Here is a 101,633-nt window from a genome sequence, read left to right as displayed (position 1 = left end):
CCATCAGAGATGTGTATAAGAGACAGCTCTGTTTTCTCCGACTGTAGATGTATCACTCACTCGCCGTGCTCCAGCTCGGTGCGCTCTCGCTCGTCCCGACAGCCCTCGGTGGCGTCCTGTTCGGCCTCGCACTGGCCGCGCCGCCGGGGCCGATGAACGCGGTCATCGCCGAGGAGAGCGCGCTGCGGGGCTGGCGAGCCGGTTTCTTCGCTGGCCTCGGCGCGATGACTGCTGATGCCTGTTTCTTCGTGCTCGCCGTGCTCGGTGCCGCCACAGTAATCACCGAGACGCCGGGACTCCGACGCGTGATGGTCGGTGCCGGCGGGCTCTTGATGCTCTGGTTCGCGTACGGCGCAGTTCAGGAAGCCAATACGGTCGTGACCGACGGGGACTCGTCGGTCACGTCCGGGGACAGTCGGGGCTTTCGCAAGGCGCTCGTCCTGGCACTGACAAACCCCTATCAGGTCGCCTTCTGGCTCACCGTCGGCGTGGGCCTCCTCAAACCAGGCGTGGTCGACGTCTCGTCGTACGTGCCTGCGGTCAGAGCCGGGGCACTAACCGTACAGACCGGTCACCCAGTGCTGTTGGGTGGGTTTTTCGGCGGGATCGGCCTCTGGATTACTGGGTTTCCGGCGGCCATTGTCGCTGCGAGAACGCGTATTGAGCGGCTCGCACCGCTAATCGCGTGGGTTAGCGCGGCGGTTCTCGCCGGAACCGGCGTCCTGTTCCTGCTGCGGGCCTTATGAGTCGCCCATCCCGGTCGCCACGTCGTCGAGGTCGTCTTCGACGGCCATTTCGGCGACTTCCATCGTCAGCCACTCCTGGAACCAGCGGGTCCGCTTGAGTCGCTGGTGGACGATGGACTCTGCTGTGTCGCTCTCGACGCGCTCGCGTGCGTCCTCACCGCGTTCGATGACACGGTCGACCATCTCAGCCGAATCCATGTGCGTCCGGGACTCATAGCCCATACGCAACAGCATCAGGGCGGTTCCGTTCGCGCCGACCTTGTCTAGGATATCCGCTTCGATGAGACACTGTACTTCTAGGGGCAAATCGTCCAGCGGCCCCTGATACGAGTGGGCATCGACGGCGGAGCAGACCTGCTCGATAAACGATTCGGGGTAGTCACCGTGTGCCTTCAGATACTCGCGTGCGATCCGAGCGCCGGCTTCGGCGTGGAGGTCCTGCTCGGCTTCCAGTTTCGCGATGTCGTGAAACAACGCTGCTACGCGAGTCACGTCCACGTTCGCCCCTTCCTTGCGGGCGATTTTTGTCGCGATGTCGACGACGTTGAGGATATGGTTGAAGCGGTACTCCGCGGAGTGCCACGGGTACCAGCGCATGCGGCCGCCCTCTTCTTCGTTTTCGACGCTCGCCGCGAGGTAGTCGTGGACGAACTCCTTCATATCCTCGAACGCGTCGGCTGAGACAGGTGACTCCCTAATCTCGACGCCCACAGCACCACCTCCGGAGACGGATTTCGATATTCATCTTACACATATAGACGTACGTTCGACTCTTTAGCGTTACGACAGGGAGAACGGCTGCCACACCCGGCATTTCTGGCTGCAAACAGCGTCACAGAACCGACCTTCGGGAGCGGCGGACAGCCGCCATCGCTGTCCCCGATTCCGTGGCAAGCCAGGTCTCTGTCGGGCGACAGCCGCGACTGGTTCTCAGCGGCTGGGAACATTAGTCCGGCTTTTTACAGCTAATAGATAAATTAGTACATATGCCTCTCCAGCCACTCCACACGCCCGTCGGCGATGTGTCGATCGTTACCCACGCGATAAACGAACACGCAGTGACTGACGTACTCATCGGCGTCGGTATCGCCCTGTGTCTGTTCGGGTTGTACTACAAGCTGATACTGGTCCCGGCAAACAGGCAGGAGTCGTCACAGCGCACGGGGGACCAGTCACCGCCGTAATTACAGGTAGGCGGCGTCCCAGCGCATCGGCTTGCGGACGTTCCCGCAGTTGTCACATTCGATACGGCCCATCGAGTCCATCGCGTTCGCCAACGTCTCGCAGTTACTGCAGTAGTAGCCGTACCGGTCGCTCCCCTCCTCCGTGACGTGGACCACGTGGAAGGGCGCCATCGACCCGGATTCGTGGTTGTTGTGGTCGACGTAGACTGTCCGACCGTCATCGGTTATGGGTTCGCGACCGAGTTCGTCTGCATCGGTGTAGAGGTTCTCAACGTAGGTTCGTCCAGCAATATCGACTTCACCCGTGCCGGCGCGTTCGAAACCGTGGTCCTCGTAGAAGCTGTTACCCTCGACATTGTCGGCCAACACGCGCCCCTGGAGTGTCTCGGCACCCCGGTCATGGAGTTCCCCATGGGTCTCGTCGAACAATGCCGACCCGATCCCCTCACCGCGGTATGCTGGGTCGACGTGCAGCCAGAGAATCGTCCCGATACTATCTCCTGATAGAACACTCTCGGAGAGGCCGACCACCTGCCCGTCACGCTCGCCGACGAGAATCAACCGATTACTCTCATCGTCGAGCACTTCCTCGATGCGCTCTTCATCGTACCATTCCTCGATAGCGCTCGTAATCGCCTTCGGCCCCAGCGAATACGACGCCTCTAGTGAGCGACGCGCCACATCACGGATAGCCGGCCGGTCCGACGACACTGCCTCCCTGATTTTCATATGCCACTAGTTGGCACGGAACATCATAAATCTACAGTTCGATGTCAGAATTTGGGACACTCGTTGGGCTATTCATGCGGGGACTCTGCGAATCGTGGCCTCGACCGGCTCGTGGGTGACCCCTGTCCACTCGGTAGCGGTCGTACCGGACTGTGGGTGCTGTTCGCCTTCAGGTCGTCGTACAGGTCCGGGCGGGTTCGAACCGCCGTCACTTCGCTCCGCTCGTGACGTGCTTCGAATCAGCTGAACATCTTTGTCGCTCTCGAAGTTGTTCGCGACAGAATAGTCCCGGGCGGATTCGAACCGCCGTCAAGGGCTCCAAAGGCCCTTATGATTGGCCACTACACCACGGGACTGCACTCACTTTGTTCGTTCGTCCCGTGTACCTCACAAATCCACCGGATTTGCTCACCACCACGGGACTGCGCTCACTGTGAGTAAGCTAACCGTATTCGGTGTAATCGACGGAACGCACTTGAACGCTTCGAGAGCGGCCGGTCAGTCGCTGGTGACTTCCGCCTCGACTTCGAGCAGGCCACAGACATCACCCTCGGGGTCGAAACAGTCCGGACACTGCGGTTCGCGGTCGATAATCGTATCGAGGCGATCAGCGACCGTTTCGTCGATAACGCCCTCCAGTTGCTTTGCCTCGGCTCGGAACTCCTCGACTTCGAGCACTTCGATAAGGAACCGCTCGATGATGCAGTAGTTCTGGAGTGCCTCGCGAGCCTGTGCGATACCGTCGTCGGTGAGGTCGACGCCCTTGTACTTCTCGTGGTTCAGCAGCCCTCGGTTTTCGAGTTTGCCGATCATCTCGTTGGCGCTAGCTGGGCTGACATCGAGCATATCGGCCACGTCGCCAGTGGATGCTGGACCGTCTTCTTGTTGTTGCGTGAGATAGATCGCTTTCAGATACTGGGCCTGCGTGTTCATTGATAGTCCTCCATCAGATCAGTCACGTCTTCGACACCCTCTGCCTCGTCCTCGCGGATATCCGACAGCACGGCAAGCAACCGCTCGCGGTCAATGGTGAATGTCACGTCTGACGCCTCTATCGCTTCGATGAGGTCGTCGTAGAACTTGTACGCCGTCTCCTCGTTACAGAGCTGGTCGTACAGCACGCCATCGAAGTCCTTGTCGGCTTCGTACTGGGCCTCGACCAGCATCTCGATTTCTTCGAACGGGACGGTGTCCGCTTCGAGGTCGTCGATGAGCGACTCCAGTTGCCGGCGGTGCTCGGCGGACTCGGTCTCGGCGTGTGCAAGGAGGTCAAGAACCGCCTGCTCGTGCTCTCCACTCGTTTCTTCGGCGTGCTTGGCCGACCGTGCCTCGACGACCTCTTCGAGGACGATGCCGATCTGTAACAGCCGGGCGAGCTGATGGTCGGACGCCACCGGCTGTGTGAGACTCACGGCAACACCCCCACTCGGCGCTGTGCTGCAGTCATACACGTAGTTCGGGGAGGGCCGGACTTAAGCGGTTCCCTGTCGCCGCCCTGGCGGCGGCGTCAGGTTCCTGTTGGACCCGTGTGACTGCGTCTGGCTTCGCGGCGACAGATCCCACCGGGACTGAGACTGTCGGCTGTCACTGCGACACGATACACCCCGTGATCGCAAGCGTCTTGCAGGACGGACAGGCGACAGTATGAGACGACCCGACGGCTCCGACGTATCGTGGTTGTGCCTACGTCCCAAGACGATCCCACGATGTACTGCGGTCAATACCGTACAGAAGTCACTATCAGTCGCCTTCGGTCCCCACCGTCGGTACCGCCTGCCAGGACACGTCTCGCCCCGGATAGGCGACCCGCTCGAACGGCCACTCGGTCGCAACCCACTCCCTGCAGCCCGTCTCGATCTCGTCGGCCAAGCCACGCTTGACTGCGGCCGTCGTGTCGGTCCTCGACAGAGCTGCGTTTGATATGTGTGGCCGAGTAGGATAAGAACCCAAATCGGTCGTGAAACGGTCCACAGCGGCTGTCCGGTGAGAACGAGCCGGTAGCAAGAACAGTAGACGGGAAAGATCGCGGACGGGGGCGGTTACTGCCTGAGTCGCTCGTAAATCAGCTGGTCGAGGTCCTCGCGGAGTTCGTCCACCTCGACCTCCTCCAGCACTGGCACGAAGAAGCCCTCGACGAGCATGTTCTTCGCGCTCTCTGGGTCGACACCGCGGGAGGTCATGTAGAACATGTCCTCTGCGTCGACCTGCCCGACCGTCGCGGAGTGGGAGGCCTCGGTGTCGTGGTTGTTGATGATGAGCTTCGGCGATGCGTCGGCCTCGGAGTCGTCGGAGAGCATGAGCGTGTTCTCACGCTGGTACGACGACGTGTCCCAGGCCTCGCGACCGACATCCTGAACGCCTTCGTACACCGAGCGGGCGTCGTCGTCGAGGACGCCGCGGGTGACGAGGTCGGCGATGGTGTGTTCGGCCTCGTGCCAGACACGCGATGCGATGTCGAAGTGCTGGTCCTCGTGGCCGAAGAACGCACCCAGAATCTGTGATTCGGAGGAGTCACCCAGCAGCCGGGTTTCGACGTTGGACTTGGTCAGGCGGGAGCCGATGTTGCCGTCGATCCAGTTGACCGTGGCGTAGGTGTCGGCGTGGCCGCGCTTGACCTGGAAGTTGTAGGTCTCCTCCGAGAGGTTCTGGAGCGCGCCGTACTGGACGTAGGCGTTCTCCTCGGCGACGACCTCGACGACGCCGGAGTAGTACTGGTCGTCGTCGACCGTCTCGCCGGTCCCCTGGCGCTCCAGAATCGTCACCGACGAGGACTCCTCGGCGAGGACGAGCGTGTAGTTGAACAGCGACTGGCTGTTCATCGTCGTCCGGATCTTCACGTCCTCGGCGTCGACGCCCTCGGGGACGTAGACGACCGTACCGGCCGAGAACAGGGCCGTCGACAGCGCAGTGAGGTAGTCCCGCTGCGGGTCGACGACGCTGCCGAAGTGTTCCTTGACGAGGTCAGCGTGGTCGTCGAGCGCCTCGCTCCAGGACAGCACCTCGACGCCCTCGGCGTCGATACGGTCCTTGTCCTGTGCGTAGTCGAGCGGGTCGACCAGCGACTCGTAGTCGAGCGCGTCGAGGTTCGTCCAGGTGCGACCCGGCGTCCGGATGACATCCGGCATGTCAAGCTCGTCGAGCGCTGCGAGCGCGTCCTTTCGCGTCTCGAGCAGCCACTCGGGCTCGCCGAGGTCGTCTGAAATCTGTTCCACCTGGGTCTCTGTGAGATTGGCGTGTACCTGCGTACTCATGGTTATCCGAGCGACCCCTCCATCTCAAGCTCAATGAGGCGGTTCAGCTCAACGGCGTACTCAATCGGCAGTTCCTCCGTAATCGGCTCGATGAAGCCGGCGACAATCATCTGCTTGGCGTCGTCGTCGTCCAGTCCGCGGGACTGGAGGTAGAAGACGTCCTCGTCGCCGATCTTGCCGACGGTCGCCTCGTGGGCGACGTCAACCTTGGACTCCTGAATCTCCATGTACGGCATCGTGTCCGACGTGGACTCGTTGTCGAACATCAGCGCGTCACACTCGACGGAGGTCGAGGAATCCTCGGCACCGTCAGCGATGTGGACGAGGCCGCGGTAGTTCGTGCGGCCGCCGTCCTTGCTGATGGACTTGGACTCGATGGTGGACTTCGTCTCGGGGGCGTTGTGGTAGACCTTCGCGCCCGTGTCGATGTCCTGCCCTTCGCCGGCGAAGGCGATGGTGATGTGGTTGTCCGTCGCGCCGGGGCCCTTGAGAACGGTGGAGGGGTACAGCATCGTGGCCTTCGAGCCCATGCTGCCGGAAACCCACTCCATCGTACCGTCGGCCTCGCAGATGGCGCGCTTGGTGTTGAGGTTGTACGTGTTCTTCGACCAGTTCTGGACGGTCGAGTACTGGACGTGGGCGTTCTCCTTGACGAACACTTCGACGCCGCCGGAGTGGAGATTGAACTCGGAGTACTTCGGGGCGGAACAGCCCTCGATGTAGTGGACCTCGGAGTTCTCCTCGGCGATGATGAGCGTGTGCTCGAACTGGCCCATGCCGTCGGAGTTCATGCGGAAGTACGCCTGCACCGGCATGTCGACCGTGGTGTCCTCGGGGACGTAGACGAACGACCCGCCGGACCAGATAGCGCCGTGCAGCGCCGCGAACTTGTTGTCGCTCGGCGGCACGGCCTTGGTCATGAAGTACTCTTTGAGGATGTCTTCGTGCTCCTGGACGGCCTTGTCCATGTCACAGAAGATGACGCCCTTCTCCTCCCAGCGCTCCTGCATGTTCTGGTAGACGATCTCGGACTCGTACTGCGCGCCGACGCCCGAGAGGGCGTTCTTCTCGGCTTCCGGGATGCCGAGTTTGTCGAAGGTGTCCTGAATCTCCTCGGGGAGATCGTTCCAGTCATCGACGCCGCCGCGTGTCTCGATGTCGGGGCGGATGTAGGGCACGATCTCGTCGACGTCGACTTCCGAGAGGTCGGGCGCGCCCGGCCAACCGGTCGGCATCGGCATTTCTTTGTACTGTTCGAGTGCACGCAGACGGCGTTCGAGCATCCATTCGGGCTCGTCCTTGTCTTCGGAGATGACCCGGATGGTCTCCTCCGTGAGGCCCTTCTCGGCTTCGAAGGCGGACTTCTCCTCCTTCTTGAACTCGAAGCGCTTCTCGGTGTCGGTCTCTTTGAGGTGGTCTTGGTCTGAGCTCATAGTGTGTGTAGTGTTATCGCTGTGTACGGAAGGGCGTTACGCGGCCTCGTAGGCTTCCTCTCGGACCCAGTCGTACCCTTCGTCTTCGAGCTTTTCGGCGAGTTCAGCGCCACCGGAGGTGGCGATCTGGCCGTCGAGCATCACGTGGACGTGGTCGGGTTCGACGTAGTCGAGGATGCGCTGGTAGTGGGTGATCTGAAGGATGCCCGCGCCCTGCTCGTCACGGAGCGCGTTGATACCGTTGGAGACGTCCTGCAGTCGGTCGATGTCCAGCCCGGAGTCGATCTCGTCGAGCACTGCGATCGAGGGCTCGAGGATCGCGGCCTGGAGGACTTCGTTCTGCTTCTTCTCGCCGCCCGAGAAGCCAGCGTTGAGATACCGGGACGCGAACTTCTCGTCCATGTCCAGCTGCTCCATCTTCTCCTGGAGGATTTCCTGGAACTCGGCGACACCGATTTCGCCTTCTTCGACGTTACCCTCCATCGGGGAGGTGTCGTAGCCGGCGGCGTCCTCGTTGGTGTCGCCGCCCTCTGCGTCGGCCTCTTCTTCCTCATCGTCGTCCTCGAAGAGCTCCTCGCGCTCCTCGAGTTTGGCGTTGAGTGCGGTGCGGAGGAAGTTCACCATCGTGACGCCCTCGATCTCGGCCGGGTACTGGAAGCCGAGGAAGATGCCGAGTGCGGCGCGTTCGTTCGGTTCGAGGTCGAGCAGGTCCCAGGTGCGGAGGTCTTCCGGGATCTCCTCGTCACCGAACTCGTCCTCTTCGAGGTGGATGAGCACTTCGCCGTCGGTTACTTCGTAGGCGGGGTGGCCGGCGATGATCTTCGCTGTTGTGGACTTGCCCGAGCCGTTGGGACCCATCAGCGCGTGGATCTCACCGGACTCGACTTCGAGGTCGACACCGCGAAGAATCGTCTCACCGTCCTCTTCTGCGACTTCTGCGTGGAGATTGTTGATTTCGAGTTTCGCCATAGGTATCTCTTAGGTCAACCGAAAGAAGGTCCGTTTCACCCATGAAGCTTTCGCATTGCCGCGAAATCCAGTTCAGTATATAGAAATAATATTTCTCCGAGAGGAAAAACCGTCGCCGGCTCCGGGTTACATGAAGCTCCCGAGTCCGGTCTGCTCCTGGCCTGACTTGACCTCCTCCCAGGAGATGTCCATCGCCTCCAAGATGCGGGCGATGGGACCTTTCAACGTTTTATCGAGCATCTTGTCCCAGTCGATTTCGAACTCCTCGGGGATCTGGTCGGCGTACTCGAAACAGATCACGTCGGGGTCCCGTCGGAACTCGCCGTACAGCGGGTCCCGTTGAGGGTCCAGTCCTTCTTCCTCCTCGATGCGCTGGAAGAAGTCCGAGTGGACCCGGTCGAGATATAGCCGCTTGGGCTTGGACCCGCTCTGGAAGTTCGTCCCCAGCAGGAGGTTGGCGTACTTCGCGCCCCGCACCTGCGCGGTGTCGGTGTCGTAGTTATCAAGTTTCTTCCCGATGCCGCCGGGAATGCCCACGTCGTCGTAGTTGACGTTGCCGTCCTGGTAGTCCTCGATGACGTCGCTGACGTACTGCTTGATCGACTCGGCGTCCGCACCGCGGACGATACGGTCGATGACCTCTTTCTGGACCCGCTTCGTAATGGGCGCGATGTCGGACCGCTGGTACTCGAAGCCCGTGATGTCGATGTCGTCGACGTGTTTGCCCTCTTTCCAGACGATGTTGCCCGCATACCGTTTCTTCTTGCCGGCCTGGAAGAAACGGCGGTAGAGCTTCTCGAACTCTATCTGGAAGCGATGGTCAGTCGCGTTGAGCCGCTGCATCGCGAACTCGTCGTACGAGTCGTTGATCGTTTCCTCCAGTTCGAACCCTTTCTGAATGGTCGCCGCGAGGGTTTCGAGTTCAGCCTCGTCCATCGTGGGATGTTTCTCCCGAATTTCGTCTGTGACTTCCACGCTGCCCTCGACATCTGCGGCGGTTATATCGCCCAGCTGCAGCATCACCGAGTCCGTGTCGCCGTAGACGACCTCGTACCCCTCGTCGGCGACGACCTCGTCAGTGTAGTCGATGACCTCGCGGCCGGTGGCGGTGACCGCCGCGCCCATCTCCTTGTCGTAGAGCCGGAAACGGTCCCATCCCAGAACGCCGTACAGGCTGTTCATTATCACCTTCACTGCCGCTTGCTGCCGGTCAAAACGCTCGTACTCCGGATTATCGGGGTCGAAGCTGTTTCGCTCGGCCTTCTTCTCCTCACGTTCTGTGAGGAGTTCGTCGACCATCTCCCGGATGACGCCGTCCGGTTCCTTTCGGAAGTGGGTGCCGTTGGGCGCGCGGTATGTGTCGCCGTCGTAGATCTCCGGATCGACTTTCGTCTCGGGGCTAGCGTTGGTCGTCACCATACACATCGGGTACAGGGACTTCAGGTCCAGCACGGTAACGTTCTCGCGGACGCCGGTGATGGGGTCGAAGACGGCCCCGCCCTCGTAATCCTCGCTTTCCTGCTGGCCCTTGGAGGGCAGCGCGAACTCGCCGTGGAGCTTGTGGAGGACATACATGTCCACGGCGTCGCCGGGGGTCGTCGCGTCTTCGAGTTTACAGCCGACGAAGGTGCGGACCTCGTCCCAGAAGTCGATGATGTCCTGTTCGCGGTCGAGTTCGACACAGAGCTCCACGTCCCGAAGGTTGTACTCCAGTAGCTGCTCGGGGTCCTGTTCCCAGAGGTCGCCAATGTCGCCGGTGTAGCGTTCCTTGCCGACGCCGAGTTCCTGCTCGCCGACGGCGTCGAGTCGGTAGGATTCGAGTTCGGTGAACTGTGTGCGCTTGTAGGCATAGAGGAGGTCGAAGACGACACGGCCTTTGATATCGGGGCCGCCCCAGCCCGAACGCCAGACCTCGTCGACCCGAGAGAGCCGGTCGATCTGGAGATCGAAGTCGTGGTTGTAACTCTGGAGTTCCTCCAGCCGGTCAAGGAAGTACGGCGCGTCGAAGTCGTCGAAGTTCCAGCCGGTCAGCACGTCCGGGTCGGTGTCGACAATGTAGTCGACGAACGCCTCCAGCATGGCCTCCTCCTCCTCGAAGACGCGCACATCGGCCTCGAAGTCCTCCCGAATCGGGTCGTAGCCGGCCAGTGCCTCGGGGCCGTCGATACCGTCGGGGGACTCGTACAGCCAGACGACGTACTCGTCGCGGTAGGAGTCATGCGAAGTGAGACAGATGATCGGTTCCTCGCCGTCCTCGGGGAAGCCGTGGCGGTCGTCGACCTCGATGTCGAAGGTGTTGACCCGCGGGTCAGCGTGGGCCTCGACCGGCTGGATCTCCTCGTGGTGGACTTTCAGGCTGTCGTCGTTGTCGAGTTCGCGGGCAGGGACGCGAACGCCACTCGTGATGTCCTTGTCGATGAGCAGGCGGTTGGGAAAGAGGATGTCCGCCTCGTAGTGGTCGAAGTCGTCGCGGATCTGCCCCACGTCGCGGGGCGTCTGGCCGAATATCTTCGTCAGGCGCTCGCCCCGAATCGACTCGTAGGGCTCGCCGCCCTCATCGGCTTCCTCCCACCCGGTAATGCTGTCGTACTGGCGGAGTTCGTCCTCGGTGACGCTGTCGGTCGGCGCGTAGAAGTAGGGTTGGAAATCGAAAACACGCGCGTGGACCGGCTCATTGTCGTCAGTGCGCCCGAAAACGTGGACGACCGGGGACTCGCCGTCGCCCTGTCCCTCGATGGTGTAGTCGACCTGCGTGACGACGAACTCGACGGTCTCCTCGACCGGCGGGAACTGGCGCTCGTCGATGTCGACGACGCTCGTGTCCCCGCCGTCGCTCCCACCGTTGCCCGCGATGGCCGCCGCTTCGTCGGCGACCGGGCGGTCCTCGTCCGCGCCTTGCTCGAAGTCCCCCAGCGTGCCCTGGGTCCCGTCACTCATTCTTGACCATGTTTCGAGATGCCGCATAAAAACACCGGCGGTCGACGGGGTATTGCCACAGGCAGAAAGTATATGCCATCGAGTACCATACCCAAGTTTGACGGCCAATGTCGCACCACGCATCCCCCCACGGCGAGGCGGATAGGTCCGAAGAACTGCGGTCGGAGCCGGCGCTCCCGGACGCCATCCAGACGACCGAGACCTACGAGACCGAGGAGGGGACAGTGTTTTACGATGCTGAAAACCCTCTTGCGTGGCTGCAGACTGACACGGCGCTCACCTTACAGGAGATCGCCTGACAGGAAGGACTTTTACTATCCACGCGTCGTAGCTAGTGTGATGGATATCCCCGGCGAGGACGACCCGAACGAGAGCGGCGGCGTCCTCTCCGAAAAGAGCGAGTACGAGCCCGAGGAGTTCGACCCGGAGAGCCTCGGACCGGACGTGCCATCGCCGTCGGACGGCGCTTACGACGGCGACGCCACGGGGCTGTTCGTCAAACTCGTCATCGTGTTCAACGTCGCGCTGTTAGCGCTCTCGCTCGGGCCGATGCTTGCTTACTTCGAGGGACAGGTCGACCTCGGAGTTCGGATCTTCCTCGTCGGCGTCATCGCCTTCGGCTACGGAACGTTTCGGTACGTCCAGTTCGAGCGGGCGCGCAAATCGGACGACGGGAGCGAACCGGCAGAGACAACCGATGCCCAGCCCGACGGCACTGAGTCAGGCGACCACAACGGCTAACCGGCCCGGTCAGCTACGAACAGTCATATGCGTACTGTGCGGGACGACGACGGCACGCGCTACTTGTTGCTGAAGGAGTCCACTGAGTCGAGTCTGGTCAGGAACCCCGAGACCGGCGAACAGCGCCACCTCCCGAACGCCGACCTCGAACCCGTCGACGGTGAATCGGCACTCGCCACAGCCGCCGAAGGCGTTCCCGACACCGCTCGCCAAGTCATTACAGCGGCCCACGACGACCGGGCGCTGGGTCTGCTCGTCGAACTCGACGAGCGCGGCCCGCTCTCAGTAGCGGAACTGCTCTCCGCGTATGACCTCTGTGAAAGTGATCTCCACGGGCTGTTAGGGGAGTTCCGCGCCGCCGGCCTCCTTGACGAAGCGACGGTCCACGGCCAGCGGGGTTACGACACGACCGACACGGCCAGCGACGGGCTGGCGCACCTCCGCGACTGAAGTCCGGTCCCCACCGAGACTAAGATCAAGTCGGTCTTGCGGCTGTTTCAGGCCAGTTCCGCGACCGTCGCCTCGACCCGCTCGACACGCGAGCGGTTGGTCGTAGCGTCTTTCTCGACGCGGACGAGGTCGTCCGCCGCACCGACCAGTTCCTCGTCGTGGCTGACCACGAGAATCTGCTCGACGCCGACCTCGTCGCGCATGTACTCCACGAGGTCGAGCAGTTGCGTGACGTGGCCCGAATCGAGGAACACAGTCGGCTCGTCGAGGATGAGCGGGGGCATCGGCGCGGCCCCTTCGATACCCTCCGCGAGCAGGCGGTAGATGGCGCACCGGAGGCTGAGGTTGAACAGCGCCCGCTCGCCGCCGGAGAGCTGTTCGGGCTCCAGAGGCTCGCCGTCCTTCTGGTACACCGTCAGCTGGTACTGCCCGTCGAGTTCGATGTGGGAGTACGAATCGTTCTGGTACACTAGGTCGAACGTCTGATTGAGCATCCGTTCGAGCGTCTCGACGTTGCGCTGGCGCAGTTCCGCCCGGAGCGTGCCGTACATCTCCTGAAGGTCCTCCGTCTCCTCGTACAGCGTTTCGAGTTTCTCTAAGGTCGCTTCCAGGTCCTCGCGCCGGTCCCGCAGCGACTCCAGCTCCTCGATTTCGTTCGTGACGCCGCCGATGGCGTTCTGGAGTTCGTCGCGTGTCTCGCGTTTCTCCGCCAGCGTCTCCTCGGCCTGGTCGATGTACTTTTTCGCCCGTTTCTTCTCGCTTCGGGCCTCTTCAATGCGGTCCTCGTCGAACGACTCCGCGAGGTCCTGTTTTCGCTCGCGCTTCTCCGCGAGCTGTTCGCGCCGCTGGTCGTTCAGTTCGGCCTGCTGCGTGCGCTTCTCGCGCAGCCGCTCGATGTCGTCGTCGCAGTCGTCAACGTTCGCAAGCAGGTCTTCGACGCGCTCTAAGCGCTCAATCGACTGTTTGACCCGCTGGCGATCCTGATTACACTCGGCGACGACCGAGCGGCAGTCCTCGGCTTGCTCACGGGCCTCGGCTGCCTTCTCGCGTTTCGTCTCGGCCTCGGACTCGTGGTCCGTCGCTTCCTCGCGGAGCGTCTCGATGCGCTCTTGGTCCGCGTCGAGCCCGTCTTCCTTCTCCTCGACCAGTTGGACGATGTTCGAGCGGTTGTTCTCCAGCGTCGATAGCTCGTCCGTTGTCTCGACCAGTTCCGTCGCCGTTTCGTGTTTCGACTCCAGGGTCTCGACTTCTTCGCGGGCGTCCGAAAGCGTCTCCTCTAACTCCGCAATCCGCTCGCGGTCGTCTTCGATGGATTCGACGTGCGGTGACTCGGCCACGTCTTGGCCGCACTCGGGACATTTGCCGGCCTCCAGCAGCGCCTCGGCCTCTTCGAGCGAGTCCCGCTCGCTCGCCAGTTTCGTCTCCAGTTCGGTCACCCGCTGTCGGGCCTCTTCGAGGTCGCTGGCGACGGATTCTTTGTGCGACTTCGCCCCCTCTCGGTCAGTCGGCGCGTCCTCGAATCTGGCCTCAAGGGCGGCGATCTGGTCGTCGATATCGCTGATCTGTTCCCGGCGCTCGGCGATTGTCTCCCGCGCCGCTTCGATGTCGGCTTCCAGTTCGTTGGCCTCCTCGCGCTTCTCCTCGGCCCGAGATTCGAGGTCGTCGGCGCTCTCGGCCAGCGCGTCGGCGGTGCTGCTGTGTTCCTTCGCATCGACGCGCTGGTCCTCGATTCGACTCTGCAGTTCGTCGTCGCGGGACTGTAGTTCGTCCAGCCGTGCATCGACGGTTTCCGGATCGGTGTCCGTACTGTCGAGGTCGGTTTCGGCCACCGTTTCCGAGAGTTCCTCCTGTAGCGTCTCCCTCCGGTCCTGCAGGTCGCTGATCCGCTCTTTGAGCTCGGTTCGTTCGGTCTCAGTCTCTGTGATCGTCGTCTCCAGCTCTTCGATGTCGTCTTCCAGCGCCGACAGCTCCTCGCGTTTCTCCTCGTACTCTTCGAGGACAGACTCGGCCTGCGTGAGCGTCTCCTCGGCGGTGGCCTTCTGGTCCTCGATGTGCTCGATCTCGTCCTGCAGCTCGGATTCCTTCGTCTCGAGGCCGTTCAGGCGCTCGTGGAGTCCCTTCTCCTCTTTCTCCTGAATCTGTTCGTCGAGTTGCGAGAGCGCACCCTGCTTATCATCACGTACGCGACCGACGCCAACGCGGGCGTCACTGGCCCGCTCGCGGTACTCCTCCAGTTTCCCCAGTTGCAGGAGGTCATCGAGCATGTCCTGGCGGTCGCTCGGTGAGGCGTTGATGAGCTTGTTCACCTCGCCCTGACGGACGTAGGCGCAGTTGACGAACGCCTCGCTGTCCATCCGCAGGAGTTCCGTGATCCGGCGGCGCACGTCGCGCGCCCCCTCGTAGTTTCCTTCGGGCGTCTCCAGGACGCACTTCGCCGTCGTCGGTTGCGCGCCGGTCGCGCGGACCCGGCGCGTGAGGTGGTAGTCGCCGCCGGCGTGCGAGAACCACAGTTCGACGGTGCAGTCGTCGGCCCCGATGGTAACCACGTCACCGAGAGTCTCGTCCAGGGCCTTCGAGCCGTACAGCGCGAAGAAGCAGGCCTCCAGCAGGGATGACTTCCCGCTCCCGTTGAGCCCGTGGATGATGGTCACGCCGTTGTCCAGTCGCAGGTCTGCATCGTCGTAGCACTTGAAATTGGATAGCTTGACGCGCTGGAATTTCATTGTCGACCCTCCATTACAGGAACTCCTCGACGCTCGCCTGGTTCTCGCCGTCCGTCTTGTCGGCCTCGTTCACCGCCTCTCCGTCGTCGGTGTCGTCCTCGTCTGCGCTCGCGGTGTCGGCCGCTCCGTCGCTCGCGGCCGTGTCGGCTGCGAAAGCATCTGAATCCTCATTAAGTAGTTCACGCACGTGCCGTTCGACCTCGTCTTTGACGTTCGCGTCGGCGACCTTCGAGGCGCGGATCGTCTCGTCGATGTCGTGAGCGGCCTCGCTCAACCCCAGGTCGCGGACGCGCTCGGTAACGGCGTCGTCCGGGTCAGCGAAGCTAATCTCGGTTTCGCGCTCCTCGGCCGTTATTTCCCGGTGGTCGGTGACGCGAGCCACGAGCGCACCCCGGTCGAGCGCGAACGATTCGACGCTAGCGGGGGTAACCGGGTCGCCGTCGCCGCTGATAGAGACGATGACGACGGCATCTTCTAGGTCGTGCTGGCCAACGCGGCTGCGGACCCGCTCGATGCCTTCCTCGGGCCCGAGGTCCACGTCGACGAAGACGTACTCGCGGGTGTCGAGACCGCGGCGGGTGATCCGGACCTCGTCGTCGAAGGTGACGATGTTGTAGCCCCGATCCTCACGCTCGCTCGCGCTTGCGCGCTCGGTCGATCCGCAGTAGGTGACCCAGGTGTCCTCGACCTGCTGTTTGCCGGGGTCGTGGTTGTCGCCGAGCAACATCGCGTCGAACTCGACCGACGACTCGGTGAGGATTTCGTCGGCGTCCCAGTCGCCGTAGTCGAACGGCTGGAACAGACCGTGGGTGACCAGCGCGGCTCTGTCCGCGTCGTGGGCAGCGAAGTCGTAGTCGAGGTCGTCACGTTGTGAACGCGGGACGAAATCGAGACCGTAGAAGGCGGTGTCGCCGATGACGGTCGGCTCGTCGCTCAGCCGCGTCGCCAGGCCGAGTGACTCGTACAGGTCGAGCCACTGAGCGTCCCGTTTTGCCTCGTGATTTCCCACGACGGCGAGGAAGGGAATGTCGGCTTCAGATAGTTCTTCGAGAACGGTAAGCGTACCCATGATGTCGGCCAGGGCCGGGCGTCGGTCGTGGAACAGGTCACCGGCGTGAACGACGGCGTCGGCGTCGTCAGCGATGGCGTCCCGGACCACCTGCCGGAACGCGTCGAGGAAGTCGTCCCGGCGGTCGGGGACGTTGTACTGCTGATACCCGACGTGGGTATCGCCGGTGTGTATCACCCGTGTCATTTGCCCACCGGTAAGCCAGCGCCACCTAAAGAGGTATCGTGACCGGAGTGAAAGTGGTCGACGGCAGTGTGGTCTGTCCAGTATCTACACCTCAGTGTCGGTCCCGCCGGCGGCGTCCCGGTACCGTCGGAATGCTCGCAGAGCCGCGCGACCCTCGTCGGCCAGCCCACTCACTTCGTGGTCGGCCTGTGCGACGGCCGCTTCAAGTCGTCCGACGCCGAACGTCTCGACGAAGGCGACCGCTTCGTCTAAATCGTCGATTGCCTGGGTGGCTCGCTCGATGACTGTCCGGTAGTCGTCGGCGTCGTCACCTCGTTCCTCGATGACTCTCCGGCCCGCGGTGCTGTCGTCCCGGCCGGCTACTCGGGCGGCTCTATCACCGTCTTCACTGTCGACCTCACCGTCAACGAGCGCCGTGAGCGCCGCCTTTACCTGATCGCTATCGGGCATGGGCCGAGGTGTCCCCGGAATCGGATATAAACGTTCGCTGGTACCGGTTCCGGTAGTGGCACCTTTGAAACGCCCTCTCCACCCGAACCGGTTGAGAAAGAGTACAGTTTAGTGATTTGACGCGTTTGGTAGAGCTAACGGTACGGCGTCGGTCCGACCCGACGAGAACCCCTATCGGACGTTCACAACATGCCTCTACGCACATTCCGCTCCGACGACAAAGCGCTCTCCTCGGTCACAATCGTCGCGCTGCTGATTCTGGCGACCCTGCTCATCTCCGTCGTCCTCGCGCTGTTCATCCTCGGCATGGGCGTGTGAAACAGGCAGGACTTGGTGTCGGTGATAGGCACGGCTCACACGACACCCCGTCCGAGCGTTCAAGTACCAGCACGGGACCAGGGCCGGATATGACAGATATCGAGACGCTGGCCGAACGACTCCACACGGTCGAACGTGCGGTCACGGACGGAACGACTGAGTTCCCGGACGTGACAGAGCTCGCTGAATTGGAGAGCCGCGTGGCCACCGTCGAACAGCGTATCGACGACATCGACGAGCGGACGGCGGAGCTCGAAGCCGCCACACAGGCCCTCCGCGGCTACGTGGGGAACATCCGCTCGGTCAACGAAGATGTCGAGCAGCGGGCTGACGCGGCACTGGCGGCGACCGACCGACTGGAAACCCGACTCGACGAAGCACCGTCGTCGCCGTCGATATCTGACCCACCAGCGGCGGGGACCGACCAGTTACGGGCGGAGACGGTACAGGGCCATCCAGGCTTGTCGGATAGCGGTGATCGCACAGAAACGAACGCCACAACCGAGGAGCCGACCGATTTCTCCGCTATCACCGACGGCGGTAATCCCGACGGCGAGACCACTGGTGCGGGCGTTATCGGGCGTATCCGTGCGCTGCTGTGATATACCGACTGGTCCTCGCTGTCGCAGTCATGACCGCACTTGTCGGTGCATCAGCGCCAGCACTGTCGACGGCCAGAGCTGACACAGCCAGCGATACCATGGAGCGCCAACTGGACGAACTAGGAGCCGAATTGACGATACTGGTCGAGACTGACGACGCGACGCCGAACGGCGATGCGCGACGCGTGGTGGAGATACGACTCCCCGCGCGGACCTACACGAATGCCGGCGTCAGTCAGCTACAGTTCGCGGAGCGGGCCGGTGTCGGCGTCGCAACCTGGACAGTTGAGTCCCGGAAACAGACCGAACGGCTGGTCGGTATTCCGATCCGAACAACAGCCTCGACCGGCCGGCTTGACGAATCCGGCACACATCGGCTCGTATTCGTGCTGACGCGGTCAGATGGCCAGCGGATACTGCAGGTCCATCGGTTTAAATCCCAAGCCGCGGCGAGGCGTAGCCATGCGTGAGTGGCTCTTCGGGTCATCGACAGTGTCTGGCTGTCGCTGTGAAACGGCCATGGAGGATGGGCAGCTAGTGGTGACAGCGGACGATTGTCCTGACGGTGGTGACCTCGCCGCGTCGGCTGACTGCCGGGCGACAGTCATCGATTCGCTCGCGTCGACCGGTATCGAGACCGTCGTCACAAAGCAAGCAGGTCAGGAGCGGGTGTACGTCGACCGGGCAGCGGCAGTGCTCACTGCGGCTGGCCGGTTCGCGACCAGAGTCGCCTCGCTGGACGACCGCCTCGCAGACCGTGCTCGTCGGGACCCCGTCGCTGCCGCCGCGGAGGCAGTCGGCCGAGCGGGACCGGTCGCTGATCTGGCGGCGGAGACTGGGTTGGTAGTCGCCACAGAGGGCTTCGATACCAGCGAACAGGCGCTTACTGCATACACTGGACCAACGATTAGCGACGCCCGCGTCGGGGCAGCGCCGCCGGCGGATGCGGCTCTCCGGGACCAGCAGACGCTCCCGACGGACGCCGTCGTTCGGAGATATGACACGCACGGAGACCACCTGCCGATGTATCATGTCGAGCCCCGCGAACAGCGGTTCGACGCAGATACGATGGAGACGCTTGTCGAAGCGTACGAGCGGATCGCAACAGCCACCGTCGACGGTGGCTGTCACCCGTACGACGCAGCTACTGCGGTGGCCGGTGACAGTATGACGGCAACCGCCATCGGTGCCGTGCTTGAGAAGCACACGGGTGGGCTCGGGATTCTCGAAGATATCTTCGCCGATCAGCGGGTGTTAGACGTGTTCGCGACAGCCCCAGTGAGCGACACCCGGCTCCGAGTGCAGTGTGGCGGTGAAACCATGCGAACGAACGTCCACCTGACGCCGGCGGGCGCGAACACACTGGCGTCGATGTTCAGACGGGCGAGCGGCCGGGCGTTCTCGCGAGCGAACCCGACCCTCGATGCGACAGTGACGGTGGCTGACCGGCAGATTCGCGTCGCCGGTGTGAGCGAACCGGTCAGTGACGGCCTCGCCTTCGCTTTTCGCGCCCACGACAGCGATGTGTGGCTGCTGGCCGACTTCGTCGACAACGGGACGATGCCGGCCCCTGTCGCCGGCCTGCTGTCCGTCGTCGCGGAGCGCGGCGGGGCCTGCCTCATTGCTGGTCCCCGGGGTGCAGGCAAGACGACGGCGCTGGGCGCGCTGCTCTGGGAGATTCCGCGCGATGTTCGAACTGTCCTCATCGAGGACACGCCCGAACTCCCGGCGTCATCGCTGCAGTCCGACGGACGGGACGTGCAGGCGCTTCGGACTGCCAGAGGAGAGGGGCCGTCAGTCAATGCAACAGAGGCCCTGCGGACCGCGCTCCGACTCGGCGAAGGGGCGCTCGCCGTTGGGGAGGTCCGTGGCGAGGAGGCCAGCGTTCTCTACGAGGCGATGCGTGTCGGTGGCGGCGACGGAGCCGTCCTCGGAACGATTCACGGTAACGGCCCAGAAGCCGTTCGGGAACGGCTGGTGTCGGACCTCGGCGTCCCGGTCCAGTCGTTCGCGGCGACGGACCTCGTGGTGACGATGGCTCCGCCCGCATCAGAGTACGGCCGCGGTATCGCATCTGTCGCAGAAATCGTCTCTCACGGCGATGACATCTCTTTCGAGATGCTCTACGAGCGCAATGAGTCAACGGCGACGGCTACCGGTCGCCTGACGCGGGGTAACAGCCGTCTGGTTGAGTCACTCGCCGCTCCCGGTGAGTCCTACGCCGAGGTACTCGACGTTATCGAGGCGCGAGCCGAACGGTTCGAGCAGTCAGTAGCTGTCGAGATGCCTCGGAACGAACCGCCCTCAGACGAGGTCCAGCTATGAACCACACCAGCAGTTCAGACGACTCCCGTGACGACGCGAACACGGTATCAGCCACACCGCTCATAACTGTGCTCGTTTCCGCATACCCGGGCACTGTTGCGGTACCAGACGACTATCGGCGAGCGTGTCGGCTACTTTCGATTTCGGCTCCACCTGAGATACTGCTAACGGCGAGCTACGCCGTTGCGGTGTGTGGCTCCCTGCTCGCACTGCTCGTCGCTGTGGCAGTGACTGGACTGCTGGCGACGACAATCAGCCTCGGAGTCCTCGCCCTGTCCCTGAGCGTCGCGGCGCTTGGACGGTACGGCGTGCCGTTCGCAGCGGAGGCAAAGCGCATCCGAACGCTGGGGGCCGCGCCCTCGCTCGTCACGACACTGGTGCTCGGCGCGACGCTATGGCCAAGCGCTGAGCGGGCGGCGGCGTTCGCCGGGCGGACCGGAAACGGTCTGCTCGCTACACGGCTGGAACACCATCAGCGGCGAGCCGCGGGCACGCCACGGAACGGTCTGGGAACGTTCGCGACAGCCTGGAGCGACAGATTCCCGGCGCTCGAACGCGCAGTCGGGCTGGTCGAGAACGCGACGGCGGCCCCGGCCGAGGAGCGGCCTGAAGTGCTCGAACGTGCGCGACAATGCATCCTCGATGGGGCGCGTGACGAGATGGCGGCCTTCGCGGCCTCACTCCGAGGGCCGGCGTCCGGGCTGTACGCGTTCGGTGTTCTCCTGCCATTAGCGATGGCGTCACTGCTGCCTGCCGCCGCTGCCGCGGGTGTCCCAGTGACAGCCTCTGTGCTGGTCGGGAGCTACGGTGTCGTCTTACCCGCCGCGCTGCTGGTCGCCTGCTGCTGGCTTCTGGGACGGCGACCAGTGGCTTTCCCGCCGGCAACAATCCCGCGGAGTCATCCGGACGTACCGGTATCGGCACTCCCATCAATCGCAGTCGGCATCGTCACCGGAATCGGTGGGTGGCTCCTTGCCGGCGCACTCGTCGCTACGTGGGCGTCTCCCGTCGGCGCATTCGGGACCGGCGTCGGGAGCGCGCTCGTCAACTACTACCGACCCGTCGCCGAAGTCCGCGACCGCATCACCGACATCGAAGCGGGCCTTCCGGACGCGCTATCGGCCGTCGGTCGACGACTGGACCGCGGCCAGTCGGTCGAAGCCGCGCTTGTCGAGACTGTCGACGAGACTCCCCAACCGACCAGCGCCGTCATTGAGGCCGCTGTCGCGCGTCAGGAACGCCTCAGGACCAGCGTCGAGGGTGCGTTTCTGGGTCCCGGCGGGGCGCTCGCTGACGTTCCAAGCCGTCGCACCCGCCAGGTGGCGACCCTGCTGGATACAGCCGCGACAATCGGGCCACCGGCGGGAGCGGCCGTGACGGCGATGGGCGAGCATCTGGACGCACTCCGGACCATCGAGCGCAAGACGCGTAGGGACCTCTCGCAGATAACGGAAACGCTGTCGAACACCGCCGCGCTGTTCGGTCCGCTTATCGGCGGCGCAACCGTCGCGCTGGCCAGGTCGATGGGCGGCGGCGAACAGTTCGCCACCGTTCCGAGTGCGTTGCTGGGGCCGGTGATCGGCTGGTACGTGCTCGTTCTGGCTGTTTTGCTGACGGCGCTATCGACGAGCCTGCATCGGGGCCTCGACCGCGCGCTCGTTGGCTACCGGGCCGGCTTAGCGCTCCTGTCGGCCACGGCCACCTTCCTCGTCGCCGTCGTCGCCACCGGGCTGCTGGTCTGAGAATTTAAATCAGAAAACGCGGCCAGGCTGTTCCATGTTCGAAACGCACGTCGATACGCTGTATCTCTGGGTCGGCCTGGGAACAGTGAGCGTGGCCGTCCTCGGCGTCGTCGTCGGCCTCCCGACGACCGCACCGCCGGACGCGACGGCTGCGGCCGCGACTATCGATGAGATCACGACCAGCCCGCCTGGGTCCGTCGGACATCGTCGACTCGTCGCTACGGAGTGGGCGTTCGATGGCCGCGAAATCCGTCTCCGCAACGACGGTGGGACAGCCACCGCATGGCTGATTCGAACGGCTGTCCCGGCGCGGACCAAGCAGCTACAGACTGTGGTGGACGGGGAGCGGCCGAAGGCGGTATACGAATCACCGGACGCATTCCGTCGGGATATCCGCCGGGCGCGGACTACGGACGACGGGTGGCGACCGGCTCCGGACCGGGTGACCGTCAGGCACGTCGCCTGGGGAGGGACTGATGTCACCATCGTCGGATAGGGCGACCACGGAACCGCTGGCCGCCCTCGTTGCCGTCTTCGCCGTCACGCTCGGCGTGTCGCTGTATGCCGGCGTGGTAGACGACGCGTTCGGCACGCTCGACGACGACCGCAACGTCGCTACGCCGACCGCCGATGCTGTGGAACAGCGGCTCTCGTCGGCGGGCATCGTTCGGCCAGAGGAGCTCAATAGCGCGCTCGATACGGTTCCGACGAACTACCACGGGAACGCGACCATCACGGTAACGACCGGCGAGCGATGGAGCAGTGGTCAAAAACCACCGAACAGCGCCGACACCGAAACCAGAACAGTGAGTGTGCGGGTCGGACCGGGAGCAGTTCGTCGCGGAACGCTCACCGTTCGGGTGTGGCGATGACCCGAGCCATGAGCGCCGTCGCCGACGTGACGGTGTTCCTCCTGCTCGTCGGTGCCGCTGCGGGGACTCTCGTGAGCGGCGTCGGGATGGAAAAGCCAGCGGCGGCCACGAACCCCGCGGCCGAGCAAGCGTCGACGCTGGCGACGAGTACCGCGAGCGTCGAGTATGAGTTGCTCGTCCCGCCGTCAGAGCGCCGCAGGCCGCCCGACCACGCCACGCGACGGCAGCGGACGAGTCACGGGACTGTCGCGGAACTGCTCGGTGAAGCGGCGATGAGCGGCGTCACCGTCGACGGCGAGCGACTGTCGAGTGCCGGCACGGACTTCGAGTCAAAAGTCGCTGCGGCGACGCGTGACAGACTCCACAGCCGCGGGCATCGAACATCCGTCCGCGTCACCTGGGCACCGTATCGCGGTGCGCCAGTCAGCGCCGAGTACCGCGTCGGCGACCGACCGCCGGACGCTGTAGACGTTCGGGCGGCGACGGTGACCGTCCCGAGTGGGATGGCGAACGTCTCGGAGCCGGCCCGTGAAGCAGCAAAGGCAGGCGGCTACGACGGCGTAGCGACTGTCGTGGCTCGGAGTGTCGTCGACGGGCTGTTCCCGCCGACGCAGTCGCGGTACGCCCTCCGTGGTGACTTCCCCGCAGACGTGCTGATGGCCGCACGGTACGAGCGCATGGCCGATCTGACAGGGACGAGCGTTACCGTTGAACGACAGTCGACAGTCGAAATGAACCGCGACCTGACCGCGGCGCTCGCCGCGCGACTTCGGACCGATATGCAGTCGCGGTACGACTCGCCGGCGGACGCTGCCAGCGCCGTTCGGGCGAGCCGCGTCCGCGTCACTGTCAGGACGTGGTCGCCGTGAGAGACGATACGCGCGGCCGAGTCCCCTTCGCGTTGCTCGGCGTTCTCCTGCTGGTGAGCAGTCTCACGCTGGCCCCGACGTTCGTTAGCGAGCCGGCCCCAAGCGAGACGACGGTCGAACGGGCGCTGAATCAGGCTATGGCGGAGACGCAAGTCGCCGTGCGGGACGGCGTCTCGACAGCTGGCCGGCAGGCAGCGGCGAACCCGGTCGTCACGCCGGCTGACACACCCGCTGGTCGGGTTCTGAATGACTCGACGGCGTTCCGGGATTCGCTTAGAATCCGCGCCTATCTCAGGGTCGCCGATAGACTGGAGCGCGTCTCTGGCCGAAGCGGCGACGTGACCGTGACCGCCAACCTGCCGGCGGTTTCTAACGCAAGCGACCTCCGGGCGGCGAAACACCGCGTCTCGGTCGAACGCGCCGGGCCGAACGAGACTGCGATGCGGGCGACGGTCGAGAATGTCGTTCTGACGGTCCGGCGCAACGGAGCGGTGGTCTCGACGCGACGAGTCTCGCCGACCGTCGTCGTCCCGACACAGGCGCTCATGCTCCACGATCAAGTGTCGACCTACCAGACGCGTCTGAACAACGGCCTGGACAAGCCGGGGCTGAGCCGGCGGATGACAGCCCGGCTGTACCCAATGGCGTGGGCGAGAGGCTATGCGCAGTACAGCGGCGCGGGCATCGAAAACGTCGTCGCGAACCGGCACGTCTCGCTGGCGGCGAACGGCGCACTGCTCGGCGTCCAGCGGTCGACTTTCGGCCGGAGCGACCCGGCCGGTCGCCGTGCGCTGACCGAGGCGACAGCGATGACAGGAATCGAGGACCTGATTCGGGGGAGCCAGGGGACAGCGTATTCAACGGAAGTACTCGACCAAGCCCAGTACAAGCCGGTCAGCGAGACGCCGCCGCGTCCGAAGTCCACAGCCAGTCCGAATCCGTCCGATTCGATGACCGTCGGCGTCAACGAGACAGCCGACACTGCGTTCCGATCCGTTACCGAGCCGTCAGCGCTCAACGAGACGCTCGAAGACGCATACACGGTTGAGGTAGCGCTGGAAACCGACAAGCATCGACTGGGCGGGGGACCGCCGGGGACGCCGCCATCGCCGGGCACCGAGTGGACGCTGGTCCGCGAGCGAACGACCTCCTCGGTGGAAGCGGTCAAGAACGCCAGTGGTCGCGTCGCGACGCCAGACGACTGGCATACCTTGGAGACGTTCAGTCGGACTGTCGAGCGTCAGTACACGCGGACCGCCATCTGGCAGAACGGGTCAGTACGTGAGCGGACAACGACGTCAAGCACCGCGCGCTATCGCGTGACCGTCGCCGTCGTCGGCCGCCATCACGGCCGTTCACCGGCACCGAACCGCTCGATTCGGACCGCCCACGACGCCAGCGCAAGCCCGTTGGACGGGTCGAATTTCGCCGATGTGGAGCCGAAAGCGCTGGACACGCTTGTCGGCAATGCCGGGGGCCGTGACAGTGTGGCCGAACGAGTCGTCGACAACAGTCTCAGCCGGACAGAGGCGACGGTGACGGCTGACCGACCGCCAGAGCTTCGGAACTGGGTGTATCGGGACCTCATGAGTCTACGGGCGTCAGTCCGCAACACGACCGTCTCCGTCGAGCGAGGGCGTGTCGGGACGTTTGAGACGAATCCCCCGCAGGAACTCCGAAAACGGGTCGAACAACGTCGTGCCACCCTCGCGGCCGTTCCGGACACCTACGACAGCGCGGCACAGAAGGCACGCGTCGCGGCCCGGCTGACCTATCTGAATGCGGTATTGACGGAGTTGGACGAGCAGGCCACGGCACGAGGTGACAACCGGGAGCGAGTCGCTACACAGCTATCTGAACGCACCGAAGGGTCGCTGCGTTCCCTCCGAAAAGGGTTAACAGCCCGCGAGACGCCCGTTCCGCGGCCCCGTCCGGTCCCGGTTGGCCCCGCCGGCCCCGTCAGAACACGGGTCGATACGCAGACGCCGTATCTGACGCTGGCCGAGCTGGACGAGAGCCGGTATCGCGCGCTGGATGGGAGCGAGCATCCGCTGGTGGCGCGGAACGCGAACGTGTTCACAGTCCCGTACGGCGACGCCGCCGACGCCGTCGTTGGCGGTGCGTTCGAGTCCGGTGATAGGGTACGGCTCGCAACGGCAGCGAACACACTCGCGGCCGCGAACGAAACCCTCGAAGCGGAGTCGAACGCCACGCTCGCTTCGGAACGCGACGCACTCCAGCGGGAGGTTGCGGCGGCCAACAGGGAGATGACGACGACGCTCTGGCTGGCAGTCTCCCAGCACACCGAGGCTGAACAGGACGAGAGCAAGGCCATCGTCACTGAAGCGATGTCGCCGTGGGAAACATCGGCGGCCAGGGCACTGGCGCTGACCAACGGCTCCGCCCAGGAACGGGTCGCCCGCGTCGCTGGTGCCCGACTGAACCTCACGCGGGTCGAACGCGACCGCCTCCGCCTGCAGCTACTTTCGGTCGATACGCCAGCGACCAGACCGACGCGGGGGTCGACGAACGGGACGGCCTCGGCGGTGCGGTCCGTTGCGAAAAACGAACTGAGTAGCGCCCTGGCAAGTGCCGGTGAACAGAAGGCACAGCAGTTCGCAAAGAAGCGGCTTGGGACGGACAGACTTCCGGCGGGCCTCCCGCTGGCACCGCCAGTCACTCCTTGGTACGCGACGGCGAACATCTGGTGGGTGACTGTCGAGGGCGAGTACGCACGGTTCGCCGTCTCTGCGAGTCACGGGCCGCCGGGCGAGCCCGGCGCACAGACCACCTATGCGCGTGACGGGCACAACGTCACGCTTGACGTAGACGACGACGGAACGGACGAGCGGTTGGGTACCGCCGACCGCGTCTCGTTCAGAGCCGATACGGGCGTTGTCGTCGTGGTTCCGCCCAAACCGCGCGGGGTTGGTGATAAGGGCGGCAACGCTGTGGAGGACTCCAGCGGGTGGCCGGACGCAGGCTCCTGACTTCGGGCCGCATAACCGAAGTAAAATACCCCGGGGACATACCGATGCCCATGCTTCGAGGCGAGTTTCCAGACGCGGGCGAGCAGTCCCCAGAGGAGTTACTGGCGGCCTACGGCACCGTGCTGGCCGAGACAGTCGAGACAGTCGGCGTCGAGGAAATCGTCGACGCGACGGGACTCGACCGAGCGACAGTGGCAGCGTTCGCCGACGGCGATGTCGCCGACCGAACGCTCGACGAGGCGGTCGCCGTACTGGCGACCGGGCCGAACCGGCCGGACGCCGACGCGTTGCAAGCCGAAGCGCAGGATATCCTCCTGATGGGGATGACGACGGCCGTAATGGACGTAGAATCGTTGGCTTCCGGCATCGACGACGAACTGGAGCCAAAGGAGATCCAGCAGAAAATCGAAGGCAGATATCCAGTGACGCTGGCCGAGTACGCCCTCCTACACAGCTACATAGAGGGGGAAAAGCGGTGACGGAGCGCGTCGCCATTCTGGGCTGTGGCTACGTCGGCATCGAACTCGGGCGGCAGTTGCACGACGACCACGAGGTCGTGGGCGTTCGCCGGTCCGACGACGGTATCGTGGCTATTGAGGACGCCGGCTTTGAGGCTGTCCGGGCCGACGTGACCGACCCAGAGTCGCTGTCAGCGGTACCGGACGCCGACTGGCTCGTTTTTGCCGCGAGCTCCGGCGGCAGGGGTGCTGAGGCCGCTCGCGAGGTGTACGTCGAGGGGCTCCGGACAGCTATCGACCACTTCTGGTCGCGGGCCGACCCGCCCGAACGGCTGGTGTACACCTCCAGTACCGGCGTCTACGGCGACCACGACGGCGCGTGGGTCGACGAGGAGACGCCGCTGGACCCACAGACCGAGAAGACCGAAGTGCTGGCCGAAGCGGAGCGGGTCGCCCGCGAGCGGCCCGTGGAACACGGCGGCCACGGCTCGGTCGCGCGCTTTGCCGGCCTGTACGGCCCGGACCGCTACCGACTGGAGCGGTATCTGGAGGGCCCGGTGACGGCCGGCTACCTGAACATGGTCCACCGGGCCGACGCAGCTGGTGCCGTGCGCCATCTGTTGACCGAGGACCACCGCGAGGAAGTCGTGCTGGTCGTCGACGACGAACCCGTCGAAAAGTGGGCTTTTGCGGACTGGCTGGCCGAACAGTGTGATGTTCCGTTCCCACCGAAACAGACGACTGAGGAACGACTCGCTGACGATAGCCTCTCAGAGACCGCAAAGCGACGTATTCAGACGAGCAAGCGGTGCTCAAACGACCAACTCCGGGAACTCGGGTATAAGTTCGAGTACCCGACGTTCCGGGAGGGGTACCGCGACGCTATTCGAGAATACCAGCAAAATTAGCTGCATCAGGGGCGAACTTTATTACTGATAGGCTGGCGAAGGGCGTGGTATGACACGCGTTGCCGGCGGCGGACTGCAGGTCGACGCCGCCGCGGCGTTCGCTAGCGAGAATCCCCTGCTGATCGCTGGTGTCGCTGTGGCCCTCCTCGTCCTTCTCGGAGCCGGCGTCTGGCTGCGTCGGTATCTCAGCCGAACGCCCGGTGAGCGACTGCGCCGGACACTGACCGGCTACGACCGAATCGCGGTGTTGATGCACCCGAACCCGGACCCGGACGCGATGGCCTCTGCCCTGGCCGTCAACCAACTCGTCGCCGGCACTGATACGTCAGCGTCGTTGCTGTACCCCGGAGAGATACGCCGCCCGGAGAACCGGGCTTTCCAGACGGTGCTGGATCTGGATTTCGAGCACGTCGAAACTGTCAACGACATCGACGCAGAGGCGGTCGTCCTCGTCGACCACAACACGGCACGCGGCTTCCCCGGTGCCGAGGAGGTCGAGCCAGTCGCCGTCATCGACCACCATCCCGGCAACGGCAGCGGTAGCGAGTTCACCGATATCCGGTCCGATTACGGGGCCTGTGCGACCATCTTCGCGAGCTACTTCAATCAGTTGGAGTTCGAGTTCAGCGACACACAGGGGAACGAGGGTATCGATATCGACGCTGCACCGGCCGAAACCGTCCCTTGTGCGCTGGCAACGGGGCTGATGTACGGTATCCAGTCCGACACCCGGTCGCTGACAAACGGGTGTCAATCCGAGGACTTCGCGGCTGCCGCGTACCTCTACGATGGGATGGACAGCGACCTGCTCAACCGCATCGCGAACCCCCAGGTCGACGCAGAAGTACTCGACGTGAAATCCCGAGCCATCGGGAAACGAGAGGTGCGAGCGCCCTACGCGTTCAGCGACGTGGGCGAGGTGTCGAACACGGACGCCATTCCACAGGCGGCAGATGAACTGGAGACCCTGGAAGGGGTCTCCGCGGTCGTCGTCGTCGGTGAGAAGGAAGGGACCATGCGCATCGCCGGGCGCTCGCGGGACGACCGCGTCCACATCGGGCGGGCGATAGAAGCCGTCGTCGACAATATCCCGATGGCCGAGGGGGGTGGCCACGCCCGGATGGGCGGCGGGAAGGTCCCGGTCAAGCACATGGCCGGCCTCGGCCCCAGTGACGGCGTCTCCCGTGAGGAGTTCCGTGAGCGGGTGTTCGACGCCATGAGCGGCGAGCTGTAACGAGCGACTGGAGCGCGCTTGCGATTCCAGTGAATCTCTGTCCTTTTGTCACTGCCCGACCAACGACTGGTATGGCCACACGGGAGGCGACCTGGGCGTACCGGGACGACCACGACGAGTTCGCGCGCACGTTCTACCGCCGATTCGGCGACGGCGTCGTCTCCAGTATCGGCATCGGTACGTATCTGGGCGACCCGAGCGACGAGCGGGACGCGAACTACCACGACGCCATCGTCACGGCGCTGGAGTCGGGCATCAACGTCGTCGACACGGCGATAAACTACCGACACCAGCGCTCCGAACGCATCGTCGGCGACGCCGTCGCGGACGCTGACGTGGACCGTGAAGCGATCGCTGTTGCGACGAAAGGCGGGTTCATCCCGTTTGACGGGGAGCGCCCGGCTGACCCCGGCGCGTTCGTCCGGTCGGAGTATCTCGACACCGGCATCGTCGACCGCGACGACCTCGTCGCGGGGCAACACTGCATCGCACCCGACTACATCGACGACCAGGTCGACCGGTCGCTTTCGAACCTCGATCTGGACACAATTGACCTCTACTACGTCCACAATCCGGAGACGCAACTGAAATCCAAGTCCCGCGAGGCAGTGTACGATCAGCTAGAGGCGACCTTCGAGCAACTGGAGGAGCGAGCAGCGGCTGGCGACATCAAACACTACGGGCTCGCGACGTGGGAAGCGTTTCGCGTGCCCACCGACCACGACAGCTACCTCTCGCTACCGGAAGTCGTTGAGCGTGCCCGTGCCGCGGCAGAAACGGTCGGCAACGCGGCGACGCATCTCCGTGCGATTCAGTTGCCGTTCAACGTCTCGATGGCCGACGCATTCACTGTTGAGTCCCACGACGGCGCGGAGGGGCCACAGTCGGCGCTGTGGTTCGCGCACGAGGCCGGGCTAGACGTGTTCACCAGCGCTTCCATCATGCAGGGACAGCTGGCGGCAGAAATCCCGGACGACATCGCGGCGAAGCTCTCGGGCGAGACGAGCGCACAGCGCGCCATCAACTTCGCACGCAGCGCGCCGGGCGTGACCTGCTCGCTGGTCGGCACGGGGTCTGTCGAGCACGCCCGGGAAAACGTCGATGCCGGTCGGTACGAACCGCTCGGCGCTGACGCGTTCGACGCCGTCTTCGAGTAGCTAGCTGAGTTCCTTCCACTTGCCGTCGCATTCGGGACAGACGCGCACTTTCCCGACCTCGTCCGGGTCGTTTTCCGTTGCGAGCGGCTCGTCACAACTGGTACAGGAGAGCCGTCCGTAGTTGTCCTTCTCGACGTCGCCTGCTCGGAGGGCCTTCCTCACTGAGTCCATACCTGCCAGTGTGCTACCCGCGTGTAAAAACCCCGTGGCGGCGTTCCGGAACGTTGTTCAAGTTTTCCGATCTATCACCGGTCGTGTCTCGTCGCCGTATCTTCGGCTCGCTGTTGGGGATGGTGTTCTGCATCAACCTCGCCAGAGTCGTCTTTGCACCACTCATCGAGCCGATTCGGGCGACAACGGGAGCGTCCGATGCGACGCTCGGACTGCTCGCAACGATGGCCTGGGCCGGGAGCGCGCTCCCGCGGCTGCCGACCGGCGTCCTGCTGACCCGGATATCGCGGGCGAAGGTCATCTTCGGCTCCGGTGTCGTGTTGACCCTCGGGACGACGTTCACCGCGCTCGCGTTCGACCCGACGCTGTTGCTCGTCGGCGCGTTCATCATGGGGCTTGCGAGCGGCATCTACCTGACCGCGGCCAACACACTGGTCAGCGAACTGTTTCCGGAGCGGCCCGGTCGCGCGCTCGGGCAACACGGCGTAGCCTCCCAACTCGCGGCCGTCGGTGCGCCCGCCCTGATCTCGTTCGTGCTTATCGTCGGCACGTGGCGAACCGCGCTACAGGGGATCGCCGTCGCCGCGGGACTGGTAACCGTCGCTTTCACTATCGTCGCGAGACGCTCCCGACTCCCCGACGCCGGGAGCGAAGACCGCGACCTCCTCGGCGCAGCGCGTGCCCAGTGGCACATCATCGTCACCAGCGTCGGTACCATCGGCGTCGCGGGACTGGTCTGGAACGGGCTGTTCAATTTCTACGTCACCTACGCCACGAGCGTCGGTCTCACGCCCGGACGGGGACGGACGCTCCTGTTGCTCGCGTTCGGGGCCGGCGTGCCGGCCTTCTACGTCAGTGGCCGTCTGGCCGACCGGCTCCCGTCGATTCCGTACCTCCTGACGATCCTGGCGGCCTTTACCGGCTGCGTACTTGTGCTCCCGTCGCTGACTGGGTTCTGGTCGCTGGCCGCGTTCAGCGTCGTCGTCGGCTACGTCATCCACAGCATCTTTCCGGCGGTGGACGCGTACCTGCTCGGCTCGCTCCCCGACCGCCACCGCGCGAGCGCCTACGCCACCTACGGCGCGGGCATGATGGTGATGCAGGCCCCCGGGAGCGCGCTCGTCGGGGCCCTGCTGGACGCCGGCGTCACCTTCCCGGCGCTGCTTCGCGGCATGGGGCTGGCGCTGCTCGTCGTCCTCGCTGCGATGGTGACGCTGCACCTCGACGGTCGGCTGCCAAGCGCAGCCCGAGCCTAAAGGCTGAAGCCGCTCGGTGCCGCGTCACCTGTATGGACCTGCAACCGGACGAGCTGGCTGGCGTCGTCGACCTCTTTGGCTCGCTCACCAGAGCGGAGCTCCTCGACGCCTGCGGCGAACTCGCCTTCAAGCAGGGCATCGACGACGACCCGGAGGTAGTAGCGGCGGCTATCGACGACGCTATCGACTCGTACCATCTCGTCACTGTCGACGACCACGCCGCCGACGCCGACGAGACGCTACTGGTCGTCGGCCCTGTCGCGTTCCCGGCTCTGCCCGACGGTGCGGCCGACCTCCCGCACATCATGGACGTGCCGGCCCGCGACCTCGCGCGTGACGCCGTTATCGAGGCCATCAAGGCCCGCTTCCGGGAAGACGCGGTGATGGCCGTCAAGAACGGTGACGAAGACCGCGTCGGGACGCTACTCGACGTGAGCTACGACATCGAAGCCTGGGAGAACGTCGAGATGGACGGCCTCCGGGACCGACTCGACGACGTGTGAGCCCAGTGCCCCGATACCCACACGATTAAATCAGACATTTCGAGGGAGTGAGCCACCCGAATTAAGACGGTCGGTCACCTACAGTACGCTATGCAGTTTGACCGGGTCGCGGCCCACGAGCCAGTCGTCGTGGACGATGAGCCACAGGAGGCCGCCGTCATCGCCCCGGTCGTCACGCGACCTGCGGGCGAGGCGATACTGTTCACGAAACGTGCCGACCACCTGTCGGACCACCCCGGGCAAATGTCGTTCCCCGGCGGCGGCCGCGAGCCCGAAGACGAGGACCTGCTGCGGACGGCGCTCCGGGAGGCGAACGAGGAGATCGGGCTCGACCCGCTGGCAGTCAACGTCGTCGGCCGGCTGGACGATATCCGGACCATCACTCGCTACTCCGTGCGCCCGTTCGTCGGGCGGATTCCGGACCGCGACTATCTACCTTCAGACGAAGAAGTCGCCGAAATTGTTGCCCTTCCGGTATCGGAGCTGACGGATCTGGACAACTACGAGTCCGAACACCGCGACCACCCCCACTACGGCGAGATTCGACTCCACTTCTTCTACGTCGACGGCTACACCGTCTGGGGTGCGACGGCGCGAATGCTCGTCCAGTTGCTCGAACTCGCGACCGACTGGCGGATGCCGCCCGAGCCCGACCGGTACATGGAGCCCGACGACGACTTACCGCCGAGCGTGCGCGACGAAGCCGAGTGACGCGGGCCGCTGTTCGGGCTTAGCTACCGAGAGCGACAGGATTTTGCGACCCCGCTCCGATAATCGCGTAACTGGATGACCACGCTTACCGGTGCGACGCTCGCGGCCGCCGGCATCGACGCGGTGGCGCTCAAGCCAACAGAAGTGGACGTGTCCCGAGCGACAGCCCTCGACGTCGAGACGCTCGCAGTCGATTACGAAGGGTCGGCCCACGTCCCGGAAACGGACACTATCGAGCGACTGGCATCGACCGCCGACGTACGCGTCACCACGCCGATCCGGGCCGACGGCTTCGACCCGCTGGGCGACGACAGTGGGTTCGACGCGCTGCCGGCAGGTGCGGGACGTGTTCTGGTCGCCGGCCATAGCGCGTATCTCTCGGAGGACGAGGCCGAACGGGCCGTCGCACCGCGGTTACGGGCGGCTGTCGACGACGCCAGCGACCCATGGGTCGGAACTGAGGGTATCGAGCGCCTCGCGCTGGCGGTCGGCGGGACGCAGTACGAACTCCTCTCGCGGACGACCGCCCGCGACGTTCGGACGCTCCGGACGGCCGGCTTCGACGGTTCGATTGCCGTTTACGCTCCGCTGGTGCTCTCGAACAACGAGGACGCGATGCTCGACGCTGTCGGCGACTACGCGGCCCGACGCGGCCCGGTTCGGAACGCACTGCCTGAGGGCGCACCGACGGACAGCCGAGCGACCGGTCGGGCCAGAGACGTACTCAAGCAGGCTATCCGCGACTACGCGCTCGTCGGCTCTGCCGAAACAGTCGCCGAGCGAACCGAACGGCTCCATGATATCGGTGTCGACACGATTGTCGGCTACCCGGCCCGTGGACTCGACCCCTTTCTCTCGTAAATGAGCGTCGCCGTCGTCGGCGGTGGGGCAGTCGGCCTGTCGACCGCACTGGCACTGGCTCGCCACAACGCATCGGTAACGGTATTTGAACGTGACACCCTCGGAAGCGGCGCGAGCGGGCAAGCGGCCGGCCTCTGCTACGACGCGTTCGCTGACGACGTGGACGCCGCCGTCGCCGCGGACGCGCTCACTCGTTACCGCGACCTGGACCTGTTCGAGCCACAGCCCTACGTCTGGGTCGCGCGCGACGAGAGCGACGCCACGGCTGTCCGCGAGCAGATCACGGGGATGCAGAAAAACGGCGTCGCGGTCGACGCGCTCACACCGGCGGAACTCGGCGACCGCTACCCGGCCCTAGACACCGGCGGTATCGAGGTGGCCGGCCTCGCCCGCAAGGCCGGCGTACTCGACCCGGACAAGGTGGTGGCGACGCTCGCCGAAACGGCCCGCAAAGCGGGTGCGACCATCGAAACAGAATCCCCGGTCTCCCTCGCGTCGACGACGACCGTCGAAACGCCGGATGAGACCCGGACGTTTGATGCGGTGGTCGTCGCGGCTGGCCCGCAAACAAAGCCACTTGTCGCCGATGTCGGCGTCTCGCTCGCGCTGAAAGCCTACCGGGCGCAGGCCCTCGTGACCGAGCCTATCGATGCCACGCTGCCGTCGTTCTACGACGCGACACGGGAGTTCTACTGGCGGCCGAAGGGCAACGCACTGCTGGTCGGCGACGGCGCACACGAGGTCGACCCGAGAGACTGGGACCCGGCAGCGGACGCCGAGTTCGTCACTCGGAGCCTCGACCGGGTTGAGCAGGTGACGGCGCTCGCTCCGGCGTGTGACCGGGCCTGGGCCGGTCTGTGTACGGCGACGCCGGACGGCGCGCCGCTGGCCGGGCAGGCCGGCGACGGGCTCTGGGTGGCGACTGGCTGGCAGGGCCACGGGCTCATGCGGGCTCCGGCGCTGGGGAACTATCTCGCCGCAGCTGTTCTCGATCGTCGGAACCCGCTTTCAGAACACCTGCCCGACCGCGTCGACCCGACACGGTTCGACGGCTCGGAAGAATTCGCCGCGCTGGACGACCCGACACGTGACTGGGACAAGTGAATACGCTGTAAGAAAGTGTATACAGGGCGGTCAGGCGTCGTCGTCTTCGCTCTCATCGGCTGATTCGGTCACGTCTTCGACGTCAGCCGTTCCGCTGTCCGCATCCGCTTCGTTGTCCTCGGCCGTCTCGCTCTCGTCGGTTTCGACACCGACATCCGTGGCCTCGTCCTCGTCGTGGTCCGTGTCGGCCTTCGGAACGCGGACGTGGAGCGTGCCGTTGCTTTTGAGCGTCGCCTGGGCTGTCTCCGGGTCGACAGCCGCATCGCTCGGAAGCGTGACGCTCCCGTCGAGTGCGAGCCCGCGGCCCGGGTAGCGCATTTCGAAGCCCTCGTAGAAGTCACGGAAGCGGTCGATTCGGACCTCCACGCGGTCGTCGATGTACCGGACCTGGATGTCCGACGCCGTCGTGCCGGGGGCGTCGAAGACGACGAGGTAAGCGTCGTCCGACTCAAGCAGGTCCGAGGGCAGCGGCTTGTTCTCCTGTACCCGACCGGCGGCCCGGCCGATGTTCTCGAAGATGGCGTTGCTGATGGACGAGCCGATGTCGCGCATCATAGTTCGATTTCGTCGAGGCAGTCCGTCCCGCCGCAGTACGGACAGGAGAACGCCGCGAGTTCGACATCGTCCGGCATATCGTACGTGTAGTGCATCTCGAACATGTCGAGTTCGCAGCTGTCGTCCGTGCAGACGACCTCCATGGTGGCTGGCATACTATTTCGTTGGTCCGTCGGGGACAAACCCCTTACGGACGGGGAAGTGTTCGCTCAGCTCCTGCCAGTCCCAACATTGATGCCGTCACCGCCGTACTCGGGCGTATGAGTGAACGCGTCCTCGGGGTGGACTTCAGCGGCGCAGCGGCCGCTGGCGATGCACTCTGGGTTACCGAGGCGATACCGACGGAGGACGGGCTGGACGTACAGCGATGCTACCGCGCGACGGACGAGTGGGGCCGGGACCGCGAGACGGCCCACGCCGGCCTCGTCGACCGCATCACGGATGACGATGTGGGCACGGTCGGGCTGGATTTCCCGTTCAGCCTGCCCCAGGCGCTCCTTGACGCCCAATGTAGCGGTACCTGGTCGGGCTTCGTCGACTGGCTTGCGAGCGGCAGCGGCCCGACCGACCCGGCGTCGCTCTCCGAGGCGTGCCGGCACACCGCCGAGATGGCGACCGGAAGCCGGGACCTGCGCCGGGAGACGGACTTCCGACGCGGTGCGCTGTGTCCCTACACGAACCGGACGCGCAGTATGACCTTCTACGGCGTCCGGGACGTGCTCGGGAAACTGGGAGACGACGACGGGACGGCCGTCGTACCGATGCAGGGCTGGGACGCCGACACGCTCGTGGCCGAGGTGTACCCCGCCGCGACCTTCGGCTGGCTGGGCTGCTACCGCGAGGGGTACAAGAACGTCGACGAACCGGAACAGCGCCGGGAAGCGAATATTTCGGCGGTCGAAAGCTGCAGCGTCACGGTCGGCGAGCACCGCGACACCTACCTCGGCAACCACGACGCGCTGGACTCGCTTGCCGCCGTGGTTTCGGCGGGGCGACTGGCCGACGGTGCCAGACCGCCAGCAGTTGGCCCCGAGAGTGAGGGCTGTATCTACGTTTAACAACGCGGTGGCGTCACCGTCTCCGGGCCGAAGCCCGGCATATATCAGTTTCCGGCCCAACTACCGTCTATGCCTGCCGATCAGGGCGGCTTCGAGGGCGTCCGCGAGAACATCGACGGCCACCCGATGGTCAAGCTTGTCCGGTACGCCACCCCCTATTGGCTGCGGCTGTTCATCGGCATCGTCGCGGCGTTCTGTACCCGGTTTGCCCGTCTGGTGCCGCCGATAATCGTCGCCGCAGCCATCGACCGCGTCGTCCTCAGCAGCGGCGAACCGGGGCTGCTGACGAGAGCCGGGTTGCTGCCGCCCGGTACAATCACGGGCGAAGCCGCCCGGATCGCGTTCCTCCAGCGGCTCGTCGTCATCGCGGCCATCGCGTACCTCATCCGTTCGGCGACACGCTTTGCCTCCCGGTATCTCCTGCAGTCGAGCGCCCAGAAAATCCAACGAGACCTCAGAAACGACACGTACGACCACCTCCAGCACCTCTCGCTGTCCTTCTTTGCGAACCACCAGACCGGCGGGATGATGTCGATACTCAACAGCGACATCAACCGCCTAGAGTCGTTTCTGAACACGGAGTTCCGCCAGATGATCCGAGTGGTGGCGACCGTCGGCGGCATCGCGGTCATTCTCTGGACCTACTCGCCGAAGCTGGCGCTCATCGCGCTCGCGCCGGTCCCCATCATCGGCGTCGCCAGCGGCTTCTTCCTCACCTGGATCGAGCCGCGGTACCGCTCCATCCGACAGACGGTGTCGCGGCTCAACACCCGGCTAGAGAACAACCTCAGCGGCGCGCCGGTGATCAAGGCCTTCGACCGCTACGACTTCGAGCGCGAGCGGGTGACCGAGCAGAGCCAGGAGTACCACGACGAGAAGGTCGCCGCGCTGCGCATCCGCCGGGCCTTCTTCGCCGGCCTGCGGCTGTTGACCGGGATCGTGTTCGTCCTGATCCTGTACGTCGCCGGGATGGACTTCATCACGAATCCGGAGGGGGAGGCGGCGCTGTCAGCGGGGGCCTTCACCGCCTTCTTCCTCTACATCCGCCGGCTGTACTCGCCGATGCGTCGGGTCGGCAAGTCGGCCAACAAGTACCAGCTCGCAAAGTCCAGCGCCGAACGCGTGTTCGGCCTGCTGGGCCAGGAGCCCGAAGTTACCGACCCCGGTGATCCGTACGAACCGGCTAGCATCGACGGGTCCGTCGAATTCGACGGCGTGACCTTCGGCTACGGCGACGAGCCGCCAGTTGTCCGTGATGTGTCGCTAGACGTGCCTGACGGGGCGACAATCGGCCTCGCTGGGGCGACCGGAGCCGGCAAGTCGACCCTGCTGAAACTGATCCCCCGGTTCCACGACGTGGATGATGGTTCTGTCAGCGTCGACGGCGTCGACGTACGCGAGTACGGCCTCCAGAGCCTCAGGAGCGAGATCGCCATCGTCGAACAGCAGCCGTACCTGTTCTCGGGGACCGTCGCCGAGAACATCGCCTACGGCGACCGCGGGGTGCTCGACGCAGAACAGTCTACCGAGGAGACCGGTGCGGCCGGCTGGGAGACCGCCCGCGACCGCGTCCGCGACGCGGCGAAGGCCGCCCAGGCCCACGAGTTCATCGAGGGCCTGCCCGAGGGGTACAACACACAGATCGGCGAGCGCGGCATCAAGCTCTCTGGCGGCCAGCGCCAGCGGGTCGCCATCGCCCGCGCCCTGCTGAACGACCCCGAGATCATCATCTTCGACGAGGCCACCAGCGACGTGGACACGGAGACGGAAGACCGCATCCAGGAGAGCATCGAGCAACTGGTCGCGGACCGTACCGCCTTCGTCATCGCGCACCGCCTCTCCACGATTCAGGACGCGGACCGCATCGTCGTGATGGACGACGGCGAAATCGTCGAGCGCGGCAGCCACACCGACCTACTCGCGGCCAACGGCGACTACGCTGACCTCTGGCACGCGCAGGCCGACGACCGGGCGGTCAGCGCTGACGACTGAGACTGTGGCTACCTGGGTATGTTCGGCAGAGTACCGGTGAGGCGACCGACTGCACTGGCACGAAATATTTGATTGCCTCATTCGAGCCGTCGATAGCAACCAGCGTGGCCGCCAGTCAGGTGTGCGTTAGCCGCGCTTTGTGTCTGCTGTATCGATGTTTGGTAACGCTAGCCTTGAAAGTGATAGTGTCTCATATGCGCTACAGAGATATTATCGCTCTTTTTAATACATAAGAGTTATTAGGCCGGCGTAGACGTGACATCACTCACTCTCGAACCGCTGACGTACGAGGACATCCCGCCGGAGCGCCGTCCGGGGGTACTGCAGGCGCTGGTTCCCGTACTCGGTGTCGTGCTCTTCCTCGGCATCGGATCGGGATATCTGAAGCTGGCCCCACACGGGCCCCTGCTCTGGAGCATCGTACTGACTGGTGCAGTCGGCAAATACTGGCTGGGGTACTCGTGGGACGACCTCTACGAGGGCCTCGCGGACAGTCTACTGATGGGACTGCAGGCCATTCTCATCCTGTTCATCATCTACGGGCTCATTGCGACGTGGATTAGCGCGGGAACTATCCCCGGGCTGATGTACTACGGGCTCTCGATACTGACGCCGGACGTGTTCCTGCCGGCGACAGCGCTGCTTGCGATGGTCGTCGCCTTTTCCATCGGCTCGTCGTGGACGACGGCCGGCACGCTCGGCGTGGCCTTCATCGGCATTGGCTCCGGCCTCGGCGTGCCAACGCCGATGACCGCCGGTGCGATCCTCTCAGGTGCCTACGCAGGCGACAAGCAGTCACCCCTCTCGGACACGACGAATCTCGCGGCCGCCGTGACGAACACCGACCTCTACGACCACATCCGGGCGATGCGCAACGGGACCGTTCTGGCGTTTGGCCTCTCAGTACTGCTCTACGCCGCGCTGGGACTGCGTGCTGTCGGTGAAATCCCGACCGGGCGCGTCGCCGAGATACAGGGCGCACTTGCTGGCAGCTACGAACTCTCGGCGTTGGTACTCATCCCGCTCGTTGTCACCTTCGGGCTGGCGCTGTACGGAATCCCCGCGCTCCCGACGCTGGTCGCCGGGGTCTTCGCCGGGGCCTTCACGACCATCTTCGTGCAGGGCCGGTCGTTCACTGCCGCGTGGACCGTCTTTCTCGACGGGACGGCCCCTGAGACGGGGACGGCGCTCGTGAACGACCTGCTGGCCAGCGGTGGTGTCTCAGGATCGGCCTGGACAATTGCTGTCGTCGTCGCGGCCCTCAGTCTCGGTGGGCTCCTCGAACGGACCGGCGTCCTCGCCGTACTCGCACACCATCTCGCGACGGCCGTCCGCGGCCCGCGTAGCTTAGTCGTCGGGACCGGCGTGTCGGCCATCTTCGTCAACGCCTTCTCGGCCCAACAGTACATGAGCATCGTCGTTCCCGGTCTCACGCTCCGGAACCTCTACAACGAGTACGGCCTGGCCAGCGACGACCTCTCACAGGCTATCGAGTCCGCCGGAACCCCGACCGGCGCGCTCTTCCCGTGGCACGCCGGTGCCGTCTATATGTCTGCAGTCTTCGGGGTTGGAACGCTTGCGTACGCCCCGTACTACTTCTTCGCGTTCCTCTCGCCGCTGATCCTGTTCGCAACAACGCTGTTCGGTGGCCGATACGACGGTTCCGAGCAGGCTGATTCGGTCTCGTCGTCCGCTGTCGCCGACGACTGAGTTCGTTTGCCGCTGGGTGATTTTTCACTGTACCGTCTCAGCGAGGAGATGTACGTCGAACAGTACGAACCGCAGAACAATCCTCACCGTGGCCACTGTGACAGGGTGGCCATGACAACCAGACACGGTTTTAGGCATCGAACGTCAAGCGAGGGGTATGACTGACCCCGAGACGCTCGACGTAACCATCGTCGACGGCTACGTCGACGAGCCCGCACACTTCGGGGTGCCGCCGTACATCTCGACGTATCCGCGGTACGCCGCCGGCGCGCTCGTCGACGCCGGCGTCCCCCGAGAGCAGATCACGTATCACACCATCGACGAACTCCGGGAGGACAACGCCGTCTGGCGCGACGTAGAGGCCGCTGACCTGCTGGTGTACGTCGGCGGTATGACCGTCCCCGGCAAGTACGTCGGCGGGACGCCGGCGGAACCCGACGAAGTGCGCGAACTGGCCTGGACAGCCAACGGGACGTCCATCATGGGCGGCCCCGTCCGCTTCGGCGTCGGCGAGGCCAACGAGGGCGCGAGCGAGACGGCCCGCGATGACCTCGATTTCGACTTCCTCGCCATGGCCGACGTGGAGGCCGCCGTGTTCGACCTCGTGGAATCCGGTCTGGAAGGGTTCAACGACCGCTACCGTGACATCGAGGAGGAGACCCGCTGGGCCCGCGCCGGCGCGTTCGTCGTCGAACAGCACCCGAACCACCCGGAGTACCTCATCTGCGAGATGGAGACCTCCCGGGGCTGTCCGTACCGGTGTTCCTTCTGCACGGAGCCGATGTACGGCAACCCGGACTTCCGGCCGCCCGAGAGCGTCGTCGACGAGGTCGACGCCCTCTCCGACCGCGGCGTGAAGCACTTCCGACTCGGCCGGCAGGCCGATATCTTAGCCTACGGCGGCGACGGCGAAGCGCCCAACCCGGACGCCCTCCGGCGGCTCTACGGCGGTATCCGCGAGGTTGCGCCGGATCTGGAGACGCTGCACCTCGACAACATGAACCCCATCACGGTCGTCAAGTGGCCCGAGAAGGCCCGCGAGGGGATCCGCATCATCGCTGAGCACAACACGCCCGGCGACACCGCCGCGTTCGGCCTGGAGTCGGCCGACCCGAACGTGATGAGCGACAACAACCTCAACGTCACCGCCGACCAGTGTTTCGAGGCGGTGAAGATCGTCAACGAGGTGGCTGGCTGGCGGCCTGGCGGAGAGAAAGGCACCGCTCCCAATTTCGGTGACGACGCCGCTCGACGGCTCCCCAAACTCCTACCCGGCATCAACCTCGTCCACGGGCTGAAAGGCGAGACGCGGGAGACCTTCGAGCACAACAAACGGTTCCTCCAGCGGGTGTACGACGAGGGGCTGATGCTCCGGCGGGTAAACATCCGGCAGGTGATGGCCTTCGAGGGGACCGACATGGCAGACACCGGCGCGGAGATCGCCAAGGACCACAAGCAACTGTTCAAGCAGTACAAACAGGAGGTCCGGGAGACCATCGACAACCCGATGCTCAAGCGGGTCGCGCCGCCGGGGACGGTCCTTCCGGACGTACATCTGGAGTACCACCAAGACGGCAAGACCTTCGGCCGGCAGCTGGGGACCTACCCGCTGCTCGTGGGCATTCCGGGCGAGCGCGAGCTCGGTAGCGTCGTCGACATCGCAGTCACCGACCACGGCTATCGGTCGGTCACCGGCGTCCCCTACCCGCTGGATCTCAACAGCGCGTCGATGGACGAACTCACCGCGATTCCCGGCATTGGACGGAGTACCGCCGGTGACGTGGTGGTAAACAGACCCTACGAGTCGTCCGGGGACATCGACGTAGACTCTATCGAGCGGTTCGTGACTGCTCAGTCGCCGGAAGGCGCTGACTAACGGTTTTTCCGACTCGTCAGCGTATCGAACGGAAAGTACTTTTCACTCCGGGGATGACCAAGAGCGTATGACTGCGGTCGAGGTGAGCGTCGTTCTCCCTGCCTACAACGAGGCAGACACCATCGAGCAGACGGTATCGGCGACGCTCGAGACGCTCGCCTCGTTTCTCCCCGAGGACACGTACGAGGTCATCGTCGCGGAGGACGGCTGCTCGGACCGCACGCCGGAGATCGCGACGCGACTCGCAAACGAAGACAGCCGGGTCCGGCACGTCCACAGCGACGAGCGGTTGGGCCGCGGCGGTGCGTTAGAGTACGCCTTCGAGCGGGCCGACGGCGAGACGCTGGTGTATTTCGATACGGATCTGGCGACGGACATGTCGCATCTCGAAGAACTCGTCAACGCCGTTCGACTCGACGGTTACGACGTGGCGACGGGGTCACGTTGGATGCCCGACAACCGCGCCGACAGACCTGCAAAGCGAGGGATTCCGAGTTTCGGCTACAACACGCTCGTCCGAACTGTCCTCCGGTCGGACCTCAAGGACCACCAGTGTGGCTTCAAGGCCTTCGACCGGGGGGCACTGGAGACGCTGTTGCCTCTCGTTCAGGACGAACACTGGTTCTGGGACACGGAACTGCTGGTGAAGGCCCAGCGCAACGGCTACCGGGTGAAGGAATTCCCCGTCGACTGGACACCCAAGGGCGACTCGAAGGTCGACATCGTTCGGGACGTGTTCGGCATGGGCAGCCAGGTACTCCGGACCTTCTGGGAGCTGTCGGTTAGCCCCCGGATTACCCGCGAGGTATCGCTCGGCGCGGGGACGATGCTGGTCGTCGTCGCTCTCCTGTTGATGACCCAGTATCTCGACCCCGACCGCGTGCTCAGGGAGATGGCGGGCGCAGCGCCGGAAATCATCGCACTGAGCGCTGTCGTCTATGCTGTCTCGTGGCCGCTCCGCGGTGTCCGCTACCGCGACATCCTCGTCTCGATGGGGTATCGGGAGCGGTGGGGCTTCCTCACAGGGGCGATATTCATCAGCCAGACTGGAAACCTCGTGTTCCCGGCGCGAGCCGGTGACGCCGTCCGGGCGTACGTCATCAAGGCCCGCCGCTCGATTCCGTACCCCTCCGGGTTCGCCTCGCTTGCCGTCGAACGGGTGTTCGACCTGCTGACCATCACGCTGCTCGCCGGCGTCGTCATGATCGGGCTGGCCGCGACGGGGTCGGCAGAGCAGCTGCTGACCGCGTTGACAGGTGGGACCGTCGGCGGTGACGCGGCCAGCAGCGGGCGGACGGCCGTCGCCGTGGCAGCCGGCGTCGGACTCGCAGCAATCGGAGCGGTGGTGGCTATCGTCGCCAGTGCGCGGAGCGACCGGAACCTCGTTCGGGCGGTTATCGGGCGACTGAGCAGCGACTCCTACGCCGACTACGTCGCCGGCATTATCGAAGGGTTCGTGGGCGACGTACAGACAGTGGCAGCGGACGGGTCGGCCTTCACACGTGTCGGCATCGGAAGCCTCCTCATCTGGACGTTCGACGTGATTACGGCCCTGATCGTCTTCGAGGCCTTTGGCTACAGCCTGACGCCGTCGCTGGTCGCCGTCGGCTTCTTCGCGGTCAGCGTTGGGAACCTCGCAAAGGTCCTGCCGCTGACTCCCGGCGGGGTCGGCCTCTACGAGGGCGCGTTCACCGTTATCGTCGCGTCACTGACGCCGGTCGGCGTCGCCGCCGCTATCGGTGTCGCAATCGTCGACCACGCGGTCAAGAACGTTGTGACCATCATCGGCGGCATCGCGTCGATGGCCTGGCTCAACGTCTCGCTGACGACGGCCGTTGAGGAGTCCCAGTCCGCCGAGGCCATCGAACCGGAAACGAACGACTGACCCGGCTCCGCTGTACGCTCGGACTCACCCATTGTCGTCGGCTGAACGTCCCGTTTTATCAGGTATCCGGGCGCTCGACGGGAAAATGCGCGATGGCCGTTATATGAATGGTCATGCGAGTAATGCACAAACGTGGGTTTCGTGACGTGTGGCGGCGGTCTCTACGACAATACCGGAATGTTTTAATGACTTTCGTTCGAATACAGTGTTACCGACTGCCTCCGGGTTCTGTGATGTCTCCCACCCGGTGAGCACCCGCCTTCGCAACCAATGAGTGAACACACACGGACGCGACAGCAGCGTGAAGAACAGACGACGGAGTCGACGGAATCGGAGAGCACAGCGTGCCCGGAGTGCAGTGGCTCGCTCGTTATCGACGACGAACACGGCGAAACGGTCTGTGAAGACTGTGGGCTAGTCGTCGAATCCGACGAAATCGACCGCGGCCCCGAGTGGCGCGCGTTCGACTCCAGCGAGAAAGACGAGAAGTCCCGCGTCGGCGCACCGACAACGAACATGATGCACGACAAGGGGCTCTCGACCAACATCGACTGGCGCGACAAGGACGCCTACGGCAACTCCCTGTCGGGCAAACAGCGCCAGAAGATGCAGCGCCTGCGCAAGTGGAACGAACGGTTCCGAACCCGCGACTCCAAGGAGCGCAACCTCAAGCAGGCGCTGGGCGAAATCGACCGGATGGCCTCTGCGCTTGGACTGCCGGAGAACGTCCGCGAGACGGCCAGCGTCATCTACCGCCGCGCACTCGACGAGGATCTGCTTCCCGGCCGCTCCATCGAGGGCGTCTCGACGGCCTCCGTCTACGCCGCCGCACGCCAGGCCGGCGTCCCGCGCTCGCTCGACGAGATCACGGAGGTCTCCCGGGTCGAAAAGAGCGAAATCGCCCGGACCTACCGCTACGTCGTCCGCGAACTCTCGCTTGAAGTCCGCCCCGCAGACCCCGAGAGCTACGTCCCGCGCTTTGCCTCCTCGCTGGAACTGTCCGACGAGGCCGAGCACCGCGCCCGCCAGCTCCTCCAGAACGCCAAGGAACAGGGCGTCCACTCCGGCAAGTCACCGGTCGGCCTCGCTGCAGCTGCAGTGTACGCCGCCGCCCTGCTGACCAACGAGAAAACGACCCAGGCCGCCGTCTCCGAGGTCGCCGATATCTCCGAGGTCACTATCCGAAACCGGTATCACGAACTGCTGGAAGCCGAGCAGGACCTGCCTGTCGCGTAAGCTCGGTATTTGCGTCGCACCGCTGTGAGGGCTGTTTTTGCCATCCGTTGTCACACGCAGAGCGTGTACGCCGTCGACCGATAACCGCAAGACTAGAGTCGTCCCGTCCGCTGGGACCGGTATGGAGACGACACACCGGGTTCGAACCGGTGATGCCCGCACACTCGAGTGCCCCGACGACAGCGTCGAACTGGTGGTCACGTCGCCGCCCTACCCGATGATCGAGATGTGGGACGACATCTTCACCGACCTGGATCCCGACATCGGAGCGGCCCTGGACGACGAGGACGGCGACCGGGCGTTCACGCTGATGCACGACGTGCTCGATGCGGTGTGGGCCGAGCTAGAGCGCGTGCTGGTTCCCGGCGGCATCGCCTGTATCAACGTCGGGGACGCGACGCGATCTCTGGAGGATGGGTTTCGCTCCTATCCAAACCACGCGGAGATAACCGACCGGCTGACCGACCACGGACTGCGCGCGCTGCCGGATATTCTATGGCGCAAACCCACCAACAGCGGTGCGAAGTTCATGGGTTCGGGGATGGTCCCGCCGAACGCCTACCCGACGTTAGAACACGAACACATCCTCGTGTTCCGCAACGGGGAGCGTCGCCGCCTCGAACCGGGCGCGGACCGTCGCTACGAGAGCGCCTATTTCTGGGAGGAGCGCAACGAGTGGTTCTCCGACCTCTGGGAGCTGCCCGGCGAGAGCCAGAACCTCGACGACGGGCTGCGGGATCGCTCGGGTGCCTTCCCGCTGACGGTTCCCTATCGGCTCATCTCGATGTTTTCGGTGTACGGCGATACGGTGCTCGACCCGTTTCTGGGTACCGGGACGACGACGCTGGCGGCGATGGTCGCCGGCCGGAACTCGGTGGGTGTGGACCGCGACCCGGACCTGTTGTCGGCGCTCGAAGAACGGGTCGCCACCGCCCCGGAGCGCTCCCGAACCATCGCCCGCCAGCGCCTCGACGACCACCGCTCGTGGGTGGAGCAGCGGCGTGCCGACGGCAAAGAACCGGGCTACGAGGCCGAGCAGTACGACTTCGCCGTCAACACGAAACAGGAACAACGGATCCAGTTCTACGCGGTCGACTCCGTCGAATCGACCGACGACGGCTTTCGGGCCATCCACAAGCCAGTCGAGTAAGCGCGGCTTTTTGTGCGGCTCCGTCAAAGCCGAGGTATGGACTTCAAGTCGTTCACCCTGCTCGCCGCCACCGACGACCTCAGGGTGGAGCCGGCCGCCCGCGCCGACGCCGACGGGCTGGAGCTACGGATGGATTTTGCCGACGACCCGCTGGCACAACTGGACGCCTACGACGGTGACCTCCCGATACTCGTCACGAACCGGCCGACCTGGGAGGGCGGCGAAGCCGCCGACACCGCTGGACGGCTCGACGCGCTCGAAACCGCGCTCGAACACGACGCCGTGACGGCCGTCGACCTGGAGCTTGCGGCACTTTCGGGGGCTGGCGACCACGACGCCGGCCGTGTCACCGACGTTGCCCGAGACCACGGCGCGTCCGTGGTCGTCTCGACGCACAACTTCGAGTCGACGCCCGACCGTGAGGTGATCGTCGACCACCTCGAACGGGCCTGCTCTCAGGGCGACGTTGGGAAGATGGCCAGCACAGCCCAGTCGCCGGACGACGTACTGGCGATGCTTGGCGCGACCCGCGAACTGACTGCCGAGGGCGAACAGGTCGCCACGATGTGCATGGGTGCGGCCGGTCGCCACTCCAGAGCCGTCGCCCCGCTGTACGGCTCCCGCATCGGCTACGCACCGGTCGACCCCGCTGACGCGACCGCTCCGGGCCAGTACGACCTCGCGACGCTCCGGACCCTGGTCGAACAGCTACAGAGCGACGCCTGAGCCGGTAGCTGCCCGCTACGGGGCTTTCGTCCGGACAGTGATCCTTCGGAAGATATAGGGGTATGCGAGATAGACTCGCCGAGTATGACTGACAAAGGACGCAAGCGGCCGTTACTGGCCGTAGTGCTTGCGTTCATCTTCCCTGGGTTGGGACACTTCTACCTCCGTAAGTGGGTGCGGGGACTGCTGTGGCTCGGGTTACTGTTCATGCTGTCGGTGGTGTTCGTCGTCACTGGCGCTATCGACCCTGTCACCCAGCTAAGTATTGAGGCTATCTCATCGTCGTATCAGTCCAGACCCACCGAGGTGACGATCGGTTCGGTCGTGATCACGACGCTCAACGTCGTCGACGCCTACTGGGTTGCGGTCAACGAAAATCAGGCTCAGGAGGTCGAAGCCGGCACGACGTGTCCGAACTGCGGCAAGGAACTCGACGAGGACATCGACTTCTGTCACTGGTGTACGACACAACTGGAACCGGTCGAGGCGGACCAGCAGTAACCGACAGTTCGTGGTCGAACCCCAAGTCGGAACAGCTTACTTTTCGATGATACTTTCTTCGATCCGCTCACCGAAGTGCGTTGCCGTGTCCTCGTGGTGAATGAGGATTTCGTCGCCCGGTTCGAGGTCCGTAACGGCGGTTCGCCCATTCTGGGTGTGGACCTTGATCGTCTCGGCGTTCTGGAGCAGCGTCTCGATTCGGTCGCCGTCCTCGGTCTGGGCCTGTACGCGGAACATCGGACGTTTCTCGATTTTCGCGCGGCCGACTATAGCCTCGCGAGTGCGCCCGTTCGCGTCGACGATCTGGACCTCATCACCGGACTGGAGTTCCGAGAGGTACTTCGTGCCGCCGTCAGGGGTCCGGACGTAGGCGTGGACCGCGCCGGCGTTGACGCGGAACGGCCGGGAAGCAACGTATGGGGATTCAGCCGTCTCAGCATGGACGAAGAAGAGTCCGCGAGCCATCGAACCGACGAGCATCCCTTCGTCGTGTTCCATCAGGCTGCCCGTGTCGATACAGACGCGGTCAGCGGAGCCGGTCTGCTCGATGGCGGTGACCTCGGCGTACTCCAGATCGAGTGACTCCCGACCCATCTCGTCGCGGACCTCCACTGTCTTGCGTATTTCGTCGACATCGTCGGTGTCCAGCAGGACGCCGTCGGCCCCCAGTTCCAGCGTCTCGTAGGCCGTCCGGGCGTCCTCGGCGGTCCGGACACCTGCAATAAGGTCTGTCTCCTCGCCAACACGGGCGATGAGGTTTTCGAGCGGAATGATCTGCCAGTTCTCGCCGATGACGATAGTGAAGTCGGCTTCGGCGGCGACTGCTTCGGCAAACGCTTCGTAGTCCTCGTCGAAGATGCGGACGTAGCCGCCGTCGGGGGCGGCCCCGTTCTGCCGGAGCGTCGAGAGGTCAGCGGAACCGGAGAAGTCAGATGGGAGGTCAACCGTGCCGTCACCTTCGCCGTCTTTCCCGACGATGGTAGCGTCAGCCTCTGAGTCCTCCGCCTCGGCCTCCATCACGTGGACATCGCCGTTGGTGAACGCAGCGATGTTTATTTCGCCGAATTCCGAGACGCGGTCGACGTCTTCCTCGTCGACCAGTACCCAGTCGACGCCGGCCTCGATACCGGCGGTTATCCGGCGTTTCCGTGTCTCCCAGTCGCCGACCTCGCTGTCGGCTTTGAGCCAGACGCTTCGAGTCATACGCCCACGTCCGCAACGGCGGGGCTTGAACGTGGCGGAACCCGGGTCAGCCTGTCGGGTGACAGACAGGGAAGTGATATGCGCACGGCAGGCGATATTGGTTGGATTTCCTGAAATCAGAATACGGGGAATACAACATTTGTTATTTATTCGTGCCTGGTTATCGTAATTAAATGTCGGCCAATAGACTTATCAATGAGCCTTACTAATAAAGGATTCACATAATACGGTCCAGCTACGGATGGTTACTAACCACATCTACACAATCGCCGGGGCGAAAGGGGGGATCGGAAAAACGACGTCCAGCATCAACCTCGGTACACTGCTGGCGAAGGCCGGATACTCGACCGTCGTCGTGGAGATGGACCTCGCGATGGCGAACCTCGTCGACTTTCTCGATGTCGACATCGACACCGACGAGGACGCGACGTTTCACGATGTACTCGCCGGCGAGGCGGCAGTCACAGAGGCGATGTATGAGACTGACGCTGACCTGTCAATCGTGCCGAGTGGGACCACACTCGAAGGGTACGCGGATACCGACCTCGACCGGCTGCCCGGCATCGTCGAAACCCTCCGGTGGCACCACGACATCGTGCTGTTGGACACCCCGGCAGGACTGAGCGAGGAGACGATTCGGCCGCTCAAGCTCGCTGACGACGTGTTGCTCATTTCGACGCCGCGCGTGGCATCGATCAGAAACGTCTCGAACACCAAAGAACTCGCAGAGCGAGTCGAAGCGCCGGTTCGGGGCCTCATCCTCACGAAATCCGGGACGGGCGCGTCGCCGGGAGCCGATGAAATCGCGGAGTTCCTCGACGTCGAACTGCTCGGCCACGTGCCGGAAGACGACGCCGTCCCGCACTCCCAGGACAGTGGTACGCCCGTCGTCCGGAACGCACCGAACAGCGGCGCAGCAATCGCGTACGAGCGGATTTCGGAGCAGCTCGTCGATACGGAGAAAGCGTCGACCGATACCATGGCAGATGCGGCCGGTTCAGGGGAGCCACCCGACTCGGACGACCCAGAACCGACGACCCGGCCAGCGGAACAGCCACCACAGCGGCACATCCCCGGGACAACGGACGGTGGCAAGACAGTCCACCCATCGGACGCAATCAGGGACGACAGCGATCTGATCGGTCCAGCACCAACCAAACAGGACAGGGTGGGCGATCCGCCGGCGGACGACGTAGCCGAACTGACCGACGCCGGTGAGCCGGTCGCATCGGAGGTGGACGCCGAAAACGAAGCCGAAACCGCGTCGATAATCGACGGCACCGATCTGGTGGAAAACGAATCAGCATCGATCGATGGGCCGGAGCAGGATGCTGACGCGGCAGAGCGAGACGCCGGTGCGTCACGAGATACCGACGGCCCGGAACAGGAAACCAGTGACTCGCCGTCGGATGTTTCCAGCGAGAACGATGCGGATGCCGGCGACGGAGACGAAGCTGACGGTCTCGGGTCGCGAATGCGGTCGCTGTTTGGCCTTTAGGCCTCGACGGCCAGGCCGGCCTCGCGGAGCGCCTCCTCGGTGGTAGCGTCGTCGTGGACGACGGCGGAGACAGCACGGGCAATCTTCTCCGGTTCGTCGTGCTGGAAAATAGAGCGGCCCATCGAGACGCCGGAAGCTCCCGCATCCATCGTTCCTCGGACCATACGAACGGTATCTTCGTCAGTTCCTTTCGAGCCGCCAGCGATGACCACCGGCAACGACGTGGACTCGACGACGTGCTGGAAGGTCTCGGCGGAGCCGGTGTAGCCGGTCTTGACGATGTCCGCGCCCAGTTCTTCGGCCAGTCGGACGGCATGGCCGACGGACTGATTGTAGTCCTCGTTCTCGGAGTCGATTTCGGGGCCGCGGGCGTAGGCCATCGCCAGCACCGGCAGGCCGTACTGGCTGGCCTCGGTCGTCAGTTGGGAGAGCTCCTCGATCTGTTCGGGCTCGTACTGGCTGCCGACGTTGATGTGGAACGAGACGGCGTCGGCCCCGGCGCGAATGGCATCCCCGACCGTCCCCGTGGTCCGCTTGTCCTGCTCGTCGGGGCCGATAGTGGTCGAGCCGTTGAGATGCGTGATGTAGCCCGCGTCGTTCTTGTTCGGATGGACGCGGCCGGCGATGCCCCGCTGGGTGAGGACGGCGTCCGCGCCGCCGCTGGTGACCGCGTCGATGGTCGATTCGATGTCTTTGAGACCCTTTACGGCCCCCATTGTGATGCCGTGGTCCATCGGGACGATGACGTATGTGTCGTCTGTCCCGATGCGTTCGAGTCGTGCGCGTTTTCCTGCAGTCATGATATGAGACAGTGTGGCAAGTACGATTATGTGCGTTCCGGTTGCGGTCGTTCCGACGCCCCCCGGAGCGCGCCGTCTTTGAGTTCACGAGCTTTCGCTTCGAGCCGGTCGGCCACTTCGTCGACGGGATCGCCGTTCTCGTGGCCCTCGGCGACGATGTCGACCAGCGCGGAGCCGACGATAACCCCGTCAGCGCCGGCGCTGACGATCCGTTCGGCGTGGTCGCCCGTCTTGATGCCGAACCCGACGGCTTTCGGCACGTCCCAGTCAGAGAGCCGGGCCAGCGACTCCTCGGTCGCGTCGTCCACGTCCTCGCGCGCGCCGGTGACGCCCAGACGCGCCTGGACGTAGACGTACCCTGACACCTGTTCGAGCATCCGCTCGAGCCGGTCACCCTTCGTCGTCGGCGCGACGATGAACACCAAATCGAGGCCGAACTCATCACAGGCCGTCCGGAGCGGGCCGGCCTCCTCGGCAGGTAGATCCGGGACGACGAGACCTTCGATGCCGACCGCGGCGGCCTTCTCCACGAACGGTCGTGGACCCTCACCCTCGCCGTACTGATAGATGAGGTTGTAGTAGGTCATACACACTAGCGGCACGTCCACGTCGAGGTCTTCGACGAACTCGAAGAAGCGGTCGGGCGTCATTCCGGCTTCCAGTGAGCGGACGATGGCGTTCTGGATTGTTTTCCCCTCCGCGATGGGCTCGGAGAACGGCAGGCCGAGTTCGATGACGTCCGCGCCGCCGCGAGCCAGCGCCTCGACGTACTCCAGCGATGCCTCGTAGTTCGGGTCGCCGGCCGCGAGATACGGGACGAAGGCGGGCTCGTCGGCGAAGGCGCGTTCGAGGCCCATCAGAGGCCACCCCCGCCGACCCGCTCGAAGATAGACATGTCCGGTGCGATGTCGAGGTCCCGTTTGCTGGTCTCCTCGATGACTGTTTCGAGGTCCTTGTCGCCGCGGCCGGAGACGTTGACGACAACGGTGTCGCCGACCTCGTCGTGGTGCTCTTCGAGGTAGCCGAAGGCGTGAGCCGTCTCCAGGGCCGGGATGATGCCCTCGTCCTGGGAGAGGCGATGGAACGCCTCCAGCGCGGCGTCGTCGTCGACGTTGACCGGGATGACGCGGTCCTCGTCGACCAGGTGGGCGAGTTCCGGACCGACGCCGGCGTAGTCCAGGCCGGCGGAGACGGAGTGGGATTCCATGATCTGGCCGTCCGAGTCCTGCAGGAGCTTCGTGCGCGCGCCGTGGAGAACGCCCTCGTCGCCGGTCGAGAGGGTCGCGGAGTTGGGCGCGACGCCTTCCTCCTCGTCGACCCGCAGCGAGGAACCGCCGGCCTCGACGGCGTAGAGGTCGACATCGCTATCGTCGACGAAGTGGGCGAAGGTGCCCATCGTGTTCGACCCGCCGCCGGCACACGCGAGGACTGAATCGGGCAGCCCGCCGGTCTTCTCGATGGCCTGCTCGCGGGCTTCCTCGGAGATGACCGCCTGGAAGTCCCGCACCATCTTCGGGAACGGATGCGGGCCGACGACGCTGCCGATGACGTAGTGGGTGTTCTCGACGGTGGTCGCCCAGTCGCGCATCGTCTCGGAGATGGCCTCCTTCAGCGTGCCGCGGCCGACCGTCACCGGGTTCACTTCGGAGCCGTTGATGCGCATCCGGAACACGTTGGGGCGCTGGCGCGCGATGTCGGTCTCGCCCATGTAGATCTCACAGGGCATATCGAGGTGGGCTGCCGCCATCGCCGTCGCCGTGCCGTGCTGGCCGGCCCCGGTCTCGGCGATGATACGTTCCTTGCCCATGTACTTCGCCAGCAGCACCTGGCCCAGCGCGTTGTTGAGCTTGTGTGCGCCACCGTGCAGCAGGTCCTCGCGCTTGAGGTAAACGTCCGTGTCGTACCGGGTCGAGAGCTGATCAGCGTACTGCAGCGGGGTCGGCCGGCCGCCGAAGTCGGCCAGCCGCTCCCGGAACTCGTCCATGAAGCCGTCCTCGTTTTCGAGCACGTACCGCTGGTAGGCGTCGGTCAGCTCCTCGATAGCCGGCATCAGCGCCTCGGGCACGTACTGTCCACCGTACTCGCCGAACTTGGGGTCGTATGCGTCGTCTGTACTCATGTATCTGTAGTCGTCTCAGCCGCGTCAGTGTCCGCGCGTGTCAGTCGTCGGGTGTTCGCTTCCACGTCCGTCGCCGCGCCGTGGTCCATGATTGCCGAGCCGATCAGCAGGGCGTCCGCGCCGGCCCGTCGCATCCGCGTCACGTCTTCCTCCGTCTGTATGCCGCTTTCCGCAATGAGCGTGACGCTCTCGGGCACGTCGGTCGCGACGGACTCAAACGTGCCGAGGTCGACCTCCAGCTCCGCGAGGTCGCGGTTGTTGACGCCGATGATGTCAGCGCCGGCATCGATGGCTTTCTCGACCTCCGCGGCCGTGTGGGTCTCCACGAGAACCTGAAAGCCACGCTCGCGGGCCGCCGCGAGCAGGTCCGCCAGGTCGTCGGTCCCCTCGGCTTCGAGAAAGCGGACGATGAGTAGGACGACATCCGCTTCGACGACGTCCAGTTGCTCCTCGTGGAGGATGAAGTCCTTCCGGAGCACCGGAACGTCGACGGCATCGCGGACCCGTTCGAGCGTCGCCGCCGACCCGCCGAAATGCTCCGGCTCCGTCAGCACGGACAACGCCGCCGCGCCGCCCTCGACCATCTGCTGGGCGAGGTCGACCGGGTCGTCGGTCCGTTCGCCCTCGGCGGTCGGGCTCGTCGGTTTGATTTCGGCGATGACCGGTGTCCGCCCGTCGGCCGCCGCCGCGTCGAAGGCGTCGGGCAGCGACCGGCCCGTCACCGAAACCCGGTCACCGCCGCCACCGCGCTCACGCGCCGCATCGAGAATTGACTGGACCGCTGGTGCTATCTCCTCACTGTCGTCCATTACTGAACACTAACGTACAGAAGTGTACATAAGAGTTACCCTCTCACCGGGACAGTACCGGTGGAATATCGGATCGCGCTCGCTGTCAAGCAGGCCACAGTTCTATAGTGTATCACGTCACACGTTTACACATGTCGTTCCAAACGACCATCCGACCGGCCGAATCGGTGGACATCGCGGATATCCGCCGAGTAGCCAGGGCCGCGTGGCACGCGGTGTACGACAACATTCTCGGCGAAGAGACTGTGAACGAACATCTCAGGGAGGGGTATGCTCCGCCGGTCCTGGAGCGGATGATCGAGCTTGAAGAGGTCGGCTTGTTCGTCTCGACGGCCGACGACGACGTGGTGGCGTACATGAGCTGTGGGATGACGGACGCGACGGGTTTCGGCGACCTCGATCTGTACGTCCATCCGGACTACTGGGGCGAAGGTATTGGAGCAGAGCTGTTGCATCGGGGCGAACAGCACCTGCACGAGCTTTCGGTGCGGAAAATCCGCGACGAGGTGCTGGCGGAAAACGAGATCGGTAACGGGTTTTACCGGCAGCACTTCGAGAAGGTCGGCGGACGGATGGTCGAGGTCGGCGGACAGGAACACCCCGTCAACGTGTACGAGCGGCGGTTGTGAACGCTGGATCGCATTCGCGGCGCGCAGTACGTGTGTTACTAACACGCTCTCCTCGCTCGTGTAACAGCGTTTAAGCCGCTGAAACCGCTTCGTCGGTGCAATGAGCTACAAGATCGGACTCGTCGGCAAACCCTCTGTCGGCAAGTCCACCTTTTTCAATGCGGCGACGATGAACGACGTACCCGAGGGCGCGTACCCGTTCACGACCATCGACCCCTCGATGGGCGAGGCCTACGTCCGCGTCGACTGCGCGGCCCCGGAGTTCGACCACACCTGCACGCCTAACCACGGCTACTGTACCGAGGGCGTGCGGTTCGTCCCGACGAAACTCGTCGACGTGGCCGGCCTCGTGCCCGGCGCACACGAGGGGAAAGGGCTGGGGAACCAATTCCTCACGGACCTCAACGAGGCCGACGTGCTCGTCCACGTCGTCGATTTCACCGGCGAGACGGACCTCGAGGGCGAACCCACCGAGGACCACGACCCCCGCGAGGACATCGACTTCCTCGAAGACGAACTGGACATGTGGTATCTCGACATCCTCGAGAAGGGCATCGAGCGCTACCGATCGGGGTACCACGGCGAGGACAAGGCCATCGAGGACGACCTCGCGGAGCAGATGTCGGCGTTCAAGATCAACGCCGACGAGATCAAACAGGTCGTGCTCGCGCTGGACCTGGAACTGGACCCCGACACCTGGGACGACGAGGACAGGGAGGCGCTCGCCCGCGAGATCCGCATCCGGACGAAGCCGATGCTCATCGCGGCGAACAAGATGGACACCCCCGAAGCCCAGGCGAACTGGGAGCCAATCACCGAGGACCCGGAGTACGAGCACCTCACGTTCGTGCCCGTCTCGGCCCACGCGGAGAAGGCGCTGAAGAACGGCAACGAGCAGGGCGTGCTTGACTACCGACCGGGCGACGAGGACTTCACCGTGACGGCTGATCTCCCCGAGGAGAAGGCCGCGGGGCTGGAACAGATCCGGGAGTTCGTCACCGAGTTCGGCGGCACGGGCGTCCAGCAGGCGCTGGAAACCGCGCTGTTCGAGGAACTGGGCGCGATTGCCGTGTTCCCCGGCGCGCGCAAGCCCCAGGAGGACGGTACCTTCCTGCAGGACTGCTTCGTCCTCCCAGACGGGTCGACCGCGGAGGACTTCGCGTACTTCCTGCACACCGACATCGGCGAGGGGTTCCTCCACGCCCACGACGTGCGCACCGAGCGACAGATCGGCGCTGACACCGAACTCGACCACCGCGACGTGGTCGAGATCACGACGACGAACTGAGCGGGCGCTGTCGCACCGTTTTCGTACCGGGCTACAGCAAGAGGTGCGCCAGCAACGCGATGATAGCGACTTTCTTCACGAGGATGACGCCGATGATCAGTTGCGTCGTCGACAGCCCACGGACGCGTTCGATGCCCCGCCGGACGAACGCGGGCGACTGCGCCAGTTCATCCACCAGTAAGCGCCACTCCGCACGGAACGTCTCGACCGCCGAGCCCTCGCCGTCGGTGTACGCGGCTTCCGGTCGTGGCAGCCACTGCGAACCGGTGTATTCGAGCTCGACTAGTGATCCCGCTAAATGACTGGCCTGCTCGAACTGCAGGCCGTTCGCTTCACAGAGCCGTTCGACCTTGGCGATATCGCGGTCGCTGTCTAAATCGTAGCGCCGCTGTATCGTCTCGGTTGCCCAGTCGAACTGGAACCGACAGACGAGTTCATTCTCGCCGACCCACACGTCGACGACCTCAGCCAGTTCGACCGTGCCGGCCGTTTCTTTCCGCTTCCGGTGGAGGTGCTCGTACTCGGCGGGGGACTCCGTTTCGGGCATACCTTCTCGATACGGGTGTTGGTCTGACGACACTATACGTTTTCTCCCGCTGGGGCGGTTGGGACTCCACGACCGAGGCGAAACGAGGACCCGCCAACGACAGGGTCAGAGGTCGACCGGGCACCCGTTGATCTCGCCGCCGCGCATCCCCTCAGCGAGCCAGTAGATAGAGAGGGTCAGCACCGCGAGCGCAAGCAGCGCGAACTCCAGCCCGTCGAGGGGCAGAAACAGCAGCGAGGTCGAGACACCCAGCAGCGACAACAGCCCCAGCAGGACCGCCGACCCGCAGGCCGCACAGCCCGCGCCGAGCGTCCCGAGGACGACGCCCGCGACGCCAGCGCCGCCCTGCTGGAGGTCGAGGCCGTGCTCGCGGAAGTGGTAGGTCGCCAGCCCGATGTCGACGCCGGTGAGGACGGCGACGACGACCAGCAGAATCCCCTGTGCGGGGTTGAATGACGTGCCGATGAACGGGTACAGCTCGGCGAGGACGCGCAGCCGGCTGGCGAGCGGGAGCGACCCACCGACTACGAGGTCCAGCACCAGTGGGACGTTCAGCGAGACGACGAACAGCGTCAGCGAGACGACGGCAGCGACTGCGGCGACGACCGCGTAGACCGGCAGCGTGAGCACGAGCCTGACCGTCCGACCCATGAGTCGCCAGTCGCCGCGCGTCGTCGGCAATCGGAGCCCGCGTGCGATGCTCATCCGTCACGCTCTCCCAGCGCCTCCGCGATGAGGTCGTAACTGACGCTCCCGTTGACCTTCGTCACGAACTCACCGTCCTCAAACAGCAGAATGATCGGCGTCGTCTCACCCAGTCCAGCGTCCTCGGCCGCCTGAATATCAGCCTGCACAGCGTCGTCATGTGCTTGTTCTCGCGCGTCACGTGCGACCGCCTCGCCATCTATTTCCGTCTCTTCGGTGAGAAACATCGCCGTCCGGTCCAGCACGTTGTCCGGGTCAAACGACGACTGTTCGGCGAAGTAGTGCTCGAACAACGCCCAGTACGCCTCGCTGCCGCGGGTAAACGTCGACTCAAGCGCCTGCGTCGCCGGCTCACCCCAGGGGTAGATGACCGGGTAGGTCCGGACGACGTACGCGCCTTTGCCTGCGTCCACGATGTTCTCCCGAATGTCCGGCAGCGTGTTCTCGTGGAAGCGACGACACGTGGGACAGGAGGGGTCTTCGAACGCCAAGATGACGTGGCCGCCCAACTCGCCGCGGCGGGGCTGGGCGTCGAGGTCGGCGGCCGCCGGGTGGCTGTCAACGGATTCGGCGCTGTCCGCCTCGCTACTGCAGCCTGCTACCGCGCCGACGACACCCACCCCGGAAAGTGTGAGAAAGCGTCGTCTGTTCATATACGACTGGTTGGCCCGCGTTGGTTTAGCGTTTGTTCCACCGTGTGGCCACGATGAGTAACCGTCTTGTCGCCGGCGGCGGTACCATCTGGCGGCCGATGACGACGACTCACTGGGCCGAACCGGGGTGACTCCCTGTTGATGACGAACCCTATGAGTGCCGAGGCTTCCATTTTTGACTGGAGACGACGTCTCTACGGGTGCCTAATTGCGGCCGGGAGATAGAGGCCCCGATCAGATTCTCAGCAGGTGCCAGACACGGATTTTGAACGGTAGCGAGTAATTACACTGTACCGCGGCCGAAATTTCCGACCGCGCACGAGAAACCGCGGCGGCTCGCGAGGACTGTTGCCTGCATATGCATCCCAACCGCATTCACGTCCGTGTGCTCACGTTTGTGTGTATGGTTGCGCAGTTCACTGACAGACACATCGGGACGCGTGTGGTCGGTCAGAACGGCGTCAAGGTCGGTTCCGAGAACGACGACCGAGTCGGCGACCAGCCTGCTTGAAACTATAGCATGAGTGATAGTACCGACGACCCGTCCGGTGCATCGCTTTCCTACAGCAACATCCTCGAACGCGAGATGGAGAACGCCCTCAAGGAGCTCCGTCGACCGAGCAGGGGGCTGTTCCTCTCCGGGTTCTCGGCGGGGCTGAACCTCAGCTTCGGCGCGTTGTTCATGGGGATGGTGTTGACGTTCTCGCCGACGTTCTCCTCGGAGTTGGTCAAGCAGGCGTTGCTCGCCGGCAGTTCGTCTATCGCGTTCCTCTTCGTCGTCCTCGGGCAGACAGAGCTGTTCACCGCGCACACGACGCTGGCCGTGTTGCCGGTGCTCGACGACCGCAGCGGGCTGGGCGAGCTCGGTCGGCTCTGGGGCGTCGTCTACGCTGCGAACCTGCTCGGCTGTGCAGTGTTCGCCGGGCTCATCGCGGTGCTGGGACCGGAGATGGCCATCGTCACTCCGGCGGCGTTCGACAGCCTCGCGGGGTCGCTGCTGTCTCACCCCTCGTGGGTTATCCTCCTCTCGGGGATTGTCGCCGGCTGGCTGATGGGGCTGACCACCTGGCTGGTCGCGGCCAGCCGCGACACCATCGGGCAGGTCCTCATCACCCTCCTCGTGACGAGCGCCATCGGGTTCGGCCCGTTCCACCACGCCATCCTCGGGACGACGGAGGTCCTGGGCGCGATGTTCATGGGAACCGGCGTTACGCTCGGGCAGTTCGGCCGCTTCATCGCCATGACGACCGCCGGCAACGTCATCGGCGGCTCGGTGTTCGTCGCGGGCCTCAACTACGGTCACATCGCGCTCGTCGGGTCGGATGCGGACCTCGACGTCGACAGTCCCGAGACCGAGCAAGGCGACTGAGTCGGCGTATCCCAGTCGGACAACACGTGTGCAGCGCTCAGGCACAGCGGGTGACTGTCGTTCACACGCGTCCGTTCCAGCACTTTAGTAGGTCGGCCCTAATGCATCGGTATGCACGCACCGACGCGCTCCGCCCGGAGGGTACGATGGTAAACCTCGCGCTCTCGGCGGCGCAGCTTCTCGTAGCGCTGGTACTCGTAGGATTGAACGGCTTTTTCGTCGCCGCTGAGTTCGCGTTCGTTCGCGTTCGCGGCACGTCGGTCGAACAGCTCGCTGACGAAGGCCGGGCCGGTGCGGGCTCGCTTCAGGCAGTGATGGCGGACTTGGACAACTATCTCGCGGTGACCCAGCTCGGGATTACACTCGCCTCGCTGGGACTGGGATGGGTCGGTGAGCCCGCCGTCGCAGCGCTACTTGAACCCGTCCTCGCTCCGGTACTGCCGGAGAGCCTCCTCCACGTCGTCGCGTTCGCGATTGGGTTCACCATCATCACGTTCCTCCACGTCGTTTTCGGCGAACTCGCGCCCAAGACGTTCGCCATCGCCCGGACTGAGCGGCTCTCGCTGTTGCTTGCGCCGCCGATGAAGCTGTTTTACTACCTGTTCTATCCCGGGATCGTCGTGTTCAACGGCTCGGCCAACGCCTTTACGCAATTGCTGGGTGTCCCGCCGGCCTCGGAGACGGACGAGACGCTCGGCGAACGAGAGATACGCCGAGTGCTGGCTCAGTCTGGCGAGGAAGGGAACATCGATTCGTCGGAGGTCGACATGATAGAGCGCGTGTTCGACCTCGACGATACAGTCGTCCGGGAGATCATGGTCCCGCGACCCGACGTTGTGAGCGTCCCAGCCGACGCCACGATGTCAGATATCCGGGCGGTCGTTCTCGACGAAGGACACACCCGCTATCCGGTGGTCGATGCCGACGACAGCGACCAGATTGTCGGATTCATCGACGTCAAGGACGTGCTGCGGGCCGGTGAAGAAGGCAACGAGAACGCGACCGCCGGCGACATCGCCCGGGAGATACCGGTCGTCCCGGAGACGACAGCGATCAACGACCTCCTGTTACAGTTCAGGCAAGACCGCCGGCAGATGGCCGCGGTCATCGACGAATGGGGGTCGCTGGAGGGTATCGCGACAATCGAAGACGTGGTCGAGGCCGTCGTCGGCGACCTGCGCGACGAGTTCGACGTCGACGGCCGCGAACACGCCATCCGCAAGCAAAGCGACGGGAGCTACGACGCCGACGGCGGCGTCCCGCTGTCGACAGTCGGCGAGGCCCTCGGTGTCGATATCGACAGGGACGCGGTCGAAACCATCGGCGGGCTGGTGCTGAGTCAGCTCGACCGCGCGCCGGAGGTCGGCGACACCGCTGAAGCGGCCGGATACGTGTTCGAGGTGACAGGCGTTGACGGTACTCGAATCTCGACGGTCGATATCAGCGAGGACGACGCTGACGACTCGCCGTCGGCCGGGTAAGCGACCGCTCAGAAGAACTCGCCCAGATAGACTGGTTCGGGCTCGAAAACGTCCGCGAACGAATCTCGAGCTGACTCGTTGTGTATTTCCAGACCAGCCAGGCGTTCAGCGGCGTCGACGCCGTGGGTTCCGACCGCCAGTTGGGTGAGGGTCGCGATGTCGACGGCCACATCGGCTGCCGAGTCGATAGTTGGAAGCGGGTCGACCGTCGCGGTCCCACCGCTCACTGACAGTCGGAACTGGCCGTCGTTGCGGTCGAGCAGCGGATCGCTGACCGAGAGCGTACAGTCGAGGTCGCCCCCGGGCCAGTCGAGGCGTTCGAGGTGGCCCACGTCGGTGAGCCGAACCATCGGCCCGGCCTCGACCGTGCAGTCGACTGCACCGGGGTCGTCGACGCGATGGAGGAGGTCAGTATCAGGCGGTAGCTGGAGCGTGACACGCTCGATCTGTGCGCCGTGATTCCCGAGGAACGCGAACAGTGCGCGGCGGGCCTCCTCATCGACGGCCGCGAAGTTCGAAACCGAGAGCGTGTGGTCGGCGTCGTCCGCGACGGTGTACACAAGGTACCCACGGAGGTCGCCGTCGCGTTCGTAGCCGTAGCAGTACGGGACGCCGCCGCCGTCCCAGTCGGCGAGGGTCCGCTCGCGCCACCACGCTTCTGAGCGTCGGAGCGAGAGTGCCGTCCCGGCGGCTGCAGCGGTCTCGACCCGGCGGAGGCGCTCCCAGTCGTCGGCGTCGAGACGGACCAACTGTCCGGCAGTGTCGTAGTCCGGGAGCGCTGACGGGGGCAGGTCGAAGCGGTGATAGGTGTTTGCCGTCCCCCAGCCCAGGCGTCGGTAGAACGGCGTCGAAAACGGCCAGAGGGTGACGAAGCCGACGCCGGCCTCGCGGTACTCAGACAGTGCGTGCCGACAGAGGTCGGCAGCAAATCCCTGCCCGCGGTGCTCTGGCGGCGTTGCCACCGCACCGAGGCCACCGACCGTCGTCGCCGCGCCGCGGACGGTCGTATCGAGAAAGTACAGCTTGCAGACCGCCCGGAGGGTGTCGTCCTCGTAGAGGCCTCGCTGGTCGAACAGCGACGGCGGCCAGTCACCGTCTGAGTCTGGGGCTACAGGCCCCTTGCTGGGCGCGAACGCATACTGGAGTATCCGCTGGCAGGCTTCGCGGTCAGTCGTCGGGACGGGGCGGAATTCAGACATACTGTCCCGGGTGTCCGCCAACTACAGAAAGCTAGTCATCTGCGGGTCGGCGTCGCGGTCCTCCTCAGGAGTGGGGCGTCACGGCACGTACCAGATACCCCGGTCCCGGTCGAGAAGTGACCCGACGACGATGTGCGGGAGCGCGACGATACTGATGAACATGCTCCAGAACGCCACCGCACCGGGGAGCAGGTTGCCCGTTCCCAGCGGGTTCGGGAACGCCCAGTAGACGGCGACGAGGACACCGAAGGTGGCCAGCGCCCCGACAACGAGGACGACCCAGGCGCGCAACGCAACGGTCGAGGCGTCCGCGCCGCCGAGCAGGTCCCAGCGCTCGTCGCCGACCGGCTCCGTTTCGACGGACGCCGTCCGCGCCACCTGTCGGGCGGAGTACCAGAACGGGAAGTACAGGCCGACAGCGACGAGGACTGGGACGAACGCGAAGTACGCCGCCAGCAGCAACGACTCCCCCGCGTCGACGAGCCAGGAGCGGCCGCCGCCGCGTACGTAGCCCAGCGCGATATGCGCCGTCAGAGCGAGCCCGTAGCCCGACCCGATGACGAGCCGGGTTGTGTCGAACGGCCCTGCGTACGACGAGAGTGCCCCCGGTTCGACGAGGCCGACCATCAGCGAACTGAACGCGTGGAACGTCTCCGGCCAGAACACGATTGGGACGAGCATCACCGCACCGCCGCGGACAGCTGCCGCCAGCCCGCGCTGGAACCGGGTCTGCAGGTGGTCGGTGCCGCTCGTGGCTTCCAACACTTGCAGGCCGCCGAGGCCACCCTTCGCCATGGCGACAGTCAGCGCCAGCGCGAGGCCGGCGACTGGCGCGGCGAGAAACAGGCCGACGAACCCGCCGATAGCCGTCAGATACACCGCGACGTACCGCCAGCGGAACGAGGGGCGACGGCGGCGGAGGTTCTCGAAGTGCTCGTACCCGCCGTGGGGGAGATTGAGCGCGACCATCCCGACGAGGTACACCACCATCTGGGCCCGGAGCGGAACTCGAACCTCGGCAGCGCCGAGGAGACCGAACGTAACAGCGAGTACCAGCAGGCTCACCCGCGAAAGCAAAAGCGACGGATGGCGGTCGGTGTCCCGATGCCGCTGCCAGATGGACCCCAGGCTGGTCGTGGGCATATCGCGAGCCTAGGGAAATACTCACAATAAACGATACAAGGGATTCCAGCGAACTGGGAACGGATCGGTGGTTTGAACCGAGAGATCTCCGTTGTGAGGCTCTGGGAATCCGAGGAACCCTTTTTCAGGCGTAGTCGTTAGCAGTGGGTATGCGTGATGGCCTCCCAAGCGACCGGACGGTGACCGTCGTCGGCGGCGGCTTCGGCGGCCTCTCGGCTGCGTGCTATCTGGCCGACGCCGGGGCCGACGTACGACTGCTCGAACGCCACGACCGCCTCGGCGGCCACGCAGGCGTCCTCGAACGCGACGGCTTCCGGTTCGACACCGGCCCGTCGTGGTACCTGATGCCCGACGTGTTCGAACGCTTCTTCGGGCACTTCGACCGTGAGCCAACGGACTACTACGAACTGGAGCGACTGGACCCCCAGTACCGGGTGTTCTGGAAGGACGGGGACCGCGTAACGATGCGTCCAAACCGCGAGAACGCGTACGAGGTGTTCGAATCCTACGAGGATGGAGCCGGCGACGCGCTGGCCGAGTATCTCGACCGGGCCGAACAGAACTACGAACTGGCGATGGACCGGGTCGTCTACGAGGGCCGCGAGCGGTTGCGTGACTACGTCGACACCGACCTCCTCCCGCTTGCGCCGCGGGCCCGACTGTTCGGCTCGATGGACGACTACGTCAGCCGCTACATCGACCACCCGAAACTCCGGCAGTTGCTCGAATACACGCTGGTGTTTCTCGGCGGCGCGCCACACAACACCCCAGCGCTGTACAGCATCATGAGCCACGTCGACCTGAACATGAACGTGTTCTACCCGGAGGGCGGCATCGCCGGCGTCGTCGACGGCCTCGGGTCGCTGGCTCGGGAACTCGGCGTCGACATCCAGACTGGAACTGAAGTCCATCACATCGCCGGCGAGGCGGGGGCGTTCGAACTGACCACTGAGGACGGCGTCGTCGGCTCCGATGTCGTGGTCAGCAACGCCAACCCCGCCTACACCGAGCAGAATCTGCTCGACCCTGCTGTTCGCGACCATGACCCCGACCACTGGGACGACCAGACCTACGCGCCGTCGGCGTTCATGTTGTATCTCGGCGTCGAAGGCGACGTGGACCCGCTGGCCCACCACTCGCTGGTCCTGCCGACGGACTGGGACGACCACTTCGAGCAGATATTCGACCGTCCGGTGTGGCCCGACGACCCCGCCTACTATCTCTCGGTCACGTCGAAGACCGACGAGACGGTCGCTCCCGACGGCCACCACGCCGTCGTCGTCCTCGTCCCCATCGCGCCGGGGCTGGACGACGGCCCCGACATCCGAGAGGAGTACCGGGAGTTCGTTCTCGACGACCTCGCCGAGCAGACCGGCGTGGACCTCCGCGACCGCATCGTTGTCGAGGAGACGGCGTGCGTCAGTGAGTTCGCCGAGCGCTACGGCGACCCACAGGGGACGGCGCTCGGACTGGCACATACCCTGTTCCAGACCGGGCCGCTCCGCCCCAGCCACCGCGCCGGCCTCGACGGGCTCTACTACACTGGAGCTTACACAACGCCCGGCATCGGGATGCCGATGTGTCTTATCAGCGGCGAGCACACCGCCCAGGACATCATCGAAGACAGCCCGTTCGAGACGAAACAGGACCGCTCGGCCTCGAAAGCGGACTGACGCCGTCCCCTGTGCGGGCAATTTGTCCGAACCATGTGGGTCGTGTCGTGATACCGTGGCACACATCACAGCGGAGGCTCGAACAGTTTATTGTCCCGCTTCAGGTAACGGTGGCATGGAGAAGCTCCGCGAGTCGCTGCACGAGGCCCCGATCATCGACAAGGACGGATATTCCTATCTGGTCCACCCGCTCAGTAACGGCGTGCCGATGCTGGAGCCGGAACTCCTTCGCGAGGTCGTCGTCGGCGTGACACGGGCAGCCGACCTCGACGTGGACAAGATCGTCGCGCCGGAGGCGATGGGCATCCACATCGCGACCGCGCTCTCGCTCCAGACGGATATCCCGCTCGTGGTCATCCGCAAGCGCTCCTACGGCCTTGAGGATGAGGTCCCGCTGCACAAGACCACCGGCTACTCCGAGTCGGAGATGTTCATCAACGACATCGAGGCGGGCGACGACCTGCTCATTGTCGACGACCTGCTCTCGACCGGCGGAACAATGGCATCCATCTGCGAGGCGCTCGACGACATCGGGGCGGACATCTCGGATATCGTCGTCGTCTTCCGGAAACAGGGCGAGTCGGCGCTCGACGACACCGACTACGATGTGACCAGCCTGCTCGACATCTCGGTCGATCAGGACGGCGTCACTATCCACGACTGAGTGGACTGCTGTCCCTGTTTAGGCCTGCTCGACAGCGGCGGCCATGTGCTCCCGTGCTTCCTCGGACGTCATCCCGCGGACGCCACAGGCACAGGAGAGCAGTTCGGGGTCGGTCAGGTCGTCGACTTCCTCGGTGCTGGCCCGTTCGAGCGCGTCGTCCTCGGCGTCGTAGTCGAAAGTCACCCGATACGTGACCTGGGCCACGCCCTCGATCTGGTGGGTCTCATCGGGGTCCGGGTTCGAGATGGCCTCGGCGTGCTCTTCCTGCATCGCGGACTTCCACTGTTCGAGGTTCGCTTCGGGGTCCGAATCGTCGGGCATACGCTGGCTGTCGGCGGGGAGACTGAAAAAGCGAGTGTTGAGGAGCCAATTCGAGGGCAGTACAGAGACGGGTCGGTTCTCGGAACGCTTTTTTCGCCGGCCGTCGCCGACTTTCCTGTGGTTGACTCCCGATCCGTCTTCGACCGACCTCGGCTCCTGTTGGCCGCGGCGGCTGCTGTCGCCGCCGTTGCGACGGCCGGCAGCCTCTTTCTCTCGCTTGGCCTCGGACTGACGCCCTGCCGGCTCTGCTGGTATCAGCGAATCCTGATGTACCCGCTTGTAGTCATTCTCGGCGTCGCCGCCGTCGAAAACCGTCCCGGCGTCGTCCGGACGGCGCTGCCGCTGGCGGTGCCGGGGAGTGCCATCGCGGGCTACCACTCCTGGCTGCAGGTGAGCCAGACGACCTGTGGCATCGGAGCGATCAGCTGTGCACAGATTCAGTACCGGATATTCGGCCTGACCGTTCCGAACCTCTCGTTGATTGCGTTCCTGCTGGTAACCGGGCTGGTCGTCGCGGCCGCGCGACTATCGGGCCGTTCGTCCTGATACGAGGCGAGCGACGCCGGTGCCCGCGCGACAGAAGCGTGCCGGCCGAGAAGAAACCGGTCAGCCCTCGCCGCGACCGAACCCCTTTTTCGGGTAGCCCCGCGTGGCTCCGATATGGAATACACCAGACTCGGTTCGACCGGGACGACAGTCTCACAGCTGTGTTTCGGCACGTGGCGCTTCGGCCGGGAGACCGGCGGCGTCGTCGAGACCGACCGCGAGGAGGCCCACGAACTGCTCGATGCGGCGTGGGAGCGCGGCATCAACTTCATCGACACCGCCAACGTCTACGGTAATCCCAACGGCACCAGCGAGGAATACATCGGCGAGTGGCTCGATGACTACGACCGCGAGGACTTCGTCATCGCCTCGAAGGTGTACTTCCCCTTCGACGGGCGCGGCGAGCCCGGTCCGAACGACTCCGGCCTCGGGCGCAAGCACATCCGCGCACAGATCGAGGGAACGCTCGACCGCCTCGATACGGACTACCTCGACCTCTACTACATCCACCGCTGGGACGAAGAGAGTGACATCGAGGAGACCCTGTCGGCGCTCGACGACCTCGTTCACACGGGCAAGGTCCACCACCTCGGCGCGTCGACGATGGCCGCCTGGCAGTTGACCAAAGCCCTCTGGAAGAGCGACGTCGAAGACTACGAGCGCTTCGAGGTGACCCAGCCGCTGTTCCACGCCGGCTACCGCGACGACGTGAAGGACTACCTGGACGTCTGTGCCGACCAAGACATGGCCGTCTGTCCGTACTCGCCGCTCGCCGGCGGCTTCCTCACGGGCAAGTACGAGCGCACGGACGACGACGACCCGACGGCCTTCGAGGGGCCGGAAGGCTCCCGTGGCTCGCTGTCCGACCGCTTCGAGGACTTCTACCTCTCCGAGCGCGGCTGGCACGTCCTCGACGAACTCCGCGCTGTCGCAGACGAACTCGACGCCACGCCCGCGCAGGTCGCGCTCCGCTGGCTCATCGAACAGCCGGACTTCACCTGCGTCCCCATCGTCGGCGCTCGTACCGTCGACCAGCTCGACGAGAACGTCGGCGCGACGGATATCTCGCTGTCCGACGACCAGTTCAACCGGATCGTGAGCGCCCGCTACGCCGAGGACGGTGAGCGCTGGGGCCACCGTGGCTGACTGCTAGGTAGTGTATCTGCTGTCTTATCCTCCGCGGCCACTTCTAACAGCCTGAAAGCGCCTCGGGGCTTTCTGGCTGTTCGCAGTTACTACGAAATTATACACGGCCAGTACGATCGAAAATCCGCCCCATCACTCCGCTTCAGCGGGGTCGACGACCTCGCCGCTGGCCGGATAGACACCGATCTGGTCACAGTGGCCCGCCAGCGGGCACGCATCGGGGTCGTCCAGACAGGCCGGCTTGCGGGCGCTACAGTACTCCCGGCCGAACTGAATCATCGCAGTATGGCCGAAGCCACACTTCTCCGCTGGCACGTCGCGCTCCAGATACTCACGGACGGTCTCGTGGTCAGCGTCAGCCGGGGCCAGTCCCATCCGACGGGCGATGCGGTGGACGTGCGTATCTACTGGGAAGACACCGCCGCGACCGCCCGCAAATAACAGGACGCAGTCGGCGGTCTTCGGACCGACGCCGTTCATATCGAGCAGCGTCGACCGCACCGCCTCGGGGTCTTCTTCTCTGACGAACTCGTCGAAGCCCGATTCGCCGCCGTACTCCTCACAGATGCGCTGTGCCAATGCGATGATGCGCTCTGATTTCTGGTTGTACAGCCCGGCCGAGGAGATGGTCTCGGCGAGTTCGGGCTGATCGGCGTCGGCTAGCGCGCGAGCGAGGTCGCTGTCCGTGTCTCCCTCGCTGTTCGCCTCCTCATCGCCGCCATACCGCCGCATCAGTTCGTCATGGGCGGGCTGGCTCGCCTTGTCGGATGTGTTCTGACTGAGAATCGTCCGGACCAGACACTCGAAGGCGTCCCGGCCGCCGTATGTCTTCGTCCAGTACATCTCGCCGAGATGGTCCACGATGGCTTCGGCTCGCGTCCCCGCCGTTTCCGGGTCGAACGTTGCCGACTGGCCGCCGCCAGCGGTCCCGCCGCTGATGTTCTCCGCTGGTTCCTCGTCGTTCATATCGGGTGCCAGGGCTGGGACCGACAAAACGCCTGTCCCGAAGGCGGCCCGTCGACGGAACGGGACCCGTGTGGGGTGGCGGCACCACGTTCTTGGCTGTCGCTGTCGTAGTCCGGGGTCCGATGGGCGAGAGTGATCTCGGACTCGCGGCGGCGGTGTCGATAGCGCTCGGCGGCATGATCGGCGGCGGCATCTACGCCGTGCTGGGCGTCGTCGCGCAAATAACGATGGCGGCGACGTGGGCGGCGTTCGTGCTAGCCGGCGTCGTCGCGCTCTGTGCGGGGTACTCGTACAACGCACTCAACTCGCTCCGTGACGCCCACGGCGGCTCGGTGTCGTTCGTGCAGTGTCACCTCGGGAATACCACACTCGCCGGCATGGTCGGTTGGACGCTGCTGTTCGGCTACATCGGCTCGATGGCGATGTACGCCTTCGCGTTCGCGGAGTTCGCTATCGCGCTCGGCCTCCCCGACGGCGTCGTGGGCCTGCCGATGCGGCCGGTCGTTTCCGTGCTGGCAGTCGCCGCGTTCGTCGGGCTGAATCTGCTCGGTGCGGGCTCGACGGGCGCGGTCGAGAACGTGCTGGTTGCGCTGAAGCTATCGATTCTGGTCGCCTTCGGTATCCTGGGGCTGGTGTACGCGTACGGGTTCAGCGCCACACCGGTAGACCTCGGCCTTGATCGGCTCACGAGCGCCGACCCGATTGTCGCAGCAGCGATATCGTTCGTGGCGTTTCAGGGCTGGCAGTTGCTGTTCTACGATCAGGAAAGTATCGAGGATCCGGCCGAAACTATCCGGAAAGCGGTGTACATCTCGATTCCGGTTGCGGTCGCCGTCTACGTTCTGGTCGGGATCGTCACCGTCACTCTCGTACCGGACGCGCTGACGAGTACTCCCCACGTCGCGCTGAAGGATGCGGCGGCGACGATGCTGTCCCCCTACGGCCTGGCGTCGCTCGGGGCGGCGCTGCTGTCGATGTCGGCGCTGTTCTCGACCGGTAGCGCCATCAACGCCACGCTGTTCTCCGCGGCACACTTCGCGAAAGGGATGCTGACCGACGATCTCCTGCCAGACCACATCGGCGACGCGGAGGCCGACGGCGTGCCCGAGCGGACGGTCGTTCTCATCGGAGCCGTCACGGCGGCCTTCGCAGCGGTCGGCAGCCTCAACGCTATCACTTCCTTCGCTTCGCTGTCGTTTATTATCATCTTCGGCGCGATGAGCGCCCTCGCGCTCAGGCAACGTGACAGCGACGCCGTACACCCCGTCCCACCGGCCGTCGGCGCGGTCGGGGCACTAGGGTTCTTTCCGTTGATGCTACAGAACCTCTGGACGCGCGAGCCCGGGACCTTCTACATGGTCGTGGTTATCGCGTGTGCTGTCATCGCAGTCGAAGTGCTGTACTTCGAGCGGGAGTATCTGGAACGCGAAGTCGCTCGAATCGAAGCCACCGTCCCCGAGTCGGTCGACTCGGACTGAGGTCCCGTCCTCGTACGTTCCGGACACCGGTAGCTGGCAGGAATTGGCGGCTCCGGTGTGGTCCACAGCAAAGGACCTGAAATGGGGCGTCCTTGGGGCGAGACGCCCACGGGACAGACACGAAAAACTCGTGGCATGCGGCGACGGGCTATGCCCACGGTGGTCGTCGCCGCGAAAGATGGTCGAGACTGACAGGTCAGTACACGCTCACGTCCGAACTCTCACCTCCTGTCGGGCGGCGTTTGCGCGGACGACAGGGACGGCAGTACCCGACTCGCTACGGCGACAGATGTCCCGCCTCGGTGTGGCCTGTTCGTCCGGCATACAATTGTTTAGGCTACCCTAAAACACAAAAAGCCATCGGTTTCTAGGCGAGCCAAAAAATAAAGCGTCAGTTACTCCTCGACGACGACGGTGCCAGCCATCCCCGCGGCCTCGTGCGGAATACAGACGTAAGCGTGTTCGCCGGCCGCTTCGAACGTGTGAACGTAACTCTGGCCGGACTGAACGGCTCCCTCGCCGTTCTCCCACCCTTCGCGTGCAGCCGACTCGCTTTCGAACCCACCGGATGCCCAGTAGGTCGCGTCCTCTGGGAGGTCTTCTTCGATAGCGGTGACCGAGTGCGCTTCGCCGCCGACGTGTTTCCAGGCGACTGTGTCACCAACGCTGACCGTGAGTTCCTCGGGCGCGAACGCCACCGCCTCCATGTCGACGACGTGGTCGGCGTCCTCGGGAACGCCCTCGACGACGTTCGGGCCGCCGGACAGTGACGACTCGGTGTCTTCGGACTCCTCGCTGCTGTGGCCTCTGGATCCGCTCGGGGCGCTGTCGACAGCACCGACGACGGCAAACTGTCCAGTTCGGGTGGCATCCGCAAGCACTGTCGGATTGCCGTCGCCGTTCGTCAGCCCTTTCGAATAGTCGCTCAGCGCAGCCTCGAAGTTCTCGTAGGCGTCGTGGTCCGCTTCCTCCAGCATCTCGTGGACCCGAGCCTCCTCGAAGGTCGCGAAAACATCCTGCACGATAGCCGCCGCAGCCTCCCCGTTACCGCCGGCGCTCCCGGCGATGGCGTACGCCGCCGCAATAGCCTCGTCGTTGAATGCCGTCGCCGCAGCAGTGACGTCCCCACCGTCTTCAGCCGCGGAGCGAACGTCCGTAAGCGTCGATTCGAAGCTCTCATAGGTTTCCTCGTCGGCCTCTTCCAGCGCCTCGTGGAAGCCCGCCGCGCCGCTCTCGAAGTGAGCAAAGGTGTCCTGAATGACGGTCGCCGCGCGGTCGGTCTCCGACAGCGCCGCGAGCCCGGCCGCGTCGAAGGCCCGGCCGATCATGTAGTCGGCTTCTGCACCACTGGCGACGGCCGTCGACAGGGCCGCCTCAAAGTCGAGCAGAGCCTGCTGGACTCCGTCGTGGTGGGTCGCCACGGCCTCGCTGTCGTTGTTCTCGTAGGCCGACTGTAGTGAGGTGAGGTGCTCCTCCTCGAAGCGGTGGTAGAGGTCCTCGCTCTCGTGTTCCATCGTCTCGTGGAAGCCGAGTTCGTTCTCCTCGAAGCGGGCGAACACGTCCGAGACAATCGTCGCCGCGCTGTCGGCGTCACCGAGGCGATACAGTTCGCGGGCGTCCGCGATACGGGCGCGGAAGAACGCCGACTCCAGCGCCGCGCGGGCGTCCTCGCCGCCGACCAACGCTTCGATACCAGCGACGAGGTTCGTATCGACCGTTTCGGTGGCGCTGTCGATACCGTCCGCGTTCCCGTTCCCGATAGCGCTGGAGAGGTCTTCCAGCCCGCCCTCGAATGCCTCATAGGCTTCGCCGTCAGCCTCTTCGAGCGCGTCGTGTGCGTTCGCTCCCTCGAAGTGAGCGAAGACGTTCTCGACGGCCGTCGAGGCTGCATCGGTCGCATCGTTGGCGGCGAGCCAGTCCGCGTCGGCGACGCGAGCACGGTAGCTGTTCAGCGTGACCGTGTGCGCGTACGCCTGTCCGGGACCGCCGGCGGACGCGAGCGCGGCCGCATCCCAGCCACGGGCCTGCATCGTCGCGAGGTGGCCCGCGCCGGCGACCGACGCTTCCTGAACCAGCGCATACGCGCCCGAAACGGTCGCATCGAGCGCGGCACGGGCCTGTTCAGTGACGCCGCTTGTGTCTTCGTTACCCGCGGCGGAACCGATGCCGGCCAGTGCGTTCTCGAAGGCTTCGTATGACTCCGCGTCCGCCTCCTCGATCTGGCTGTACACCAGCGCATCCTCGAACGCGGTCACCGTCTCTTCCGCAATGGCGGCGGCCCCCTCGTAAGCACCCAGTGACCCAGCCATCGCGGCGTTGCTCGCCCGACTGCCCAGCAAGAGCAGGTCCAGTACTCTGGTGGCCTGCTGTCCGGCAGCGGCCTGCTGAGCCGTCTGGAGGTGGCCCGACGCCTCGTCTGCGGCCGAGGCGGCTCCGGACACGTCGCCCTCTGACAGCGACGACTGGACCGCCCCGAGGGCATCCTCGAACCCCTCGTATGCTGACTCGGATGTAGACTCAAGCTGTTCGTGGGCCCCGTACTCGCCGGACGCGCCTTCGAACCGGGCGAAAACGCTCTGGGCGACACTCGCCCCTGCACCGGGTGCGCCGGCCCGGCCCAGCGCGACAGCATCGTACAGCCGCGCCCGGTAGACGTTCCACTCAGTCGCGACAGCGGTCATCGGTCCGACCGAGACGCTGCTTTCGCCGCTATCGTCGGTTTCCGCAGCCGTTACCTGGTCTGTCGCTGCTTCGGTATCAACTGACGCCGTGTTCGATTCTGACGACCCCTGACTGGGACACCCGGCGAGCAGTCCCGTCGCAGCGATCCCCACCGTCTTCAGCAAGTCACGTCTCTGTGGCATACAGACGATTAGGTTCGCCTAAAAGACTTAAGACCACCGATGTTTTGGCGAGCCTAAACTGCTACGTGATTACACGTCAAGACAGTGAGACGGTAACTGTGTCCCCGGTACTGACACCGAACGCTTCGTCGCCGCGGCCGCGGTTGACGGCGAGTTCGACGTTCCCATGGCTGCCGACAGTGACGAGTCGCTGACCCCGGTCGACGGCGGCGTAGGCTCGGCGAACCGGGGCCTCGACACCATCGACTGCGACCGTCCCGCCGAACCGGTTCGCGAGGAACTCTCCGGGAATGTTCGTCACAGCGTTCCCGAAGTCATCGACGACGAGGACCTCACCGGTCGCTCCGTCACCTTCGACTGCGGCCGCCGGGAACCGGAAATCGACGTAGTCGTCTGTCAGGGCGACCTCGGACCGGGTTTCGACGTTGTCGACGCCGGTATCGTGGACGGCTGCCGCGGCGGGCGCGAACACGTCCCGCCCGTGGAAGGTCGTGCTCGCCGGGTCGTCGTAGGCCCAGGTGAACACCTCGAACGCGTCGGCTGCGTCGTTTTGGTTTTCGGCTAGTTCGCGGGCGACCGGCAGGAGGACGCCGTTGTCAGGCCCCACGAGCGTGTGGTCGCCTGCGCGAACCACGAGAGCATCTCTGTCGGTCCCGACGCCCGGGTCCACGACGACGCAGTGAACTGCCGGCGGGAAGTACGGGAGCGTCTGCGTGAGCCAGAAGGCCGCTGCTCGCACGTCCTGCCGTGGAAAATCGTGGGCGATATCCTCGATACGCGCATCGGTCGCCTGACAGATGACGCCTTTCATCGCCGCCGGGTAGGGTGATCCGAAATCGGAACTGAGCGTAATCATCAGTCGTCGAGGTCGTCGAGCGATTCGGGGACTGATTCGCCCGTGGCGGCGTACCGTTCGAGCGAGTCGCTGTCGGAGACGTGCTGGAGCCGCTTGATGCCGTGGATCTCCTCGATGACCTGCACGACGGACGACGGGACCCGGTCGCGCCAGGACTCGTCGTCGATCATCCGCTGGCGGATCTCGCTGCCCTCCAGCCGGTCGCGGTCGAACATCGGCGACTGGCGGACTTCGATGCCGGCCTCCTCGAACAGGCGGACCACCAGCGGGTTGTTCGAGTACGCCACGTCGAAGTCGGGACACATACTCTCGACATGGCTCACCCAGACGGCGTTGCGGTTGATATCTTCGAGGGGCACGACGTAGGTCGTCAGGTCGTACTCCGCGACAGCCTTCGTGATCATCATAATCCGCTCACCGGCCGTAAAGGGGTCGTGTGTAGTGTGTGAATCGTCGGCGCTTCCGATACCCAGAACGAGCTCGTCGACTTCCTCCGAAATCCGCTCGACCATCGAGTGATGGCCGTTGTGGTAGGGCTGGAAGCGACCGATGTAGAACCCACGCATATTCCCCAGTGGGTGTGGTGGTTTGATAAACCCGACGACGCGGTACTGCGGAAATACAGCCCCACCTAATTCGGGCGCTGTACTGCGGTTTTAGGGGTGTTGCAACAACCGACACGGGGAGAAAGTATATCAGTCGACAGGCCTTCCGTGAGTATGTTAGCAACGTTTGTATGAGCGACAACACCGACGCGACTCCCGACCCTGACCGGGAGGCATCCGACGCTGGGGAGGAAGAGGCGTCGACCAACGGGGCCAAACAGAACCCCGACGAGCCTGCCTCTGATCCCTCGGCCGACGAGCCATCCGACCCCTCAGAGGACCGATGGGGCGAGGGAGAAACGTCCGAAACGACACTCGGAAGCGATGTCCAAGTTGACGGCGAGTCCGAACTGGACGGAGACGAGGAGAATCTCCTCGGCGGTCTCGAAATCGAATCGACCGCCGACATCGAAGTGCCAGACCGACTCGTCGACCAGGTCATCGGGCAGGACCACGCCCGTGACGTGATCAAGAAGGCGGCTAAGCAGCGCCGCCACGTGATGATGATCGGCTCCCCCGGGACGGGGAAGTCGATGCTGGCGAAGGCGATGTCCCAGCTGCTCCCGCGGGAGGAACTGCAGGACGTTCTCGTCTATCACAATCCCGACGACGGCAACGAGCCGAAAGTTCGCACCGTCCCCGGCGGCAAAGGGGAACAGATCGTTGAGGCCCACAAGGAGGAAGCCCGCAAGCGCAACCAGATGCGGACCTTCCTCATGTGGATCATCATCGCCATCGTCATCGGCTACGCCCTGATCCTCGTCCAGCAAGTCCTGCTGGGGATTCTCGCGGCCGGTGTCATCTATCTCGCGTTCCGCTACGGCTCGCGTGGCAGCGACGCGATGATCCCGAACCTGCTGGTCAACAACGCCAACCAGAAGACCGCACCGTTCGAGGACGCCACGGGCGCTCACGCCGGCGCGCTGCTTGGCGACGTCCGCCACGACCCGTTCCAGTCCGGTGGAATGGAGACGCCGAGCCACGACCGCGTCGAGCCCGGCGCAATCCACCAGGCCAACAAGGGCGTGCTGTTCGTCGACGAGATCAACACGCTCGACATCCGCAGCCAGCAGAAGCTGATGACGGCGATTCAGGAGGGCGAGTTCTCCATTACGGGCCAGTCCGAGCGCTCCTCGGGTGCGATGGTCCAGACCGAGCCCGTCCCCTGTGACTTCATCATGATCGCCGCGGGGAACCTCGACGCGATGGAGAACATGCACCCCGCGCTGCGCTCCCGTATCAAGGGGTACGGGTACGAGGTGTACATGGACGATACCATCGAGGACGACCCCGAGATGCGACGGAAGTACGCCCGGTTCATCGCCCAAGAGGTCGAAAACGACGGGCGGCTCCCGCACTTCACCGAGGAGGCTGTCCAGGAGCTCATCCTGGAAGCCCGGCGTCGCGCCGGCCGCAAAGGCCACCTCAGCCTGAAGTTCCGCGATCTGGGTGGACTGGTCCGCGTCGCCGGCGACATTGCCCGCGCCGAGGACCGTGACCGCACCGAGCGAGCGGACGTGCTGCAGGCCAAACGGCGCTCCCGGTCCATCGAGCAACAGCTCGCGGACAACTACATCGAGCGCCGCAAAGACTACGAGCTCACCGTCAATCAGGGCGACGTGGTCGGCCGTGTCAACGGGCTCGCCGTCATGGGCGAGGACAGCGGTATCGTCCTCCCCGTCATGGCCGAGGTCAGCCCGTCACAGGGTCCCGGCCAGGTCATCGCCACGGGACAGCTTCAGGAGATGGCCGAGGAGGCCGTCCAGAACGTCTCGGCGATTATCAAGAAGTTCTCCGACGAGGACATCTCCGAGAAGGACGTCCACATCCAGTTCGTCCAGGCCGGTGAGGGCGGCGTCGACGGCGACTCCGCCTCTATCACGGTCGCCACCGCGGTCATCTCCGCGCTGGAGAACGTCCCCGTCAAGCAGAACCTCGCCATGACCGGCTCGCTGTCAGTCCGGGGCGACGTGCTCCCGGTCGGCGGCGTCACGCACAAGATCGAGGCGGCCGCCAAGTCCGGCCTCGATACGGTCATCATCCCCGAAGCGAACACCCAGGACGTGATGATCGAAGACGAGTACGAGGACATGATCGAAATCATCCCCGTCTCGCACATCTCCGAGGTCCTGGAGGTCGCACTGACCGGCGAAGCAGAGAAAGACTCGCTGGTCGACCGCCTCAAGTCCATCACGGGCAAGGCGCTCGACCACGAGGTCGGTCGACAGAGCGGCAGTCCAAGTCCCCAATAAATGCCCGAGTGGGCCGCGTTCGTCGGCCTGACGGGGTTTCTTTTAACCGCACTTCTCGGTCTCGCGCGGCTCTCGCAGGGAGCCGTACGGCCCGACGGCGGCGTTTCCTCCACAGCTGACGGCATCTCGATGCCCGACGGCGACCCGACCATCCCGCGTTTCGAGACACAACGGGCAGCGGCCCAGCGGCGGCAAATGGAGGATACGCTTGCGCCGAGTGACCTCTCGACAGGGGCCTTACTTGCCAACGTCGCGTTCACGCAGGGGCTGTTCGGCGTCCTGCTGGTCGCCGGCGCGTTCTACTTCGAAATCCCGGCAAGCGCGTTCGGCATCGCCGCAGACTCCCTCTCGACGGGACTGCCGGCGCTAGCTATCGGCATCAGTGCGGGAGTCGGGTTCTGGCTGGGCAACGAACTCGCCGCCGCGCTAGCCGACGGCTTCGGCGTCACCTTCGATGAGTCGCTGCGGGAACTGCTCGCCCCGGACTCGGCCAGCGGCTGGGTCGTCCTGCTGGGTGGCGTCCTGCCAGTCATCGCTATCGTCGAGGAACTGCTGTTCCGGGCGGCGGCTATCGGGGTTCCCGTAGCCGGCCTCAGCGCGCCGGCGTGGGCGATGGCCATCGTTGCTTCCGTCGCCTTCGCGCTGGGCCACGGCGCACAGGGCCGTGCGGGCATCGTCGTCACCGGAACGCTGGGGCTGGGGCTCGCTGGCCTGTTCATCGCGACAAACAGCTTGCTCACCGTCGTCGTTGCCCACTACCTCGTCAACGCTCTCGAACTGATTGTCCACGAGGGACTGGGCGTCGACCGGCTCTGGGTTTAGAGGCCCTCGATGGCGCGGAGCTTCTGCTCGACGGGCGGCGGCGCGGCGCTCGGCCCGTCCCGAACCCGATGGTCCGGAATCAACAGCGGCACAGGGTTCGCGGCTAGTGCCTTCCGGACCTGTGCGAGGTCGTCCTCGTCGTCATCGTCCAGATCCGGTGTCATGTGCGCGACCTGTGCGACGGATGCATCCTCGCCGTACGGAATCTCTTGGACCGCTTCAAGCACTGTGCGCTGGTCCGTCGGGACCGTGAGGCCAACGGTAACATCCGCGAAGTCGTCCTCGACTCCCTGAAGGTACTCGTCGATGCGGTCAAGCAGGGCGTGGTCCTCCCCGGCGTCGTTCTCGGGCTGGGACGGAAACGACAGCGAGATGATCCGGTCGCCGGCTTCTCCGAGCTGGACGTACCGGTCGAGATACGACGACTCGCGGGCGTAGATTCCTGCGTCCCCGGTCGGTGCTTCCATACTATCGCTGTCGGCCGGTCGCCCCTTCAACATTCGGCATCGGCATTCGTCAGTCTTGAACCGAGAGCACAGTGGGGTAGTCGGAAATGAGTCCGTCGACGCCAGCCTGGACCAGTTCCCGGGCCTGGTACCACGTGCTGACTGTCCAGACGTTCAGGTCCCGGTCCTCATCGTCGGCGATGTCGACGAGGTCGATGTCGCGCAGGTCGGACTCGATGGACTCGCCGTCGTTGAAGAATGACGTTCCCTGAACCATGTTCCGGGGGACGTGCATCGCGTCGCAGTCGTAGCGGCGGGTGACCTCCAGCCCCGCCTCGATGCTGTCCCAGAAGAGGAAGGCAATAGGAACTGAGTCATCGTACTCACGGACAGTTGCGAGGGCGGCCTCGTAAAACGACGAGACGAGAATATCGTTGTCGTACTCGCTGACGAGGTCGAGCGTGCGCTCGGTGTAAGGCCGCCACAGCTCTCGCTGTGTCGATACTGTCTGGTCGGGCAGCGACTCGGCGAAGCGCAGGTCCTCGCTGCCGGGGTTCTTGAACTCCAGATTGACAGCAACGCTCGATGGAATCGCGTCCATGACCGTTTCGAGCGTCGGAACCGTCTCCCCAGTGCCGAGGACGGTCGCGCTGGTCACGGTATCGGTGTCTGTCTCGAAGACGAGTCCCTCGGCGTCGGTCAGGCCGCGCTCACCGCCGTCGCGCTCGGCCAGTCCGTTGTCGTGGAAGGTGACCAGCGTGCCGTCGGCCGTTGGCACCACATCGACCTCGACCATATCGGCACGCCGGTGGGCCGTCTGCGTTCCCGGTCCGCCGAACGAAGCCGCCTCGACGGCCAGTTCCGTGTTCTCCGGGTAAACGCCAGCGAACCCGCGGTGGGCAATAAGGGTTGTGTCGTCGGTCATCTCTTCGCCCTCGGTGTCGGTTGCGTCATCAGTTCCTGACTCGCCGCCGTCGGATTCCTGTACCGCTGTGCTCCCCGCAATCCCGGAACTCGCCAGCGTCGCCGCCGTTCCTTCGACGAACGTCCGCCGACCGATGTGCTGTGACATACTAAGTACCGCTGCCGAGCGGTCGTGAAAGACCGTTTATATGAGGAATATATGCTTCTCAGTAGAACCGGCTCCCGCCGATCAGGCGTGTAACTGTGTCCGACCAAGTTCTCGGGCTTACGTACTGTGGCGCTCACGGGCCGCGGCCACGACCAGTGGGAGTGTAATCGTCGCGTCGGCATACACCGAGACATTCCGGGCGTCCTTTTCAAGTTTCCCCCACGAACGGGCCTCGTCGAGCGTTGCGCCGGAGAGACCACCGGTGTTCGAGGGATCCATCGTCAACTGGACGGCGTAGTCGTAGGCGTCGGGCGAGACCAGCATTGTCTGGAGGACGTAGTTCTTCGGGACGCCGCCACCGACGACCATCGCGCCGGCGCTGTCGGCCTCGTACGCGATGTCCGTGATGTCGGTCATGTCCGCCAGCGCGTCGACCGTGAACTCACTGGTCTGTGAGTACATCCACGCCTGCAGGCCCAGCACGGAGTCCTGGAACGCCGGGCAGTACACCGGCACGTCGTTCTCGTAGGCCGCCGCCAGTACGCCGGCGTCCTCGGGTACGTCCTCGCGTTCGTTGACCTCGCTGTTGGCCCGGCCCAGTTCTTCCGTCATGCGCTGGATCGAGACGGCTCCGTCGTCTTCCAGCGTCGAGAACACCTCGTCCCGGAGGTGGTTCTCGAACAGGGCGAAATGCTCCTGTGGGAGGTAGACGTTGTAGATGCGGTCGACGCCCTCGTCACGGAGCGTCTCGTCGTGTTCGCGCTCGGTCCGGCCCTCGGGCGTCACTTCGCCGTGGTGGTGCTTCCCGCCGATGGCCTCGATACTGTCGTGGGTACAGTTCGCGCCCGTCGTCACGAGCACGTCGATGTGGCCGTCGCGGATGAGTTCACTGACGATGGCCCGCATTCCGGTCGGGACCATCGCGCCGGCCAGTCCGAAGAAGGTCGTCACGTCGTCGTCGAGCATCTCGCTGTATATATCGACGGCCTCGTGGATGTCGCTCGCGCCGATGCCGGCCTCGCCGTAGCTGTCAGCCAGTTCGCCGACAGTCATGCCGGCCCGGGCCTCCGCGTGCCCGATGGGGTCGTGGTGGAACGTCTCCCGCTCGTCGGTGTGGTCGCTCATTGCTGTGCAGTCGAACGCGGGCGGGTTTCAACGCCGTGGTTCGCCGCGGCCCTCGACATCTCAGGCCAGTTCCAGCGCCGCCCCACAGCAGTCCGACCGGTACTGCTCGCGTTGCTCGACGAGCTTGCAGTCCTGATAGCGACGGGCGACGAGGCCGCCACACGCCTCGCAGGTGAGCACGTGCTTCGGCTCGGTGAAGGCCGGACAGTGAACGTCGGTGTTGAGCTGATCGGCCCGGTCTCGGAAGGCCCGCCCGTGGTCGGTCGTCCCGTCACGCTGGTACTGCTCGACGTGGATGAGTTCGTGGCGCAGCGTCGCCTCCCAGGCTTCCCGGTCGAAGGTCGAAAACGCGTCCCAGGTCAGCGACACCGTACACGGGACCGGGCGGCCGTCGCTCCCGTCGAGGCTGTCCCAGTCGTAGGGCTCGCCGACGGTAGCGTCGGCCAGTTTCGGCCGCTTGACCGCGGCGGCCCGACGCTTGGCTCGATGGGATACTTCCCAGTCGACGAGGTCGAACCGGACCGAGACGCCCCACTCGCGGCGGACTCGCCGGCAGTACTGCCGCGACCAAGCGATAAGGTTCGCATCTGATTTGATGCCCTCGTACGAAACAGGTTCGCCCATCGCCTCAGAGGCCGGTCGGGCAGTCGATGTAGGTCGTCTCCAGCCCCCAGTCATCCGCGACCGCCTGGAGCGACTGGACCCCGAACGTCTCCGTCGCGTAGTGCCCGGCGAGGACGACGTTGATTCCCTGCTCGCGCGCCTCGTGGAAGGCCTTCTGTTTCCCCTCACCGGTGATGAGCACGTCGGCGTCCGTCTCGACTGCCTCCTGAAGCCAGTCGACGCCGCTGCCGGTGACGATGGCGACATCTTCGACAGTAGACGGGCCGAAATCCAGTACCTGCACTGGCTGTCCGCCAGTATCTACGTTTCCTTCGAGGGTTTCGGTGAGTTCGGAGACTGTCTGAGGTTCTGCCAGGGTCCCGCGCTGTCCGATGTGCTCGCCGCCCATCGACCCGAACGGCGCGCGATTGTCGAGGTCCAGCAGGTCCGCGACGCCGGCAGCGTTGCCGAGCGACTGATGGCCGTCAAGCGGGAGGTGGGCGACGTACAGCGCGAGGTCGTTGTCGATTAGCGGCGCGACGCGGCGGTAGTTGGTTTCAGTCACGCGCTCCATCCCGCCCCAGACGATGCCGTGGTGGGTCACGAGCAGGTCAGCGCCCGCCCCGGCTGCGCGGTCGATAGTCTCGACGGCCGCATCCACCGCGAAAGCGACGTGTTCGACCGGTTGGCTCGCCGGCCCGACCTGCAGGCCGTTCGGACTGGCGTCGATGTCAGCGTAAGCCTCGATGTCGAGTCTATCGTCAAGACGTGCCGCGATGTCTCCGACGTTCATACCGCGGGCTTCGAGATGACCGGTGGTATGCTTTTCTCTACCGGCGTCTGGCTACCCGTCCGCCTCGACCAGCTGGCCGTTCGCCTGCCCGATGAGGTCCCGGTCCACCGCGGCGTCGATGATGGCGTCGAACTGCTCACCATCGATGTCGTAGGCATTGACCGCAACCTCGCGGATTTCCGCGCGGTCGACCGGCATCTCGCGGTTCTGGAGCAATCGCATCACTTTGTTGTACTCCAGTTTCGTCAGCGAGGGGCCGTCGGCGCTGTCGTCGCCGTTCCCGCTGTTATCGGTGTCCCCGCTGCCAGTCTCGGTCGCCTCTCCCGTAGCGTCGGTCGCTGCCGTCCCCTCCGCTCGTTCGTTCGAGGTGTCCGTCGCAGCCGTTTCCGACGCATCCGGCCCCGGTGTCGAGTCCGCCGTCGCCGCTGACCGGTCGGATGGGTCCTGCTCCGCCACGCTCGCACCATCCTCGCCCAGCAGCGAGCCGTCATCGGTTGGCTCGACCACGCTGTCGGTGGTTGTCGGCTCATCGGTCGTCGGCGTCTCGGATTCGTCCAGCAGTCCCGGCGGCTCCGTTGTCCCAGCATCGCCAGTCGTCTCCGCCGTCTCGCGGGCGTCGGCCTTCGCCGCCTCGACAGCCGGTTCGACGATGGTTGCGAGCTTCTCCCGGCAGGTCGAGCAGAGTACGACGGTTCCCTGTTTCTCGGCTTCCGGGTCCAGCGATTTCGGGATAATCGGATACTTGGAGAGCGAGACATCGAGCGCGCCACCGCAGAAGTAACACGACGATAGCTGGTCCATGCCCGCAAGAACGACGGCCCGTTTAATAAATGACCTCTTGGCTCACCGACGCCGTGTGGAAAGGCCCTGGCGACACTATCGGTCCGGGCGGGACTACCTGCATCTCCGTGTATTCGTTGTATTAAATTGAATACGACTTACCGGTCGAGAAACCCTCGGACCAGTTCAGCGACTTCGCCGCCCGGTTCCACCCACGGCGTGTGGCCGTGTGCCGGGCGTTCGTGGAACTCGGCGTCGGGCATCTTCTCGGCGACGGGACGGCCCACATCGGGCGGCCAGAAGGCGTCCTCCGTTCCCCAGACGAACTGCGTCGGGCGGTCGATACGCACGATTTCGTTCCGAATATCGAACAACGGATGGGCACGGCCGTACGAGCCCTGTGCGGTCGCCAGCGACCGTTGGCTGTCCTCTCGCCCCGGCAGGTCCTGCCCGGCGGCGAGCAGTTCGTAGAACGCGTCCGGTATCGCCGAGGCGTCGACGACGTTGACCCGCTGCATCGACTGCTTCGCGTTCTCAACTGGGTCACCACGGCTGAGGAGCCACAGCAACACGCGGTTGAGGCCACGAACCGTCAGCAGACGGAACAGTAGCGGGAGGTCCCGCGAGACGCCGCCCGGCGCACCGACCAGTTGCAGTCGGTCAACGCGGTCGTGGTCGATTGCGAGCAGGAACGACTGCAAGCCACCGTGGGAGTTGCCGACGACGTGGGGCCGGTCGATAGCGAGGTCGTCGAGCAGTTCCAGCAAGTATGCGACCAGAAACGACCGGAGGTCTCGGTCCCGATAGCTCGGCGCGGCCGAGAGGCCGAGACCGGGCCGGTCGGGAGCGTACACGCGATACTCGCCGGTGAGCGCCGGGAACAAGGGGAGCCACGTCGCCGCCGGCGTCCCAACGCCGTGAAGCAAAAGGACGGGGTCGCCATCCGGGTCCCCGCCGACGAGATAGTGAACACGACCCGCGGCGTCCGTCTCGACGACTCTGGACTCGACAGCGAGGTCGTAGTGGTCGGCAAGACGGGCCTGGGCATCCGCGTACCGGCGTTCGGCTGGATGAGGCCAGTCGTCTGGCGACAGGGCACGGTCCTCGGAAGCTGTGGTACTGCCACTCATGACCGGACTGTCCAGCGCCGGGCGTATCAGTGTACCGTGGCCCGGTGTTATGTGCCTGATTGCGCCTCCGTGAGACACATATAGCTCCGCTCCCTCGCTCCCACATGGAGGCTATCGAGGGGACCGTCCTTGCCGGGCGGTCGTTTGAGCCGGTCCACGGCAGCGTTGTTGTCGAGGACGGCTACATAACTGCCATCGAGGAGACGTCTGAGCGCGACAGTGACCACAATCGCATTGTCCTGCCGGCGTTCGTGAACGCCCACACCCACGTTGGAGACTCAGTCGCAAAGGAGGCGGCTGTCGGTCTTGGCCTGGAGGAGGCAGTAGTTCCACCGGATAGTCTGAAACACCAGCAGATCGCAGCGGCCGACGACGAGACGCTGATTACAGCGATGCATCGCACGCTCCGGTTCATGGAGCGAACCGGTACCGCGGCGTTTCTCGACTTCCGGGAGTTCGGCGTCAACGGGGCGCGTGCGCTCCGCGAGGCCGCTTCGGGGCTCGATATCGAGGACTTCATCTTCGGGAGCGACGACTCCGCGGTGCTTGACGTGGCCGACGGGTTCGGTGCCAGCGGCGCGAACGACGACGATTTCACCGCCCAACGGGCCGCCGCCGAGGAGTGTGAGGTCCCGTTCGCTATCCACGCTGGCGAACCGGACGCCACCGATATCCACCCGGCGCTGGATCTGGAGCCGGACCTGCTGGTCCACATGGTCCATGCCGAAGCAGAACATCTCGAACGGGTGGCCGACCAGGACGTCCCTATCGCGGTCTGTCCTCGTGCGAACCGCGTCCTCGGGGTCGGCCGGCCGCCGATAGAGACGCTGCTGAAGTACACTGACGTGGCACTCGGGACTGATAATGTAATGCTGAACGCACCCTCGATGTTCCGTGAAATGGAGTACACCGCGAAGACGTTTGACCTCTCCTCGCGGACAGTACTACAGATGGCGACGACCGCCGGAGCCGAAGCAGTCGGCCTCGACTGCGGTGTCATCGAACCCGGCCGTCGAGCCGTGCTACTGGTCCTCGACGGTGACTCGGACAATCTCTCGTCCGTCGCCGACCCGGTTGACGCAGTCGTCCGGCGGGCATCCCCGCTAGATATCGACCAGGTCATCTGCTGAAACGGACGGCAGGAATAGACCCGGATATATTTGGAATCAGTGCTGGTCCGCGTGGGCGAACACAAACGCCCGAAGGAGTTTCGCGGCCAGCGTCGCCGCCTGGCCGTCGTCGTAATCGTTGACCTCGACGATATCGGCGCCGACGGCGTGGGGTGCGACGGCCCGGACCACGGTGTGCATCTCGCGTGGTTCGAGGCCGAACGGTTCCGGTGTCCCAGTGCCCGGCGCAAACCCGGGGTCGGCGGCGTCGATGTCGACGGAGAGATACACTCGCTCGTCGTCGAACGCGGGTGACCAGTCGGCCACGTCTTCCGGCGGGACCACGGTCACGTCGTCTTCGCTCGCGCGGTCCCACTCGGCTTCCGAACCAGTGCGTGCGCCCAGCACCACTGCTTTGTCGGCCACCGAGAGCACGTGGCGAGTCACCGTCGCGTGGGAGTACTCGTCGCCGGCGTAGGACTCACGCAGGTCCAGATGCGCGTCCAGACAGACGAACACATCCGGATCGAGCGCGCGCACACCAGCGACGGAGACGGTGTGTTCGCCGCCGACGAGGAGCGGGACGGCTCCCTCGCTATCGAAATCCGAGAGGGTGCCCTGGAGGAAGGTGAGGTACTCGGCGACGTCGGCTGTCGGGCCGATATCGCCGTGATCGTAGACGGAACAATCAGTGAAGTGCTGGTCGGTGCGGTGGTCGTAATCGTCGAACTGTTGGCCGAACTGGCGGATACGGCGCGGGCCGAACCGCGCGCCGGGGCGAAACGACGTGGATGCATCAAGTGGCGCGCCCACAAGCGCGTAGTCGGCCGCCCCGCGGTCGGCCCCCGCACCGGGCAACATCGTTACGAGCGTGTGATCTTGCGCTGTTCCTCGTACTGGAGGTACTCGATCTCGTCGTCAGGCTGGAGGTCGATGTCTTCGGGGACGCGCATCGTGAACGTGTCGTACGTGTCGAGGTCCATGACCTGGGCGTCGTTGCCGTCGGTCGAGACGACCTGGCCCTGCTTCCGGTTGACGATCGGGACCCAGACCTTCGCATCGACGGGCTGGGACAGCGAGCGCTTTTTCCCGTCGAAGACACCCTTGGCGTCGATTCGGGCCTTGGCACTGCCGTGCTTGCCCGGCTTGGCCGTGCTATAGGAGTTGATCTTACACGGCGTGTCCTCGATCATTACGTAGCTTCCTTCGTCGAGCTCTCGAACTTCGGTCTGCTCTCTTGCCATACCGCCGGATTACCCCTGTTTGGGTATAAACGGTTTGGAATGCCTCAAGCCAGACCCGTCGCGACTCCCACTCTATAGCTGTGTTCGCCTGAGATGTGAGTCACCCACCCAGAACGCCCCGACGGCAACGCCGCGTGCTGCGACCGTTCCCGTCCTACCCCCACAGTTCAAGTGAGCTTGCACTAACCACACAGGTGTGGCACTCTCGTTCGACCTGTTCGGGACGCTCGTCGCGGTCGACCGGCCGACGGAGCCGTGGGACGCCGTTGCGGCGGCGCTGTCGGCGCGGTCGGTACAGGTGCCCGACGACTGGGAGGCCGCCTACCGCTCGGCCCATCGCGAGTACGACCGCGGTCGGGAAGCGCCGCTGGACGAGCACGTTCGGCTGGCGCTTGCCAGCCGTGGGGTCGAAGTCACTGAGGAGACGGCAGCTGAGGTCGTCCTCGACGCGTTCGATAGCCCCGTAACAGTCCGCGGCGGGGCCGTCGACGCACTGGCGGCCGCAGCACAGCGAGGGCCGGTCGCTATCTGCTCGAACTGCAGCGTCCCGGGGCTGGTCGACCGAACGCTGGAACGGGCGGCTATCGAGACCCGGAGCGGCCACGAGTTCGACGCCGTCGTCACCAGCGTCGACTGTGGCTGGCGGAAACCGAATCCACATATCTTCGAATCGACTGCTGACGCGCTCGGCGTGGGGCTTGCAGACCTCGTCCACGTCGGCGACGACGCCCGCACGGACGGTGGCGCGGGCCGCGCGGGCGCACGGTCGATTCTGCTGGATGACCATTCGCTACCGGCGATAGCCGAACAACTCCGGGAAGGAGAGCTATGTTAAGCGCGCTGGCCGTGGCCGTCGCCGGGGGACTGGAACTCGCAATCGGTGAGCCGCCGACCCGCTTACATCCGGTTGCGTGGTTCGGACGGCTCGTCGGGGCCGTCGACCGCGAGTGGGACCACCCGCTTGCAGTCGGAGCGCTTGCCGCGGCGCTGTTGCCGCTCGGAGTTGCTGTCGTCGTCGGTGGCAGCGTCGCACTCGCCGCCACTCGCGAACCGCTGGCCGCCGTCGCGCTCGCCGGCCTCGCGCTGTTCCTGACCACGAGCCTCCGCAGTCTTCTTTCGACCGCACGGGGCGTTATCGCCGATAGCGACGCCGACCTCCCGGCTGCTCGGGACGGGCTACTCGCACTCGCCGGTCGCGACGCCAGCGCTCTCTCTCCGGGTGAAATCCGGAGCGCCGCTGTCGAAAGCACGTCTGAAAACCTCGCCGACGGCCTCGTCGCGTCGCTGGCCGCGTTCGTTCTGGGTGGACTGGTCGCGACAGGTGTCGGCCTCTCGGCGCTTCCCGTCGCCGCCGGCGCAGCGGCGTGGGTCAAGGCCGTCAACACGATGGACTCGATGCTGGGCTACCGCTCGAAACGCGTCGGGACGCCCGCGGCGAGGCTCGACGACGCCGTGATGTGGCTGCCGGCCCGGCTGAGCGCGCTCCTGCTCGCCCTCGCCTGCGGGTCGCCTCAATCAGTGGCCCGCGCTCGGTCCTGGCTGGACGGCGTCCCCTCGCCGAACTCCGGGTGGCCGATGGGGACGGCCGCCGCGGCGATGGACGTTCGACTCGAAAAGCCGGGCGTGTACGTCCTGAACCCTGCGGGAGGCCTCCCTGACGTGGCGACGGCCCAGCGTAGCGTCACGCGGGTCGGCGTCGCCGGGGTGCTGGCGTATTTTCTGACCGGCCTTGGGGTGGTCGCGTGGTTCTGACCGCAGTCCGGGGAGCCCTCGGCTTCCTCTCTCGGCTGCCGGTCGGCCACAGCGAGCGGGCATGGGAGGCCTTCGTCGGGACGCCGGCAGCGTTCCCGCTGGCCGGCTACGTCGTCGGCGGCCTCGTCGCGCTCCCGTTCCTCGCTGCCGGTCTGCTCCCGGCCCCGGTCGTCGCCGCGGCATACCTCGGGAGCGTCGTCCTCGTCACTGGCGTCAACCACGCCGACGGCCTCGCTGACCTCGGAGACGCCGCCGTCGTCCACGGCGACCCCGCCGAGCGCCGCGACGTGATGCGGGACACGACTATCGGCGTCGGGGCCGTCCTCGCACTGGGGACCGTCCTTCTCGCGCTCGTACTGGCCGCGCTAGCTGTTGCCGGACTTCCGCCGCTGGTCGCCGTTTCGCTGGTCCTCGCCGCCGAGGTGGGAGCGAAGCTCGCCATGGCGACGCTGGCCTGCGTCGGCCGCCCGAGCCACGAAGGGTTCGGCGCGACGGTCATCAACGACAACGGCCCGCGCCACCTCGTCGGCTCACTCGCTGTCGCGCTCCCGGCTGTCGTGGTCGCCGTTCCGGTGACCGTAGCCGCAGTTCTCATCGGCCCGCTGCTGGCACTTGGCCTCTCACGCTGGGCCGACCAGCGACTGGGCGGCGTCAGCGGTGATGTGTTCGGCGCGGCCAACGAACTCACGCGCGCCGTCGCGCTCCACGTCGGCGTCGCAGTGTGGTCGCTGTTCGGTAGCATCTGGTCGATACCACTGGTCGACTGGGGGGTGCTCACGTGGATGCCTTGGTGATGTGTGGAGGGCGAGGGACGCGGCTCGACATTGAGGGCGAGAAACCGCTCTTTCGCGTCGGCGGTGTTCCAATGGTCGACCGGGTCGTCGGCGCACTCGAAAATAGTGGCGTCGAACGAATTGTCGCCGCAACCTCGCCGAACGCACCGGAAACACAATCACGTCTGAATGTTCCCTGCATCGAAACGCCGGGTAAAGGGTACGTCGCGGACCTCGACGCGGCGCTGGCCGACGACAGACTCTCCCGGCCGGTGCTGACCGTCGCCGCTGACCTGCCGCTGCTCGACGGCGAGATAGTCGACCGCGTGCTCGACGAGCACAGCGGGGGCTCACTGTCGGTTCTGGTCCCAGCCTCGCTGAAGCGCGGGCTCGGCGTCAGCGACGACACGACGTTTGAGGACGGCGACCGGGAAGTCGCGCCGACGGGCGTCAACGTCGTCGGCGACGGCCCAGACGACATCTGGCGCACGCGGGACCGACGTGTCGCAGTTAACGTCAACACGCTCGCTGACGCGCGCGTGGCGGAACAGTGGCTGTAACCACAGACAGTGGACACCGCGAAACTTTCTCCACACCGCCGGCCGTAGCCCCTGTCAATGGACCCTGATTCGGTCGAGGGCTTGCGGGCGAGTGGCGGCGACGGTGCCGGGGACGCCATCGGTCCGGACGGGCGCGTGCCACACGGCAGCAGCGACGATCCGGACCTGCTGGATTTCAGCGCGAACACGAACCCCCGCGTTCCGCCAGACGCCGCGGAGACGTACCAGAACGCGTTCGAGCCCGCTCGCTCGTATCCGGCCGACGACTACCCCGCGTTCCGCGAGGCCGCGGCAGCCTTCGTCGACTGCGACCCGGCACAGGTGATACCCACGGCCGGCGGCCTCGAAGCCATACGCCTCACGATTCAGACGACGGTCCGTGCGGGCGATAGCGTCCTCGTACCGTATCCCAGTTTCGGCGAGTACGCCCGCGAGGTCCGGCTTCAGGGCGGGACGCCGGAGTTCGTCCCACACGACGAGCTACTGACCGTTGATCCGGACGGTCACGCGCTCGCCATCGTCTGCAACCCGAACAATCCGACCGGCGAGGCCGCCGACCCGTCGGCGCTCCGGGCCTTCGCCGATGACTGTCTCGATGCCGGGACGACACTGCTGGTCGACGAGGCGTTTCTCGGCTTTACCGACGAGCAGTCACTGGCGGGCCGTGATGGCGTCATCGTCGCGCGCTCGCTGACGAAGCTGTTCGGCCTCCCCGGCATCCGGATGGGCTATGCTGTCGGGACGGGCGACGCCGGGGACCAACTCGCCACTGCGCGACGCGCCTGGTCGATGAGCGCCGCCGCGGCCGCGGTCGGCGCACACTGCTACGGCCAGGCCGAGTTCGTCGCCGAGACGAAGGCCCGCGTCGCCGAGGAGCGAGCCCGCATGCAGGAGCGGTTGGCGACGCGGTTCGACGTGTATCCCTCCGATGCGCCGTTCCTGTTGTTGGCAGTCAGCGACGCTGACGGGTCCGTCGACGATATTCTGGCCGCTGCACGCGAGAGCGGTATCGCGCTCCGGGACGCCCGGACGTTCCGCGGGCTGGACTCGCACATCCGCGTCGCCGTCAGAGCCCCCGGAGAGAACGACCGGCTGCTGGACGCGCTGGATGTTTGAGACGACCGTTCGAGATGGCGTCTGCCAGATTCGCCGCGAGGGTGCCCGCTGGCTCTCGACGGCGTGGGACGGCGGGTATCAGCACTCCGATGCCGTCTATAACGTCACCGTTCCCGATGGGTTCGAGCGGACCGACCTCGACGCCTACCGCGCGGAACGGCTCTCCGCGACCGGCTTCCCGGTCGGCCCTGCGCTGCTCACGGGCGTTCACATGGAGCACGCCCGTTGTGCCCGGAGTGGTCCGGTGTCGGTGCTGGCGACAGCGGGCCTCTCGAACCCCGCAGCGTTGCCGATGTCAGCAGCAGAGACAGCGGACGATGCCGACGGGACCGCGTCGAATCCGGCAGACAGCCCCGACTGGCGTCCCGGCACGGTCAATCTCGTCGTCGGGGCCGACCGGAAACTGGACGACGGCGCGCTGGCGACGCTGCTCGCCACTGCTGTCGAGGCGAAGGCCGCGACGCTGTTGGACGCGGCGGGCGTCCCCGGAACCACATCGGACGCGGCCATCGTCGGCTGTGTCCCGAGCGCTGAACGCGCGTCTTTTGCCGGGAGTGCGACCGAAATCGGGGCTGCTACCCGCGTCTGTGTCCGCGACGCTATCAGGACGAGTCTGGCCGCCCGCTACGGTGGCGACGCCCTGCCGACCGTCGACGGCGCGGAATACGGAGTCGTCACCGACCGGGATACCGAGGTCTTCGAGCCGTGAGGGGTCGGTGTATCACATGACGGTCACGGAGTCCAAACGGCTAAACAGAATCCAATCGAACAGACGGGTATGAGTGACAATACGGCCGGACCGGCCGCCGAGCCGATCAGTCCGAGCGCGCCCGAGGAGTTCGGGCTGGTACAGGTCTGGTGGGGCGACGGCAAGGGCAAGACGACGGCGGCGCTCGGAATGGCGACCCGTGCCGTCGGTCACGGCTACCGCGTCCACCTCCTGCAGTTCATGAAAGGCGGGACCAGCACCGTCGAGGACGTGCGCGGCGAGTACAACGCTATCGCTGCGCTACCGGGGTTTTCCTACGAGAACGCCGGCCACTACGGCTGGCACGGCTTCCTCGACGGGAGCGAGGACGACGAGCACGAGGCCCGTGCCATGGGGGCACTGGACCGCGCTCGGGAGATCATTCAGGCCAGCGCCGACGCCGACCTCTCGACGCCACAGGACGCCGACGGCCCGCCGGAGGAGGGGGTCAACATGCTCGTCCTCGACGAAGTTCTCTACGCCGCGAACCGCGACCTCGTCGATCCCGAAGACGTGATTGGACTTGTCGAGTCCAAGCCCGAAGACCTCGAACTCGTCCTCACGGGCGGCCACGAGCGCCCCGAGTTCCTGAGCGACCACGCGGACCTCATTACGGCGGTCAACAAGGAGAAACACCCCATCGACGCCGGGCAGGGCGCGCGGAAGGGCACGGAGTTCTAGGTACGGCACCTCCAAACGGAGTTACTGCTCCTCCAGCAGGGCATCGACAATTTCGCGGGCCGCTTCGACGTGGTCATCGGCAACGGCATCGGCAGTGCTGTCGACCTGTGATAGAATGTGGTCGACGGTCGTCAGCCGCTCGGTTAGCACGTCATCGGAAATATCACCCTCAGCAATGTCGGCGGCGACAGCCTCCGCCTCCCCGAGCCAGCGGCTGGCCGTTCGTTCGACCGGCTGCTCCCCGGTTTCGGCGAGGTGTTCGTGTAGCGCCTGAAGACGCTCGTCGGTCACGGACAGAACTCGGCGAGCCGAGACAAAGAACCTCTGCCGAATCACTGATGTTCGCGGCGGTCCCAGCACTGCCCGATGGCTCATACGCTGCTGGTCGCAGGGACGGCCAGCCACGTCGGCAAGTCGACCGTCGCGGCCGGGCTCTGTCGCTATCTGGCCGACTGTGGCGTCTCGGTCGCACCGTTCAAGGCCCAGAACATGAGCAACAACGCCCGGGCGACGCCGGGCGGCGAGGTCGGCGTCTCGCAATACGTCCAGGCTCGCGCGGCCGGCGTCGCGCCGTCGACCGACCACAATCCGGTCCTGTTGAAACCGCGGGGCGACGGCGAGTCGCAACTCATTCTGGACGGCGAGGCAGTCGGGCATTTCGAAGCCCGGGGATACTACGACGAGCACTGGAGGGACGCGCTGGAGACCGCCCGAGCAGCCCACGAGCGCCTCTCTCGGGACCACGACGTCATCGCCGCCGAGGGCGCGGGCTCGATCGCCGAGATCAACCTCCACGACCGCGACCTAGCGAACGTCGAGACCGCGCGCTTCGCCGACGCCGAGATACTGCTCGTCGCCGACATCGAGCGCGGCGGCGTGTTCGCCTCGCTCGTCGGCACGCTCGAACTGGTCCCCGACGACATCCGGGACCAGGTGGCCGGCGCGGTCATCACGAAGTTCCGCGGCGACCGAGCGCTGCTTGACCCCGGGATTCAGGAGTTCGAGGAACGGACCGGCGTCCCCGTCCTCGGCGTGCTGCCGTACGACGACCCGGGCCTCCCTGAGGAGGACAGTGTCGCGCTGCCGCCGGTCGGCGAGCGGTCCGTCGTGGGCCACGATGACGGCGTTCCCGACGGCGATAGCATCACCGTCGCTGTCCCGCGGCTCCCGCGAATCTCGAATTTCACCGACCTGGAGCCACTCGCCCGCGAACCCGGCGTCAGGGTGGCCTACGTTCCGCCCGACGCCTCCCTTGCTGACGCCGACGCGGTAGTCCTTCCGGGGAGTAAGAACACGGTCGACGACCTGCTGGCACTGGCCGACGCGGACTTTGGCGACCGCCTCCGAGCGTTCGACGGTCCCGTCGTCGGCCTCTGTGGCGGTTACCAGATGCTCGGCGAGGCAATCACGAACGCCGACATCGAGGGAACCGGCGATTCGGACCGCGTCGAGGGCCTGGGATTGCTCCCGGTGACGACTGAGTTCAGCGAGACAAAGACGGTCGAGCACGTGGAGCGGGACCTCGACGGCGTCGGCCCGCTCTCCGGGGCGAGCGGGACCGTCGAGGGCTACGAGATTCACATGGGCGACTCGGCGCTGACCGGCGAGGCGGCCCGCCCGTTCGACGGCGACGGGGCGGCGACCGACGTCGTTCTGGGGACGTACCTCCACGACCTCTTCAACAATGAAGTCGCCCGCGATGCCTTCGTGCGAAACGCGTTCGAGGCCGCCGGTATCGACCCGCCAGCGGGAAGCAGAGCGACATCCGGCGACCCGTACGAACGCGCGGCCGGTCTCATCGTCGACCACGTCGACTTGGGACCGCTCGGACTGCCCGACCGGTGAGTGTTTGATACTCTACTAACTCCCGGAAATTTATATACAGCTAGTTCGCAATATTCCCCAATGGTCGAAGTGTTCGCGGTCGCCAGTGGGAAGGGCGGGACTGGCAAGACGACGAGCACCGTCGCCCTCGGGATGGCGCTGTCCGACCGCTACGACGTGACGGTGGTCGATGCCGACACGGGGATGGCGAACCTCCTCTTTCATGCCGGTCTGTCCGACGCGGAGACGACGCTGCATGACGTCCTAGCTGACGACGCGCCCGTCGAGGCGGCTACGTATGACCGGTTCGGTCTGACCGTCGTTCCCTGTGGCACGAGCCTCGACGGCTTCAGGGACGCCGACCCAGACCGGCTTCGAGACGTAGTTGCGACGCTTGCGAAAGACACTGATATCATCCTGCTTGATTCGCCGCCGGCGCTCGACAGCCGGACCGCCGTCCTCCCAATCGTGCTGGCTGACCGTATCGTGGTCGTCCTCCAGCCGACGATTCCTGCTATCTCGGACGGGCTAAAGGTTCAGGAGTACGCGACGACCTACGACACGGACGTGGCGGGCCTCCTGTTCAACAAGGTCCGGGAGTCCGAATCCATCGAGCAAGTCTCGGAGAAGACCGAGCGGTACTTCGACGGCCCGACACTCGCGTCGGTCCCTGAGAGCGAGCGGGCACGTGAGGCACGGCGGGCCGGGCGGCCGCTGCTTGCCCACGCACCCGAATGCGAGGCGGCGTCAGCCTACCGAGAAGCCGCCGAATCGCTTACCGTGCGGAATGGAGCGGCCGCCGACGCCGCCGACCGGTTCCAGAGCGCCGTTATCCCCGAGTCACTATGAAGTTGCCCCGCGGCCGACTCGACAAGTCCCGCGTCGTCACGGACCTGCGGGACACGCTCGCCGACGTACTCGACCGCGAACTGACCGGCTACGCCGTCTTCGAGTCCCAGGAGACGCTCCTGCTCGACGGCGAGGGACGGGGCGTCATCACGTTTACCGACGGCGTCCCCGTGCTGGCCTACCACACCGGAACGGACCGTGGCGGGCCGCCAGCGCTCGCGGACCTCGCCGTCCCCGGGCCGTACCACGTCTCGCTGTACGCGCTCGACGCCGCCGACCTCGAATCGGCTCACGGAGCGGGTGAGCTGCAGGTTCCTCCGGGGATGCCCGCCGAGCGGCTGGGCGGGGACCCGGCGCTGGCCGACAGTACGCGACGGGCGGCCCCCGACGAGCGGCTGTCAGCGATGGGCGACGGCGACGCGGCAGTACCCGGGGACGGAACCGCCGAACAGAGCGCCGTCGAAGCGTTTCTCGACGATGCGGAGAAGATCGAGGCTATCAAACAGCAGGCGCGCTCAGAGGCCCGCGAACGCGCACAAGAGTGGGATTTCTGACGGCTTCGCTTAGATAGGGTTCGATACACTACTGACGCTATCGGTCTGCTTCGCGACAGGTCTTCAGTGTGTACGTCACGACACGGCCCGGTTTCACTCCGAAGACGAATCGTCATGACGACGCATCCGGCTTGTTGGAGCGATGTTCCGGTATGTGGCAACCCCGAGGGCAACACTATCCACAGGTAATCTACACCAATCGAGATCAGTCTGCTCGGACTGGGATCCACCACACCCGCGACCGGCCCCCGACTTTCTTGCTCGTGATATCCGTCTCCGATTCGAGGTCATGGAGTTTGTTCAGCGCAGTCCGGCGCGAACAGCCGAGTCTGTCCGCTACCTCCGACGCCGTGAGTGGCTCCGCGTAATCGCTTCGGTGTTTGAACACCTCGATAACGTCCGATTCAGTGTACTGGATCTCTCGTCCAGGCGGAGACATACTTCTGTCAATGATTGCCACACACTTATACTGTCGGCTATTATTTCATTCTGGGTGAAAGTATAGAAACACAGCCTGTTGTTGTCACAAAACGATCCCGGATGTCGGATCAGACTGGCATGAAGTTCCGCAGCTGTTACAGCCCCTGTAACATGTGTTATATCCCGAAACAGTTACAGCAAATAAGTATAGGCACCCACCGGCTATACTATGTTTCGGGGATACGCAATCCCGCCCTCCAGTGGGTGCTGGCCCGCCGACCAGTGCTCCCTTCGGCCCTTCCACCGGACTCCATCCGTGAGCGACTGGATTACTGCTTGTTTTCCTGCACCGACAGGACTGATTCAAGCGGCTGTGACCGCGCTCTGTATCGGTCGAACACTGTCTCAGCCCAGTTATACACCGCTTTGGCATCAGATTCGGCTATCGCCCGGACGTTGTTCCGGTCGTCGTAGGCCGCCAGACAGACCCGCGAGCGGTCCAGCGCGAGGCCGATATCGAGCGGAGTATCGTGGACGTACGTATCGATGTTCTCGTGTTCGACGCCTCGCTCCAGTGCGTCCGAGAAATCGGATGCTGACCGTTCGAGAACACTATGGTCGATGACGAACTCGATATGCGTCCCCGTTTCGAGCAGGTCCACCGCGACATCGTTGAACACCGATGTAACGATAGGCGAGATGGCCCGAACGTCGCCGTCGACCTCGTGCAGCCAGTCCGTGAACCGATCAATCGCGGCCAGCGGGTTCTGTTCGGAGCTCGTCGTGAGACAATCGGGGTCTAACAGCTCCGCCGGGAGGTCCGCTGCGATGGAACCGAGGTGGGCAGCCAGCGGACCGACTGCCCGTGCCCGTTCGACCTCGCTCATGAGTGCCGTGTACTGGTCTAACACCCGCTGTCCAGTCACTGTGAGCCGGTACTCACCGTCCCGTTTGACGACCCACTGGCGCTCGGAGCAGCCCGCGAGTATCCGCTGGATTGTGGTTCGGGTCGCATCCACCGTATCACACAAATCGGTTGGCCGTGCCGGCCGCTCCCGGAGCTGGGCCAACACCGCGAACCGCTGTGGTGACCCAGTAAGGAACTGGCAGTCCTCGAAAACGGTATCGTCCGGTCCCTCCGCCATTGTACACGTGTGGGTCGGCGACCGTCTTAGCCTCTTTGGCGTTTGGCAACACTGAACGGATGTTGGCCCTACTCGTCGCCGAACGAGCCGAGACTGGTCTGGGTCCCGGCGTTTGCTTCGCTGTTTGAGGCATCCGTCCCGTGTTCCGTAGCGATACGTACAGCGGCGTCACGGCCGCCGGAGAAAGAGGCTCGACGGGCAATCGCTGGGTCGCGTAGGGCGTCGGCCGCGTCGGCACGAACCGCCTCGTACCGCCGGCGTAACGCCTGTCGGGCCGCGTCGTAGTCGACTACCGGATGCGGGTACGTTTCACCGATATCGACGCCACAGGACGCCTGCACGTGGACCGGCGTCTGCTCGGGCCGGGCGAGGTGCTCGTCGGGGAGCGAGTCGAGTTCGGGCACCCATCGACGGATGAATTCACCGTCCGGGTCCTGATCGCGGACCTGCTTTCGGGGGTTGTACAGCCGGAGCGTCGGCTTGCCGACCAGCCCGCACTGGGACTGCCACTGCGTGTAGTTGATCGCCGCAGAAGCGTCGATGAGGTGGTGGTAAAACCAGTCCGCGCCGATCCGCCAGGGCTGCTGGAGCAGGTGATAGTAGACCGATGCACACATCGCCCGCATCCGGAAGTTGAGCCAGCCCGTCTGTTTGAGACACCGCATCGACGCGTCGACCATTGGAAACCCAGTCCGTCCGTGCTTCCAGGCATCCACCAGATCCGGATCGTACTGCTCCGCGTTGAACCCCTCGAACACCGGGTTCACTGCCGTATCGAGCCAGCCGGACCAGTCTTCGAGCTTCTGCTCGTAGTGTTTGTTCCAGAACAACCGCGAAACGAACATCTCTTTTCCGCGACCGTCGGGTGCGTGCTCGTCGATGTACTGGATGACCTGTCGCACGGAGAGACAGCCAAAGGCGAGATACGGCGAGAGTCCGCTGGTCCCGTCCCGCGCGTCTGTCGGCGCAGAGATGTTCCCCGGGTAGTCGTCGATCCGCTCGGCGAACGCCGATAGCCGTTCGCGTGCTGGCCCGGTCCCGCCGCGAGGCACGTCGGACTTCGACGGCGTGACGTCGTAGTGGTCCTCGATCACATCGATGTCGGTACCGCTGTCGAAGCTCCGTGAGACGACCGTGCTCGGGTCCCAGTCGTACTGGTCGGCGGAGAACCACGCCGACACGTCGTCCTGCCACCCCTCGCGAGTCTCTGTTCGGTCGCGAATCAGCCCGTCGCCGTCGATGAATGTCACGCCGCACTGTTCCTGCACGCGACGGTCCCGCTCTTGGCCGTAGCGTCCAGTGGGAACGGCCATCGTCACGATATCCCAGCCAGCCTCGCGGAACCGCCGCAGTACGTCCACCGGATCCCCGTGGGCGTAGGTGAGCCCGCGGCCGGTCACGGTGTGATACTGGTCCGAGAGGTCGGCCAGACAGTCGTGCAGGAACCGGATGCGGCTGTCACAGGCGAGGCCATCAGCGCCGTAAAACACCGGGTCGAACACGAACAGCGGAAGCACGTACTCGGATGCTGCAGCCCTCGCTACTGCAGCCTGGTCACGAATCCGAAGGTGTTCGCGGTGCCAGACGACCGTCCCAGCTTCGTCGTCGGCAAGCGTCGGAATCACGTCTTGCTGTGGTGCGTCCAGCGTGCTCCCCGGCTCCAGTCCCGCCATACGCGCTATTGATTCATCATTGGACCACAGGCACCACTGTCTTTCGTCTCTCGAAGCCACAGTGTTCAAGAGGGCGACCGCAGGGACTGGGGGCCGCGGTCGGCTACCAGAAGGGTTACACCGCGGGACCCGCGCTAGCCAATAATGGAATTTGAGTCCACACGCCGACGATTCATGGAACTCGCCGGAGCGAGCGCGACAGTGTCGCTCGCCGGCTGTAACGCCCTTCAGGGAGGCGACAACGACGGACCGAACACGGGTACAGGATCACAAAGCCAGAGCGCGGGCGGGGAGCCTGCGACGGTGACGGTCGGAGTCGAACCAGACCAGACGCAGTTGCAGGAACGACAACAGGAGATCCAGTCCGAACTTCAGGCGGGGAACCTCACACAGAGTGAGGCGCAAGCAGAGTACCGTACCGCACAGGAGGACCTTGCTGAAGACGCAATCAATTCGTTCGAGGAGCGTGCGACATCTGAGCTCGGTCTCACTGTCGATGACTCCATTTCCCGGGCGGGTGCGCTGTTGGTCACTGGCCCGCCGGCCGGCCTCATCGATACCCTCTCAGTCGATAGCGTCACCGGGCTCTTCCCGCAATCGACGTTCGAACAGATCCGATCGCAGGTTCGAACTGAGACACCGGGCGAGACGGAATAACACACTACGGACAGCCTCCTGATTTGCGGCGGGAGAGGCAGCTTTTGTTTCAGACAGTCACCGCGATGACCGACCGCTGGTTTCCAGAACTACGGTGACAGTGGTTTCGCCCCGTTCGGTCGTCGTCGTCACGTCGAAGCCGACAGCAAGAACGTGCGTGCGGCCCACGCGGTCCTGAGTGACGACGCCACGGTCGGCGACGCAGACCCCAAACTGGCGGCCCGGTCCGGAGGGACAGTTCGCGTCTTTCCACTTCCGTGCCGCAGTACCGTTGTAGGTTGTATTGTAGTGGATACCGTCCTCGATTTGGGACGTCTGGAGACGGTCGATCTGAGGCTCCAGTCCAGTGCGAACGGCCGTCACTGCCGAATCGTTCGCTGACCAAGCGTACTGGCTTGGGATGGATGCGCTCTCGGTTGCGACGGCTCGCTCAAGGACCCGAAGCGCATCAGCCGAGGGATCGTCGTCGTAATCGGCTGTCGACCGAACGTCGTCGTGATAGCCCAGTTGGAGGGACGCAAAGAGAATCGGGACAAGTGCAACAGCCACGACCGTGGCCGCAACGAGGACTAGCTGGCCGCGCCGGGTCATGCGTACCACACGATGATTTGGACACTCCCGTGTCCCGTCGGTACAGTTGCGGTCCCAGTGCTGACGCCCTGTGGCGTCGGTGTTCCGACCGCGCCGTGCGGTGTTTCGACCCGGAAGAGGACATTGTCGGGCAGGATTCGGGCGACCCGGTTCGAAAGTGCATCCTGTTCCCGGTCGAAGGCTGCTGGACTCGAAACGACCTCCTGCAGTCGCGTCGCACCGTCATGTCGCGGCGGGTCGTTAGCGAGGAGGGTCGCCGTGTCCGAGGCATAGGCGTCAAGCTGTGGTCCCTGTCGATCCGGTGCTGGCGTCCCCAGTACAAACCCGAGCGCGACACCGAGAATCAGCACTGTCCCGAGGGCAACTTCCACGAGCGACAATGGTAGCTGGGCTCTACGCATCAACGGTCACCACCAGGGTTTCCTTCGTCGACCGCGGGGCATCGTACTCTACGGTCACGTTGCCGGATTCGAGTCGGCCGGCGCGCTGGAAGCGAAGCTCCGTCGTCTCGTAGGGCACCAGCGAAACCTCGTAGCTGCCGTCCAGCCCGCTTCTGTTATGGAGGACGACCCGGTCGTTAGCGCGGACCGTCCAGACAGACGTACCGGTGGGCGGGTCGATTGTCACTGTCGCCCGCGCACTCCGGCGAGGGAGCGTCACCGCGTCGGTCGTCGTCAGGTCGGGCGTGAGTGTTCGTGGTTCCCGCGCCTCGACCACGATGAGACGACTGATTCGCGTACCGCCCTGCACCGTGCCGCTACGTGCTATCTCCTCGTCAGCCAATTTGACGCTGACCGCATACTCGCTGGCCGGCGGTGCGTTCTCCTCTAGAGCGGACTGGTCGAAGTCGTCCACCCGAGATTGGTTGAGGACGTTGCTCCGGGCGGCCAGTGGACCGTCCCCCGCGACGAGCTGGTCAGCGATAGCGGCGGCGACCCGCCGCTCATCGGGGGCCCTGTCCGCGCCGGCAATCGCGGTGTCGGCCATGGCGACCCCCAGTCCGGTGACGACGGTCAGTAACACGAGCGCGATTCCCAGCGCCGGTAGCGACGTCTGTGCGCGTGTGGAATTGTCACAGCGACGGCTCGGCACGGTCATCGCTCCTCCTCCAGTGTCACCGTCACGCTCCCTCGCGTTCCGGAAACCGTGACCACGGTTGGACTGCCGCTCTGCCACTCGCCTGCGAGGGTATCGACTCTATCAGGCAACAGCGGCTGTGTCCGACCGCCGATTTCTGGGTCGGGATGGTCGAGGACGAGCGCAGGTCCGTCAGTCCGGATGCTGTACCCTGCCCCGTCGATGGTCTCCGGCAGCGATACCCGAACAGTTGCCGAGACAGCCCGGGCATTCGGCGGAATCGCCTGTTCGACGCGGGCCGTCGCTTCGGCGAGCGTTCTGTCGCCGAGTTCCGTCCCGACAGCGGATTGATACGCCGGGACAGTGCCACCGTACAGCGTAGTCGTCACTAATCCGATGTACAGCAGCACGAGACCCATGCTCAGCAGTTTCTCGACGACAGTGCTGAGTGCGCGGTTATCCATGCCCCACCTCCGTCCGCATGTTGTGGCGGACGAGATACAGCGTCTGGCGGCCCGGGAACGTTGCTACGACGCTCTGGACACCGTCGCCGTCGATGTCTTTGACTCGCGTCGTTGCTCCAACCCGCTGGAAGTACTCGGTGAACGGACGGGGCGTTTCCGTCTCGATAGCCACGCTGTAGTTGTCGGGCGGGAGCCGTTCGCGCTCGTGGCTGACGTTCTGGCGGATGCGTGCGGAGACGCCGCCCGTCCCGGACACTGTGCCGCCGCTGGCGTTGACGAGCGGCGCGCCGACGATGACGGCCGTGTCGTCCCGCGTCGCCGTCACTGGCGGATCAGTTTCGAGCCACGCATTCCTCGCCGTTCCGCGGACGACGCTCCCGGCGAGAAAGCGAACGCGGCTGTCACCGGAGTCGTACATCACTGCGTCGATGGAGACCGTTCGCTGGACGCCGGAGTCGTTGCGGACTCGGAGCTCTCGCTCCACTGTGGTCAACTGCCCTTCAGTAAACCGAACACGGGCCGTCTGGTGGCCCGTCCGCTCGACCGGCCGGAACGCCGTCTCGAACGTGTTGGCGACGCGGGCCTCGTCGGCAGTCGCCGTGTGCCCGTCGACGACAGTCCCGACGACAGCCGTCAGTCCACCGAGTGCAACGACGGTGAGGCCGAGCAACAGCACCACGCCGACTACGTGGGACTGCGCGTCAGTGTTGCCAATCAAATCAGACCAGCCCCCGCGAAAACGACGTAGGCGATGAGTACCAATCCCGAGGAGTGTAACAGAGCCTCGTACGTCCCGCGACTCGCTGTGCCGGCGAACCAGCCACAGGCCAGCATCGTCGCCTGCGTGACGACATAGAACCGGTGTTGCTCCCGGACGGGTTTGATCGCGCTCGGGTCGAAGGCGATGTTCGCACCGCCCGAAACTGACGACAGTTGCGCGAAGCTATCGAGGACGTAGACGTTGACGGCAACGGTGATACCGATGACGAGCAGCGCCGTCGTCCAACCGACGGCGACGTAGACGAGCAGGGCTGAGCGGATGGATTTCCGGAGATGGTAGAGTTGCCCGATCTCTGTCTGGAGCGTCTCGAACACGTCCTCCGCATCGCTGCCCGTATCCAATGCGCCGACGACCAGCCCGATGGTCTGTTCAGCCATCGGCGTACCGACGCG

The 101,633-nt window shown here is 64.9% G+C and carries 104 protein-coding genes and 1 tRNA gene (1 of these 105 only partly in view); 56 read left to right on the top strand and 49 right to left on the bottom strand.

Annotation, left to right across the window (positions count from 1 at the left end):
* The first annotated feature begins 47 nt into the window (after window positions 1-47).
* The gene (locus C444_RS04850; RefSeq protein ID WP_004591309.1) at window positions 48-746 is read left to right on the top strand and encodes a LysE family translocator; all 699 of its coding nucleotides are present in this window, start codon (window positions 48-50) and stop codon (window positions 744-746) included.
* Here C444_RS04850 and C444_RS04845 read toward each other — a convergent pair.
* Window positions 741-1,457, bottom strand: coding sequence for an HD domain-containing protein (locus C444_RS04845; RefSeq protein WP_004591308.1), 717 nt, complete (start codon window positions 1,455-1,457; stop codon window positions 741-743). The two genes, C444_RS04850 and C444_RS04845, sit on opposite strands and share 6 nt — an antisense overlap.
* A gap of 275 nt (window positions 1,458-1,732) precedes the next feature.
* Here C444_RS04845 and C444_RS04840 point away from each other — a divergent pair, with 275 nt between their 5' ends.
* Window positions 1,733-1,930: a hypothetical protein gene (locus tag C444_RS04840; protein ID WP_004591307.1), complete on the top strand. Its 198-nt coding sequence runs from the start codon at window positions 1,733-1,735 to the stop codon at window positions 1,928-1,930.
* Here C444_RS04840 and C444_RS04835 read toward each other — a convergent pair whose 3' ends face one another.
* The 8 genes from C444_RS04835 to C444_RS04795 form a co-directional block, all read right to left on the bottom strand.
* A complete protein-coding gene (locus tag C444_RS04835) occupies window positions 1,931-2,659 on the bottom strand; it encodes a GNAT family N-acetyltransferase (protein ID WP_004591306.1) in 729 nt (242 codons plus the stop codon). It abuts the gene before it with no gap.
* Between the two features lie 283 nt (window positions 2,660-2,942).
* Window positions 2,943-3,015: transfer RNA gene (locus C444_RS04830), tRNA-Gln, on the bottom strand.
* Window positions 3,016-3,157: 142 nt separating this feature from the next.
* On the bottom strand, window positions 3,158-3,592 hold the full coding sequence (locus tag C444_RS04825; protein ID WP_004591305.1) for a metal-dependent transcriptional regulator: 435 nt from the start codon (window positions 3,590-3,592) through the stop codon (window positions 3,158-3,160).
* Window positions 3,589-4,071, bottom strand: a complete 483-nt coding sequence (locus tag C444_RS04820; RefSeq protein WP_004591304.1) for a hypothetical protein — start codon at window positions 4,069-4,071, stop codon at window positions 3,589-3,591. The genes C444_RS04825 and C444_RS04820 overlap by 4 nt, the downstream gene beginning before the upstream one ends.
* 627 nt (window positions 4,072-4,698) lie before the next feature.
* Window positions 4,699-5,910, bottom strand: a complete 1,212-nt coding sequence (sufD, locus tag C444_RS04810; protein WP_004591302.1) for a Fe-S cluster assembly protein SufD — start codon at window positions 5,908-5,910, stop codon at window positions 4,699-4,701.
* 2 nt (window positions 5,911-5,912) lie between these two features.
* Entirely contained in the window at window positions 5,913-7,343 is a 1,431-nt protein-coding gene (gene sufB, locus C444_RS04805; protein WP_004591301.1) for a Fe-S cluster assembly protein SufB, read from the bottom strand.
* A 36-nt stretch (window positions 7,344-7,379) separates the two neighbouring features.
* Window positions 7,380-8,312 carry an ABC transporter ATP-binding protein gene (locus C444_RS04800; protein ID WP_004591300.1) on the bottom strand — a complete coding sequence of 311 codons (933 nt, stop codon included), beginning with the start codon at window positions 8,310-8,312 and terminating at the stop codon, window positions 7,380-7,382.
* Between the two features lie 126 nt (window positions 8,313-8,438).
* Entirely contained in the window at window positions 8,439-11,249 is a 2,811-nt protein-coding gene (locus C444_RS04795) for a DNA-directed DNA polymerase (protein WP_004591299.1), read from the bottom strand.
* Between the two features lie 107 nt (window positions 11,250-11,356).
* Here C444_RS04795 and C444_RS04790 point away from each other — a divergent pair, with 107 nt between their 5' ends.
* From C444_RS04790 to C444_RS04780, 3 genes are read left to right on the top strand one after another with little or no spacing between them, the layout of a single operon-like run.
* Window positions 11,357-11,548, top strand: coding sequence for a DUF7331 family protein (locus C444_RS04790; protein ID WP_004517169.1), 192 nt, complete (start codon window positions 11,357-11,359; stop codon window positions 11,546-11,548).
* Between the two features lie 40 nt (window positions 11,549-11,588).
* Entirely contained in the window at window positions 11,589-11,990 is a 402-nt protein-coding gene (locus tag C444_RS04785) for a DUF7322 domain-containing protein (protein WP_004591298.1), read from the top strand.
* Window positions 11,991-12,017: 27 nt separating this feature from the next.
* On the top strand, window positions 12,018-12,440 hold the full coding sequence (locus tag C444_RS04780) for a DUF7346 family protein (RefSeq protein ID WP_004591297.1): 423 nt from the start codon (window positions 12,018-12,020) through the stop codon (window positions 12,438-12,440).
* Between the two features lie 47 nt (window positions 12,441-12,487).
* Here C444_RS04780 and rad50 read toward each other — a convergent pair whose 3' ends face one another.
* The 3 genes from rad50 to C444_RS04765 form a co-directional block, all read right to left on the bottom strand.
* The gene (rad50, locus tag C444_RS04775; RefSeq protein ID WP_004591296.1) at window positions 12,488-15,163 is read right to left on the bottom strand and encodes a DNA double-strand break repair ATPase Rad50; all 2,676 of its coding nucleotides are present in this window, start codon (window positions 15,161-15,163) and stop codon (window positions 12,488-12,490) included.
* A 13-nt stretch (window positions 15,164-15,176) separates the two neighbouring features.
* Window positions 15,177-16,418 (bottom strand): DNA double-strand break repair protein Mre11, encoded by a 1,242-nt coding sequence (mre11, locus tag C444_RS04770; protein ID WP_004591295.1) that lies wholly within the window; start codon window positions 16,416-16,418, stop codon window positions 15,177-15,179.
* 84 nt (window positions 16,419-16,502) lie between these two features.
* A complete protein-coding gene (locus C444_RS04765; RefSeq protein ID WP_004591294.1) occupies window positions 16,503-16,868 on the bottom strand; it encodes a hypothetical protein in 366 nt (121 codons plus the stop codon).
* Window positions 16,869-17,057: 189 nt separating this feature from the next.
* Between C444_RS04765 and C444_RS22895 the strand changes: the two genes are divergently transcribed.
* The 13 genes from C444_RS22895 (at window position 17,058) to C444_RS04705 (ending at window position 30,343) form a co-directional block, all read left to right on the top strand.
* On the top strand, window positions 17,058-17,186 hold the full coding sequence (locus C444_RS22895) for a hypothetical protein (RefSeq protein WP_004591293.1): 129 nt from the start codon (window positions 17,058-17,060) through the stop codon (window positions 17,184-17,186).
* Between the two features lie 89 nt (window positions 17,187-17,275).
* On the top strand, window positions 17,276-17,788 hold the full coding sequence (locus C444_RS04760) for a DUF7310 family coiled-coil domain-containing protein (protein ID WP_004591292.1): 513 nt from the start codon (window positions 17,276-17,278) through the stop codon (window positions 17,786-17,788).
* Window positions 17,785-18,258 (top strand): DUF7311 family protein, encoded by a 474-nt coding sequence (locus C444_RS04755; protein ID WP_004591290.1) that lies wholly within the window; start codon window positions 17,785-17,787, stop codon window positions 18,256-18,258. Before C444_RS04760 ends, C444_RS04755 begins: the two co-directional genes overlap by 4 nt.
* A complete protein-coding gene (locus tag C444_RS04750; RefSeq protein ID WP_049909119.1) occupies window positions 18,251-20,113 on the top strand; it encodes an ATPase, T2SS/T4P/T4SS family in 1,863 nt (620 codons plus the stop codon). Before C444_RS04755 ends, C444_RS04750 begins: the two co-directional genes overlap by 8 nt.
* Complete coding sequence (locus C444_RS04745) at window positions 20,110-21,855, top strand: type II secretion system F family protein (protein WP_004591286.1); 1,746 nt, start codon at window positions 20,110-20,112, stop codon at window positions 21,853-21,855. Before C444_RS04750 ends, C444_RS04745 begins: the two co-directional genes overlap by 4 nt.
* A gap of 34 nt (window positions 21,856-21,889) precedes the next feature.
* On the top strand, window positions 21,890-22,351 hold the full coding sequence (locus C444_RS04740) for a DUF7283 family protein (RefSeq protein ID WP_004591284.1): 462 nt from the start codon (window positions 21,890-21,892) through the stop codon (window positions 22,349-22,351).
* Window positions 22,332-22,727, top strand: coding sequence for a DUF7285 family protein (locus tag C444_RS04735; RefSeq protein ID WP_004591281.1), 396 nt, complete (start codon window positions 22,332-22,334; stop codon window positions 22,725-22,727). The genes C444_RS04740 and C444_RS04735 overlap by 20 nt, the downstream gene beginning before the upstream one ends.
* Window positions 22,724-23,596 carry a DUF7284 family protein gene (locus C444_RS04730; RefSeq protein WP_004591279.1) on the top strand — a complete coding sequence of 291 codons (873 nt, stop codon included), beginning with the start codon at window positions 22,724-22,726 and terminating at the stop codon, window positions 23,594-23,596. Before C444_RS04735 ends, C444_RS04730 begins: the two co-directional genes overlap by 4 nt.
* The gene (locus C444_RS04725) at window positions 23,584-26,586 is read left to right on the top strand and encodes a DUF7286 family protein (protein ID WP_004591277.1); all 3,003 of its coding nucleotides are present in this window, start codon (window positions 23,584-23,586) and stop codon (window positions 26,584-26,586) included. The genes C444_RS04730 and C444_RS04725 overlap by 13 nt, the downstream gene beginning before the upstream one ends.
* Window positions 26,587-26,636: 50 nt before the next feature.
* Window positions 26,637-27,065 carry a DUF5791 family protein gene (locus tag C444_RS04720; RefSeq protein ID WP_004591275.1) on the top strand — a complete coding sequence of 143 codons (429 nt, stop codon included), beginning with the start codon at window positions 26,637-26,639 and terminating at the stop codon, window positions 27,063-27,065.
* Entirely contained in the window at window positions 27,062-27,952 is an 891-nt protein-coding gene (locus tag C444_RS04715; protein WP_004591273.1) for an SDR family oxidoreductase, read from the top strand. The genes C444_RS04720 and C444_RS04715 overlap by 4 nt, the downstream gene beginning before the upstream one ends.
* A 49-nt stretch (window positions 27,953-28,001) precedes the next feature.
* On the top strand, window positions 28,002-29,186 hold the full coding sequence (locus C444_RS04710; RefSeq protein WP_004591271.1) for a DHH family phosphoesterase: 1,185 nt from the start codon (window positions 28,002-28,004) through the stop codon (window positions 29,184-29,186).
* Between the two features lie 71 nt (window positions 29,187-29,257).
* Window positions 29,258-30,343, top strand: coding sequence for an aldo/keto reductase (locus tag C444_RS04705; protein ID WP_004591269.1), 1,086 nt, complete (start codon window positions 29,258-29,260; stop codon window positions 30,341-30,343).
* On the opposite strand, the gene C444_RS22190 is transcribed toward C444_RS04705, so the two are convergent.
* Window positions 30,344-30,514: an HVO_0758 family zinc finger protein gene (locus C444_RS22190; protein ID WP_004517187.1), complete on the bottom strand. Its 171-nt coding sequence runs from the start codon at window positions 30,512-30,514 to the stop codon at window positions 30,344-30,346.
* A 119-nt stretch (window positions 30,515-30,633) separates the two neighbouring features.
* On the opposite strand from C444_RS22190, the gene C444_RS04700 reads away from it, so the two are divergent.
* From C444_RS04700 to C444_RS04680, 5 genes are all read left to right on the top strand, one after another.
* Window positions 30,634-31,770, top strand: coding sequence for an MFS transporter (locus tag C444_RS04700; protein WP_004591267.1), 1,137 nt, complete (start codon window positions 30,634-30,636; stop codon window positions 31,768-31,770).
* Between the two features lie 32 nt (window positions 31,771-31,802).
* Window positions 31,803-32,273, top strand: a complete 471-nt coding sequence (locus C444_RS04695; protein WP_004591265.1) for a DUF7109 family protein — start codon at window positions 31,803-31,805, stop codon at window positions 32,271-32,273.
* A 90-nt stretch (window positions 32,274-32,363) separates the two neighbouring features.
* Window positions 32,364-32,984, top strand: a complete 621-nt coding sequence (locus C444_RS04690) for an NUDIX hydrolase (RefSeq protein WP_004591263.1) — start codon at window positions 32,364-32,366, stop codon at window positions 32,982-32,984.
* Between the two features lie 75 nt (window positions 32,985-33,059).
* On the top strand, window positions 33,060-33,845 hold the full coding sequence (locus tag C444_RS04685) for a DUF7388 family protein (protein WP_004591261.1): 786 nt from the start codon (window positions 33,060-33,062) through the stop codon (window positions 33,843-33,845).
* Window positions 33,846-34,949 (top strand): NAD(P)/FAD-dependent oxidoreductase, encoded by a 1,104-nt coding sequence (locus C444_RS04680; protein ID WP_004591258.1) that lies wholly within the window; start codon window positions 33,846-33,848, stop codon window positions 34,947-34,949.
* A 30-nt stretch (window positions 34,950-34,979) separates the two neighbouring features.
* On the opposite strand, the gene C444_RS04675 is transcribed toward C444_RS04680, so the two are convergent.
* The gene (locus C444_RS04675) at window positions 34,980-35,504 is read right to left on the bottom strand and encodes an Hsp20/alpha crystallin family protein (protein WP_004591256.1); all 525 of its coding nucleotides are present in this window, start codon (window positions 35,502-35,504) and stop codon (window positions 34,980-34,982) included.
* Window positions 35,501-35,659, bottom strand: a complete 159-nt coding sequence (locus C444_RS22185; protein WP_004591253.1) for a DUF7559 family protein — start codon at window positions 35,657-35,659, stop codon at window positions 35,501-35,503. Before C444_RS22185 ends, C444_RS04675 begins: the two co-directional genes overlap by 4 nt.
* Before the next feature lie 105 nt (window positions 35,660-35,764).
* Between C444_RS22185 and C444_RS04670 the strand changes: the two genes are divergently transcribed.
* The 9 genes from C444_RS04670 to C444_RS04630 all read left to right on the top strand — a co-directional run bounded on the left by C444_RS04670 (window position 35,765) and on the right by C444_RS04630 (window position 47,638).
* Window positions 35,765-36,562 carry a DUF429 domain-containing protein gene (locus C444_RS04670; protein ID WP_004591251.1) on the top strand — a complete coding sequence of 266 codons (798 nt, stop codon included), beginning with the start codon at window positions 35,765-35,767 and terminating at the stop codon, window positions 36,560-36,562.
* 69 nt (window positions 36,563-36,631) lie between these two features.
* Window positions 36,632-38,554 (top strand): ABC transporter ATP-binding protein, encoded by a 1,923-nt coding sequence (locus C444_RS04665; protein WP_004591250.1) that lies wholly within the window; start codon window positions 36,632-36,634, stop codon window positions 38,552-38,554.
* A 255-nt stretch (window positions 38,555-38,809) separates the two neighbouring features.
* Window positions 38,810-40,264, top strand: coding sequence for an arginine/ornithine antiporter ArcD (arcD, locus tag C444_RS04660; RefSeq protein ID WP_004591248.1), 1,455 nt, complete (start codon window positions 38,810-38,812; stop codon window positions 40,262-40,264).
* 157 nt (window positions 40,265-40,421) lie between these two features.
* Window positions 40,422-42,140: a radical SAM protein gene (locus tag C444_RS04655; RefSeq protein ID WP_004591246.1), complete on the top strand. Its 1,719-nt coding sequence runs from the start codon at window positions 40,422-40,424 to the stop codon at window positions 42,138-42,140.
* A 67-nt stretch (window positions 42,141-42,207) separates the two neighbouring features.
* A complete protein-coding gene (locus C444_RS04650; protein WP_004591244.1) occupies window positions 42,208-44,025 on the top strand; it encodes a flippase-like domain-containing protein in 1,818 nt (605 codons plus the stop codon).
* A 270-nt stretch (window positions 44,026-44,295) separates the two neighbouring features.
* Window positions 44,296-45,261, top strand: coding sequence for a transcription initiation factor IIB (locus C444_RS04645; protein WP_004591241.1), 966 nt, complete (start codon window positions 44,296-44,298; stop codon window positions 45,259-45,261).
* Between the two features lie 121 nt (window positions 45,262-45,382).
* The gene (locus tag C444_RS04640; protein ID WP_004591239.1) at window positions 45,383-46,411 is read left to right on the top strand and encodes a DNA-methyltransferase; all 1,029 of its coding nucleotides are present in this window, start codon (window positions 45,383-45,385) and stop codon (window positions 46,409-46,411) included.
* Window positions 46,412-46,447: 36 nt separating this feature from the next.
* Window positions 46,448-47,137, top strand: coding sequence for a type I 3-dehydroquinate dehydratase (locus tag C444_RS04635; protein WP_004591237.1), 690 nt, complete (start codon window positions 46,448-46,450; stop codon window positions 47,135-47,137).
* Window positions 47,138-47,221: 84 nt separating this feature from the next.
* A complete protein-coding gene (locus C444_RS04630; protein WP_049909114.1) occupies window positions 47,222-47,638 on the top strand; it encodes a DUF6677 family protein in 417 nt (138 codons plus the stop codon).
* A 36-nt stretch (window positions 47,639-47,674) separates the two neighbouring features.
* Here the strand turns inward: C444_RS04630 and C444_RS04625 are convergent, their stop codons facing one another.
* Window positions 47,675-48,841: a 3-dehydroquinate synthase II gene (locus tag C444_RS04625; RefSeq protein ID WP_004591232.1), complete on the bottom strand. Its 1,167-nt coding sequence runs from the start codon at window positions 48,839-48,841 to the stop codon at window positions 47,675-47,677.
* Between the two features lie 241 nt (window positions 48,842-49,082).
* On the opposite strand from C444_RS04625, the gene C444_RS04620 reads away from it, so the two are divergent.
* Entirely contained in the window at window positions 49,083-50,339 is a 1,257-nt protein-coding gene (locus tag C444_RS04620; protein WP_004591230.1) for a P-loop NTPase, read from the top strand.
* Here the strand turns inward: C444_RS04620 and C444_RS04615 are convergent.
* Genes C444_RS04615 through trpC form a run of 4 tightly spaced genes read right to left on the bottom strand, consistent with a single transcriptional unit; the run spans window position 50,336 to window position 54,067 of the window.
* On the bottom strand, window positions 50,336-51,139 hold the full coding sequence (locus C444_RS04615) for a 2-amino-3,7-dideoxy-D-threo-hept-6-ulosonate synthase (protein ID WP_004591228.1): 804 nt from the start codon (window positions 51,137-51,139) through the stop codon (window positions 50,336-50,338). The genes C444_RS04620 and C444_RS04615 overlap by 4 nt on opposite strands.
* Window positions 51,140-51,165: 26 nt before the next feature.
* On the bottom strand, window positions 51,166-51,996 hold the full coding sequence (gene trpA, locus C444_RS04610; protein WP_004591227.1) for a tryptophan synthase subunit alpha: 831 nt from the start codon (window positions 51,994-51,996) through the stop codon (window positions 51,166-51,168).
* Entirely contained in the window at window positions 51,996-53,258 is a 1,263-nt protein-coding gene (gene trpB / locus C444_RS04605) for a tryptophan synthase subunit beta (protein WP_004591225.1), read from the bottom strand. Before trpB ends, trpA begins: the two co-directional genes overlap by 1 nt.
* Window positions 53,255-54,067, bottom strand: a complete 813-nt coding sequence (gene trpC / locus C444_RS04600) for an indole-3-glycerol phosphate synthase (protein ID WP_004591224.1) — start codon at window positions 54,065-54,067, stop codon at window positions 53,255-53,257. Before trpC ends, trpB begins: the two co-directional genes overlap by 4 nt.
* Before the next feature lie 131 nt (window positions 54,068-54,198).
* Here trpC and C444_RS04595 point away from each other — a divergent pair, with 131 nt between their 5' ends.
* Together C444_RS04595 and C444_RS04590 are read left to right on the top strand one after the other, a co-directional pair.
* Window positions 54,199-54,696 (top strand): GNAT family N-acetyltransferase, encoded by a 498-nt coding sequence (locus C444_RS04595; RefSeq protein WP_004591223.1) that lies wholly within the window; start codon window positions 54,199-54,201, stop codon window positions 54,694-54,696.
* A 100-nt stretch (window positions 54,697-54,796) separates the two neighbouring features.
* Window positions 54,797-55,984: a redox-regulated ATPase YchF gene (locus C444_RS04590; RefSeq protein ID WP_004591222.1), complete on the top strand. Its 1,188-nt coding sequence runs from the start codon at window positions 54,797-54,799 to the stop codon at window positions 55,982-55,984.
* A gap of 31 nt (window positions 55,985-56,015) precedes the next feature.
* Here C444_RS04590 and C444_RS04585 read toward each other — a convergent pair whose 3' ends face one another.
* The 3 genes from C444_RS04585 to C444_RS04575 all read right to left on the bottom strand — a co-directional run bounded on the left by C444_RS04585 (window position 56,016) and on the right by C444_RS04575 (window position 57,889).
* The gene (locus C444_RS04585; RefSeq protein ID WP_004591221.1) at window positions 56,016-56,531 is read right to left on the bottom strand and encodes a hypothetical protein; all 516 of its coding nucleotides are present in this window, start codon (window positions 56,529-56,531) and stop codon (window positions 56,016-56,018) included.
* A 105-nt stretch (window positions 56,532-56,636) separates the two neighbouring features.
* Window positions 56,637-57,236, bottom strand: coding sequence for a hypothetical protein (locus C444_RS04580; RefSeq protein ID WP_004591220.1), 600 nt, complete (start codon window positions 57,234-57,236; stop codon window positions 56,637-56,639).
* Window positions 57,233-57,889, bottom strand: coding sequence for a thioredoxin domain-containing protein (locus tag C444_RS04575; RefSeq protein ID WP_049909110.1), 657 nt, complete (start codon window positions 57,887-57,889; stop codon window positions 57,233-57,235). Before C444_RS04575 ends, C444_RS04580 begins: the two co-directional genes overlap by 4 nt.
* Window positions 57,890-58,409: 520 nt before the next feature.
* On the opposite strand from C444_RS04575, the gene C444_RS04570 reads away from it, so the two are divergent.
* Together C444_RS04570 and C444_RS04565 are read left to right on the top strand one after the other, a co-directional pair.
* Window positions 58,410-59,258, top strand: a complete 849-nt coding sequence (locus tag C444_RS04570) for a formate/nitrite transporter family protein (protein WP_004591218.1) — start codon at window positions 58,410-58,412, stop codon at window positions 59,256-59,258.
* Between the two features lie 101 nt (window positions 59,259-59,359).
* Window positions 59,360-60,739 carry a hemolysin family protein gene (locus C444_RS04565; RefSeq protein ID WP_004591217.1) on the top strand — a complete coding sequence of 460 codons (1,380 nt, stop codon included), beginning with the start codon at window positions 59,360-59,362 and terminating at the stop codon, window positions 60,737-60,739.
* Window positions 60,740-60,747: 8 nt separating this feature from the next.
* Here the strand turns inward: C444_RS04565 and C444_RS04560 are convergent, their stop codons facing one another.
* Both C444_RS04560 and C444_RS04555 read right to left on the bottom strand, forming a co-directional pair.
* A complete protein-coding gene (locus C444_RS04560) occupies window positions 60,748-61,938 on the bottom strand; it encodes a GNAT family N-acetyltransferase (protein WP_004591216.1) in 1,191 nt (396 codons plus the stop codon).
* 78 nt (window positions 61,939-62,016) lie between these two features.
* Complete coding sequence (locus C444_RS04555) at window positions 62,017-63,081, bottom strand: Brp/Blh family beta-carotene 15,15'-dioxygenase (RefSeq protein WP_049909108.1); 1,065 nt, start codon at window positions 63,079-63,081, stop codon at window positions 62,017-62,019.
* 149 nt (window positions 63,082-63,230) lie between these two features.
* On the opposite strand from C444_RS04555, the gene C444_RS04550 reads away from it, so the two are divergent.
* Window positions 63,231-64,754: a phytoene desaturase family protein gene (locus C444_RS04550; protein WP_004591214.1), complete on the top strand. Its 1,524-nt coding sequence runs from the start codon at window positions 63,231-63,233 to the stop codon at window positions 64,752-64,754.
* A 115-nt stretch (window positions 64,755-64,869) separates the two neighbouring features.
* Window positions 64,870-65,418 (top strand): hypoxanthine/guanine phosphoribosyltransferase, encoded by a 549-nt coding sequence (gene hpt / locus C444_RS04545; protein ID WP_004591213.1) that lies wholly within the window; start codon window positions 64,870-64,872, stop codon window positions 65,416-65,418.
* Window positions 65,419-65,436: 18 nt separating this feature from the next.
* Here the strand turns inward: hpt and C444_RS04540 are convergent, their stop codons facing one another.
* Window positions 65,437-65,739, bottom strand: coding sequence for a hypothetical protein (locus C444_RS04540; protein ID WP_004591212.1), 303 nt, complete (start codon window positions 65,737-65,739; stop codon window positions 65,437-65,439).
* 117 nt (window positions 65,740-65,856) lie between these two features.
* Here C444_RS04540 and C444_RS04535 point away from each other — a divergent pair, with 117 nt between their 5' ends.
* Window positions 65,857-66,285: a disulfide bond formation protein B gene (locus C444_RS04535; RefSeq protein ID WP_004591211.1), complete on the top strand. Its 429-nt coding sequence runs from the start codon at window positions 65,857-65,859 to the stop codon at window positions 66,283-66,285.
* A gap of 114 nt (window positions 66,286-66,399) precedes the next feature.
* Window positions 66,400-67,431: an aldo/keto reductase gene (locus C444_RS04530; RefSeq protein ID WP_004591210.1), complete on the top strand. Its 1,032-nt coding sequence runs from the start codon at window positions 66,400-66,402 to the stop codon at window positions 67,429-67,431.
* A gap of 132 nt (window positions 67,432-67,563) precedes the next feature.
* Here the strand turns inward: C444_RS04530 and C444_RS04525 are convergent, their stop codons facing one another.
* The gene (locus tag C444_RS04525) at window positions 67,564-68,397 is read right to left on the bottom strand and encodes an endonuclease III domain-containing protein (protein ID WP_004591209.1); all 834 of its coding nucleotides are present in this window, start codon (window positions 68,395-68,397) and stop codon (window positions 67,564-67,566) included.
* A 122-nt stretch (window positions 68,398-68,519) separates the two neighbouring features.
* Here C444_RS04525 and C444_RS04520 point away from each other — a divergent pair, with 122 nt between their 5' ends.
* Window positions 68,520-69,875, top strand: a complete 1,356-nt coding sequence (locus C444_RS04520; RefSeq protein WP_004591208.1) for an APC family permease — start codon at window positions 68,520-68,522, stop codon at window positions 69,873-69,875.
* Between the two features lie 395 nt (window positions 69,876-70,270).
* On the opposite strand, the gene C444_RS04515 is transcribed toward C444_RS04520, so the two are convergent.
* The 3 genes from C444_RS04515 to C444_RS04505 form a co-directional block, all read right to left on the bottom strand.
* A complete protein-coding gene (locus tag C444_RS04515) occupies window positions 70,271-72,739 on the bottom strand; it encodes a DUF5059 domain-containing protein (RefSeq protein WP_049909106.1) in 2,469 nt (822 codons plus the stop codon).
* Window positions 72,740-72,815: 76 nt separating this feature from the next.
* Complete coding sequence (locus C444_RS04510; protein WP_004591206.1) at window positions 72,816-73,595, bottom strand: SAM hydrolase/SAM-dependent halogenase family protein; 780 nt, start codon at window positions 73,593-73,595, stop codon at window positions 72,816-72,818.
* Window positions 73,595-74,161 carry a nicotinamide-nucleotide adenylyltransferase gene (locus tag C444_RS04505; RefSeq protein ID WP_004591205.1) on the bottom strand — a complete coding sequence of 189 codons (567 nt, stop codon included), beginning with the start codon at window positions 74,159-74,161 and terminating at the stop codon, window positions 73,595-73,597. The genes C444_RS04510 and C444_RS04505 overlap by 1 nt, the downstream gene beginning before the upstream one ends.
* A gap of 170 nt (window positions 74,162-74,331) precedes the next feature.
* Between C444_RS04505 and lonB the strand changes: the two genes are divergently transcribed.
* Both lonB and C444_RS04495 read left to right on the top strand, forming a co-directional pair.
* Window positions 74,332-76,452 (top strand): ATP-dependent protease LonB, encoded by a 2,121-nt coding sequence (gene lonB / locus C444_RS04500; protein WP_004591204.1) that lies wholly within the window; start codon window positions 74,332-74,334, stop codon window positions 76,450-76,452.
* Complete coding sequence (locus C444_RS04495; RefSeq protein ID WP_004591203.1) at window positions 76,453-77,274, top strand: CPBP family intramembrane glutamic endopeptidase; 822 nt, start codon at window positions 76,453-76,455, stop codon at window positions 77,272-77,274. It abuts the gene before it with no gap.
* Here the strand turns inward: C444_RS04495 and C444_RS04490 are convergent.
* From C444_RS04490 to C444_RS04460, 7 genes are all read right to left on the bottom strand, one after another.
* Window positions 77,271-77,774 carry an MGMT family protein gene (locus C444_RS04490; protein WP_004591202.1) on the bottom strand — a complete coding sequence of 168 codons (504 nt, stop codon included), beginning with the start codon at window positions 77,772-77,774 and terminating at the stop codon, window positions 77,271-77,273. The two genes, C444_RS04495 and C444_RS04490, sit on opposite strands and share 4 nt — an antisense overlap.
* A 16-nt stretch (window positions 77,775-77,790) precedes the next feature.
* Window positions 77,791-78,792, bottom strand: a complete 1,002-nt coding sequence (locus C444_RS04485) for a glycerophosphodiester phosphodiesterase (RefSeq protein ID WP_004591201.1) — start codon at window positions 78,790-78,792, stop codon at window positions 77,791-77,793.
* A gap of 117 nt (window positions 78,793-78,909) precedes the next feature.
* Complete coding sequence (locus C444_RS04480) at window positions 78,910-79,917, bottom strand: deoxyhypusine synthase (RefSeq protein ID WP_004591200.1); 1,008 nt, start codon at window positions 79,915-79,917, stop codon at window positions 78,910-78,912.
* 60 nt (window positions 79,918-79,977) lie between these two features.
* Window positions 79,978-80,541, bottom strand: coding sequence for a SprT-like domain-containing protein (locus C444_RS04475; protein ID WP_004591199.1), 564 nt, complete (start codon window positions 80,539-80,541; stop codon window positions 79,978-79,980).
* A 4-nt stretch (window positions 80,542-80,545) separates the two neighbouring features.
* On the bottom strand, window positions 80,546-81,313 hold the full coding sequence (locus tag C444_RS04470) for a Nif3-like dinuclear metal center hexameric protein (protein ID WP_004591198.1): 768 nt from the start codon (window positions 81,311-81,313) through the stop codon (window positions 80,546-80,548).
* A gap of 51 nt (window positions 81,314-81,364) precedes the next feature.
* On the bottom strand, window positions 81,365-82,114 hold the full coding sequence (locus C444_RS04465; RefSeq protein ID WP_004591197.1) for a hypothetical protein: 750 nt from the start codon (window positions 82,112-82,114) through the stop codon (window positions 81,365-81,367).
* 137 nt (window positions 82,115-82,251) lie between these two features.
* Window positions 82,252-83,223, bottom strand: coding sequence for an alpha/beta fold hydrolase (locus C444_RS04460; RefSeq protein ID WP_004591196.1), 972 nt, complete (start codon window positions 83,221-83,223; stop codon window positions 82,252-82,254).
* Window positions 83,224-83,327: 104 nt separating this feature from the next.
* Between C444_RS04460 and C444_RS04455 the strand changes: the two genes are divergently transcribed.
* On the top strand, window positions 83,328-84,353 hold the full coding sequence (locus C444_RS04455) for an amidohydrolase family protein (protein WP_004591195.1): 1,026 nt from the start codon (window positions 83,328-83,330) through the stop codon (window positions 84,351-84,353).
* A gap of 36 nt (window positions 84,354-84,389) precedes the next feature.
* On the opposite strand, the gene speB is transcribed toward C444_RS04455, so the two are convergent.
* Together speB and C444_RS04445 are read right to left on the bottom strand one after the other, a co-directional pair.
* Complete coding sequence (gene speB, locus C444_RS04450; protein WP_004591194.1) at window positions 84,390-85,193, bottom strand: agmatinase; 804 nt, start codon at window positions 85,191-85,193, stop codon at window positions 84,390-84,392.
* A 2-nt stretch (window positions 85,194-85,195) separates the two neighbouring features.
* Window positions 85,196-85,576 carry a translation initiation factor IF-5A gene (locus tag C444_RS04445; RefSeq protein ID WP_004515075.1) on the bottom strand — a complete coding sequence of 127 codons (381 nt, stop codon included), beginning with the start codon at window positions 85,574-85,576 and terminating at the stop codon, window positions 85,196-85,198.
* Between the two features lie 196 nt (window positions 85,577-85,772).
* Between C444_RS04445 and C444_RS04440 the strand changes: the two genes are divergently transcribed.
* From C444_RS04440 to C444_RS04410, 7 genes are all read left to right on the top strand, one after another.
* Window positions 85,773-86,411 (top strand): HAD family hydrolase, encoded by a 639-nt coding sequence (locus tag C444_RS04440; RefSeq protein ID WP_004591193.1) that lies wholly within the window; start codon window positions 85,773-85,775, stop codon window positions 86,409-86,411.
* On the top strand, window positions 86,405-87,328 hold the full coding sequence (locus C444_RS04435; protein ID WP_004591192.1) for a CobD/CbiB family cobalamin biosynthesis protein: 924 nt from the start codon (window positions 86,405-86,407) through the stop codon (window positions 87,326-87,328). The genes C444_RS04440 and C444_RS04435 overlap by 7 nt, the downstream gene beginning before the upstream one ends.
* Entirely contained in the window at window positions 87,319-88,122 is an 804-nt protein-coding gene (gene cobS, locus C444_RS04430; protein WP_004591191.1) for an adenosylcobinamide-GDP ribazoletransferase, read from the top strand. Before C444_RS04435 ends, cobS begins: the two co-directional genes overlap by 10 nt.
* Window positions 88,122-88,661: an NTP transferase domain-containing protein gene (locus C444_RS04425; protein ID WP_004591190.1), complete on the top strand. Its 540-nt coding sequence runs from the start codon at window positions 88,122-88,124 to the stop codon at window positions 88,659-88,661. The genes cobS and C444_RS04425 overlap by 1 nt, the downstream gene beginning before the upstream one ends.
* A 57-nt stretch (window positions 88,662-88,718) precedes the next feature.
* The gene (locus C444_RS04420; RefSeq protein ID WP_004591189.1) at window positions 88,719-89,777 is read left to right on the top strand and encodes a threonine-phosphate decarboxylase; all 1,059 of its coding nucleotides are present in this window, start codon (window positions 88,719-88,721) and stop codon (window positions 89,775-89,777) included.
* Window positions 89,770-90,486, top strand: a complete 717-nt coding sequence (locus C444_RS04415) for an adenosylcobinamide amidohydrolase (protein ID WP_004591188.1) — start codon at window positions 89,770-89,772, stop codon at window positions 90,484-90,486. The genes C444_RS04420 and C444_RS04415 overlap by 8 nt, the downstream gene beginning before the upstream one ends.
* A 69-nt stretch (window positions 90,487-90,555) precedes the next feature.
* Entirely contained in the window at window positions 90,556-91,206 is a 651-nt protein-coding gene (locus C444_RS04410; RefSeq protein WP_004591187.1) for a cob(I)yrinic acid a,c-diamide adenosyltransferase, read from the top strand.
* A gap of 21 nt (window positions 91,207-91,227) precedes the next feature.
* Here C444_RS04410 and C444_RS04405 read toward each other — a convergent pair whose 3' ends face one another.
* A complete protein-coding gene (locus tag C444_RS04405; RefSeq protein ID WP_004591186.1) occupies window positions 91,228-91,497 on the bottom strand; it encodes a hypothetical protein in 270 nt (89 codons plus the stop codon).
* 75 nt (window positions 91,498-91,572) lie between these two features.
* Here C444_RS04405 and C444_RS04400 point away from each other — a divergent pair, with 75 nt between their 5' ends.
* The 3 genes from C444_RS04400 to C444_RS04390 are packed head-to-tail and all read left to right on the top strand — an operon-like array spanning window position 91,573 to window position 94,433.
* Window positions 91,573-93,051: a cobyric acid synthase gene (locus C444_RS04400; RefSeq protein WP_004591185.1), complete on the top strand. Its 1,479-nt coding sequence runs from the start codon at window positions 91,573-91,575 to the stop codon at window positions 93,049-93,051.
* Between the two features lie 60 nt (window positions 93,052-93,111).
* Window positions 93,112-93,879, top strand: a complete 768-nt coding sequence (locus C444_RS04395; protein ID WP_004591184.1) for a nucleotide-binding protein — start codon at window positions 93,112-93,114, stop codon at window positions 93,877-93,879.
* Window positions 93,876-94,433: a hypothetical protein gene (locus tag C444_RS04390; RefSeq protein WP_004591183.1), complete on the top strand. Its 558-nt coding sequence runs from the start codon at window positions 93,876-93,878 to the stop codon at window positions 94,431-94,433. The genes C444_RS04395 and C444_RS04390 overlap by 4 nt, the downstream gene beginning before the upstream one ends.
* A gap of 205 nt (window positions 94,434-94,638) precedes the next feature.
* Here C444_RS04390 and C444_RS04385 read toward each other — a convergent pair whose 3' ends face one another.
* From C444_RS04385 to C444_RS04375, 3 genes are all read right to left on the bottom strand, one after another.
* Window positions 94,639-94,872, bottom strand: coding sequence for an HTH domain-containing protein (locus C444_RS04385; RefSeq protein ID WP_004591182.1), 234 nt, complete (start codon window positions 94,870-94,872; stop codon window positions 94,639-94,641).
* Window positions 94,873-95,182: 310 nt separating this feature from the next.
* On the bottom strand, window positions 95,183-95,998 hold the full coding sequence (locus C444_RS04380; protein WP_004591181.1) for a helix-turn-helix transcriptional regulator: 816 nt from the start codon (window positions 95,996-95,998) through the stop codon (window positions 95,183-95,185).
* A gap of 68 nt (window positions 95,999-96,066) precedes the next feature.
* Window positions 96,067-97,671: an FAD-binding domain-containing protein gene (locus C444_RS04375; RefSeq protein WP_004591180.1), complete on the bottom strand. Its 1,605-nt coding sequence runs from the start codon at window positions 97,669-97,671 to the stop codon at window positions 96,067-96,069.
* A 144-nt stretch (window positions 97,672-97,815) separates the two neighbouring features.
* Here C444_RS04375 and C444_RS04370 point away from each other — a divergent pair, with 144 nt between their 5' ends.
* Entirely contained in the window at window positions 97,816-98,328 is a 513-nt protein-coding gene (locus tag C444_RS04370; RefSeq protein ID WP_049909102.1) for a hypothetical protein, read from the top strand.
* Window positions 98,329-98,385: 57 nt separating this feature from the next.
* Here the strand turns inward: C444_RS04370 and C444_RS04365 are convergent, their stop codons facing one another.
* The 6 genes in view from C444_RS04365 to C444_RS04340 are tightly spaced (each overlapping or abutting the next) and all read right to left on the bottom strand, a layout consistent with a single transcriptional unit that may run on beyond the window.
* Window positions 98,386-98,919 carry a DUF7261 family protein gene (locus C444_RS04365; protein ID WP_004591178.1) on the bottom strand — a complete coding sequence of 178 codons (534 nt, stop codon included), beginning with the start codon at window positions 98,917-98,919 and terminating at the stop codon, window positions 98,386-98,388.
* Window positions 98,916-99,320, bottom strand: coding sequence for a DUF7262 family protein (locus C444_RS04360; RefSeq protein ID WP_049909100.1), 405 nt, complete (start codon window positions 99,318-99,320; stop codon window positions 98,916-98,918). The genes C444_RS04365 and C444_RS04360 overlap by 4 nt, the downstream gene beginning before the upstream one ends.
* The gene (locus tag C444_RS04355) at window positions 99,313-100,017 is read right to left on the bottom strand and encodes a DUF7263 family protein (RefSeq protein ID WP_004591176.1); all 705 of its coding nucleotides are present in this window, start codon (window positions 100,015-100,017) and stop codon (window positions 99,313-99,315) included. Before C444_RS04355 ends, C444_RS04360 begins: the two co-directional genes overlap by 8 nt.
* A complete protein-coding gene (locus tag C444_RS04350; RefSeq protein WP_004591175.1) occupies window positions 100,014-100,460 on the bottom strand; it encodes a DUF7266 family protein in 447 nt (148 codons plus the stop codon). Before C444_RS04350 ends, C444_RS04355 begins: the two co-directional genes overlap by 4 nt.
* Window positions 100,453-101,178, bottom strand: a complete 726-nt coding sequence (locus C444_RS04345; RefSeq protein WP_004591174.1) for a DUF7289 family protein — start codon at window positions 101,176-101,178, stop codon at window positions 100,453-100,455. The genes C444_RS04350 and C444_RS04345 overlap by 8 nt, the downstream gene beginning before the upstream one ends.
* On the bottom strand, window positions 101,175-101,633 hold the final stretch of the coding sequence (locus C444_RS04340) for a type II secretion system F family protein (protein ID WP_004591173.1). Its footprint extends 1,434 nt past the window's final position; 459 of the gene's 1,893 nt are visible here — the last part of the coding sequence; its start codon lies off the right edge, out of view; the stop codon is at window positions 101,175-101,177. The genes C444_RS04345 and C444_RS04340 overlap by 4 nt, the downstream gene beginning before the upstream one ends.

Origin of the sequence: Haloarcula japonica DSM 6131 (assembly GCF_000336635.1) — an archaeon.
Lineage (GTDB): Archaea > Halobacteriota > Halobacteria > Halobacteriales > Haloarculaceae > Haloarcula > Haloarcula japonica.
The sequence above is the reverse complement of the archived record's forward strand: the minus strand, read 5'-3'. Positions and strand labels throughout refer to the sequence as shown.

Bases quoted from the DNA above. Each gene is read 5' to 3' on its own strand.
- C444_RS04850 (WP_004591309.1), top strand. From the start codon at position 48: ATGTATCACTCACTCGCCGTGCTCCAGCTCGGTGCGCTCTCGCTCGTC.
- C444_RS04840 (WP_004591307.1), top strand. From the start codon at position 1,733: ATGCCTCTCCAGCCACTCCACACGCCCGTCGGCGATGTGTCGATCGTT.
- C444_RS04835 (WP_004591306.1), bottom strand. From the start codon at position 2,659: ATGAAAATCAGGGAGGCAGTGTCGTCGGACCGGCCGGCTATCCGTGAT.
- C444_RS04825 (WP_004591305.1), bottom strand. From the start codon at position 3,592: ATGAACACGCAGGCCCAGTATCTGAAAGCGATCTATCTCACGCAACAA.
- sufD (WP_004591302.1), bottom strand. From the start codon at position 5,910: ATGAGTACGCAGGTACACGCCAATCTCACAGAGACCCAGGTGGAACAG.
- sufB (WP_004591301.1), bottom strand. From the start codon at position 7,343: ATGAGCTCAGACCAAGACCACCTCAAAGAGACCGACACCGAGAAGCGC.
- C444_RS04800 (WP_004591300.1), bottom strand. From the start codon at position 8,312: ATGGCGAAACTCGAAATCAACAATCTCCACGCAGAAGTCGCAGAAGAG.
- C444_RS04795 (WP_004591299.1), bottom strand. From the start codon at position 11,249: ATGAGTGACGGGACCCAGGGCACGCTGGGGGACTTCGAGCAAGGCGCG.
- C444_RS04790 (WP_004517169.1), top strand. From the start codon at position 11,357: ATGTCGCACCACGCATCCCCCCACGGCGAGGCGGATAGGTCCGAAGAA.
- C444_RS04785 (WP_004591298.1), top strand. From the start codon at position 11,589: ATGGATATCCCCGGCGAGGACGACCCGAACGAGAGCGGCGGCGTCCTC.
- C444_RS04780 (WP_004591297.1), top strand. From the start codon at position 12,018: ATGCGTACTGTGCGGGACGACGACGGCACGCGCTACTTGTTGCTGAAG.
- rad50 (WP_004591296.1), bottom strand. From the start codon at position 15,163: ATGAAATTCCAGCGCGTCAAGCTATCCAATTTCAAGTGCTACGACGAT.
- mre11 (WP_004591295.1), bottom strand. From the start codon at position 16,418: ATGACACGGGTGATACACACCGGCGATACCCACGTCGGGTATCAGCAG.
- C444_RS04765 (WP_004591294.1), bottom strand. From the start codon at position 16,868: ATGCCCGATAGCGATCAGGTAAAGGCGGCGCTCACGGCGCTCGTTGAC.
- C444_RS22895 (WP_004591293.1), top strand. From the start codon at position 17,058: ATGCCTCTACGCACATTCCGCTCCGACGACAAAGCGCTCTCCTCGGTC.
- C444_RS04760 (WP_004591292.1), top strand. From the start codon at position 17,276: ATGACAGATATCGAGACGCTGGCCGAACGACTCCACACGGTCGAACGT.
- C444_RS04750 (WP_049909119.1), top strand. From the start codon at position 18,251: ATGCGTGAGTGGCTCTTCGGGTCATCGACAGTGTCTGGCTGTCGCTGT.
- C444_RS04745 (WP_004591286.1), top strand. From the start codon at position 20,110: ATGAACCACACCAGCAGTTCAGACGACTCCCGTGACGACGCGAACACG.
- C444_RS04740 (WP_004591284.1), top strand. From the start codon at position 21,890: ATGTTCGAAACGCACGTCGATACGCTGTATCTCTGGGTCGGCCTGGGA.
- C444_RS04735 (WP_004591281.1), top strand. From the start codon at position 22,332: ATGTCACCATCGTCGGATAGGGCGACCACGGAACCGCTGGCCGCCCTC.
- C444_RS04730 (WP_004591279.1), top strand. From the start codon at position 22,724: ATGACCCGAGCCATGAGCGCCGTCGCCGACGTGACGGTGTTCCTCCTG.
- C444_RS04720 (WP_004591275.1), top strand. From the start codon at position 26,637: ATGCTTCGAGGCGAGTTTCCAGACGCGGGCGAGCAGTCCCCAGAGGAG.
- C444_RS04710 (WP_004591271.1), top strand. From the start codon at position 28,002: ATGACACGCGTTGCCGGCGGCGGACTGCAGGTCGACGCCGCCGCGGCG.
- C444_RS04705 (WP_004591269.1), top strand. From the start codon at position 29,258: ATGGCCACACGGGAGGCGACCTGGGCGTACCGGGACGACCACGACGAG.
- C444_RS22190 (WP_004517187.1), bottom strand. From the start codon at position 30,514: ATGGACTCAGTGAGGAAGGCCCTCCGAGCAGGCGACGTCGAGAAGGAC.
- C444_RS04700 (WP_004591267.1), top strand. From the start codon at position 30,634: ATGGTGTTCTGCATCAACCTCGCCAGAGTCGTCTTTGCACCACTCATC.
- C444_RS04695 (WP_004591265.1), top strand. From the start codon at position 31,803: ATGGACCTGCAACCGGACGAGCTGGCTGGCGTCGTCGACCTCTTTGGC.
- C444_RS04690 (WP_004591263.1), top strand. From the start codon at position 32,364: ATGCAGTTTGACCGGGTCGCGGCCCACGAGCCAGTCGTCGTGGACGAT.
- C444_RS04685 (WP_004591261.1), top strand. From the start codon at position 33,060: ATGACCACGCTTACCGGTGCGACGCTCGCGGCCGCCGGCATCGACGCG.
- C444_RS04680 (WP_004591258.1), top strand. From the start codon at position 33,846: ATGAGCGTCGCCGTCGTCGGCGGTGGGGCAGTCGGCCTGTCGACCGCA.
- C444_RS04675 (WP_004591256.1), bottom strand. From the start codon at position 35,504: ATGATGCGCGACATCGGCTCGTCCATCAGCAACGCCATCTTCGAGAAC.
- C444_RS22185 (WP_004591253.1), bottom strand. From the start codon at position 35,659: ATGCCAGCCACCATGGAGGTCGTCTGCACGGACGACAGCTGCGAACTC.
- C444_RS04670 (WP_004591251.1), top strand. From the start codon at position 35,765: ATGAGTGAACGCGTCCTCGGGGTGGACTTCAGCGGCGCAGCGGCCGCT.
- C444_RS04665 (WP_004591250.1), top strand. From the start codon at position 36,632: ATGCCTGCCGATCAGGGCGGCTTCGAGGGCGTCCGCGAGAACATCGAC.
- C444_RS04655 (WP_004591246.1), top strand. From the start codon at position 40,422: ATGACTGACCCCGAGACGCTCGACGTAACCATCGTCGACGGCTACGTC.
- C444_RS04650 (WP_004591244.1), top strand. From the start codon at position 42,208: ATGACTGCGGTCGAGGTGAGCGTCGTTCTCCCTGCCTACAACGAGGCA.
- C444_RS04645 (WP_004591241.1), top strand. From the start codon at position 44,296: ATGAGTGAACACACACGGACGCGACAGCAGCGTGAAGAACAGACGACG.
- C444_RS04640 (WP_004591239.1), top strand. From the start codon at position 45,383: ATGGAGACGACACACCGGGTTCGAACCGGTGATGCCCGCACACTCGAG.
- C444_RS04635 (WP_004591237.1), top strand. From the start codon at position 46,448: ATGGACTTCAAGTCGTTCACCCTGCTCGCCGCCACCGACGACCTCAGG.
- C444_RS04630 (WP_049909114.1), top strand. From the start codon at position 47,222: ATGACTGACAAAGGACGCAAGCGGCCGTTACTGGCCGTAGTGCTTGCG.
- C444_RS04625 (WP_004591232.1), bottom strand. From the start codon at position 48,841: ATGACTCGAAGCGTCTGGCTCAAAGCCGACAGCGAGGTCGGCGACTGG.
- C444_RS04620 (WP_004591230.1), top strand. From the start codon at position 49,083: ATGGTTACTAACCACATCTACACAATCGCCGGGGCGAAAGGGGGGATC.
- C444_RS04615 (WP_004591228.1), bottom strand. From the start codon at position 51,139: ATGACTGCAGGAAAACGCGCACGACTCGAACGCATCGGGACAGACGAC.
- trpA (WP_004591227.1), bottom strand. From the start codon at position 51,996: ATGGGCCTCGAACGCGCCTTCGCCGACGAGCCCGCCTTCGTCCCGTAT.
- trpB (WP_004591225.1), bottom strand. From the start codon at position 53,258: ATGAGTACAGACGACGCATACGACCCCAAGTTCGGCGAGTACGGTGGA.
- trpC (WP_004591224.1), bottom strand. From the start codon at position 54,067: ATGGACGACAGTGAGGAGATAGCACCAGCGGTCCAGTCAATTCTCGAT.
- C444_RS04595 (WP_004591223.1), top strand. From the start codon at position 54,199: ATGTCGTTCCAAACGACCATCCGACCGGCCGAATCGGTGGACATCGCG.
- C444_RS04590 (WP_004591222.1), top strand. From the start codon at position 54,797: ATGAGCTACAAGATCGGACTCGTCGGCAAACCCTCTGTCGGCAAGTCC.
- C444_RS04585 (WP_004591221.1), bottom strand. From the start codon at position 56,531: ATGCCCGAAACGGAGTCCCCCGCCGAGTACGAGCACCTCCACCGGAAG.
- C444_RS04580 (WP_004591220.1), bottom strand. From the start codon at position 57,236: ATGAGCATCGCACGCGGGCTCCGATTGCCGACGACGCGCGGCGACTGG.
- C444_RS04575 (WP_049909110.1), bottom strand. From the start codon at position 57,889: ATGAACAGACGACGCTTTCTCACACTTTCCGGGGTGGGTGTCGTCGGC.
- C444_RS04570 (WP_004591218.1), top strand. From the start codon at position 58,410: ATGAGTGATAGTACCGACGACCCGTCCGGTGCATCGCTTTCCTACAGC.
- C444_RS04565 (WP_004591217.1), top strand. From the start codon at position 59,360: ATGCATCGGTATGCACGCACCGACGCGCTCCGCCCGGAGGGTACGATG.
- C444_RS04560 (WP_004591216.1), bottom strand. From the start codon at position 61,938: ATGTCTGAATTCCGCCCCGTCCCGACGACTGACCGCGAAGCCTGCCAG.
- C444_RS04555 (WP_049909108.1), bottom strand. From the start codon at position 63,081: ATGCCCACGACCAGCCTGGGGTCCATCTGGCAGCGGCATCGGGACACC.
- C444_RS04550 (WP_004591214.1), top strand. From the start codon at position 63,231: ATGCGTGATGGCCTCCCAAGCGACCGGACGGTGACCGTCGTCGGCGGC.
- hpt (WP_004591213.1), top strand. From the start codon at position 64,870: ATGGAGAAGCTCCGCGAGTCGCTGCACGAGGCCCCGATCATCGACAAG.
- C444_RS04540 (WP_004591212.1), bottom strand. From the start codon at position 65,739: ATGCCCGACGATTCGGACCCCGAAGCGAACCTCGAACAGTGGAAGTCC.
- C444_RS04530 (WP_004591210.1), top strand. From the start codon at position 66,400: ATGGAATACACCAGACTCGGTTCGACCGGGACGACAGTCTCACAGCTG.
- C444_RS04525 (WP_004591209.1), bottom strand. From the start codon at position 68,397: ATGAACGACGAGGAACCAGCGGAGAACATCAGCGGCGGGACCGCTGGC.
- C444_RS04520 (WP_004591208.1), top strand. From the start codon at position 68,520: ATGGGCGAGAGTGATCTCGGACTCGCGGCGGCGGTGTCGATAGCGCTC.
- C444_RS04515 (WP_049909106.1), bottom strand. From the start codon at position 72,739: ATGCCACAGAGACGTGACTTGCTGAAGACGGTGGGGATCGCTGCGACG.
- C444_RS04510 (WP_004591206.1), bottom strand. From the start codon at position 73,595: ATGATTACGCTCAGTTCCGATTTCGGATCACCCTACCCGGCGGCGATG.
- C444_RS04505 (WP_004591205.1), bottom strand. From the start codon at position 74,161: ATGCGTGGGTTCTACATCGGTCGCTTCCAGCCCTACCACAACGGCCAT.
- lonB (WP_004591204.1), top strand. From the start codon at position 74,332: ATGAGCGACAACACCGACGCGACTCCCGACCCTGACCGGGAGGCATCC.
- C444_RS04495 (WP_004591203.1), top strand. From the start codon at position 76,453: ATGCCCGAGTGGGCCGCGTTCGTCGGCCTGACGGGGTTTCTTTTAACC.
- C444_RS04490 (WP_004591202.1), bottom strand. From the start codon at position 77,774: ATGTTGAAGGGGCGACCGGCCGACAGCGATAGTATGGAAGCACCGACC.
- C444_RS04485 (WP_004591201.1), bottom strand. From the start codon at position 78,792: ATGTCACAGCACATCGGTCGGCGGACGTTCGTCGAAGGAACGGCGGCG.
- C444_RS04480 (WP_004591200.1), bottom strand. From the start codon at position 79,917: ATGAGCGACCACACCGACGAGCGGGAGACGTTCCACCACGACCCCATC.
- C444_RS04475 (WP_004591199.1), bottom strand. From the start codon at position 80,541: ATGGGCGAACCTGTTTCGTACGAGGGCATCAAATCAGATGCGAACCTT.
- C444_RS04470 (WP_004591198.1), bottom strand. From the start codon at position 81,313: ATGAACGTCGGAGACATCGCGGCACGTCTTGACGATAGACTCGACATC.
- C444_RS04465 (WP_004591197.1), bottom strand. From the start codon at position 82,114: ATGGACCAGCTATCGTCGTGTTACTTCTGCGGTGGCGCGCTCGATGTC.
- C444_RS04460 (WP_004591196.1), bottom strand. From the start codon at position 83,223: ATGAGTGGCAGTACCACAGCTTCCGAGGACCGTGCCCTGTCGCCAGAC.
- C444_RS04455 (WP_004591195.1), top strand. From the start codon at position 83,328: ATGGAGGCTATCGAGGGGACCGTCCTTGCCGGGCGGTCGTTTGAGCCG.
- speB (WP_004591194.1), bottom strand. From the start codon at position 85,193: ATGTTGCCCGGTGCGGGGGCCGACCGCGGGGCGGCCGACTACGCGCTT.
- C444_RS04445 (WP_004515075.1), bottom strand. From the start codon at position 85,576: ATGGCAAGAGAGCAGACCGAAGTTCGAGAGCTCGACGAAGGAAGCTAC.
- C444_RS04435 (WP_004591192.1), top strand. From the start codon at position 86,405: ATGTTAAGCGCGCTGGCCGTGGCCGTCGCCGGGGGACTGGAACTCGCA.
- C444_RS04425 (WP_004591190.1), top strand. From the start codon at position 88,122: ATGTGTGGAGGGCGAGGGACGCGGCTCGACATTGAGGGCGAGAAACCG.
- C444_RS04420 (WP_004591189.1), top strand. From the start codon at position 88,719: ATGGACCCTGATTCGGTCGAGGGCTTGCGGGCGAGTGGCGGCGACGGT.
- C444_RS04415 (WP_004591188.1), top strand. From the start codon at position 89,770: ATGTTTGAGACGACCGTTCGAGATGGCGTCTGCCAGATTCGCCGCGAG.
- C444_RS04410 (WP_004591187.1), top strand. From the start codon at position 90,556: ATGAGTGACAATACGGCCGGACCGGCCGCCGAGCCGATCAGTCCGAGC.
- C444_RS04400 (WP_004591185.1), top strand. From the start codon at position 91,573: ATGGCTCATACGCTGCTGGTCGCAGGGACGGCCAGCCACGTCGGCAAG.
- C444_RS04395 (WP_004591184.1), top strand. From the start codon at position 93,112: ATGGTCGAAGTGTTCGCGGTCGCCAGTGGGAAGGGCGGGACTGGCAAG.
- C444_RS04390 (WP_004591183.1), top strand. From the start codon at position 93,876: ATGAAGTTGCCCCGCGGCCGACTCGACAAGTCCCGCGTCGTCACGGAC.
- C444_RS04385 (WP_004591182.1), bottom strand. From the start codon at position 94,872: ATGTCTCCGCCTGGACGAGAGATCCAGTACACTGAATCGGACGTTATC.
- C444_RS04380 (WP_004591181.1), bottom strand. From the start codon at position 95,998: ATGGCGGAGGGACCGGACGATACCGTTTTCGAGGACTGCCAGTTCCTT.
- C444_RS04375 (WP_004591180.1), bottom strand. From the start codon at position 97,671: ATGGCGGGACTGGAGCCGGGGAGCACGCTGGACGCACCACAGCAAGAC.
- C444_RS04370 (WP_049909102.1), top strand. From the start codon at position 97,816: ATGGAATTTGAGTCCACACGCCGACGATTCATGGAACTCGCCGGAGCG.
- C444_RS04365 (WP_004591178.1), bottom strand. From the start codon at position 98,919: ATGACCCGGCGCGGCCAGCTAGTCCTCGTTGCGGCCACGGTCGTGGCT.
- C444_RS04360 (WP_049909100.1), bottom strand. From the start codon at position 99,320: ATGCGTAGAGCCCAGCTACCATTGTCGCTCGTGGAAGTTGCCCTCGGG.
- C444_RS04355 (WP_004591176.1), bottom strand. From the start codon at position 100,017: ATGACCGTGCCGAGCCGTCGCTGTGACAATTCCACACGCGCACAGACG.
- C444_RS04350 (WP_004591175.1), bottom strand. From the start codon at position 100,460: ATGGATAACCGCGCACTCAGCACTGTCGTCGAGAAACTGCTGAGCATG.